This is a genomic window from Thalassospira sp. B30-1 (assembly GCF_015767575.1).
Lineage (GTDB): Bacteria > Pseudomonadota > Alphaproteobacteria > Rhodospirillales > Thalassospiraceae > Thalassospira > Thalassospira xiamenensis.
Genome location: NZ_CP065232.1, coordinates 2,850,001 through 2,965,343 on the forward strand (window position 1 = coordinate 2,850,001; position 115,343 = coordinate 2,965,343).

The 115,343-nt window shown below is 54.2% G+C and carries 98 protein-coding genes and 1 pseudogene (1 of these 99 running past the window's edge); 36 read left to right on the plus strand and 63 right to left on the minus strand.

Going from position 1 to position 115,343, the window contains the following annotated elements; all coding sequences use genetic code 11:
• The first annotated feature begins 115 nt into the window (after positions 1 to 115).
• On the plus strand, positions 116 to 1,159 hold the full coding sequence (locus IT971_RS13685; RefSeq protein WP_223305163.1) for a proline racemase family protein: 1,044 nt from the start codon (positions 116 to 118) through the stop codon (positions 1,157 to 1,159).
• A gap of 9 nt (positions 1,160 to 1,168) precedes the next feature.
• Here the strand turns inward: IT971_RS13685 and IT971_RS13690 are convergent, their stop codons facing one another.
• The 5 genes from IT971_RS13690 to IT971_RS22545 form a co-directional block, all read right to left on the minus strand.
• Positions 1,169 to 1,855: a GntR family transcriptional regulator gene (locus IT971_RS13690; protein WP_007091511.1), complete on the minus strand. Its 687-nt coding sequence runs from the start codon at positions 1,853 to 1,855 to the stop codon at positions 1,169 to 1,171.
• Positions 1,856 to 2,026: 171 nt separating this feature from the next.
• A complete protein-coding gene (locus IT971_RS13695; protein ID WP_063094690.1) occupies positions 2,027 to 3,028 on the minus strand; it encodes a 4-hydroxyproline epimerase in 1,002 nt (333 codons plus the stop codon).
• Positions 3,029 to 3,039: 11 nt separating this feature from the next.
• Positions 3,040 to 4,329 carry an FAD-binding oxidoreductase gene (locus IT971_RS13700; RefSeq protein WP_063094688.1) on the minus strand — a complete coding sequence of 430 codons (1,290 nt, stop codon included), beginning with the start codon at positions 4,327 to 4,329 and terminating at the stop codon, positions 3,040 to 3,042.
• 178 nt (positions 4,330 to 4,507) lie between these two features.
• Positions 4,508 to 5,404, minus strand: coding sequence for a dihydrodipicolinate synthase family protein (locus IT971_RS13705; RefSeq protein WP_037988692.1), 897 nt, complete (start codon positions 5,402 to 5,404; stop codon positions 4,508 to 4,510).
• Positions 5,405 to 5,610: 206 nt separating this feature from the next.
• Positions 5,611 to 6,774: a glycosyltransferase family 4 protein gene (locus tag IT971_RS22545; RefSeq protein WP_063094687.1), complete on the minus strand. Its 1,164-nt coding sequence runs from the start codon at positions 6,772 to 6,774 to the stop codon at positions 5,611 to 5,613.
• 138 nt (positions 6,775 to 6,912) lie between these two features.
• Here IT971_RS22545 and IT971_RS13715 point away from each other — a divergent pair, with 138 nt between their 5' ends.
• Positions 6,913 to 9,024, plus strand: a complete 2,112-nt coding sequence (locus IT971_RS13715) for a bi-domain-containing oxidoreductase (protein ID WP_063094685.1) — start codon at positions 6,913 to 6,915, stop codon at positions 9,022 to 9,024.
• Here IT971_RS13715 and IT971_RS13720 read toward each other — a convergent pair.
• Together IT971_RS13720 and glpK are read right to left on the minus strand one after the other, a co-directional pair.
• Positions 9,006 to 9,947, minus strand: a complete 942-nt coding sequence (locus IT971_RS13720) for an AEC family transporter (protein WP_063094682.1) — start codon at positions 9,945 to 9,947, stop codon at positions 9,006 to 9,008. The two genes, IT971_RS13715 and IT971_RS13720, sit on opposite strands and share 19 nt — an antisense overlap.
• A gap of 188 nt (positions 9,948 to 10,135) precedes the next feature.
• A complete protein-coding gene (glpK, locus tag IT971_RS13725; protein ID WP_063094680.1) occupies positions 10,136 to 11,629 on the minus strand; it encodes a glycerol kinase GlpK in 1,494 nt (497 codons plus the stop codon).
• A gap of 272 nt (positions 11,630 to 11,901) precedes the next feature.
• On the opposite strand from glpK, the gene IT971_RS13730 reads away from it, so the two are divergent.
• Positions 11,902 to 12,996 (plus strand): UDP-N-acetyl glucosamine 2-epimerase, encoded by a 1,095-nt coding sequence (locus tag IT971_RS13730; RefSeq protein ID WP_063094678.1) that lies wholly within the window; start codon positions 11,902 to 11,904, stop codon positions 12,994 to 12,996.
• 88 nt (positions 12,997 to 13,084) lie between these two features.
• A complete protein-coding gene (locus IT971_RS13735; protein WP_007091520.1) occupies positions 13,085 to 13,597 on the plus strand; it encodes a hypothetical protein in 513 nt (170 codons plus the stop codon).
• A 77-nt stretch (positions 13,598 to 13,674) separates the two neighbouring features.
• Here IT971_RS13735 and IT971_RS13740 read toward each other — a convergent pair whose 3' ends face one another.
• Positions 13,675 to 15,135: an NAD-dependent succinate-semialdehyde dehydrogenase gene (locus tag IT971_RS13740; protein WP_063094676.1), complete on the minus strand. Its 1,461-nt coding sequence runs from the start codon at positions 15,133 to 15,135 to the stop codon at positions 13,675 to 13,677.
• Positions 15,136 to 15,688: 553 nt separating this feature from the next.
• Between IT971_RS13740 and glpD the strand changes: the two genes are divergently transcribed.
• The 9 genes from glpD (at position 15,689) to IT971_RS13785 (ending at position 26,786) form a co-directional block, all read left to right on the plus strand.
• Positions 15,689 to 17,230 (plus strand): glycerol-3-phosphate dehydrogenase, encoded by a 1,542-nt coding sequence (gene glpD / locus IT971_RS13745; protein ID WP_063094674.1) that lies wholly within the window; start codon positions 15,689 to 15,691, stop codon positions 17,228 to 17,230.
• Positions 17,227 to 18,327 carry an ABC transporter ATP-binding protein gene (locus tag IT971_RS13750; RefSeq protein WP_063094672.1) on the plus strand — a complete coding sequence of 367 codons (1,101 nt, stop codon included), beginning with the start codon at positions 17,227 to 17,229 and terminating at the stop codon, positions 18,325 to 18,327. Before glpD ends, IT971_RS13750 begins: the two co-directional genes overlap by 4 nt.
• A 15-nt stretch (positions 18,328 to 18,342) precedes the next feature.
• Positions 18,343 to 19,437 (plus strand): ABC transporter ATP-binding protein, encoded by a 1,095-nt coding sequence (locus tag IT971_RS13755; protein WP_063094670.1) that lies wholly within the window; start codon positions 18,343 to 18,345, stop codon positions 19,435 to 19,437.
• A gap of 13 nt (positions 19,438 to 19,450) precedes the next feature.
• Positions 19,451 to 20,323 (plus strand): carbohydrate ABC transporter permease, encoded by an 873-nt coding sequence (locus IT971_RS13760; RefSeq protein WP_007091526.1) that lies wholly within the window; start codon positions 19,451 to 19,453, stop codon positions 20,321 to 20,323.
• 1 nt (position 20,324) lies between these two features.
• Positions 20,325 to 21,128: a carbohydrate ABC transporter permease gene (locus tag IT971_RS13765; protein WP_007091527.1), complete on the plus strand. Its 804-nt coding sequence runs from the start codon at positions 20,325 to 20,327 to the stop codon at positions 21,126 to 21,128.
• 25 nt (positions 21,129 to 21,153) lie between these two features.
• A complete protein-coding gene (locus IT971_RS13770; RefSeq protein WP_007091528.1) occupies positions 21,154 to 21,426 on the plus strand; it encodes a DUF2160 domain-containing protein in 273 nt (90 codons plus the stop codon).
• Positions 21,427 to 21,562: 136 nt separating this feature from the next.
• The gene (locus IT971_RS13775) at positions 21,563 to 23,314 is read left to right on the plus strand and encodes an ABC transporter substrate-binding protein (protein WP_110252839.1); all 1,752 of its coding nucleotides are present in this window, start codon (positions 21,563 to 21,565) and stop codon (positions 23,312 to 23,314) included.
• Positions 23,315 to 23,521: 207 nt separating this feature from the next.
• Positions 23,522 to 25,825: a methyl-accepting chemotaxis protein gene (locus IT971_RS13780; protein WP_063094668.1), complete on the plus strand. Its 2,304-nt coding sequence runs from the start codon at positions 23,522 to 23,524 to the stop codon at positions 25,823 to 25,825.
• A 112-nt stretch (positions 25,826 to 25,937) separates the two neighbouring features.
• Entirely contained in the window at positions 25,938 to 26,786 is an 849-nt protein-coding gene (locus IT971_RS13785) for a sel1 repeat family protein (protein WP_063094666.1), read from the plus strand.
• A 59-nt stretch (positions 26,787 to 26,845) separates the two neighbouring features.
• On the opposite strand, the gene IT971_RS13790 is transcribed toward IT971_RS13785, so the two are convergent.
• From IT971_RS13790 to IT971_RS13800, 4 genes are all read right to left on the minus strand, one after another.
• Complete coding sequence (locus tag IT971_RS13790; protein WP_037988658.1) at positions 26,846 to 27,316, minus strand: NfeD family protein; 471 nt, start codon at positions 27,314 to 27,316, stop codon at positions 26,846 to 26,848.
• Between the two features lie 62 nt (positions 27,317 to 27,378).
• Positions 27,379 to 27,735 carry a hypothetical protein gene (locus tag IT971_RS22585; protein ID WP_371734405.1) on the minus strand — a complete coding sequence of 119 codons (357 nt, stop codon included), beginning with the start codon at positions 27,733 to 27,735 and terminating at the stop codon, positions 27,379 to 27,381.
• A gap of 40 nt (positions 27,736 to 27,775) precedes the next feature.
• A complete protein-coding gene (locus tag IT971_RS22435; protein WP_252724155.1) occupies positions 27,776 to 28,261 on the minus strand; it encodes an SPFH domain-containing protein in 486 nt (161 codons plus the stop codon).
• A gap of 195 nt (positions 28,262 to 28,456) precedes the next feature.
• The gene (locus tag IT971_RS13800) at positions 28,457 to 29,107 is read right to left on the minus strand and encodes an NTP transferase domain-containing protein (protein ID WP_063094664.1); all 651 of its coding nucleotides are present in this window, start codon (positions 29,105 to 29,107) and stop codon (positions 28,457 to 28,459) included.
• Between the two features lie 189 nt (positions 29,108 to 29,296).
• On the opposite strand from IT971_RS13800, the gene sugE reads away from it, so the two are divergent.
• Positions 29,297 to 29,617 carry a quaternary ammonium compound efflux SMR transporter SugE gene (gene sugE / locus IT971_RS13805; protein ID WP_063094662.1) on the plus strand — a complete coding sequence of 107 codons (321 nt, stop codon included), beginning with the start codon at positions 29,297 to 29,299 and terminating at the stop codon, positions 29,615 to 29,617.
• 69 nt (positions 29,618 to 29,686) lie between these two features.
• Here sugE and hydA read toward each other — a convergent pair whose 3' ends face one another.
• From hydA to IT971_RS13840, 7 genes and pseudogenes are all read right to left on the minus strand, one after another.
• The gene (hydA, locus tag IT971_RS13810; RefSeq protein WP_063094660.1) at positions 29,687 to 31,138 is read right to left on the minus strand and encodes a dihydropyrimidinase; all 1,452 of its coding nucleotides are present in this window, start codon (positions 31,136 to 31,138) and stop codon (positions 29,687 to 29,689) included.
• Between the two features lie 141 nt (positions 31,139 to 31,279).
• Entirely contained in the window at positions 31,280 to 32,266 is a 987-nt protein-coding gene (locus IT971_RS13815; protein WP_063094658.1) for an ABC transporter substrate-binding protein, read from the minus strand.
• 59 nt (positions 32,267 to 32,325) lie between these two features.
• Positions 32,326 to 33,483, minus strand: coding sequence for an ABC transporter permease (locus tag IT971_RS13820; protein ID WP_063094656.1), 1,158 nt, complete (start codon positions 33,481 to 33,483; stop codon positions 32,326 to 32,328).
• Positions 33,480 to 34,409 carry an ABC transporter permease gene (locus tag IT971_RS13825; protein WP_063094654.1) on the minus strand — a complete coding sequence of 310 codons (930 nt, stop codon included), beginning with the start codon at positions 34,407 to 34,409 and terminating at the stop codon, positions 33,480 to 33,482. The genes IT971_RS13820 and IT971_RS13825 overlap by 4 nt, the downstream gene beginning before the upstream one ends.
• A pseudogene (locus tag IT971_RS13830) lies at positions 34,399 to 35,191 on the minus strand (ABC transporter ATP-binding protein). The gene IT971_RS13825 and the pseudogene IT971_RS13830 overlap by 11 nt, the downstream one beginning before the upstream one ends.
• 195 nt (positions 35,192 to 35,386) lie before the next feature.
• Positions 35,387 to 36,253, minus strand: a complete 867-nt coding sequence (locus tag IT971_RS13835) for a nitrilase-related carbon-nitrogen hydrolase (RefSeq protein ID WP_063094652.1) — start codon at positions 36,251 to 36,253, stop codon at positions 35,387 to 35,389.
• Between the two features lie 176 nt (positions 36,254 to 36,429).
• Complete coding sequence (locus IT971_RS13840; RefSeq protein WP_063094650.1) at positions 36,430 to 37,761, minus strand: aspartate aminotransferase family protein; 1,332 nt, start codon at positions 37,759 to 37,761, stop codon at positions 36,430 to 36,432.
• 437 nt (positions 37,762 to 38,198) lie between these two features.
• On the opposite strand from IT971_RS13840, the gene IT971_RS13845 reads away from it, so the two are divergent.
• Together IT971_RS13845 and IT971_RS13850 are read left to right on the plus strand one after the other, a co-directional pair.
• On the plus strand, positions 38,199 to 38,840 hold the full coding sequence (locus tag IT971_RS13845) for a TetR/AcrR family transcriptional regulator (protein WP_037988647.1): 642 nt from the start codon (positions 38,199 to 38,201) through the stop codon (positions 38,838 to 38,840).
• A 158-nt stretch (positions 38,841 to 38,998) separates the two neighbouring features.
• Positions 38,999 to 39,769 (plus strand): ABC transporter substrate-binding protein, encoded by a 771-nt coding sequence (locus tag IT971_RS13850; RefSeq protein WP_223305165.1) that lies wholly within the window; start codon positions 38,999 to 39,001, stop codon positions 39,767 to 39,769.
• Positions 39,770 to 39,833: 64 nt separating this feature from the next.
• Here the strand turns inward: IT971_RS13850 and IT971_RS13855 are convergent, their stop codons facing one another.
• The 8 genes from IT971_RS13855 to IT971_RS13890 all read right to left on the minus strand — a co-directional run bounded on the left by IT971_RS13855 (position 39,834) and on the right by IT971_RS13890 (position 48,828).
• Entirely contained in the window at positions 39,834 to 41,111 is a 1,278-nt protein-coding gene (locus tag IT971_RS13855) for a Zn-dependent hydrolase (protein WP_037988642.1), read from the minus strand.
• A gap of 34 nt (positions 41,112 to 41,145) precedes the next feature.
• Positions 41,146 to 42,423: an NAD-dependent dihydropyrimidine dehydrogenase subunit PreA gene (gene preA, locus IT971_RS13860; RefSeq protein ID WP_063094646.1), complete on the minus strand. Its 1,278-nt coding sequence runs from the start codon at positions 42,421 to 42,423 to the stop codon at positions 41,146 to 41,148.
• Positions 42,424 to 42,443: 20 nt separating this feature from the next.
• A complete protein-coding gene (locus IT971_RS13865; protein WP_037988639.1) occupies positions 42,444 to 43,808 on the minus strand; it encodes an NAD(P)-dependent oxidoreductase in 1,365 nt (454 codons plus the stop codon).
• A gap of 381 nt (positions 43,809 to 44,189) precedes the next feature.
• The gene (locus IT971_RS13870; protein WP_063094644.1) at positions 44,190 to 45,026 is read right to left on the minus strand and encodes an ABC transporter permease; all 837 of its coding nucleotides are present in this window, start codon (positions 45,024 to 45,026) and stop codon (positions 44,190 to 44,192) included.
• Positions 45,027 to 45,075: 49 nt separating this feature from the next.
• Positions 45,076 to 46,146 carry an extracellular solute-binding protein gene (locus IT971_RS13875; protein ID WP_063094642.1) on the minus strand — a complete coding sequence of 357 codons (1,071 nt, stop codon included), beginning with the start codon at positions 46,144 to 46,146 and terminating at the stop codon, positions 45,076 to 45,078.
• A gap of 37 nt (positions 46,147 to 46,183) precedes the next feature.
• Positions 46,184 to 47,236 (minus strand): ABC transporter ATP-binding protein, encoded by a 1,053-nt coding sequence (locus tag IT971_RS13880; protein WP_063094640.1) that lies wholly within the window; start codon positions 47,234 to 47,236, stop codon positions 46,184 to 46,186.
• Positions 47,233 to 48,081, minus strand: coding sequence for an ABC transporter permease (locus IT971_RS13885; RefSeq protein ID WP_223305167.1), 849 nt, complete (start codon positions 48,079 to 48,081; stop codon positions 47,233 to 47,235). Before IT971_RS13885 ends, IT971_RS13880 begins: the two co-directional genes overlap by 4 nt.
• Before the next feature lie 93 nt (positions 48,082 to 48,174).
• Positions 48,175 to 48,828 (minus strand): TIGR00725 family protein, encoded by a 654-nt coding sequence (locus IT971_RS13890; RefSeq protein ID WP_063094638.1) that lies wholly within the window; start codon positions 48,826 to 48,828, stop codon positions 48,175 to 48,177.
• Positions 48,829 to 48,918: 90 nt separating this feature from the next.
• On the opposite strand from IT971_RS13890, the gene IT971_RS13895 reads away from it, so the two are divergent.
• Positions 48,919 to 49,707: a DeoR/GlpR family DNA-binding transcription regulator gene (locus IT971_RS13895; RefSeq protein WP_063094636.1), complete on the plus strand. Its 789-nt coding sequence runs from the start codon at positions 48,919 to 48,921 to the stop codon at positions 49,705 to 49,707.
• A 170-nt stretch (positions 49,708 to 49,877) separates the two neighbouring features.
• Positions 49,878 to 51,524, plus strand: coding sequence for a U32 family peptidase (locus IT971_RS13900; RefSeq protein ID WP_063094635.1), 1,647 nt, complete (start codon positions 49,878 to 49,880; stop codon positions 51,522 to 51,524).
• 59 nt (positions 51,525 to 51,583) lie between these two features.
• Here the strand turns inward: IT971_RS13900 and IT971_RS13905 are convergent, their stop codons facing one another.
• The 3 genes from IT971_RS13905 to IT971_RS13915 form a co-directional block, all read right to left on the minus strand.
• Positions 51,584 to 52,177, minus strand: coding sequence for a DedA family protein (locus IT971_RS13905; protein WP_063094633.1), 594 nt, complete (start codon positions 52,175 to 52,177; stop codon positions 51,584 to 51,586).
• A 92-nt stretch (positions 52,178 to 52,269) separates the two neighbouring features.
• Positions 52,270 to 52,683 (minus strand): DUF3830 family protein, encoded by a 414-nt coding sequence (locus tag IT971_RS13910; protein ID WP_063094630.1) that lies wholly within the window; start codon positions 52,681 to 52,683, stop codon positions 52,270 to 52,272.
• An 11-nt stretch (positions 52,684 to 52,694) separates the two neighbouring features.
• Complete coding sequence (locus tag IT971_RS13915) at positions 52,695 to 53,921, minus strand: SLC13 family permease (protein WP_063094628.1); 1,227 nt, start codon at positions 53,919 to 53,921, stop codon at positions 52,695 to 52,697.
• A gap of 599 nt (positions 53,922 to 54,520) precedes the next feature.
• On the opposite strand from IT971_RS13915, the gene IT971_RS13920 reads away from it, so the two are divergent.
• Complete coding sequence (locus IT971_RS13920) at positions 54,521 to 55,654, plus strand: type III PLP-dependent enzyme (protein WP_063094626.1); 1,134 nt, start codon at positions 54,521 to 54,523, stop codon at positions 55,652 to 55,654.
• Between the two features lie 11 nt (positions 55,655 to 55,665).
• Positions 55,666 to 56,172, plus strand: a complete 507-nt coding sequence (locus IT971_RS13925) for a GNAT family N-acetyltransferase (protein WP_063094624.1) — start codon at positions 55,666 to 55,668, stop codon at positions 56,170 to 56,172.
• Between the two features lie 89 nt (positions 56,173 to 56,261).
• Here the strand turns inward: IT971_RS13925 and IT971_RS13930 are convergent, their stop codons facing one another.
• Both IT971_RS13930 and IT971_RS13935 read right to left on the minus strand, forming a co-directional pair.
• Entirely contained in the window at positions 56,262 to 57,827 is a 1,566-nt protein-coding gene (locus IT971_RS13930; RefSeq protein ID WP_063094622.1) for a YbaY family lipoprotein, read from the minus strand.
• A 175-nt stretch (positions 57,828 to 58,002) separates the two neighbouring features.
• On the minus strand, positions 58,003 to 58,893 hold the full coding sequence (locus IT971_RS13935; RefSeq protein ID WP_063094620.1) for an SMP-30/gluconolactonase/LRE family protein: 891 nt from the start codon (positions 58,891 to 58,893) through the stop codon (positions 58,003 to 58,005).
• A gap of 297 nt (positions 58,894 to 59,190) precedes the next feature.
• On the opposite strand from IT971_RS13935, the gene IT971_RS13940 reads away from it, so the two are divergent.
• From IT971_RS13940 to fhuB, 4 genes are read left to right on the plus strand one after another with little or no spacing between them, the layout of a single operon-like run.
• Complete coding sequence (locus IT971_RS13940) at positions 59,191 to 59,967, plus strand: ABC transporter ATP-binding protein (protein ID WP_063094618.1); 777 nt, start codon at positions 59,191 to 59,193, stop codon at positions 59,965 to 59,967.
• Between the two features lie 10 nt (positions 59,968 to 59,977).
• Entirely contained in the window at positions 59,978 to 60,925 is a 948-nt protein-coding gene (locus IT971_RS13945) for an iron-siderophore ABC transporter substrate-binding protein (RefSeq protein WP_063094616.1), read from the plus strand.
• A gap of 6 nt (positions 60,926 to 60,931) precedes the next feature.
• Positions 60,932 to 61,864: an ABC transporter substrate-binding protein gene (locus IT971_RS13950; protein WP_063094614.1), complete on the plus strand. Its 933-nt coding sequence runs from the start codon at positions 60,932 to 60,934 to the stop codon at positions 61,862 to 61,864.
• A 32-nt stretch (positions 61,865 to 61,896) separates the two neighbouring features.
• Positions 61,897 to 63,906, plus strand: coding sequence for a Fe(3+)-hydroxamate ABC transporter permease FhuB (fhuB, locus tag IT971_RS13955; RefSeq protein ID WP_223305169.1), 2,010 nt, complete (start codon positions 61,897 to 61,899; stop codon positions 63,904 to 63,906).
• Here the strand turns inward: fhuB and IT971_RS13960 are convergent.
• From IT971_RS13960 to kdgD, 9 genes are all read right to left on the minus strand, one after another.
• Complete coding sequence (locus tag IT971_RS13960) at positions 63,903 to 64,286, minus strand: hypothetical protein (protein ID WP_063094610.1); 384 nt, start codon at positions 64,284 to 64,286, stop codon at positions 63,903 to 63,905. The genes fhuB and IT971_RS13960 overlap by 4 nt on opposite strands.
• A 71-nt stretch (positions 64,287 to 64,357) precedes the next feature.
• Complete coding sequence (locus IT971_RS13965; protein WP_063094609.1) at positions 64,358 to 66,772, minus strand: TonB-dependent receptor; 2,415 nt, start codon at positions 66,770 to 66,772, stop codon at positions 64,358 to 64,360.
• A gap of 82 nt (positions 66,773 to 66,854) precedes the next feature.
• Positions 66,855 to 67,907, minus strand: coding sequence for a FecR family protein (locus IT971_RS13970; RefSeq protein WP_223305171.1), 1,053 nt, complete (start codon positions 67,905 to 67,907; stop codon positions 66,855 to 66,857).
• A 75-nt stretch (positions 67,908 to 67,982) separates the two neighbouring features.
• Complete coding sequence (locus IT971_RS13975) at positions 67,983 to 68,507, minus strand: RNA polymerase sigma factor (protein WP_063094605.1); 525 nt, start codon at positions 68,505 to 68,507, stop codon at positions 67,983 to 67,985.
• Between the two features lie 139 nt (positions 68,508 to 68,646).
• Positions 68,647 to 69,441 (minus strand): NAD(P)-dependent oxidoreductase, encoded by a 795-nt coding sequence (locus IT971_RS13980; RefSeq protein WP_063094603.1) that lies wholly within the window; start codon positions 69,439 to 69,441, stop codon positions 68,647 to 68,649.
• A gap of 33 nt (positions 69,442 to 69,474) precedes the next feature.
• Positions 69,475 to 70,764 carry a TRAP transporter large permease gene (locus IT971_RS13985; protein ID WP_063094601.1) on the minus strand — a complete coding sequence of 430 codons (1,290 nt, stop codon included), beginning with the start codon at positions 70,762 to 70,764 and terminating at the stop codon, positions 69,475 to 69,477.
• Entirely contained in the window at positions 70,765 to 71,310 is a 546-nt protein-coding gene (locus IT971_RS13990; protein WP_007091573.1) for a TRAP transporter small permease, read from the minus strand.
• Positions 71,311 to 71,404: 94 nt separating this feature from the next.
• Positions 71,405 to 72,397: a TRAP transporter substrate-binding protein gene (locus tag IT971_RS13995; protein ID WP_063094599.1), complete on the minus strand. Its 993-nt coding sequence runs from the start codon at positions 72,395 to 72,397 to the stop codon at positions 71,405 to 71,407.
• A gap of 202 nt (positions 72,398 to 72,599) precedes the next feature.
• Positions 72,600 to 73,526, minus strand: coding sequence for a 5-dehydro-4-deoxyglucarate dehydratase (kdgD, locus tag IT971_RS14000; protein WP_063094597.1), 927 nt, complete (start codon positions 73,524 to 73,526; stop codon positions 72,600 to 72,602).
• A gap of 289 nt (positions 73,527 to 73,815) precedes the next feature.
• On the opposite strand from kdgD, the gene IT971_RS14005 reads away from it, so the two are divergent.
• Positions 73,816 to 74,580 (plus strand): 2-keto-4-pentenoate hydratase, encoded by a 765-nt coding sequence (locus IT971_RS14005; RefSeq protein WP_063094595.1) that lies wholly within the window; start codon positions 73,816 to 73,818, stop codon positions 74,578 to 74,580.
• A 65-nt stretch (positions 74,581 to 74,645) separates the two neighbouring features.
• Here IT971_RS14005 and IT971_RS14010 read toward each other — a convergent pair whose 3' ends face one another.
• The 3 genes from IT971_RS14010 to IT971_RS14020 all read right to left on the minus strand — a co-directional run bounded on the left by IT971_RS14010 (position 74,646) and on the right by IT971_RS14020 (position 77,458).
• Entirely contained in the window at positions 74,646 to 75,548 is a 903-nt protein-coding gene (locus tag IT971_RS14010) for an SMP-30/gluconolactonase/LRE family protein (protein ID WP_063094593.1), read from the minus strand.
• 124 nt (positions 75,549 to 75,672) lie between these two features.
• Complete coding sequence (locus IT971_RS14015; RefSeq protein ID WP_007091578.1) at positions 75,673 to 76,389, minus strand: FadR/GntR family transcriptional regulator; 717 nt, start codon at positions 76,387 to 76,389, stop codon at positions 75,673 to 75,675.
• An 85-nt stretch (positions 76,390 to 76,474) separates the two neighbouring features.
• Positions 76,475 to 77,458 carry a hypothetical protein gene (locus IT971_RS14020; RefSeq protein ID WP_063094591.1) on the minus strand — a complete coding sequence of 328 codons (984 nt, stop codon included), beginning with the start codon at positions 77,456 to 77,458 and terminating at the stop codon, positions 76,475 to 76,477.
• 133 nt (positions 77,459 to 77,591) lie between these two features.
• Between IT971_RS14020 and IT971_RS14025 the strand changes: the two genes are divergently transcribed.
• Positions 77,592 to 78,323, plus strand: coding sequence for a FadR/GntR family transcriptional regulator (locus IT971_RS14025; RefSeq protein WP_063094589.1), 732 nt, complete (start codon positions 77,592 to 77,594; stop codon positions 78,321 to 78,323).
• A gap of 7 nt (positions 78,324 to 78,330) precedes the next feature.
• On the opposite strand, the gene IT971_RS14030 is transcribed toward IT971_RS14025, so the two are convergent.
• Entirely contained in the window at positions 78,331 to 79,065 is a 735-nt protein-coding gene (locus IT971_RS14030) for an HAD family phosphatase (RefSeq protein ID WP_063094587.1), read from the minus strand.
• Positions 79,066 to 79,287: 222 nt separating this feature from the next.
• Here IT971_RS14030 and IT971_RS14035 point away from each other — a divergent pair, with 222 nt between their 5' ends.
• Complete coding sequence (locus IT971_RS14035; RefSeq protein ID WP_063094585.1) at positions 79,288 to 80,877, plus strand: FGGY-family carbohydrate kinase; 1,590 nt, start codon at positions 79,288 to 79,290, stop codon at positions 80,875 to 80,877.
• A gap of 60 nt (positions 80,878 to 80,937) precedes the next feature.
• Here the strand turns inward: IT971_RS14035 and IT971_RS14040 are convergent, their stop codons facing one another.
• The 4 genes from IT971_RS14040 to IT971_RS14055 form a co-directional block, all read right to left on the minus strand.
• Positions 80,938 to 81,780 (minus strand): fumarylacetoacetate hydrolase family protein, encoded by an 843-nt coding sequence (locus tag IT971_RS14040; protein WP_063094583.1) that lies wholly within the window; start codon positions 81,778 to 81,780, stop codon positions 80,938 to 80,940.
• A gap of 137 nt (positions 81,781 to 81,917) precedes the next feature.
• Positions 81,918 to 82,613 carry a dienelactone hydrolase family protein gene (locus IT971_RS14045; protein ID WP_063094581.1) on the minus strand — a complete coding sequence of 232 codons (696 nt, stop codon included), beginning with the start codon at positions 82,611 to 82,613 and terminating at the stop codon, positions 81,918 to 81,920.
• Positions 82,614 to 82,725: 112 nt separating this feature from the next.
• Positions 82,726 to 84,885, minus strand: coding sequence for a dihydroxy-acid dehydratase (locus IT971_RS14050; RefSeq protein ID WP_063094579.1), 2,160 nt, complete (start codon positions 84,883 to 84,885; stop codon positions 82,726 to 82,728).
• A 64-nt stretch (positions 84,886 to 84,949) separates the two neighbouring features.
• Positions 84,950 to 85,711 (minus strand): SDR family NAD(P)-dependent oxidoreductase, encoded by a 762-nt coding sequence (locus IT971_RS14055; protein WP_063094577.1) that lies wholly within the window; start codon positions 85,709 to 85,711, stop codon positions 84,950 to 84,952.
• A gap of 244 nt (positions 85,712 to 85,955) precedes the next feature.
• Between IT971_RS14055 and xylF the strand changes: the two genes are divergently transcribed.
• The 5 genes from xylF (at position 85,956) to IT971_RS14080 (ending at position 91,696) form a co-directional block, all read left to right on the plus strand.
• Positions 85,956 to 86,987, plus strand: coding sequence for a D-xylose ABC transporter substrate-binding protein (xylF, locus tag IT971_RS14060; RefSeq protein WP_063094575.1), 1,032 nt, complete (start codon positions 85,956 to 85,958; stop codon positions 86,985 to 86,987).
• A gap of 84 nt (positions 86,988 to 87,071) precedes the next feature.
• The gene (locus IT971_RS14065) at positions 87,072 to 88,337 is read left to right on the plus strand and encodes a sugar ABC transporter permease (RefSeq protein ID WP_074624818.1); all 1,266 of its coding nucleotides are present in this window, start codon (positions 87,072 to 87,074) and stop codon (positions 88,335 to 88,337) included.
• Between the two features lie 12 nt (positions 88,338 to 88,349).
• Entirely contained in the window at positions 88,350 to 89,168 is an 819-nt protein-coding gene (locus tag IT971_RS14070; RefSeq protein ID WP_007090591.1) for an ATP-binding cassette domain-containing protein, read from the plus strand.
• Positions 89,165 to 90,346: a fumarylacetoacetate hydrolase family protein gene (locus IT971_RS14075; protein WP_063094573.1), complete on the plus strand. Its 1,182-nt coding sequence runs from the start codon at positions 89,165 to 89,167 to the stop codon at positions 90,344 to 90,346. Before IT971_RS14070 ends, IT971_RS14075 begins: the two co-directional genes overlap by 4 nt.
• Before the next feature lie 105 nt (positions 90,347 to 90,451).
• Positions 90,452 to 91,696 carry an ROK family transcriptional regulator gene (locus tag IT971_RS14080; protein ID WP_063094572.1) on the plus strand — a complete coding sequence of 415 codons (1,245 nt, stop codon included), beginning with the start codon at positions 90,452 to 90,454 and terminating at the stop codon, positions 91,694 to 91,696.
• Between the two features lie 84 nt (positions 91,697 to 91,780).
• Here IT971_RS14080 and IT971_RS14085 read toward each other — a convergent pair whose 3' ends face one another.
• The 4 genes from IT971_RS14085 to araD form a co-directional block, all read right to left on the minus strand.
• Entirely contained in the window at positions 91,781 to 92,506 is a 726-nt protein-coding gene (locus IT971_RS14085; RefSeq protein WP_063094571.1) for a ribonuclease activity regulator RraA, read from the minus strand.
• A gap of 59 nt (positions 92,507 to 92,565) precedes the next feature.
• A complete protein-coding gene (locus IT971_RS14090; protein WP_196871067.1) occupies positions 92,566 to 94,080 on the minus strand; it encodes an aldehyde dehydrogenase (NADP(+)) in 1,515 nt (504 codons plus the stop codon).
• A gap of 33 nt (positions 94,081 to 94,113) precedes the next feature.
• Entirely contained in the window at positions 94,114 to 95,025 is a 912-nt protein-coding gene (locus tag IT971_RS14095) for a dihydrodipicolinate synthase family protein (RefSeq protein ID WP_063093448.1), read from the minus strand.
• Positions 95,026 to 95,115: 90 nt separating this feature from the next.
• Complete coding sequence (araD, locus tag IT971_RS14100) at positions 95,116 to 96,861, minus strand: L-arabinonate dehydratase (RefSeq protein ID WP_007090597.1); 1,746 nt, start codon at positions 96,859 to 96,861, stop codon at positions 95,116 to 95,118.
• A 346-nt stretch (positions 96,862 to 97,207) separates the two neighbouring features.
• On the opposite strand from araD, the gene IT971_RS14105 reads away from it, so the two are divergent.
• The 4 genes from IT971_RS14105 (at position 97,208) to IT971_RS14120 (ending at position 101,494) form a co-directional block, all read left to right on the plus strand.
• A complete protein-coding gene (locus IT971_RS14105) occupies positions 97,208 to 98,254 on the plus strand; it encodes an ABC transporter substrate-binding protein (protein ID WP_037992808.1) in 1,047 nt (348 codons plus the stop codon).
• A 138-nt stretch (positions 98,255 to 98,392) separates the two neighbouring features.
• Entirely contained in the window at positions 98,393 to 98,818 is a 426-nt protein-coding gene (locus IT971_RS14110) for a tripartite tricarboxylate transporter TctB family protein (RefSeq protein ID WP_063093449.1), read from the plus strand.
• A gap of 26 nt (positions 98,819 to 98,844) precedes the next feature.
• Complete coding sequence (locus IT971_RS14115) at positions 98,845 to 100,350, plus strand: tripartite tricarboxylate transporter permease (RefSeq protein WP_063093450.1); 1,506 nt, start codon at positions 98,845 to 98,847, stop codon at positions 100,348 to 100,350.
• Positions 100,351 to 100,480: 130 nt separating this feature from the next.
• Positions 100,481 to 101,494 (plus strand): LacI family DNA-binding transcriptional regulator, encoded by a 1,014-nt coding sequence (locus tag IT971_RS14120; protein ID WP_065702063.1) that lies wholly within the window; start codon positions 100,481 to 100,483, stop codon positions 101,492 to 101,494.
• Positions 101,495 to 101,500: 6 nt separating this feature from the next.
• Here IT971_RS14120 and fdhD read toward each other — a convergent pair whose 3' ends face one another.
• The 10 genes from fdhD to IT971_RS14170 form a co-directional block, all read right to left on the minus strand.
• Positions 101,501 to 102,313 carry a formate dehydrogenase accessory sulfurtransferase FdhD gene (gene fdhD / locus IT971_RS14125; RefSeq protein ID WP_231858561.1) on the minus strand — a complete coding sequence of 271 codons (813 nt, stop codon included), beginning with the start codon at positions 102,311 to 102,313 and terminating at the stop codon, positions 101,501 to 101,503.
• The gene (locus tag IT971_RS14130) at positions 102,310 to 102,534 is read right to left on the minus strand and encodes a formate dehydrogenase subunit delta (RefSeq protein ID WP_063093452.1); all 225 of its coding nucleotides are present in this window, start codon (positions 102,532 to 102,534) and stop codon (positions 102,310 to 102,312) included. Before IT971_RS14130 ends, fdhD begins: the two co-directional genes overlap by 4 nt.
• 96 nt (positions 102,535 to 102,630) lie before the next feature.
• Positions 102,631 to 105,510, minus strand: coding sequence for a formate dehydrogenase subunit alpha (fdhF, locus tag IT971_RS14135; protein ID WP_063093453.1), 2,880 nt, complete (start codon positions 105,508 to 105,510; stop codon positions 102,631 to 102,633).
• 5 nt (positions 105,511 to 105,515) lie between these two features.
• Positions 105,516 to 107,072 (minus strand): NADH-quinone oxidoreductase subunit NuoF, encoded by a 1,557-nt coding sequence (locus IT971_RS14140; protein ID WP_063093454.1) that lies wholly within the window; start codon positions 107,070 to 107,072, stop codon positions 105,516 to 105,518.
• Positions 107,069 to 107,548 carry a formate dehydrogenase subunit gamma gene (locus IT971_RS14145; protein ID WP_063093455.1) on the minus strand — a complete coding sequence of 160 codons (480 nt, stop codon included), beginning with the start codon at positions 107,546 to 107,548 and terminating at the stop codon, positions 107,069 to 107,071. Before IT971_RS14145 ends, IT971_RS14140 begins: the two co-directional genes overlap by 4 nt.
• Positions 107,549 to 107,670: 122 nt before the next feature.
• Positions 107,671 to 108,564, minus strand: a complete 894-nt coding sequence (locus tag IT971_RS14150) for a LysR family transcriptional regulator (protein ID WP_007090606.1) — start codon at positions 108,562 to 108,564, stop codon at positions 107,671 to 107,673.
• Positions 108,565 to 108,818: 254 nt separating this feature from the next.
• Positions 108,819 to 110,561 (minus strand): OFA family MFS transporter, encoded by a 1,743-nt coding sequence (locus IT971_RS14155; RefSeq protein WP_007090607.1) that lies wholly within the window; start codon positions 110,559 to 110,561, stop codon positions 108,819 to 108,821.
• A gap of 259 nt (positions 110,562 to 110,820) precedes the next feature.
• Positions 110,821 to 112,848 (minus strand): cache domain-containing protein, encoded by a 2,028-nt coding sequence (locus IT971_RS14160; protein WP_063093456.1) that lies wholly within the window; start codon positions 112,846 to 112,848, stop codon positions 110,821 to 110,823.
• Positions 112,848 to 114,275: a sigma-54 dependent transcriptional regulator gene (locus IT971_RS14165; protein ID WP_063093457.1), complete on the minus strand. Its 1,428-nt coding sequence runs from the start codon at positions 114,273 to 114,275 to the stop codon at positions 112,848 to 112,850. Before IT971_RS14165 ends, IT971_RS14160 begins: the two co-directional genes overlap by 1 nt.
• 203 nt (positions 114,276 to 114,478) lie before the next feature.
• Positions 114,479 to 115,343: the end of a TonB-dependent receptor gene (locus tag IT971_RS14170; protein WP_063093458.1), read on the minus strand. It continues 1,211 nt past the right edge of the window; only the last 865 of its 2,076 coding nucleotides appear in the window; the start codon falls outside the window, past its right edge — the gene reads right to left on this strand; the stop codon is at positions 114,479 to 114,481.

The window sequence follows — 115,343 nt, forward strand, 5'->3', positions numbered from 1 at the left end:
GACTATTGCGCACATGTTCAAGGCCGTTAAGATAGACCTGCCGCGCCAGGTAAAGCACCCGACTTGAGCCGGAATCCAGCCCCGAATTTCCTTTAAAAATTTGCAGAACACCGAAATGAGCCGCCAAATGCCCTCCAAACAGTCCCTGCCCGACCGGGAATCCCCGATCAAAGTCATTGATATGCATACCGGCGGCGAACCGCTTCGGATTATCACATCGGGATATCCAGCGATTCCGGGCGACGATATTCTGGCCAAACGTCGATATGCCCGCGACGAACTTGATCATCTGCGGCGGTTTCTGATGTTCGAACCGCGCGGTCATTACGACATGTATGGTGCCATTCTGGTCGAACCGAGCCTGCCGGATGCTGATCTGGCGGTTCTGTTCATTCACAATGAAGGCTATTCGACCATGTGCGGCCACGCCATCATCGCCCTTGGCCGATATGCGGTTGATTACGGGTTGGTTACACCGATTGAACCGGTAACGCCGGTTAATATTGAATGCCCCTGCGGGCTGGTACGTGCCGAAGTATCGGTGACCAATGGGAAAAGTGGTGCCGTCCGTTTCAAATCAGTCCCATCCTTCATGTTTGCTGCCGATGTTGAATTGGCGCTTGCCGACGGCCGGGCATTCAAAACAGATATCGGATATGGCGGTGCATTCTATGCCGTTCTGGATGCCGGGCAATTCGGCCTTGAGGTCGGGTCTTCACCGGTGCGGCACCTGATCGATATTGCGCAGTCCGTATGCAGCGCGGTGAATGCCAGTGTCACGCTAAACCATCCTGATCATGGTGATCTGGCGTTTTTGTATGGCGCGATCCTGACCGATGGCAGAGACACATCCGCCAAAGAGCCAACACGTAATATATGTGTCTTTGCCGATAATCAGGTTGATCGAAGCCCGACTGGATCAGGTGTTAGCGCAAGGCTTGCCATTCTTCATGCCAAAGGATTGATCATGCCCGGCACGGTTCGAAGGTTTGAAAGTGTTATCGGATCAGAATTCTATGGCAGCGTTGTTAACACAACCCGATGCGGGCCCTTCCCGGCCATAATTGCCGAAGTATCCGGACAGGCTCATTACAGCGGCGAAGCCAGCTTTTGGCAGGATGGGAGTGATGAAATCGGACGTGGCTTTGTTGTCCGGTAACAATTGACGTCAGTTCGAAAGGCCCTCGCTGGCGCGGGCACCACGCAGGCATTCGATAAGGCTGTTTTTCGAATTCTCGATATGGGCTTCGAGAAGTTCGACCGCATAGTCGACATCGCGAGCCTTGCAGGCATCAAGTATATGGTGATGTTCGCGTTCGGCCCGATCAGTTGCCCCGGAAAGAGCGAGCTGTGCCTGTGTGAAACGGACCGTGTTGTTTCCGATCATGCGGATGATTTCCAGCGTTTTGGGCCGGTTCGACGCACGATAAAGCCGATCATGGAATTCACGGTTAAGTTCGCCCCATTTCGAAATATCCCCAGACCGAAAGGATTCGTCATAAACGGCGAGTATGTCTTCGACCGATTTGATGTCTTCGGGTGTCAGACGCGGCACGGCATGACGCAGTAATTCGCATTCCAGCATTTTGCGAACTTCAAAAAGTTCTTCGATTTCGTCAAGCGAGAGATGGGCAACAATCGCCCCCTTGTGCGGCTGGAACGATACCAGACCTTCGGCATCCAGACGTTGAAGCGCCTCACGGACCGGGATTCGAGACACATTATATTCGGTAGCAATCGCATCCTGACGCAACTGGAACCCGGCCGGGAAATCACCCGACAGGATACGGGCACGCAAATCTTCAGTGACCTGATCAGTAATGGTGCGGCGGGTAAAACGCGGTGATGCGGTCATTTTGGCTCTTTTTATCTGTCCTGTGCGGTATCGGGTCCGGCTTCATATCCCCAAACGTCACCGCCCCCTTTTTCTAGTCATACCGATGCGTTGGTTTACGCGCAATATAATTGCAATCACGCCGCGACGGTATCAGGAGCTTGAGAACAGAAACCGGCCCCGATCAAACGCCTATTTCACGATAAATCCATGCGCGTAAGGATCACGGTCATCAATGAAAATCGTGTTGTAACCATGCTTGCGTGCCCAGCCCTCGATCCCGGGCACGACCGCGTCATAGTCGCCGACCTTTGTCTGTTCGACGACGGAGACACGGAACTGCGATCCGATAATGCTTTCATGAACCAGCTCATGCGCTGGGTCCCACTGCCCCTTGCCAACCAATTGTGCCAGACGCGCAGAAGAGCCCGTCCCGCAGGGAGATCGATCAATCCCCTTATCACCGTAAAACACTGCATTGCGATGGGTGCTGTCAGGCTGGGTCGGTTTTCCAGTCCACTGGATATGTGACAGGCCCTTGATATCCGGGTGAAGCGGGTGAATGAACTCGCCAACCTCGTTCAGGCGACGACGAAGTTCCGGACTGATGCGCTGAAAATCGCCAACTGTGTATTCGGCCATGTCACGGAAGTTTTCCTGTGGCTCGACAATCGCATAGAAATTGCCGCCATAAGCAACATCAACCTTGATCGGGCCAAGATCGGGACAATCGACCTCGATATCCGTTTTATACAGGAAGGACGGAACATTGGTCAGCTTGACCGATTCCACGTAATCGCCAACCTGTTTGTATTCGGCAATCACCAGCCCGGCAGGCGTTTCAAGACGCAGTACTCCCGGGGTTTTCGGCTTTACCAGACCTTCCTCGATTGCCATCGTGACCGTTCCGATCGTGCCGTGACCGCACATCGGTAGGCAGCCAGACGTCTCGATAAACAGGATGGCTACATCGCAATCATCGCGGGTCGGTTCATAAAGGATTGAGCCCGACATGATGTCATGGCCACGCGGTTCGAACATCAGTCCGGTTCGTATCCAGTCATATTCCGCCAGAAAATGCGCACGCTTTTCAAGCATATTTGCACCTTCAAGCTTTGGTCCGCCACCGGCAACCACACGCACCGGATTGCCGCAGGTATGTCCATCAATACAAAAGAAGCTGTGTTTTGCCATTTGGGGCGGCCTTATCCTTGGAAACGATCAATACGATACGGGGTCATGTTAATGGGGGCAGTCGCGTCACTCACCAAATCGGCAATCAGCCGTCCGGTGGTGGCCGCCATGGTCAGGCCAAGATGGCCGTGACCGAATGCGAAGAAGACATTTTCATGTTTGGGGCTTGCCGAAATCACAGGCTTGGAATCCGGCATTGAGGGGCGGAATCCCATCCATTCGGTGCCACCTTCAGCACTGAGTTTCGGAAGAACTTCCTTGCCTTTGGCAAACAGAGCCTTGGCGCGATCATAATTGGGGGCAGCAACCAGACCGCCAAGCTCAACCGCCCCGCCCACACGAATACCCATTTCCATCGGCGTCAGAACAAAGCTGTCATCGGCAGAAATAATCATGCGCGATAGCTTCACGCCATTATAAGGGACCGTTGTGTTATAACCCCGTTCGGTATCAAGAGGCACCGATGAACCAAGTCGCGTGGCCAGCGTTTTTGACCATGCACCGCATGCAATAACAACCTTGTCGAAGGTAATCTGTTCACCTTGTGCCGTCATCGCGGCACGCGGTTTGCCATCGCGGTAAACGAAATCGATAACCTCGGCATTCTGAAACTTTCCACCGCGTTCGATGAAATGGTTGTAAAGGCCGGTAACAATCCTGAACGGATCCAGAACCCTGCCCCAATCCTCCTCCATCACACCACACGCGAAGATCGGGGCCAGATCGGGCTCAATATCCCTTACCTCATCCTTGGTCAGATCACGAATTTTGATCCCGTTACGACGGCGAAGATCAATTCCGTATTGGGCATCCCGGCGTGTTTTCTCGCTGCGATAAACACCCATAGCGCCTTCTTTTTTAAACACCGCACCGGAAAGGCCTGCTTCTGCGATCACCGGATCGTAATCTTCCCAGGCGCGATTAAGGATGGCTGCTAATTCGGTTGCAATCTGCTCTACCCGGCTTTTCGAACTGGCGGCCAGGAAACGGATCAGCCACGGCATCATTTTAGGCAAATAGGACCAGCGCACAGAAAGCGGCCCCAATGGGTCCATAAGCCAGCCGGGCACATTTGCCCAAACACCCGGCATGGCAATAGGCGCGCATTCAGTGACGGCAATTCCCCCAGCATTACCAAAGGATGCCCCCATCCCCGGTTCTCCGCGATCCAGAAGGGTGACGTCATAGCCCTTCTTCAAAAGAGCCAAACCGACATTGACCCCGACTATCCCGGAGCCGACAACGACGGCATGCTGTTTTGACTGTGAGGGGGACTTTGAAGCGGAAGAAGGTTTTGGCATGTTCCGGGCCCTGACTGCTTTGGTGTGCGCGTTTTATCTTGATCTCTCGTCTAGTGCCAGATGGCAGCAAACTCCCCTGCGAAAATCACAGGAGAGCTCACACTTGCCATCAAATCATACGCAAATGCAATCACGCCTTACGGAGCTGATGCGATGAATGCGTTGATTGCAAAGCGAATTAAAGTTTCGGGCGTGTGTCGATGGCTTTCTGGATGGTTGCGCGGATGCGTTCCATCTCCTCGCCAACCAGCGGAAGACGCGGAGCACGGACATGGGCCTTACCCACGCCGGTCATCTCCTGTGCCAGTTTGATATACTGAACGAGCTTGGCATGAACATCCATGTGCAGGACCGGGGTAAACCAGCGATAGATTTCAAGCGCTTCCTTGTATTTCCCCTCAGACAGCAGCTTCCAAAGTGCGACCGATTCCTGCGGGAAAGCATCGGTAAAGCCCGAAATCCAGCCAACCGCACCAAGAACCTGGGTTTCCATGACAAGGTCATCCATGCCACAGAACAGAACGAAACGATCACCACAGGCATTATAGATGTCGGTAATACGGCGCGGGTCGCCGGAGCTTTCCTTGATCGCAACCAGGTTCTTCACATCGGCAAGCTGGTTGAATTCTTCAGGCTTGATATCGATGCGATAGGCACCGGGGTTGTTATAGATCATGATCGGTAGCTTGGTCTTGGCAGCAACCGACCGGAAATGCTCGATATTTTCGCGCGGATCGGCGGTATAGATCATGCCCGGCAGAAGCATCAGGCCATCAGCGCCAAGTTCTTCGCATTTCTGCACGTAGCGAATGGCAGCCTGGGTCGAGTTTTCGGCAACGCCCGACAGAACCGGTATGCGACCGTTGGTAACTTCGACAGCAAGCTTGAGAACCGCGATTTTTTCTTCCGGCTCAAGGGTTGCGTTCTCGCCGACCGAGCCCAGCATGACAAGGCCGTCAACACCGGCCTTGATCAGGGCTTCGATCTGATGGGCGGTCATATCGAAATCGATTGAACCATCTTCATTCATCTGGGTGGCAACGGCGGGGAATACGCCAGTCCAGTTCACTTGCATGGAAAGTAACCTCCTGATTTGGTCGCGCGCCCATTAATGGGTTAGACCGATTAATCGTTAAAACCCGGATATTTTCGAGCCTAAATTACTCATATGTATATTGTATACAAATTTTAGAATTCGATAGCAATGGGAAATTTTAGAAAATAAAAGGCCCCGCCATGCGGAGCCCATCTTGGTTTCATTGTCTCAGTTTTCCAATTTTATTACGGTATTAATCCCGGCTTGCCGGAGATAACATCAAGGGTCTCGCGGATGATCACTGCATCACACAGCTCCTGCTCGACCATGACACGCGCATTCTGGCCAAACTTCTGACGCTTTGCATCGTCCTCCATAAGGTTCTCAATCGCATCTGCCAAAGCTTCCGCATCACCCAACCCTACCAGCAAACCGGTCTGTTCCTGTTTTACGATTTCACGACAGCCTGGAACATCTGTTGCAACCATCGCCAGACCGCTCGCAGCGGCCTCAAGCAAAGACTTCGGCAACCCTTCCCGCCAAGATGGCAGAACAGCCAGATCAGATTGCCTGAGCAATTCAGCAACATCGCTTCTTTTTCCAAGCCACTCTATCAAACCGTCATTCTGCCATTTCACAAGGCTTTCGGTGTCGGCAGAGTCAGGATTTACCGGATCAGAATCACCGACCAAAAGTATTCGGTAATCTCGGGCTCTGGATTTGAGGATACGCGCGGCATCAACCAGTTCTGCCAATCCCTTGGACCACAACATTCGGGCCACGAAGATCACAGTTTTGCGTAAACCATCAATTCCATCCTGCTCCCGCGGATGGAATTGCCTGATATCCACCCCGGAACCACGCACGAGAGAAAGGCGCGTCTTGCGGAAGCCAAATCCACGCATCAGATCGAAATCATCCGAATTCTGAACAATGATGTGGATTGATGGGCATCTGGCATAAAATCGCAACAACATCGAAACCACAGCACGCACCAAACGCGCTTTGGTCCCGTTTGAAACGAACATGAAACCGAGCCCGGTTACCATGTTTACGGAACGACGCGCGCCAACCATCAACCCAGCAAGGCAAGACAAAACAACACATTGTATTGCGACATTGATAACCACATCCGGTTGCTCTCGACGGATAAGGCATGCAAGCGCCCTGATCGTCTTCAGCGATTTCAAAGGGCTAAGTCCACCGCGCGCAATCGGCACATCGATAACACGGAAACCCTCGGCTCGCAGTTGGACAGCGGCGTCATTCGCATTGCACGCGACAATCACCTCATCGCCACGTACAAGTGCGGCCCGACCCAAACCAATCCGATGGGAAACGAAAGACCAATCCTCTCCGCAGACGAATAACAGTTTGCGACTACGCTTTGCCGAGACATTTTTTTTCATATGACGGATTCCGTGATTATGACATCGGCTTTGCTAAACGCCTGCCAAAGTCCCGTCAATGACGGATCGACCTGCACATACTGATATGATTTAATTCCTGTTCCATATTTCATCCCTAACGTGCATCAGGACGATATCATGACGGATATGCGGGCATTATTACGGTTTCCCGGTGAAAGACGGCTTGCCGTGGCCAATTGCCCCGTTCCCGCCCTATTGCCCGGTACCATTCTGGTCCGCACAGAGATATCTGTCATCAGCAATGGCACGGAAAGACAGCAATCTAGCGAAACCAAAGCGTCCCTTATTAGAAAGGCATGGCAGCGGCCGGATCTGGTAGCGTTGACAATTGAAAAGTTTCGTCGCGACGGCGCGCAGGCAACCCTCACTGCCGTTAAAGGACGCCTTGGCAGACCAATGGCGACCGGATACGCCAATTGCGGAACTGTCGAGGCAATGGCCCCGGATGTCACCGACTTTGATATTGGTCAGCGCGTTGCCTGTGCGGGTATGGAGCATGCCAATCATGCAGAATATAACATTGTCCCACGCAATCTGGCTTGCCCCGTCCCCAACACTGTATCAGACGAGATGGCAGCCTTTGCCACCCTTTACGCCATCGGACTTCATGCCGCCCACCAGGGAGAACTTGAGATCGGGCAGAAGGTCGCCGTGATTGGATGCGGCCTAATCGGTCAAATAGTCGCTCAAATCACAATCGCAGCCGGTGGGATTGTGACCGTAATTGAACCGTTTTCGGAGCGCAGAAAAAAAGCAGAAAAAAGCGGGGCCAAATATGCCTATGCAGATATCAGCACCGCCCCTGTTGACCAGTTCGATGCTGTGCTTATTTGCAGTAACAATAACAAAGAAGCACGCACAGTAATTGAATCAGCCGCAAAGCTTTGCCGTGATCGTGGCATCATTGTCTGCGTTGGAGACGTTGCTGTGAACGCACCGCGCAATATCCTGTATCGCAAGGAAATTACCATCCGGCAGGTGCGGTCCTATGGCCCGGGCCGTTATGACGCGAACTACGAGCAACTGGGACAGGACTACCCGATCGGCCATGCCAGATGGACGGTAAAACGGAACATGGCGGCAGCACTATCCCTGATGGAAAGTGGAAAGCTCGACCCGGCCTCGCTTATCTCCCATCGGATTAACCTGCATGAAGCTTCTGATTTTCTATCAGGAGGTGATGACCCGACCATAATGGCGACGGTCATTAAATATCATCGAACCGATAGCAAACCGCAACCACCAGCCCCAGTCAAAAAGATCAGCAAGCCTAATGTCATGCCGGTCCGGATCGGATTGATAGGCGCGGGAAATTACATGAACAGCGTTTTGCTCCCTCGATTAAAGCTGCGCAAAAAGGTCGCATTGAATGCGGTCGTCTCGGGCAAAGGTCTTTCGGCACTGGCCATCTGCCGGCATATGCCGGATATAACTACCGCGTCCGATCCGGATGAAATTCTGTCAAATCACGATATCAATACGGTGTTTATTGCCACCCGGCACGATAGCCATGCGGACCTCGCCAGTAAGGCCTTAGGCGCAGGGAAACATGTCTGGCTGGAGAAGCCGCTTTGCATCCATCCGAAACAGATCGGCACACTCCAACAGGCTGCAGGATTGAGCCAAACACAGATATTCATGGTTGGACATAATCGTCGCTTTGCGCCGATGACAGCCAGACTGAAACAGCATCTAGTCAAAGGCAAAAAGCAATTCCGCTATCAGGTACGTCCCAATCCACTCCCTTCCGATCACTGGCTGTACCGTCCTGATCAAGGTGGCAGAACAATCGGAGAAATCAGTCATTTCATTGATCTGATTGGCTATCTGACAGGAGCTGAAATGATCAGCCTTTCATGTGACTGGATTGATCGCAAGGCCGGTGACAGCGTTTGGTACATGCACTTTGCCGACGGATCACGAGGCGAAGTTTCTTACATGCATGCCGCCCGACGCAATATGCCAAAGGAAACTCTTGAGGTCCTTGCACCGGGATTTTCCGCCACGATCCAAGATTGGCGGAAGCTTGTGATCAATGGCAACACTGTCATGCGAAAAGGCATTTTTAAAAGCCCTGACAAAGGGCATGACAACGCCATTGACTGCTTCATTGATGCCGTAAGCTCAGGCATCCACGACCATCGAATGCAAGGGATCGCAGCAGAAATAAGCTTGATGGACCAAATCCTGTCCGCGGCCGAAGGCAGCCGTCATGATGCCCCGGCATAAAGCACAATAAGCGGCAAAGTGATCACACTGATCAGCGTCGTGATCAGAATGGTCGTGGAAGACCGATCAATACAAACATTATAGCTACCAGCAATGATTGCCACATTCGCCCCCGCAGGAAGAGCCGCAATCAGAACCACGATGGTCAACCACAGCGGTTGCAAGTCAAAAATAAAATGAGCGATCAGGAACACAAGAACCGGCTGCACAAACATTTTCGCAACAGTGCACAGCGTGCTTGCGGACATATTGCCACGAACGGACTGCCCATAAAGCCCAGCCCCGACCAGAAGCAACGCGATTGTGGGCCCTGCCGTCCGAAACCGTTCGAGTGTTCCATCAATCATTTCGGGCAATCGAAGATCAATCAGGGACGCCAGTACACCAAGGATAATCGCAATGATAATCGGATTGCGCAAAACCCGAATGACACTGCGAACGACATTGGGCAACCAATGCCCGTCGCCGGAACGCGAACCTTCCACGATCATCACCGTAAGCCCCAACAAGGTCAGCGGATGGATCGACAGGATAATCAGAAGCGGTACCAGACCTTCTTCACCGTATACAGCCTGAACCAGGGGGATACCGAGCAGCACAATATTGGAGAAAACCCCGCCCATGGCGGTTACAGCCGCCTCGTCCGTTCTCGCCTTAAGCCACGCCCGTGCAACCATAAACACCAGTAAAAAGTTCAGAAGTGCGCCTGCATAGTAGCTACCCCACAAACGCAAATCGAAATGCGCACTGATGTCGGATTGCGAGAGGGTTTGAAACAGCATAGCCGGAATAAAGGCATTCATCGCAAGGCGGGCAAGGAACGGAATGCCTTCGCGGCTGATGACGCGGAAACGGGTTAAAAGATAACCACACAGGATCGTCAAAAAAACAGGTCCAACTTTTCCAACGATCAGATCAAGCATCTTCCCCCCTGGCCGCCCGGTGACGGCCCCCAAACGGTCGCACCCTGTATCCAATAGCAGCAGTTCTATGAAAATACGGACGAATATCCGCAAAAAGAAAGGACGGTACCACGTGGTACCGTCCCGATCTTACAAAGCAATTTATGCGATGACCAGTCTGTAAAGCCATCGGACAACAGCGAAACTATTCAGCCCTGCTCTGTCATGGTTCGCTTGACCGCACTCTTCCAGCCGCCCAAAAGATGTTTCCGGCGACCAGCTTCAAGTTCTGGTTTGAATTCAGCATCCATATGCCAGTTTTCGGCGATATGATGGAGGTCGCGGTAAACCCCCGCCTGCAACCCCGCAAGATAGGCGGCACCAAGTGCAGTTGTTTCCGTCACAACCGGGCGCTGAACCGGAATATCGAGAATATCTGAAAGGTTCTGACACAACCAGTCATTGGCAACCATACCACCGTCAACCCGAACGGCCTTGGGCGAAACACCGTCTGCCGCCATCGCTTCGAATAGATCAAAGGTCTGATAACAAACGCTTTCAAGTGCGGCACGAACGAATTCACGTGGCCCCGTGTCACGGGTCAATCCGAAAATGGCACCGCGCGCATCCGGGTCCCAATAAGGCGCACCAAGTCCGGTAAAGGCCGGAACAAGATAAACGCCGTGATTATCGTCAAGCGATTTGGCCAAACCTTCGCTTTCGGCGGCCGATTTGATGATGCCAAGACCATCCCGCAGCCACTGCACCGCCGCTCCGGCAACAAAAATCGCCCCTTCGATGGCATAGCTGGTTTTGCCATTCAAACGATAACCGATCGTGGTCAGCAAACGATGCTGCGATGTCACAGCATCGTCCCCGGTATTGAGAATCACAAAACAACCGGTGCCATAGGTGCTTTTGATGTCGCCTGGCTCAAAGCAGCACTGACCGAATGCGGCTGCTTGCTGGTCGCCTGCCATACCTAGGACAGGAATTTCACGCCCAAAGATATCGGCATCCACCATTCCGAAATCGGCAGCACAATCCTTGACTTCCGGCAACATGCGCTTGGGAACACGGAAGATTTCGCACAACCTGTCATCCCAGACATTGTCGCGAATATTGAAAAGATTGGTGCGTGCGGCATTGGTGGCATCCGTCGCGTGCGATTTTCCGCCGGTCAAACGCCACAGCAGGAATGAGTCGACCGTACCAAACGCTAGGTCACCCTGTTCGGCCAGCGCCCGTGCACCGGTGACATGATCGAGTATCCACGCAGCCTTGGTTGCCGAGAAATACGGATCGATCAAAAGCCCGCTTCGATTATTGACATCAATTTCAAGGTCCGGATCACGCTTTTTCAAATCATGGCACAAAGCCGCAGTCCGACGATCCTGCCAAACGATGGCATTATAAACGGCTTTGCCCGTCTTGCGGTCCCAAACCACGGTGGTTTCACGCTGGTTGGTGATGCCTATTGCCACAACGTTGGCAATATCGATCCGCGACAATGCTTCGCGACAAACCGCAACAACCGTTTCCCAAAGGTCTTCAGGATCATGTTCCACCCAGCCACTATTGGGAAAATGTTGGGGAAATTCCTGTTGCGCGACCGCCACGGATCGGCCGGTGGCATCGAAAACGATGGCGCGTGAGCTGGTGGTACCCTGATCAATTGCCAGAATGTAACGTGTATCGGTCATTTCTGTTTCCTCCCGAGCCGACAGTTGGTCTGCCGTACCGTTCCGGTCCTTTGCGGCGGCTGATTTTTACCGTGCATCCGACTGGTTCGACTGATTTTCTGTTTCTATTTAGAAAAGAATCATACTAAAAAACAATTCGTTTTCGAAAATTTTATCACATTTTTTGACAAACCACCTATCCCGTTTGGCAGCTGATCAGCCAAAATGATATAAAAGACAACACGTTATCATACGCTCATCCAGCTTGAGCATTCATCAGGAAAAACGCCGCAATGATCATCGATCTGGTCTATGGCACCCGCCCCAACCTGATCAAGGCTGCCGCCCTTTATCTGACGTGGTGGGAAAGGCGCGATGATTTACCTTTTACCCTTCGTCTGATCGATACCGGCCAACACTGGGACCCGGCCCTTTCCGAAGGTTTGCGTTTTTCGCTTGGCATACCTGCTCCTGAAATCCGACTTGGAATCGGGCAACCGGGAAATAACCGGAGCACACTCGTTCAGAATGCAGACGATGCCTATTGCCGGGTGCTAGACCAATCACTGCCGCAGGCAACGATCGTCATCGGTGATGTTAACGGCTCTTTGGGTGTCGCGCGCGCGGCAAGAAGACATTCGATTTTTCTGATCCACCTCGAAGCCGGCTTGCGAGGCGGGTTTGATGCCATTGCCGAAGAAGCCAACCGGACTGAAATTGACATCCTTTGCGACATGCATTGGGCCCCGGATGAAACTGCGGCCAACAACCTGCGTAAAGAAGGCATTGACGCAAAGGGAATCCAAAATGTCGGTAATATCATAATTGATGCGATGCTCCGCTTTGGTGGAACGAACATACCAATTGATCCTTCTTCGCCCGGTACCGGGCCTGTATTACTGACGCTACATCGGGCTGAAAATATTGATAACCTTGTTCGACTATCATCAATCGTGAATGCGATTGTTGACCTTGCCCGGGAAACTCAAATCGTCTGGCCGCTTCACCACCGCGCACAAGAATCCCTTGTAAAAAGCGGTCTTTGGCGCCGTATTCGGGATGCCGAAAACATCAAGGTCACATCCCCGATGCTCTATCCCGATTTCCTGTCAGTTCTTTTTCACGCCCGCTATGTGATAACGGATTCTGGCGGTATGATTGATGAATGCGCCTGGCTTGGAAAAGCTGGGTGTATTTTGCGACCGACAACAGAACGTCCGACTGCATTGAGTGCTTCCGCACTGGAAATTTGTGAACCGGAAGACCTGGTCAAAAAAGCCGCCAGCCTGTTCGAGGTAAAAATGCCCCCGTTCCCTTTCCGGCCTGCCGGCTGGGATGGCAAGGCAGCCGGGCGAATGCTTGATACGCTAATTCCGTTTGTTCGGTGAAGCTCACCGATAAATCGCGGCACGGGATTTGCAACCTTAAGTCCCATGACAGGATTTTACCGGCATTATTTTCCCATGGAGGATCGGGATGACAATATATGACACCCTGATGAGCATCACCAACACGGCGTCCAGCGTCAAAAGCACCTATGCGGCGGCAAAAACCATTGCGTCGAACAGTCGCCCCCTGCCCGAAGAGAACAAGGAAAAAAATGCCGATATCGCCTATATCAAGGAACACGGCTTCACGACTTATGTGAAGGAGCTTGAAGAACGCAAGATCGAAGAGATGCGCCGCAAGATCCTTCAATCGATGGGCCTTGATGAGGAAAGTCTGGCCAAGATGGGCGCAACCGAACGTCAAGCCATCGAAAAAGCGATTGCTGATGCGATCGAGGAAAAGCTGAACGGCGCGTCACTCGCCAACAAGCAAAACAACGACGATGAAACACCGTCAGAACGACGTGATCGCATGCAGGCTGAAATTGCATTCAACCCGAATATGTTCGACGTTTTCACAGCCCTTCAATCTGAACTTTCGGATGGCTCGGTCCAGTCGATCACATCCGATAACAAGAAAAAGAACGAGAACGCAGCATAACATTGTGATTGCGTGTAAAAACCAAAGGCGCTGTCATTTCGACAGCGCCTTTTTCGTTTCGGAAGTCCGAAAATGCCTTAATCGTCAATGCCTGCCATGCAGACATATTTGACTTCAAGGTAATCCTCTACCCCGTATTTTGAACCTTCGCGGCCGATACCGGATTGCTTGTAGCCGCCAAACGGGGCAACTTCGGTTGCGATCACACCAGCATTGACACCGACCAGACCGGTTTCAAGGCCCTCGGCCAGCTTCCAAATGCGGCTAATGTCGCGTGAATAGAAGTAAGAGGCCAGACCGAACTCTGAATCATTGGCCATTTCCAGCACTTCATCATCACTGTGGAAGCGGATCAGCGGTGCCATCGGACCGAAAGTTTCCTCGCGGAAGACCAGCATATCCCGGTTGGCATCGGCAATCACGGTTGGCTCAAAGAAGCTGCCGCCTTTTGCGTGGCGCTTGCCACCGGTCAGAACCCGGCCACCTTTGGAAACGGCGTCGGCAATCTGGTTTTCAACCTTCCCGACAGCCTTTTCCGTGATCAGCGGGCCAAGGACAACACCTTCTTCGGTGCCATCGCCAACTTTCATCGCCGATGCCTTGGCGGCATATTTTTCGGCAAATTCGTCATAGACAGCATCATGAACAAAGATACGGTTTGCGCAAACACAGGTCTGGCCACTGTTGCGGTATTTCGAGGCAATCGCCCCTTCGACTGCGGCATCAATATCAGCATCTTCACAGACTATGAACGGAGCATTGCCACCGAGCTCGAGGCTGATTTTTTTGACCGTGTCGGCACATTGACGCATCAGCAAACGTCCAACTGCGGTTGAACCGGTAAAAGTCAATTTGCGAACCGTCGGGTTTTCGGTCATTTCGGCACCGATGGTTTTGGCATCACCGGTCACTATAGATAGAAGCCCCTTTGGCAAACCGGCGCGTTCGGCCAGAACTGCCATGGCCAGAGCCGAATATGGAGTTTCTATTGCCGGCTTGACGACCATCGCACAGCCCACTGCCAAAGCCGGTGCCGCCTTGCGCGTGATCATCGCGGTGGGGAAGTTCCACGGCGTGATTGCCGCACAAACGCCAACCGGCTCTTTCAGAACAACAACCCGGCGCCCCTGTGCAAAAGTCGGAATAACATCGCCATAGATGCGTTTGCCTTCCTCGGCAAACCATTGGAGGAAAGACGACGCATAGGCTATTTCACCGCGCGCCTCTGCAAGCGGCTTGCCCTGTTCGGCCGTCATCAGGCGTGCCAGGTCTTCCTGATTTTCCATCATTAGGTCGTACCATTTCATCAAAATGGTCGAGCGTTCCTTGGCAGTACGTTTCTTCCACTGCTTTTGCGCCTTTTCGGCGACTTCAATCGCGTGGGCAACGGCATCGCGGCCCAAAACAGGCACAGTGCCAAGCACTTCGCCATTCGCGGGATTGGTGACCTGTTCGGTTTTGCCGTCTGGGGCGTCGACCCATTCACCGCCAATATAGGCTTGCTGGGTGAACAAGGACGGGTCTTTTAAAGAAACCATAGGAATGCCTCCGGAGTTTTGCTTTGGGATCGAAGCATGAAAGTCATGAACATCATCTAGTTCGATCCGTGGTGGTTGCCACATCTTCGCAAGTTAAAAGACCATTTGGCAATCGCAAACACCTCGACCGCCGCGCTTTGCAACAAGATTGCGTTGCCCATCAGCCATGGCTGGCATTTTCGCATAGTCGGCTGGCAAAACCGTAAGCTTCCGCGCCCGGGGGCAAATTGCACCGGGCTGACGTTGCAATCTTATGCAATTAGGGAACAGGTGATCTGCTTTATTTTTTTCGGATTCAAACGATTCTGATCAACTTTCCAGATCAAACCGGATCATCCCGACATCGAACGGAGAGCCGAAACAAATCGTGCAGAATCGAAGACCTCAATTATAACAATACACTACAACCCCACATTCTTATTTCGTTATCGAAAATTAAAATTCTTCATAATTTTCGCTTGCAATTATTTTGGGTGGTTCGTAACGTTTTTGACATAACAGAATGACAGTTGAGAACATCTGTCACAAATCAGGGCAATCAGGGAGGAAGCGGTTGCTCACTTCAGAAACATACGACATTGCCATTATCGGCGGTGGCATCAACGGTGCAGGCATTGCGCGCGATGCGTCCGGCCGCGGCCTTAAAGTCTTTCTTTGCGAGAAGAACGACCTTGCAAGTGCGACTTCATCGGCCAGCACAAAGCTGATCCATGGCGGGTTGCGTTATCTGGAACATTACGAATTCCGTCTGGTGCGAGAGGCCCTGATCGAGCGCGAAGTGCTTTTGAACGCTGCCCCGCACATCATCTGGCCGCTTCGCTTTGTTCTCCCTCACGTTAAAGGATTACGTCCGGCCTGGATGATTCGATTGGGCCTGTTCCTGTATGATCATCTGGGGGGGCGCGAAAAACTTCCTGGCTCCGAAGGCATCCACCTTAATCATCATGTCGCCGGTGCCCCACTGGTAACTGGCATGAAAAAGGCGTTCATCTATTCCGATTGCTGGGTGCAGGATGCGCGCCTTGTTGTGCTTAATGCCATGGATGCCCGAAATCGCGGCGCAGTTATCCGTGTCGGCACCGAATGTGTATCGGCACGTCGCGAGGGCGATCTTTGGTCTGTTGCGGTTCGCGACAGTGCGGGTGAACAAACGATCAAGGCCCGCTCGCTGGTCAATGCTGCCGGTCCATGGTGTGCCGAAATCCTTGAAAAACGCGTCGAAGCGAAAAAGAAGCAAGGTATCCGCATGGTACAGGGCAGTCACATCGTGGTGCCAAAACTGTTTGACCATGATTACTGCTATATCTTCCAGAATCCCGATGGTCGCATCGTATTTGCCATCCCCTATGAACAGGATTTTACTCTGATCGGCACTACGGACCGCGATTACGAAGGCGACCCGTCTAAAGTCGCGATCAGCAGCGATGAAATCAGCTATCTGTGCGAATTGTCCAACACCTATTTCGCTCACAAGATCGCACCGGCCGATGTCGTCTGGTCCTATTCCGGTGTTCGCCCGCTTTATGGGGATGGCTCCGAAGACGCATCCCAGGTCACGCGCGACTACGTTCTTGAAATCGATAATGGTGACAAAGGTGCGCCACTTCTGAACATTTACGGCGGCAAAATCACCACCTATCGCAAACTGGCCGAATCAGCGATGAGCAAACTTTCGCCCTATCTCGGGTTTGCGGATGATCGCTGGACCGATAGCGTGCCCCTTCCAGGGGGCGACATGCCTAATGGCGATTTCGAAAGCTATCTTGCTGCAACGCAAAAGAAATTTCCGTGGATTCCGGCGGCTCAACTCTACCGCTATGTGCGAAACTACGGCACACTGACCCACACCATCATTGGCGATGCATCCGACCTTTCGGGGCTGGGCACGCATCTTGGCGATGATATTTACGAATGCGAACTGCGCTATCTGGCGGCTCAGGAATGGGCGCGTACTGCCGATGACGTTCTGTGGCGCCGATCCAAACTCGGCCTGCATCTGTCAAAGGACACCCAGACCGCCATTGCGCAATGGTTTGCGACTGAAACCAAATCGAATAACGCCGTGAAAACGGGCGAAGGAACAAATGCGAAATGACCCTTACGCTTGAAAACATAACCAAGACCGTGGAAGGGGAAACCCACGTCGATGATGTGTCGATTTCGCTGGAGCCGGGATCATTTAACGTCCTGCTCGGGCGGACACTGGCTGGCAAAACGACGCTTATGCGCATTATGGCCGGTCTTGAACCACCAACCGGCGGACGCATTCTGGTCAATGGCAAGGATGTCACCGGCATGCCGGTTCAGAAACGCAACGTCGCCATGGTTTATCAGCAGTTCATCAACTACCCGTCGATGAGCGTCTATGACAACATCGCATCACCGCTTAAATTGCAAGGCGTTGATGCTGCTGAAATTGAACGCCGTGTGAAATCCACCGCCGAACTGATGCATATCGAACATCTGCTAGATCGACTGCCACAGGAACTGTCGGGTGGTCAGCAGCAGCGCACCGCCATGGCGCGCGCCATGGTCAAGGATTGCACTCTGCTTCTGCTTGATGAACCACTGGTCAACCTTGACTATAAACTGCGCGAAGAACTGCGCGAAGAAATCCCGAACCTTCTGGCGAAACGCGACACAATTGTCGTTTACGCCACCACCGAGCCGATGGAGGCCCTTTTGCTGGGCGGCAAATGCGCGGTGATGCATGAAGGTCGCGTAACCCAGTTCGGCCCGACGACGCAGGTCTATCACAACCCGGCATTTGTCGAGACGGGTCTGATCTTTTCCGATCCGCCGATCAATCTGGTCAAGGCCGAAGTCCGTGATGGTGCACTTTATCTGGCAAGCGGCCATCAGGTCCCGCTGACCGGCCATCTTTCGGTACTCGCGAATGGCCAATACACCATCGGGGTTCGTGCCAATCATTTGTCGGTCGATCAGACCAGTGCGGAATCCGTTGCGATGCAGGGCCAGGTTGAACTTGCTGAAATCACTGGCTCCGAGACTTTTGTCCATGTCCATTTCAATGATGTTTCCTGGGTGATCCAGGAAGAAGGTGTGCACAACCCGCGGCTTGGCGAGGCAGCCACCTTCTATGTCGATCCCAAACGTCTGTTTGCCTATGACGCCAATGATCGCCTTGTGGCGGCACCGCCCGTTGAAATTCAAAACGGCAAGGCCGCCTGAGGTTGGAGAATTAAAATGGCACGTATCGATCTTAAAAGCCTTGCGCACTCTTATTTCCCAGACCCGAAAGGGGACGAGGACTACGCCCTTCGCCGCATGGAACATGTTTGGGAAGATGGCGGGGCCTATGCCCTTCTTGGCCCGTCGGGCTGTGGCAAGACCACTTTGCTTAACATCATTTCCGGTCTTCTGACCCCGTCCGAGGGACAGGTCCTTTTTGATGGCAAGGACGTCACCAGACTGGCCCCGGAGGAACGCAATATTGCGCAGGTTTTCCAGTTCCCGGTCATTTACGACACCATGACCGTTTACGAAAACCTTGCCTTCCCGCTGCGCAATCGTGGCGTGGATTCAAAACGGGTTGACGAACGTGTTCGCGAAATTGCCGGAATGCTCGACCTGACCGGCAAGCTAAAGCAAAAAGCACGCGGTCTGGGTGCGGACGAAAAACAGACGATTTCGCTTGGCCGCGGACTGGTTCGCGACGATGTTTCGGCGATCCTGTTTGACGAACCGCTAACCGTGATTGACCCGCATCTGAAATGGGTCCTGCGTCGCAAGCTTAAGGAAATTCACAACAAACTGCGCCCCACCATGGTCTATGTGACCCATGACCAGGTCGAAGCCCTGACTTTCGCCGACAAAGTCGTTGTCATGTATGGCGGCAAGGTCGTGCAGCTTGGAACCCCGCAGGAACTGTTTGAAAATCCGGCCCACACCTTTGTCGGTTACTTCATTGGAAGTCCCGGCATGAACATCATGCCCTGCAATATCGATGCAGGTGCGGCATGGATTGATGGCAAACGCATCGCGCTTTCGGATCGCCACATCGAAGCCGTTGCCAAGGCATCAGGACCGATTGAACTTGGCATCCGTCCCGAATTCCTGCGCATCGAAACCGGAAACGGTTCCGAAGGCGACAACGGGATCGAGGTCAATATCGTCAAGGTCGAAGACCTTGGCCAATACAAGATCGCAACCACCCGTTTCGGATCATCCGAAATGAAGGTCAAGGTTAGCGAAGATCAGCAGATTACCGGCCAAAGTGGCATCCTCCGGTTTGCACCGGAATGGACCAAGCTTTACGCCGACAGTCAGTTGGTCGCGTGAGGGGGATGGGGAAATGAACAAGATTACCAACAATAAGGCATGGTTCCTCGTCCTGCCGGTCTTCTTTATCGTCGCCATCAGCGCGATCATTCCTTTGATGACGGTCGTGAACTATTCGGTTCAGGATATTTTTGATCCGCAAACCCGTTTCTTTGTCGGTGCCGACTGGTTCCGTCAGGTCCTTGAAGACAGCCGTCTGCATGATGCCCTGATCCGCCAGATCATTTATACCGGCAGCGTGCTGTTCATCGAAATTCCGCTGGGTATTGGCATTGCGTTAACCCTGCCACGCAAAGGCTGGGGTGTTTCGGCCTGCATGGTTCTTCTGGCTTTGCCATTGCTTATTCCATGGAACGTGGTTGGCACCATCTGGCAGATTTTTGGCCGTGCCGATATCGGTCTTGGTGGTTATGCGCTTAACATGATTGGCATGGACTACAACTACAGCCAGAACCCGATGGATGCGTGGGTGACCGTCCTTGTGATGGATATCTGGCACTGGACCAGCCTGATTGTTCTGCTGTGCTATGCCGGTCTTCGGTCGATCCCGGATGCCTATTATCAGGCCGCCAAGATTGACGGTGCATCGAACTGGGCCGTATTCCGGTTTATCCAGCTTCCGAAAATGCAGTCGGTCCTCGTGATCGGTGTCCTGCTGCGCTTCATGGACAGCTTCATGATCTATACCGAACCCTTCGTGCTTACGGGCGGCGGGCCCGGTACGGCCACCACATTCCTCAGCCAGTTTCTGGTCACGATTGCTGTGGGTCAGTTCGACCTTGGTCCGGCTGCGGCATTCTCGCTGATCTACTTCCTGATCATTCTGCTGGTTTGCTGGGTTTTCTATACCGTCGTAATGAACGCCGGAAAGCGGGAGGAACAATAAAATGCGGTTCCAGAAACGTCATATCGCTCTTCTTCTTTATATCGTGTTCCTGTTGCTGCCGATTTATTGGCTGTTCAACATGTCGATCAAGACCAATTCGGAAATCCTGGGCGCAATGACCCTGTTCCCGGATAATCCGACGCTGGCGAACTATGCGACCATCCTGACCGATCCGGCATGGTATTCTGGCTATATAAACTCGATGATCTATGTCGGGATCAACGTCGTGATCTCGCTTCTGGTTGCTCTGCCTGCGGCATATGCTTTTTCCCGCTATAACTTTACCGGCGACAAGCATCTGTTCTTCTGGCTCCTGACCAACCGCATGGCACCGCCTGCCGTGTTCCTGCTGCCGTTTTTCCAGCTTTATTCAAGTGTTGGCCTGTTTGACACCCATATCGCTGTGGCGCTTGCGCACTGCCTGTTCAACGTGCCGCTGGCCGTCTGGATCCTTGAAGGTTTCATGTCGGGCATTCCAAAGGAAATCGACGAAACCGCCTATATCGACGGTTATTCCTTCCCGCGCTTCTTTACCACGATCTTCATTCCGCTGATCCGCTCGGGTATCGGTGTGACGGCCTTCTTCTGCTTCATGTTCAGCTGGGTTGAACTGTTGCTGGCCCGCACCCTGACGTCGGTCGATGCCAAACCGATCGTGGCCACCATGACCCGTACCGTTTCGGCATCGGGGCTTGATTGGGGGGTTCTGGCGGCTGCGGGTGTATTGACAATCGTGCCGGGTGCATTGGTGATCTGGTTCGTTCGCAACTACATCGCCAAGGGCTTCGCGATGGGCCGCGTGTAATCGGAAAACAGGAAGGAATAAAACAATGACTTGGATGGCCTGGACCCCGATTACCGCCGTGTTCTTTTCCTGCATCATTTTGATGCTGATCGGAATGGGAATATGGCAGGCGGTTTCACCAACCGTTCCGCGCCGTGGCTTCCTGCCACTGGAAACAACCCGCGGGGATCGCCTTTTCATCAGTTTGCTTGGTGCAGCCTATATCCATCTCGGCTTTATGGCATTTAGTGATGCCGCCATCTGGATCGCATCAATCGTTGCCCTTTTCTGGCTCATCATCGTGATGCGATGGGGCTGAACAATCCGGAACGGTACTGTTTCCTGCAACGGTGCCGTTCCTGTCGTCATTCATCGCGGCGGGTACTGTCTTCCCCCGTCACGGGTGAACCGGATTTTTCCGGAAGTGCAATGGAAGACAACCAGGGAGGAACGACATGATCGTCAAAGCCAAAGGCTCCTCTGCCATTCTTAAAGGCAGTGCAGTTGCGGTCGCACTCGGTCTTGCGGTATTTGCCAATCCGGCAGCAGCAGACCAGTACACCGACGCGGCAAAAAAATGGATCGATAGCGAATTCCAGCCGTCGAGCCTTGATAAAGATGCCCAGATGGCCGAACTTGAATGGTTCATCAAAGCAGCCGAGCCGTTCCGCGGCATGGAAATCAACGTGGTATCCGAAACCATCACCACGCACGAATATGAATCAAAGGTTCTGGCCAAAGCCTTCTCGGAAATCACCGGGATCAAGCTGACCCATGACCTGATCGGTGAAGGCGACGTGATCGAAAAACTGCAGACCCAAATGCAGTCCGGTCGTAACATTTATGACGCCTACATCAATGACTCCGACCTGATCGGTACGCATTCGCGTTACGATGCGGTCGTTCCGCTGACCGACTTCATGGCAGGCGAAGGCAAGGACGTTACCTCGCCGACGCTCGACCTTGAAGACTTCATCGGCCTGTCCTTCACCACCGGTCCGGATGGCAAACTTTACCAGCTTCCCGACCAGCAGTTCGCGAACCTTTACTGGTTCCGCTATGACTGGTTCCAGCGTGAAGACCTGCAAAAGCAGTTCAAGGACAAATACGGCTATGACCTGGGTGTTCCGGTCAACTGGTCGGCATACGAAGACATCGCCGAATTCTTCACCAACGACGTGAAGGAAATCGACGGTAAAAAAGTCTATGGTCACATGGACTACGGCAAAAAAGACCCGTCTCTGGGTTGGCGCTTCACCGACGCATGGCTTTCGATGGCTGGCGCTGGTGACAAGGGCATCCCGAACGGTCTTCCGGTTGATGAATGGGGTATCCGCGTTGAAGGCTGCGCACCTGCAGGCTCCAGCGTCACCCGTGGTGGTGCGGCCAACGGCCCGGCGGCTGTTTACGCTCTGACCAAATACATCGACTGGCTTAAAGCCTATGCTCCGGCAGAAGCCGCTGGCATGACCTTTGGCGAAGCCGGTCCGGTTCCGGCACAGGGCCAGATCGCCCAGCAGATATTCTGGTACACCGCCTTCACCGCCGATATGGCGAAAAAAGGCACCCCGGTAGTGAACGAAGATGGCACGCCGAAATGGCGTATGGCACCTTCGCCGCACGGCCCGTACTGGGAAGAAGGCATGAAGCTTGGTTATCAGGATGTGGGTTCCTGGACCTTGATGAAGTCCACCCCGCCTGAGCGTCGTAAAGCTGCATGGCTTTATGCGCAGTTCGTCACGGCGAAAACCACCTCGCTCAAAAAGACCCTTACCGGTCTGACTCCGATCCGTCAGTCTGACCTTGATACCCAAGCGATGACCGACATCGCACCGAACTGGGGTGGTCTGGTTGAATTCTATCGTTCCCCTGCTCGCGTCCAGTGGTCGCCGACCGGCACCAACGTTCCGGATTACCCGAAACTGGCTCAGCTCTGGTGGCAGAACGTTGCCGAAGCTGTAACCGGCGAACGCACCCCGCAGGAAGCAATGGATAACCTTGCAACCGCGATGGACCGTGTTTTGGAACGTCTGGAACGTGCAGGTATCGGTGGCGAATGCGCACCGAAACTGAACGAGGAACAGGATGCCCAGTACTGGTTCGACCAGCCCGGTGCTCCGAAACCGAAACTTGATAACGAAAAACCGCAGGGTGAGACCGTCAAATACGACGATCTGATCGCGGAATGGAGTGCGGCCCAGAAATAATCCAGGCCTCACAACTGGGGGTGCCGGGGGTGATTTATCATCCCCGGCCGTCCCAACAATTTCTCTAACAACTTATTTGTTCATACCGATTTCAAAACACGATCCGGCTTTTATGGATCGATAAAAACCGAAGACATCCGGCAAACCGGATGCAAGGTCCCATACAGGGAATGTCTGGCTCATGGCGGGCACGACAGGGAGGAAACAGTGAATACCGCGATTAAAAAACGTCGCGCTGGCCTTGGCATTCAAGGTCGGCTCATGGCTTCTTTTGCCCTGATTCTGGTGCTGGCCGGTATTTCATCGGTGGTTTCCTGGATCTCGTTTGGCAACAGTCGGGCGCTTGTCGCCGACATAACTAATGATAGCCTACCCTCGATCATCCGGCAGATGGAACTTGCCATGGATGGTGTCGGACTGGCGGCTCAGGCACCGGCACTGGCAACATCGCGCAATGCCGATGAACTGGCTGAAACCGAGGCACGCCTTGATGCCCTGATAGGCGATGCCCGCACCCGGCTTGGCGAAATTGCAGCGACCAATCCGGAACCTTTGATGTTGCCGGTTGCCCCGACCAATTCCGAAACGAACGCAAATGCGGGTGACGCCGAAACACCGGATCAGGTACCGGACCAGACCGTGGAACCGGAACAAACCGTTGCTGTCGACGCAATTGAAACCCTGACCGCACAGCTTGACGATATTGTTGCACGCCGCAACACACTGCATGAATTGACCATGCAGCGGCTTGAACTTGAAAAGCAGCGCGGTGATCTGACCCTTGATATGGTCTTTGCCTATAGCGATCTTTCAGAATTCATCAATCCGCTGGTCGAGGTTGTTGATATCGATGTCTCGCGCGGTATATCGCGTGTTGTAGATGGCAATAGCGATACGGTGGCTGAGCTGGAAGAAGCCATCAGATTTTCCCAACTGATTTCCGAAATCCGCGCCAACATGAATCTTGCATTTGGCATGTTGACCGCCGCCATCGCCGTGCCAGAAGGCGATGCCATGGACGAGGTCCGCAATCAATGGAGTTGGGCGGAACTTCGCATTTCAGACGCGCTGGAAAAATTGCCCGATAACAATGATGGCACCCAGATAAAAAAACTGGCCGAGGCATTGCTGGTTTATGGCGCAGGTAAAGACAGCGTTTTTGATCTTCGCGAAACCGAATGGGACAATCAGTACAAGACAGAACAAACTCTTGATGCGACCCTGACCAGCGCCGAAGCATTGAGTACATCCATCACGCAACTCGTTGACGCCAAACGTCTTGAGGTCGATAACAGTGCTGCCAATGCCCTCTCGCAGGTGGTTCGCGATCAACAAGTGATTGCCCTGATCGGTATTGCGGTTGTGATGATCTCGCTTCTGATCCTGATTTTCTATGTCCGTGGTAACCTTATCAAACGCCTGCTGCATGTGATTGACGGTATGCGTCGTGTTGCAAACGGCGATCTTTCGACAGAAGTTCGCGATACTGGCCGCGATGAAATCGGTCGCATGGCCGAAATTCTAGGACAGTTCCGCGAAACCAGCCTTGCCGCCCAGCGGGCCGAGGAAAATGTCGCCCGCGAACGCGAGACTGCCGAAACCGAACGCCGCCGCGCCATGCTGGAACTGGCCGACGCGTTCGAAGCATCGGTAATGCAGGTTGCAAAGGATGTCTCACGCGAGGCCGAAAACATCCAGATAACCTCCAATCAGGTGCGCGAACAGGCCGAAGTCGCATCCAGTAACGCCACGGGCGTTGCCGGTGCGTCCGAGGAAATATCGATCAATATGGCATCTGTTTCCGATGCGGCAAAGTCGCTGTCTGAGCGAGTCCGTGATACAGGCCTTCGCGCCCAGCAATCCGTGAATGCCGCCACCAACGCGGTCGATGCCGCCCGCCAGACCAGCGAAACCATGCACGAACTAGAAACCGGTGCACAGGAAATCGGCGAAATCCTTAACCTTATTCAGGATATCGCCGCCCAGACCAACCTTCTGGCTCTGAATGCAACGATTGAAGCCGCCCGTGCAGGCGACGCAGGCAAAGGCTTTGCAGTTGTCGCGCAAGAAGTCAAAAACCTTGCCAATCAGACCGGCACGGCAACCGACCGGATTGCCCAGCGCATCACCGGGATCCAGACAACAACCGGTATCGCGGTACAAGCCATTGCCACCATCCGCGACAGCATCACCGGCATTCACGAAACGGTTGGCGAAATGTCGGCAGCAGTTGACGAACAACAGGAATTCGTCTCCGAAATCGCAAGCAACGTCGAACAATCCGCCACCGCCGCCAACGAAATGAACACAACAATTGCACAGGTCAGCACAGCAGCAGATGACAATCTAAAGGCCGTCGATGGCCTGCGACAGGCAACAGATCGTCTGCGCCATCAATCCGACGATCTCGGAAAGCGCGTGCGCGATTTCCTTGACTCCATCCGGTCCGAGCAAGCAACGACAACTCGCCAGCAAAACAACAAAACCATAGATGAAGCCTCCCTCCCGTGAGAGCACTTGTCTGGGGCCCGATAAGGATGCCCTTCCCCCGAACGTCACAGTCGGGTCCCGGATTTTTCACCCGGTTTCGTTGGCTGGCAAAAAGCGATACACAGGAAACAGCATGAAAAATTCGATCGCGCATATCCTGAAATCCTCGACCGTGACGGCAGGCATCACGCTTTGCCTGATGGCGACGGCAACCGCCGCATCCCCGCTTGATGAAGGGGTAAATTCGTATCGTCACGGCAATTTCGAAGCTTCGGCCAAAACATTTGCGCCGCTTGCCGAACAGGGCAACGCCACCGCGCAGTACCTTCTGGCCTGTCAGATGATTAACGGGGTTGGCGTCAATGCCGATGAAAAACGTGGCTGGGAGTTGATGAAAGCATCAGCCGACAATCACAATCCGGATGCCAGCATGGTCATCGCCCGAAGACTGGAAGCAACCGGTGCGAAAACCGACAATATCAGACCGCTTTATCAACAGGCTGCAGATCAGAACCAGGCACAGGCAATGCTGTGGCTTGCCCTTGACGCCATGGATCAGGGCAAGCCCGATCAAGCAAAACAGCATTTGAGTACTGCATGGGAAGCTGGCGATCCGCGGGCGGCAACCTTGCTTGCCAATCGGTTTGCAGACAGTGACACCGCCCGTTATCAATATCTGCGTCAAGCCGCCGAACGTGGTGAAATGCGTGCAGCTGCCTATCTTGCTGAAGAAGCCCGCACCCTTGGTGACCCCGTAGAAGCTATTGGTTGGTGCGCCATCGCGACAGGCCTTCCAGGCCATGATCAGCATGCGGACTGGAAATCGATTGGCGATGCCGTAGAAAAAAACTGCAGTCAGTATGACAAGGATCTCTCCTCAGCTGACCGCGCCACAAACCGCGAAAAGGTCGATCAGTTCCTTGCAAGATTCTTTGACGGCTACAAACCCTGGAAGCCATGGCGACCCTGCGCCGTGAACTAGCCAAATGAAAAATTCCCCGATCTTGCTGATAGGGGATTTTAACTTGCAGGCCACATTAATTAATCTGGATCGTCGGCTTTGACCGCCTCGACAAGAAGCGTACTTCCTTCAATCCCGCAGACACGGACTTTCTGACCTTCAACAAGTTCCTCATCCGACTTCAGGACCCAGCTTGATCCATAGACGTTTTGACGAACGCGGCCATTGGTCGTCTTTTCAGTCAGAACAGTCGTTTTTCCGACCAGCGATGACCGCGTGCTGCTGACATCTTCCTCTTGCGCCCCCGAACGCGCGGGGCGAAAGAACCGCCGCCCGATTACAAATGACAGCACACTGAACACGCCAAATGCGATCAGTTGTAGTTCCACCGAGACATCGGGAACCAACAGAACAACAAAACCCGCTGCTGCTGCCGCAACTGACAACCACAGGAAAATGATCCCCGGCAGTAACATTTCAAGCACCAGCATAAGGCAGGCCAGAATCCACCAATGCCAGAACTCGATGCCCAGTTCAGAAAATAAATTCATTTTGGCAATCCCGAGATCGTTTTAGCTTTTGTCTGTCTGAGAAATCGTTTTGATCAATTCGGTCACACCGCCAATCGATCCAACAACACCAGACGCATCCAGCGGCATGAAGACAAGTTTGCTGTTAGGGCTTGATGCGATCTGGCCAAGCGATTCAACATATTTCTGGGCAACAAAATAGTTGATTGCCTGAACATCGCCTTCGCGGATGGCTTTGGAAACCGTTTCGGTTGCTTTGGCTTCTGCCTCGGCGGTTCGCGTGCCCGCGCATCAAGCTCGGCAGCGGCCATGCGTCCTTCGGCAGCCAGGATCGCCGCAGATTTTTCACCTTCGGCGCGCTTGATGTTGGCTTCTCTCTCACCATCGGCCTCAAGGATCAGCGCGCGCTTCTCGCGCTCGGCCTTCATTTGACGGTTCATTGCTTCCGTAAGATCCTCGGGCGGCTGTACATCCTTGATTTCAACCCCGGGTGATCTTAACCCCCCAATCACTGGTCGCTTCATCAAGAACAGCCAGAAGCAGCAGGCTGATTTTCTCCCGATTTGACAGCATTTCATCAAGTTCCATGGAACCAAGAACACTGCGCAAATTGGTCATGGCCAAATTCTGTACGGCATAATCAAGGCGCTCGACCTTATAGGCGGCATCTTTGGTATTGGTTACCCGGATAAAGACCACACCGTCGACCACAACGGATGCGTTATCGCGCGAAATCACTTCCTGGCTGGGGATATCAAGCACACGTTCCATAAGGCTCATGCGCTGTCCGACACGATCAAAAACCGGGATCAGGATATGCATTCCAGGATCAAGTGTCCGCAAATACCGACCAAGCCGTTCGACGGTAATTTCGTAACCCTGCGGCACGATCTTGACGCTCAAAAACGTCAGCACAACAGCCAGAAAGACAAAAGCGACAGAAAATATTGCAAAGGTCGAATGCATGATAAGCCCTAATTATTTAAGCTGGACGCCGAATAAACGGCATCAACAAGGTCCGTTTTATTCAAAACCTCAGCGAAACAATACGTTTAAAACAAAACAGATTTAATCATAGGGATAATATGCATTTGCTATGCAAGAAAATTGTGTGAATGCCTTATCGTAAAACCACCAGATACTTGAAGTACACGTCGAAACTCAAAGACGCTTTTCGTCGATATATCCCGACAGCATTTCATCAAGCGCACTGAGATCTTCGGGTGCGTTGACATTGACAAACGGAGCCATGTCGCCAGACCGCACCGGAAACGCCACATTAGCGGCCCCCATGGCACGCAGGGCCCCGCCAACGCGGCGGTCTTCATCGCGAAGTTGGTTGCCAATGATACCAGCCCCGGCGCGATGCCAGATAGCAGACAGGTAGTGATCCCGTCCGGCATGGCTGGCAAAGGCTGCTTTTTTACCGCCCTCTGTCGCCGCCTTAAGCAATTGGACGACCATATCATCGGGTACAATCGGGCAATCGACGGGAAAGGAAACCAGCCAGTCGACACCATCGGGCAAGCTCAATAGTCCGCCCAGAATCCCGCCCAACGGCCCCAGCCCCGGTTGGGGACTGTCTGGAACGACCGGCAGATTGAATTCAGCAAAAAATGCCCCGCCTTCGTTGCTGGAAATCATCAGGTGATTGCATTGCGCGGATGCCGCGCTGATCACATGCGCAATCAAGGGTTTGCCTGCCAGTTCACGAAACGGCTTGTTTCCACCCATACGTCGCCCCTCGCCCCCGGCAAGAATCACTCCGGCGACTTTGGGATGATCGGACAGGCTGTTTGCATTGGCTGACATCGGCAGGATAACGTCCGTTTATTTTGATCAGGATGGCATGGCAGCATTGCTGGGCAGGCATTTGCCAGTGGGGCATTTTGCCCCTATATCAGGGTCGAAGACAATGACAGCGTGCTGTCACGTGATCGGACGACCGAATACGCTTGATGATTACGACCGGGGACGGCCCCTTTGAACAAGGAGGCCGTTATGGCTTGGGTTGCATTACTTTTGGCCGGAATTCTGGAAGTTTGCTGGGCTGCGGGCCTTAAATATTCCAACGGTTTTACCAATCCTCTTCCGACAATTTTCACCCTGACGACCATGGCCGGAAGTTTCTGGCTGTTAACCTTTGCCATGCGCAGCATCCCGCTTGGAACCGCCTATGCGATCTGGACCGGTATCGGTGCGGTTGGTGCGGTGATATTTGGCGTGGCAGTACTTGATGAAATGCTGAGTGTCGCAAGGATATTGTCCATTTCCTTAATCCTTGCCGGAATTGTCGGACTAAAGCTTTTCAGTCCGACATGATCATTATCAACTGGAAACGGGCGGTTTTGGGGCCGCCCGTTTCCCTGATTTTATTTGAATGAGGATAAATCACACGCCGGCAGGAATGCCGCTACGCTCTACTTTACGCGGAGACGTCAGCTCTTTCCATTTCGAAAGCGCCTTGTTCACTGCTGGATAAGCATCCCGCCGCACGAATTCACCATCACCGCATTTGCCAATCACGATGCCTTCTTCAGCGGCAATCCGGCCGCGGCTGATGGTGTAGCGCGGCAGACCGGTGACTTCATGGCCTTCGAACACGTTGTAATCAATTGCCGATTGCTGATGTTCGGCGGTGATGGTTTTCGATGCCTTCGGGTCCCAGACCACAAGGTCCGCATCCGCCCCAACAAGAATCGCGCCCTTGCGCGGATAGACGTTCAGGATTTTGGCGATATTGGTCGAGGTCACGGCAACGAATTCGTTCATCGTCAAACGACCGGTATTGACCCCATAGGTCCACAGCAACGGCATGCGATCTTCAAGACCGCCGGTGCCGTTCGGGATTTTGGTAAAATCACCAACGCCCATGCGTTTCTGCTTTGTCGTGAAAGCACAATGGTCGGTCGCAACAACCTGCAAGCTGCCCGATGCCAGACCGTTCCAAAGACCGTCCTGATGCAGTTTGCTGCGGAAAGGTGGCGACATGACGCGACGGGCCGCGTGATCCCAGTCCGCGTTGGCATATTCACTTTCATCCAGAATCAGATGCTGAATCAGCGGCTCACCAAACACGCGCTTGCCATTGGCACGCGCACGGCGGATGGCTTCGTGCGCCGGTTCGCAGGACACATGCACGATATAAAGCGGCACATTGGCCATATCTGCAATCATGATCGCGCGGTTACACGCCTCGCCCTCGACATCGACAGGCCGGGAATAGGCGTGCGCTTCGGGCCCGTTATTACCAGCATCAAGCAAACGTTGCTGAAGTGTCGCGACCACATCGCCGTTTTCGGCATGAACCAGCGGCATCGCGCCGAGTTCCGAACAGCGAGAGAAGGATGCAAACATTTCATCATCATCGACCATCAAGGCCCCCTTATAGGCCATGAAATGCTTGAAGGTGTTGATGCCCTTTTCCTCGACAACGATTTTCATCTCGTCAAAGACCTGCTCGCCCCACCATGTGATCGCCATGTGGAAAGAATAATCGCAAACCGCCTTGGTCGATTTGTTATCCCACGCCTGAAGTGCTTCAAGCAGCGACTGATTGGGTGCCGGCAGACAGAAATCGACAACCATCGTTGTGCCACCGGCAACTGCGGCCTTGGTGCCGCTTTCAAAATCGTCTTCGGAATAGGTGCCCATAAAGGGCATTTCAAGATGGGTATGCGGGTCAATCCCGCCGGGCATGACATAGCAGCCGTCGGCATCAACAACCTTGTCCCCGGTCAGGTTCTGACCGATCGCGGCAATCTTGCCACCTTCAATCAGTATATCGGATTTATATGTCAGATCGGCGGTAACGATTGTTCCGCCACGAATAACCATGGACATGGGTGGCTCCTTGTCTGTCAGTCTATCGTAAGGCCCGGAAAGTTGCGGGAAAGCCCCGGCATCCCTGCCCGTTTTCAGTTTCATAAGATGGCTTGTCACCCGGCAGGTCAGTTACACCTGCCGGGTGACAGGATCGGATCGTTACATCGACGCCTTGTCGGTAACGGCGTGGGTCCAGGCACCCTCCGGCTTTTTGGTGATAACCGGGTCGGAACCGCCCGACAGAAGGCTATCAACGGTGCGCTGATAGGCCGCTTCGTCAAGCTTTCCGTCGTCATCCAGCAGCTTGGCAATTTCCTGCATCATGCGGATCTGATGCTTTTCTGTCTGGGCACCGGTTGCGTCGTTATCCAGAACGATCATTGCGGCGTCTTCCGGGTTTTCCTTTGCCCACTGCCAGCCTTTCATGCTCGCAGCAACGAAGCGGCCCATCTTCTCGACAAATGCCTCGTCCTTCAGATTGTCTTCAAGAACATAAAGGCCGTCTTCAAGCGTCGCGACACCCTGATCTTCGTATTTGAAGACGTTCAACTGATCTTCGGTGATACCGGCATCAATGACCTGCCAGTATTCGTTATAGGTCATTGTTGAAATGCAATCGGCCTGCTTTTGCAACAGCGGATCAACGTTGAAGCCCTGCTTAAGAACCGTAACGCCTTTTTCACCGCCATCGGTCGGAATGCCAAGCTTCGACATCCAGCTCAGGAAAGGATATTCGTTGCCAAAGAACCAGACGCCAAGCGTACGACCCGGGAAATCATCCGGGCTTTCAACACCGGTCTCCTTAAGGCAGGTCAGCATCATGCCTGACTTGGCAAAGGGCTGCGCAATGTTGACCAATGCAACACCCTTTTCTCGCGACGCCAGTGCGGATGGCATCCAGTCGACGATCACATCGGCACCACCACCGGCAATAACCTGTGGCGGGGCAATGTCCGGGCCGCCCGGATTGATCGTGACGTCAAGACCGGCTTCTTCATAGAACCCCTTGTCCTGCGCCACATAGTAACCGGCGAACTGTGCCTGGGTTACCCATTTAAGCTGCAGGGTGACTTCGTCCGCTGCCATCGCCGAAAACGATGCCATACCGACACTTAACCCTAACGCAGTCGCAAATATTTTCTTCATTCGTCGATGTCTCCTCAGGTTATTGTCAAGTCCTCCCGACGGGCCGTCTTTTGATGCCTTTAATGGCGACGTACCCGAAATGACGGATGCCATGACGTCGCCTTTCTTTCGACGTAGGCCACAGCTCCGTAAAAGGCGGTCCCCGCCAGGGCCGCCAATGCAATTTCCGCCCAGACCATATCGACATTCATCCGCCCGACTTCTGTCGATATCCGGAATCCCATGCCTACAATCGGGGTGCCGAAAAATTCGGCAACGATGGCGCCAATCAGCGCCAGCGTGGAATTGATTTTAAGTGCATTAAAGACAAACGGCATTGCGGCCGGTAGCCGCAACCGAAACAGGGTCGACCAGTAACCCGACGCATACGTTGCCATCAGGTCCTTCTCAAGCGCACCTGCCGCATTCAATCCAGTCACGGTATTCACCAGCATAGGGAAGAAGGTCATGATCACAATCACCGCCGCCTTCGACTGCCAGTCAAACCCGAACCACATCACCATGATCGGCGCCACACCGATGATCGGTAACGCCGACACCATATTGCCCAGAGGCAAAAGACCCCGTTTAAGAAACGGCACCCGGTCGACCGCAATCGCAACGATAAAGGCACTGCCGCAGCCAATCACATAGCCGCTGATCACGGCCTTGATGAAGGTCTGATGGAAATCGGCAGCCAGAATGTCGGTCGAATTGACAAAGCGAACGCCAATGGCACTTGGCGCAGGCAGCAAAACCTGCGGCACGCCAAAACCGGCCACGATCACTTCCCAAAGGAACAGCAACCAGACACCAAACGCGATTGGTACCAGAATATTGGCCGATTGCTGTTTGGCAGTTTCAAGGCTGCGATAGCGCGCAACAACATCAATCCCTCGCCAGACAAACGCCCAAAGCGACAGGATAAACAACCAGAACCCGGTTCCAGCATGACCGGCAATACCATAATCATAAAGTGCTTCAATCGCCTGCCAGCAGCCAAACACCGCCACCGCAAGGATGATCGCCGCATACTGAATGTGCCCCACACCAAGCCACGTAAATGCAGCACCGGCAATCACGCATAGTGCCATCGCCACCGCAATACCGGGAATGTCGCTGACAAAGGCGATCTGTTTGCCGCTTTCCGGATCAACCCCGCTCAGCGGAAAGATCAAAGCCAGCAAAGCCGCGATTGCCGCAACCAGACAGAATTTATCAAGTTTCACGTCGGTCATCCGCGTACTCCCATCCGGGCAAGAACGCGACGTTCACACCAGCCGACCAACACCACCATAATCGCGGCAACAAAGGCCGCCGTCAGTAATGCCGACCAGATCTGGATCGTCTGCCCGTAGTAGGACCCGGCCAAAAGGCGTGCGCCCAGCCCTGCCTGTGCCCCCGTCGGCAATTCACCGACAATTGCCCCCACCAGACTGATCGCAATCGCGACCTTCAGACTGGCAAACAGATAGGGCATCGCCGATGGCAATCGCAACGCCCAGAAGGTCTGCCATTTCGAGGCATTATAGGTCCACATCAGATCAAGCTGGATCACCTGCGGCGACCGCAGCCCTTTGACCATGCTGATCGTCACCGGGAAGAAACACAGATAGGTCGAAATAATCGCCTTTGGCACCAGTCCCTTAAGGCCAATCGCACCCAGCACAACGACAATCATCGGTGCGATGGCAAGGATCGGAATGGTCTGGGATGAAATCACCCACGGCATCAGACTTTTTTCAAGTGTGATCACATGAACAATTCCGACCGCCAGCAGAATACCAAGTGCGGTTCCGATCACAAACCCCAGCAGAGTCGATGAAAGCGTCACCCAGGTATGGTAAACCAGCGACCGTTTCGACGTGATCGCAGTCGCAAAAATGGTTTTATACATTTCCTGCGCGACCTGATGCGGGGCCGGAAGGATCGGCCGTTCCTGTGCTAGTGTATCTTCGATCAAACGCGTCGTTGTCCAAGTTTCCCCGGCACGGTTATAGCGGTCAATCTGGGTCGGCGCGTTCATGAACACCGCCCCGATATACCAGATGACAAACAGCGCAATCAGCACCACCGTCACCGGACCAGCCTGCCCGGACATCAAACGCGACCACAGCGATTCTCCGCCAATCGCGCCATTCATCGTTGCGGCATTACTCGTCATAGCTATGCCCCGCCCGCAGCCCTTTGCGCACACGATGGGCGACTTCCAAGAATTCTGGCGTTTCGCGGATGTCAAGGCCTCGATCCTTCGGGAAATCGGTTTTGATCACATCAATGATCCGGCCCGGCCTTGGCGACATCACAACGATCTTGGTCGACAGGTAAACCGCCTCGGGGATCGAATGGGTGACAAAGGCCACCGTCTTGTTGGTCCGCGCCCACAATTTCAGAAGCTGTTCGTTCAGATGATCGCGCACAATCTCATCCAGCGCCCCGAACGGCTCATCCATCAGAAGCAGATCGGCATCGAAGCTCAGCGCACGCGCAATTGATGCACGTTGCTGCATCCCGCCCCGAAAGTTGCCACGGGAATTTCTTTTCAAACCCGTTCAGTTCGACAAGTTTAAGTGCCTCGTGCCCCCGCTTGATGCGTTCTTCGCGGGGAATTTCCATAATTTCCAGCGGCAGGGTCACATTGCGTTCAATCGAGCGCCACGGCAGCAATGCCGGTGCCTGAAACACATAGCCATAGGCACGATTTTCACGCGCTTCCTGCGGGGAAACGCCATTGATCGAAATATCGCCACCCGTGGCCTTTTCCAGATCGGCAATCACACGTAACAGCGTGGTCTTGCCGCAGCCCGACGGGCCGATAAAGGAAACGAACTCGCCGCGTTCGATTTTCAGATCAACATCAGACAGGGCATAGACCGGCCCGTCAGCGGTTTGAAAAGTCAACGACAGTTTTTGAATATCAACAACTGCGTCGGCGGATGCGGGCATTTGCGCCACATTATTGACGACTGCTTTTAACGTCATGGGGTATCCCCTGATCGAATGTCTCTCTAAAGCCTCCCTCAGGGTCGTTGCCCTGAACCTTGCCGACTTGTCTTTTGCCCGGTCATTTGGCGCCGGAATATAAAATGTCGGTCAAAGCAAAACGGCGAGCGGATTAAGTGCTCCGTTAGCCGTTAAATCTCAGTTGCCGTCGGTCAGGCGGGTATAGGTCGAAGGCCGACGGTCGCGGAAAAACTGCCATGTGTTCCGCACTTCACGTACCATAGACATATCCATGTCATGCACGATCAGTTCGTCCTGATCGCGCGATGCTTCCTTTTCAATCACGCCACGCGGATTGACAAAATAGCTCTGGCCGTAAAACTCGCCAATGTTCCACGGCATTTCCCGGCCAACCCGGTTGATCGCACCGATATAACATCCGTTTGCAACTGCCGATGCGGGTTGTTCCAGCTTCCACAGGTGTTCCGAAAGCCCGGCCACCGTTGCCGACGGATTGACGATATATTCAGCGCCATTAAGCGCCAGTGCACGCCAGCCTTCGGGGAAATGCCGGTCATAGCAGATATAAACGCCAAGCTTGCAATACTGGGTATCAAACACCGGCCAGTCCGAAACGCCGGGCTTGAAGAAAAACTTTTCCCAGAAACCGGCAACCTGCGGGATATGGGTTTTGCGATACTTGCCAAGATAGGTCCCGTCGGCATCAATCACGGCGGCGGCGTTATAATACACACCGGTAATTTCCTGCTCGTAGATCGGAACGACGATGACCATTTTATGCTTTTTGGCCAGTTCGCACATCAACTGCGTGGTCGGGCCATTCGGGATTTCTTCGGCCGCAGCGTACCATTTCGCATCCTGGCTCGGACAGAAATAGGGTTGTGTGAAAACTTCCTGAAAACACAAAACCTGCACGCCCTGCCGCCCTGCCTCTTCGATATAGGGCAGATGCGCGTCGATCATGGCCTGACGAATTTCGTCTGGCGACTGTTCGGTTGAACCCTTAAGGCTCATCTGAATCAGTCCGCCTCTCAGCATAGACATCCGAGATACCTCCTTGATCTGATATGTGCCATATGCCGGCTTTTGCCGATCTTGTGGCTTGGTCCGGTTTGCGTCCCCAATTCCCATGATGGGACACAAACCGGAAAATCGTGAAACGTAACGTCTCCTTCGGGCTTTCGCCCACCCTGTCCGCAGCGGAACAGGGGAAAAAATCCCTAGTCGATTTCTTTCAGCACATCGCGCAGCGTGCCAAACAGCTGATCGATATGTGATTTTTCAATGATCAGCGGCGGCGAAAGCGCAATGATATCGCCCGTCGTGCGGATCAGAATGCCCTTCTCGAACGCCTGCAGGAACGCGCTGAAGGCGCGCTTGGTCGGGAAACCTTCGATCCCTTCAAGCTCGATCGCGCCGATCAGGCCAAGGTTACGAATATCCTTGACCTTCGGCAGATCAATCAGGCTGTGAACCGCATCTTCCCAATATTGACCAAGTTCCTGCCCTCTGGTGTAAAGGCCGTCCTCTTCATAGGTCTCAAGCGTCGCAAGGCCCGCCGCACAGGCAACCGGATTGCCCGAATAGGTGTAACCATGGAACAGCTCGATCATGTTTTCCGGGCCGGACATAAAGGTATCATGGATGTCGTCGGTCGCGAAAACAGCCCCCATCGGGATTGTCCCGTTGGTAAGCCCCTTTGCCGTTGTCACCAGATCCGGCTGAACACTGAAATAATCAACGGCAAACGGGGCACCAAGGCGACCAAAACCGGTAATGACTTCATCAAAGATCAGAAGAATACCATGCTTGGTGCAAATCTCGCGCAGGCGTTCCAGATAGCCTTTTGGAGGAATCAGAACACCGGTCGACCCAGCAACCGGTTCGACAATCACAGCAGCGATGGTCGACGGATCATGAAGCGCGCAAATACGTTCCAGATCATCGGCCAGAAACGCACCATGTTCCGGCTGGCCGCGGGTAACGCCGTTTTCGTCAGGCAGATAGGTATGACGGATATGGTCAACCCCGCCCAGCATCTGGCCAAAGGTCTTGCGGTTGCCCGAAATACCACCAACCGAAATACCGCCAAAGTTAACACCGTGATAGCCGCGTTCACGACCGATCAAACGGGTCCGCTGCCCATCCCCGCGTGCCCGGTGATAGGCAATCGCGATCTTAAGCGCGGTTTCAACCGATTCAGAACCGGAATTGGTATAAAAAACATGGTTCAAATCGCCCGGCATAAGCTGCGCCAGACGGCTGGCAAGCTCGAACGCCTTGGGATGGCCCATCTGGAATGCCGGGGCATAATCCAGTTCGTCCATCTGTGCCTTGACCGCCTCGACGATCTTGGGACGCTTGTGACCTGCGTTGCAGCACCAAAGCCCGGCAGTACCATCCAGAATCTGGCGGTTGTCATCGGTCTGGTAATACATGCCTTCCGCACTGACAAGCATGCGTGGGGCCTGCTTGAACTGGCGGTTTGCCGTAAACGGCATCCAGAATGCCGAAAGATCGTTCGGCCGGCTGATTTTCGTGGTGGCTGTCATAAAAAGGTCTCCCGTACCTTTCTTGTGCTTCCCTGACATCGTTCTGACGGACAAAATCCGTGACCAAACCAATGTCCGACTTTCATTTAATATCCATCACACCCCGGATGCGTGATATGTCACACACAGGGCGGTCAGAACTGCACCGCATGGCGGCACAGGAAAAAATCGTTAGCACGGGAATCTCCCATGCACTAGCGCTTTAAAGTCACCGGGAACTGGTTTCGAATTTTCGACTGCCAAATGCCATTTCAGCGACCCTGATTTTTGTTTACGGCACCGAATTTCTGTTTATCTTTCACCGGAGTTGTTCAAAATTCTGGACATCTCTGGTTGGTTCGGCGCGTATTTTAGACTTGCTTTTTAGTATCTAAAGTAGAGATTATTTTAACCTGACCAAACGGTCAAGATAAATGACGCAATTTCGGGGAACGTCGATGAGTGCAGTCAAATCCGGGCAAAACGGCGCACATAAAGCCGCCATTCGCCAGGAAAACGAAGAGCAAATTCTTGCCGCTGCCGAGCTGGTTTTTGCCGATTACGGCTTCAAGGGCGCAACCACCGCGCGGATTGCCGAAATTGCCAAGGTGCCCAAGGCCAATGTGCATTACTATTTCAGCACCAAGGAAGCCCTTTACCGACGGATCATGGAAGACATTTGCGATCATTGGCTTGAAGCGGCAATGACATTTGAAAACAGTTCCGACCCGGCCGAAATTCTGCGCGGCTATATCGAAGCCAAGATGGATTTGTCGCGTGCCCGCCCGCACGGTTCGCGCGTCTGGGCGCACGAAATCATCCGTGGTGCAAAGTTCTCGTCCGACTACATTTCAACCACAGTCAAAAACTGGCTTGATAGCCGCGTGGTGGTAATCAATCGCTGGATCACAGAAGGCAAGATGGACAAGGTCGAACCCTACTCGCTAATGTATATGATCTTTGCCACAACCCAGCATTACGCCGACTTTGCCCGTCAGATCGAAATCTTCAACAACGATCACCCGCTATCGGATACCCAATTCGCCGAGGCCAAGGAAAATGTCGTGCGCATCATCCTGAAAGGCGTCGGGCTGTCTTAAAGACAACCACAGCAACAAAGCTGCCTGCCCCACACTAACGAATAGTTGAAAAATATACCCATCCCCCAAATCTGAAATCGACAAACACTGATCTATTTTCAACGGGGGCCAGCATGCATTTTCAACGCGTATTCATGTACGCGATCGGATTTGGCATCATGCCTATGCTTATTCTGACGTGCATGGTCCTGTCCGCAATCACTAATCATGCCCATGCCGCATCTGATACCTGCAAACAGATTGTCGTTGGTGGTGCGGCAGGATGGGAACCGATTTCTTACTTCGACAACAATGGCCATGCACAAGGCATTTCGATTGATATCCTGCGTCTATACACGCAGGAAAACAATATCAGTCTGAAAGTACATTTTGAAATCCCGTGGAACCGGTCGATCCAGATGCTAGAAGCCGGTGAAATAGATGTGATGGCAGGCGCCTATTCCACGGCCGAACGGGCGATGACTTTCATCTATTCCCTTCCGTATGCATCCGATGATGTCATGGTCTTTCAGCATGTTGACCGACAATTTTCCGTGCAAAACATAGAAAGCCTGATCGGTCACAGCGGTGCCCGCCCCCAAGGCGGAAGCTACGGCGATTTCATTGACCGGTATGCCAATGATCGGCTCGACATGATTTATTCACCAACCGGCAACCGCATATTCGATATCCTGATGAACGGGCGGGTCGACTATGTGTTGCTCGGGCGGTATGACGGCATGGCCAATGTCGCGATTGATGGTATCGAGCAACAGGTGATTGCCATTGAACCACCACTGGCAGTGAATGAAGTTCAATTCATGTTTTCGCGCAGCAGCCCGTGCGTTCCGCACATCGCCCGGATCAACGACTTGATCACGGAACTCGACAGCAACGGACAACTTTCCGAATGGGTCGCCCTTCACCTGCCCAAATCCAACAGCAACTGACAAAAAAAGACCGGCACAAGGGCCGGTCCAGTCTGGAGTATTCAGGGGAGGTTCTCGATATCGCTTAAACCGACTGTGTCATGACCGTTTCATCGGCTTTGGCCAGAACGGCATGCAGCAAAACCTGCCCGCCTGCATCCGACCAATGCTTATGAACTTCTTCAATCTCGTTATGTGAAATGCCATCAACACACGGGATAAAGATCATCGCCGTCGGGGTCACTTGCGCCAGGTAGCACGCATCATGACCGGCACCCGACACGATCTCGCGAGCCGAATATCCGCCGATTTCGACAGCATTGCGGACCGCATCGACACAGGTTTTGTCAAACGGGACCGGGGCGTAATAGAAAATCTGTTCCAACTCGGTTTTCAGGCCGATGTCGGATGCGATTTTCTCCACCCCTTCGCGAAGCGCCTTATCCATATCGGCCAGGACCGCGTCGTCAGGATGGCGGAAATCGACAGTAAAGAACACCTCGCCCGGGATCACGTTGCGTGAATTGGGGTGAATCTGCATCATCCCAACCGTCGCACAGGCCAACGGGGAACGATCCAGACCGATCCTGTTGACCAGATCAACCACACGCGACGCCCCCAACAATGCATCCTTGCGGGTTTTCATCGGCGTCGGGCCGGCATGGGCCTCAACACCGGTGAACTTGATTTCGTACCAGCGCTGCCCCTGTGCATCGGTGACAATGCCGATATCCTTGCCTTCATCTTCAAGGATCGGGCCCTGTTCGATATGGGCCTCGAAATACGCGCCCATCGGATGGGCGTCAATCGTGGCTTCGTCATCGCCAAGATAGCCGATGCGTTTCAATTCCTCGCCCATCGTCTTGCCATCGACATCAGCGCGCGAATGGCCGTAATCAAGATCGAACACCTTGGCAAAAACGCCTGATGCCACCATTGCCGGGGCAAAGCGCGACCCTTCTTCGTTGGTCCAGCAAACGACTTCAAGCGGTGCTTCGGTTTCATATTTGGCTTCATTGAGCGTTCGGATCACTTCAAGTCCCGAAAGCACACCATAAACGCCATCATATTTTCCACCAGTCGGCTGACTATCAAGGTGGCTTCCCATAACGACAGGGGGCAGTTCAGGATTACGACCTTCACGGCGGGCAAAGATATTGCCCATCTTGTCGATACGGATCGTGCATCCCTCCGCCTTGCACCATTTGATGAACAAATCGCGGCTTTCACGATCCAGATCGGTCAGCGCCAATCGGCAAACGCCATCCTTGGCGGTTTTGCCAATCTTTGCCATCTCCATCAGGCTGTCCCAAAGCCGGTCACCATTGATCGACAGATTACGCACACTTGGTTGAACGGTCATGTAGATATCCTTTTGTCTGTCTTCCGGCTTGGGATTACTCGGCAGCCTGCCGCATCGGGTTAAGCGGATGTTCCGGCCAGGTCATATAAGGTTTGTCGGTTTTGACCGGCTCCATGGTGATGCAATCAGGGACCGGGCAGATGTGATAGCAAAGGTTGCAACCAACACATTCCTCGTCGATGACAACAAACTCACGGTGCCCGTCTTCCTTGACATTCATCGCAATCGCCTGATGCGATGTATCCTCGCATGCAATATGGCAACGACCACATTCGATACAATTGTCGGGGTTGATCACCGCCTTGGTATCGAAATTCATGTTAAGCTCGTTCCAATTCGCGACCTGCGGCACGGCCGCACGCGTGAACTGTTCGACACTGGTGTAACCCTTGTCATCCATCCACTGGCTCATGCCGTCGATCAGATCATCAACAACCCGGAAACCATAGATCATCGCGGCCGTGCAGACCTGCACCGCATTTGATCCCAGCGCCATGAATTCAACGGCGTCTTTCCATGTGGTAATGCCACCGATGCCGGAAATATGCAGATCGCGGGTTTCCGGCGTACGGGCAATTTCGGCGACCATGTTAAGGGCAATCGGCTTGACGGCCGACCCGCAGTAACCGCCATGCGTCCCCTTGCCATCAACCATCGGCTCGGGAACCATGCTGTCCAGATCGACCGAAATGATCGAGTTAACAGTGTTAATCAGCGACACGGCATCCGCCCCGCCTTTTAACGCGGCCTCCGCCGACCACAGGATGTTGGTGATGTTTGGCGTCAGTTTGGTAAAGACCGGAATATCAACCGCATCCTTGACCCAGCGCGTGACCTGTTCGACCATTTCAGGAACCTGCCCGATGGCCGATCCCATGCCGCGTTCGCACATGCCGTGCGGGCAGCCAAGGTTAAGCTCGATCCCGTGCACACCGCTTTCGGCGATCTGCTGAGCCAAATCCTTCCATGCCCGTTCTTCAATCGGGGCCATCATTGATCCGATAATCACATGATCGGGATATTCTTTACGGCATTCACGGATTTCCTGAAGGTTGACCGAAAGCGGCCTGTCGGAAATCAGTTCGATATTGTTGATACCAAGCAAACGGCGGTTCTGGTCATGATGCGCGCCATAGCGCGACGATACGTTAACCACCGGCGGGTCAATCCCCAGTGTCTTCCAGACAACGCCGCCCCATCCGGCTTCGAATGCACGAACAACGTTGTATTTCTTGTCGGTCGGCGGTGCGGAGGCCAGCCAGAACGGGTTCAGTGAATCGATCCCGGCAATTTTGCAGCTTAGATCAGCCATTTTCTCTCTCCCTTTCTGGCTTATGCGGTTTTAAGGAACGCGTCGATGGCAATCGCGGCCTGCTTGCCGTCTTCGACCGACTGAACTGTCAGGTCCTCGCCACTTTTGATGCAATCCCCACCAGCAAAAATGCCAGATGCGGTTGTCTGGTAATTTTCATCGACCACGATCTTGCCACCGGCGATCTCCATTCCGGCAAGATCATCTGTTTTAATTTTCTGCCCGATGGCCTTCAGGATCTGGTCGGCGCGAATTTCAAATTTCTCACCGGTGCCGACAAGCTTGCCGTCATGAAGTTCCGTTTTCTCGAACTCCATGCCGATCAACTTGCCATTGGCCTTGATCGCGACCGGCTTGGCCCAGTGGCGCACGACAACGCCATTGATCTTGGCCAGTTCCTGTTCATATTCTGTGGCCGACATATGTTCAGCCCCGCGACGATAGACCAATGTGACTTCGTCCGCGCCAAGGCGTTTGGCCTGGATCGCGGCATCAACTGCAGTGTTGCCACCGCCGATCACGATCACATTATTGCCAACCGGCATGTCGGATTTCGGTTCGGTCTGGCGAAGTTGCTCGATAAAGGCAATCGCGTCATCGACACCATCAAATGCCTCTCCCGGCAGGCCAAGTTCGTTGGTCGCGCCAAGCCCGACCCCAACAAACACCGCATCATATCCGTCACGCAAAGCCCCAAGACTGATGTCACGGCCAAGCGCCTTGCCATACTCGATCCGGATGCCGCCAATGCCCAAAAGGAATTCAACCTCGCGCTGGGCGAAATCATTGGTCATTTTGTACGCCGCAAGACCATATTCATTAAGCCCGCCCGGCTTCGCCTTGGCCTCAAACACCGTCACATCATGGCCCAGCATCGCCGCGCGATGCGCGCATGAAAGCCCCGCCGGACCGGCACCAACCACCGCAATCTGTTTACCGGTCAGGGGGGCCCGTTTGAACGGATGGGGCAATTCATCGCGCGCCATCAGGTGATCAACCGCAAAACGCTGCAGACTGCCGATTTCAACCGCGACATCTTCGGACACATTGCGCACACAGGCTTGTTCGCACAGCACTTCTGTCGGACAGGCGCGCGCACAGGTGCCCCCCATGATATTGGCCGACAGGATGGTTTTGGCTGCCCCATCAGGGTTGCCGGTGCTGATTTTGCGGATGAAGCCCGGAATATCGATTGATGTCGGGCATGCCGTAACGCATGGCGCGTCATAGCAATAAAGGCAGCGATTGCTTTCGGCCATGGCCTGCAAGGTGGAATAGGCCGGATGCAGATCGGAAAATCCGTCATCGGGATCATTATGGCCGATATGTCCCGAGCCGTGGATAGCACCTGATTTCGAAACTTGCTTGCCCTGCAAGATGGTCATGTTTTGTCTCCCTGCCAAAAAGGCGTCCTCTCCTGGCGTCAGCGAGAGACAAAACAAGAATGGCATTCTCAAAAAACCAGCCGCCCTTGGAAGCCTAAAAAAAAGCTCCGGATGGATTTATGGCGTATGCGGACGGGCGGGCCCGGCCAACTCTGGGTCTTCTATCAATGACATTCTTGGCGTATCCGTCCGGCTTATTGCCGGACTGTTTCCCAGTATTCGATCTGTCGCGCCTTTTTTGAATTTCGGGTTATTCCCGGTTGATAGCGCGTACAGATGCCTCTCTCTGACCCATACAGCATGTCCAATCCTGATCATTTGGTCAAGATTAAAATTCAACACAGGATTGCAAGATGTGTAAGACATTAAAATCGCGCCTTGCTATGCATCCATGCGCGCAGGCTTCTTTTCCGTAGTGACCGTTTCCGCGACCGAAATCACCAGTACACAAATCGACATCAAAACAACTGAAATCGCCGATGCAGCAGGCAAATCACTGCCCGTTTCCGCAATTTTGGAGTAGAGCACCAGAGGCAGGATATTTACTTGAGTCCCAACCAGAGCTAACGCCGTACCGTACGCACCAAACGCCACCGCCGATGTAAGACAGAATGCCGAGACAAAACCCGGTACAAGTTGGGGCACCAAAACATCAACATGCGCCCGAAAACCTGATGCCCCCATAGTCTTTGCCGCCTGAATCTGGCTTCGGTCGAAATTTATAAGTGGTGGCAACAAGATCATCACTACCCGCGGTATCAGATAGTATGAGTAGGCAAATCCTAAGCCGATTGGCGAGAAAATAAATCCGCCAACAACAGAAGGCTCAGCCCCGACTTCCGCCAAAAGCATTGTAACAAATCCCGCCCTGCCAAAGGTCAGAATAAATCCATAAGCAATAATCAGCCCGGAAAACGTCAGCGGCAGCGAGATCAGAAACATCAAAGCTGAGCGAAACCGTTCTGATTTTTGCGACAGATGCAAAGAGACGAAATAGCCCACGATCAAAGAAAAGAGCGGTGCCGCCAATCCGATCACCAGACTGCCACGCAACCCGGCCCAGAAAACGGGATCGGAGGCGACCCTGCCATAGGCAGAGCCACCATCCGAGAGCGAGTCAGCAACCACGAAAACCAGCGGCAAAATGAAGAACGCACCGAGAAACACCGTTGCCGGTAATGCAAGCCAGAGCAACGTGCTCTTGTGACGTCCAACCATTATCTTCATTCTCCGCTTTTCAGGTCTTTTTATTGCGTTAGAAACTCAGTCAATCACCAAGAACGGCCTTGGACCAACCGGTATCAATATCCGCCTTCAGCGCAGTCGCCTTGACGATATCAATCGGGCGAATCTGAGGGGCGTCGGGCATTTTATCAGCCACTTCCGGAGACAGCTTGACACCTGGAACCGACGGACGGACATATCCTTCGGCAAAGGTAGCCTGGCCCTCATCTGTCATGATGTAGTTGAGCCAAAGCTTTGCAGACGAAGGGTTCGGACCGTTTTTAACCATGCTGATCGCATAAGGCGCAGCCGCCGATGCTTCTTTCGGGATGACGACATCTATGTCATCCCCCATGCCGTCCTTGTATTTCGCTTTCAAGCCATCATTTTCATATCCAATCCAGATCGGAATTTCGCCTTTGAGAAACTGCGCATAGGGCGTCGTCCCGACGGTGCGCAGGACATTGCCGCTGTTATGCAGACGCGCAAGATAATCGATACCCGGCTGAATGTTATCCATATCGCCGCCGTTGCCAAATGCTGCACCAAAAACAACAACCTGCCCCTGACCAGTCGAGCGCGGATCAAGATAGACAATCGAATTCTTGTATTCGGATTTCAGAAGATCAGCCCAGCTTTCCGGCGTTTCTTTGACCAGCTTTTTGTTTACCAGAAATGCAATATTGAGCTTGTGAACGGTAAACCATTTTCCGTCTTTCTCACGAAGCTCATCCGGCAGCTTGTCAAAATTGACAGGCTCAAACGGCGCAACGACATCCTTGGCAACCGCATCAAGTGCAGAACCGGCAAAGTAATAGGCAGTATCGGCTTGCGGACGATTGCGCGACTTGTCCAGCGCAACAACAGTCGCAGCCGAGCCTAGATCGTTATAGACCATTTCAACCCCCGGATAGCGGGCCTTGAAATTCTTGAATTGTGATGACCAGTTTGCCCAGGTCGGCCCGGTATCAAATGATACAATAAGACCTTCTTCCTGCGCTTTTTCATAAAGGGCCTGTTCACCATCATAAAGCTCAGGCCCGTCAAAGGCGCTGGCGGTAAACGGCGCAAGAGATAGAGCAGCAACCAGCGCCGCCTTGAACTTGAAATTCATCGAATGTCTCCTTGAGGGGGGGGGATATCGGAATGGACTATGAGCGAAGAATCCGAACCTGGTCCGGAGCAATCGAGACACCCGCAACAGTGCCACGATATCCTGTTTCACCAGTTATGATCTGGTCTCCAAGGGCAATGTCGTATCGACGTACTGCGCCAAGGAACCTGTCCTGAACAAGATCACCTTGGAAATAATTTACGCTATGATGCGTCCCACCCTCTGCGGCGGAGTGCGCACTGATCACCGGCATAACGGCTTCGGGGCGAACAAGCAGCGTCACGGATGCGCCGACTTGCCAATCCTCTGCGTTACAGACGACTTCGCCAAGCTCGGTCAACACCCGGTTGGGGCACAGCACTTTGCCCGGCCACAGATTGGCCTTGCCGACAAAGGCGGCGACTGTTTTATCAACCGGATTGTCGTAAAGATCACGCGGCGCGGCAAGCTGAAGCAAACTGCCTTCATGAATGACGGCGACCCTGTCTGCCATGGACAAGGCTTCTTCCTGATCGTGAGTAACAAGGATCGCAGCGATGTTGGCCGTGCGCTGGATATGGGTAATCAGATCACGCATCTCGCCACGCAAAGAAGCATCAAGCGCTGACAACGGTTCATCAAGCAAAAGCGCCTTTGGCTGATAGACAAGCGCACGTGCAAGCGCAACACGCTGCTGCTGCCCTCCAGAAAGGGTCGCGGGCAGGCGATCACCGGCATGAGCCAGACCGACCTCCTGCAAGGCTTTGCATGCGCGCTCAATTCGTTCATCGCGTGCAACACGGCGAAGCTGAAGCGGGTAGGCTATGTTTTCAAGCACCGTCATGTGCGGGAACAGGGCGTAGGACTGAAACACAATACCAAGATCACGATGCCGTGCAGCAACACCTTTCATATCGCGACCGCTGATCTCAATGCGTCCCTGCTGCGGGTCCATAAATCCGGCGAGAAGCTTCAAAAGCGTACTCTTCCCGGAACCGGAGGGACCGATCACCGCCAGCAGTTCTCCGGTTTTGACATCAAAATTGATATCAGTAAGACCGCCTTTGCCATCCGCATAACGATAGGTGACATTTTCAAAACGGATGGTCATGGGCGTGCCTTTTGACGAAAATGTGAGAAATGCGCCCCGGCAGCACTGGCACATGCCGCCATCAAGGCAAGAAAGATCAAAACCACCGTGGCCGCACAAGCCAACCCGGTCGCACCATAAAATGCCTGCAACAGGACAACCGGATAGGTTCGCGAAAGAAAGCCCGCCACAAGGTTGGAAATCTGGAATTCACCAATGGAAATCGCTGTAACCATCATCAGACCGGACAAGAGGCTGTAGCGGAGCGAGGGGATAACGATATCGCGAAAACGCTGCCAGAAACCTGCACCAAGCGTTTCGGCGACCCTTTCCATTCCAGCAATACCAAGCCGATCCATATCCCCAAGGAGGGTTCCCACCAGATATGGCAGCGTCAACACCACATGCGCACAGACCAGAAGCCAGGTCGTACCGAGCCAAGGGGTATAATTGCTTGAAAATACGATAATAAATCCAAAACCCAAGACAAGCTCAGGTACAGCAACGGGCAATAAGGTGAAAATACGCGCGGCCAGTCGAATGCCACGGTTAGCTGCCGAAAACACAGCGTAAGCAAACGGCACCCCAAGCAGAACGTTGATAACACATGTAGCAACAACGACCTGCAAACTGGTCAGAAAGGCTCGCTGAAAACTGGAATCCCCGGCGACCTCAAGGTACCAATCGAATGTCATACCGCTGGGCAGCAGGCTGTTGGTCCAGCTCGTGCCAAATGACCCTACCACCAACAGAAGAATCGGTGTCACCAGATACAAACAATATAAAAAAGTCACCAGACCCATAAAAAAATTCCAGAGTGGCAAGACTAGAAGGGAAACGATATCGCGGCCAAAAAAATGGCCCACCGAACATCGTCCGAGGGCCAAGCTATGCGAGTCTGAAAATTTACACAAATGTAAGTTTAATGACATTTGCGAACACAAAAATCGCCGCACCTATCAATTCACACCCAGCCCCAAAAATGCACTGGCGATCTTTGACAAAACAGCATCGACATCCTCGCAACGCACGACGCCGGGCACAACAGGCGCACTGGGCAGAGCGAAAACAGGACGATCATAATGCAGTCCATAAGCCATTTCCGTGATCGTGCCATATCCACCGCCCACAGCAATCAAAAGCCGTGCGGACCTTGCAATAACGGAATTACGCGTCGGACCAATACCGGTTGCCAACGGGATTGTGACATATGGATTTGCCGTCTCGAACTCATCACCGGGCAACAGACCAAGGACCAGCCCCCCCGCCTCATAAGCCCCGCGTGACGCGGCTTCCATAACACCAGTGCGCCCGCCAGTCAGCAGGGTATAGCCAATTTCAGCCAACCCCTTCCCCAGCGCTTCGGCATCCGCGCACTCAGCGTCACTAGCAATCTTTGCGCCAATGACCGCAACCGGAACCTGACGCACTTTTTGATTCTGAAACAACCAGCGCACAGCCTCTTGTGGGGTAACCGCCTGTAAGTTCACCTCGGATATCGCAACCAAACCGGCGACCTCATAGTCCCGAGCTTTCCAGCAAAGTGTCCAAGGATCAAATACTTTGCCCGCACAGCGCAGGACAGAGTTTCCCGTATCAATATGCAATTGCATGTTGCAATATCCTTTTTCCATCGCAATAAACTGGCCCGTTATGTAAACTAATTTACAATTCGAAACCAGAAAAGATTACAAGGCAGAAGAATGACATCGCCGACGACGCACGATATTCCAGTCGATCTGAGCCCCAGACAAAATGAAATCCTTCACATCATCCGTGATCAGGGATTTGCAACTCTTGAAGCTTTGGCCGACATTTTTGACGTGTCGACACAAACCATTCGTCGCGATGTCATCGATCTCAGCAAACAGGGATTTTTGCAACGTTTTCATGGCGGCGCAGGCCTGCCCAACAGCATGGTCCGTCTGGGGCATGAACAGAAAAACCGCCTTTCGCCAGAAGCCAAACAACGTATCGGAGAGCGTGCAGCACGCATGATCCCGAACGGGGCATCTGTATTTCTTGATGTCGGCACCACGGTCGAAGCCCTTGCTCGTGCCCTTGGTAAACATCGTAACCTGCGACTGGTGACCAACAGCTTGCTGTGCGCTTCAATCGCCTCGGCGCAATCGCATCAGGAGATTCACGTTATCGGTGGCCTTATATATGGCAGCGACGGATCCTTGGTCAGCAACGACGCCCCCGCAGCCATTCGACGCTTTGCCTTTGATTACTGCGTGATCGGGTGTTCGGGTTTTGATAAAAATGGCACCCCGCTCGATCATGACAGGCAAAAAGTCGCGATCAAGAATGCAGCGATCCGCTCGTCACGGCACAGCATCCTGATTGCGGATCAATCGAAATTCCAAGCCCATCCCTTCATGCGAATTGCCGAAACCACGGATTTCAGTGATTTCGTTACCGACATGATCCCACCGCCCCACATCAATGATGCCTTTGAACAGGCAGGGGTCTGCATCACCGTCGCCTGATAGAGAGTGACAGCAACACTGCGTAATGCAAGGACATGGCTGTTGCGCAGCAATGCTCCTATGCAACATAGCGCAAATATGCGATTTTAATCGGCACAGGCAGCAGGCTGTGATAGAAGCCGCAGCACAAGATTTCCCGCAGACGACAAAATAGAAAAGACCCGCAAGTGATGAGTAATCAATCGCGCCGTTCCGAATTGCTGATGCCCGCTGGCTCGCTCGAAAAACTGAAAGTCGCCGTCCTTTATGGGGCTGACGCGGTTTACATGGGCACGCCGGACCTCTCACTTCGGGTCAAAAGCCAGATGTCGCTTGATGATGTGGTCGAAGGGATCGACTTCGCCCATGAACATGGCGTTCGCGTTTACCTGACGCTGAACCTGTTCTCGCACAACAAGGATATCGACAAGCTGCCGGAATATGTCGACACCGTGCGCAAGGTCCGCCCCGACGGGCTGATCGTTGCCGATCCCGGTGTTTTCATGTTTGTCCGTGAACATGCACCGGAACTTGATCTGCATGTTTCGACCCAGGCCAATGTCTGTTCTTGGCAATCGGTCAAATTCTGGCAAAGCATCGGTGCCAAACTGGTCGTTCTAGGCCGCGAGGTTTCCTACGAGGAACTGACCGAAATCCGCGCTAAATGCCAGGACATCAAGATCGAGGCCTTCGTGCATGGCTCGATGTGCATGACCTATTCCGGGCGTTGCCTGTTGTCGAACTTCATGGCCGAACGCGGCGCAAATCAGGGTGCATGTGCCAATTCGTGCCGCTGGAAATACAAAGTCCACATGAAGCTCAAGGACGGAACGGTCAAGGAACTCAAACTGACCGAAGAAAACCTCGAAATGTTTGACTTCTTCCTTGAAGAAGACATGCGTCCGGGCGAACTGATGGAAATTCAGGAAGACGAACGTGGTTCTTATATCCTGAATTCGCGCGATCTTTGCATCATGCCGAAACTTGAAGATTACCTGAAAATCGGTGTCGATAGCCTCAAGGTAGAAGGCCGCGGCAAAAGCCCCTATTACGCTGGCCTCGTTGCACGTGCCTATCGCATGGCGATTGATGACTGGTACAAAGATCCTGAAAACTGGTCTGCCGAAGAATATATGAAGGAACTGGCGACCATCCCGAACCGTGGCTATACGTTGGCATTCCACGATGGCCGCCTGACCAATTATGCACATGGCTATGACAGTAATACCAATGTGTCCGATTGGGAATTTGCCGGGATGATTGAAGAAGTCGAAGACGACGCCTTCATCATGTCGGTCAAAAACCGCATGCTGCCCGGCGACGTCATCGAAATCGTCCCGCCGCGCTCGCGCCAAACCATTTTCATCCGCATGTATGAATTCATTGATGCTGTCACCGGCAAGGTCGGCGAAGCGGTGCATGCCAACACCCATCCGCGCATCCGCCTGCCGTTCTCCCTGTTTGAACAGGAAGACCCAGAATTCCTGAAGCGCGAAATCCTGCCGATGACCATCGTGCGCAAGGAAAAGGCCCTGTCCGAAGACGAATGGCAACGCCTGAAACTTGATCAGGAAGGCCACAAGATCGAAATGGGCAAAGGCAATGAAGAACGCTATGACGCCAAACGCGAAGCGCTTCAGACCGCCCTTGATGACCGCCAGAAAGAACGCTCTTTCAGAACGCCCCGCGTCGGCACAAAGGGCTGCTGCGGCCGTGGCTGCAACGGTTGCCTGATCTTCTGGCACGATGAAAGCTACGCCAAGGCGCGCGAAATCCTCGCCAAACGCAAACAGGGCGAGATGCTTGAAAAAGACGGCAAGACGATTGCGGCTGAATAAGCTCGCGCCAAGCCCGAAGACAGAAACGGCAGTCTGATCAGGCTGCCGTTTTCTTTTGGCTACTTGATGGCCTTTTCGGCCTGTTGCTCAAGCTTGTCGATCCGGCGCAAGCCCAGCCAGCCCAAGGCAAGAAACATAACAAGCAGGATCGGACTGAGCAGCGTCAGATTGCGTTCCAGAAGTTCCGACATCCCCTCGCCCAAGACGTATCCAAGCGCAAAGAACGCTCCGATCCAGATCAGGATCGAGATGATGCTAAGAGGCAGGAACCGCATAAATGCCATGGAACTCATGCCGACCGGAAACACACTGATCGAGCGGACGGTGTTGGGATAGCGACACAGCATGATATAGGCGACACCATAATGCTCGAACAGGCGCATGGTTTTGCCCAGCCACTTTGAAAACGAGTCAGGAAGTTTTCTGACAATCGCATCGCCATATTTCCGGCCCAGCCAAAAGCGCACCATGTCTCCGACAAATGCGCCGGAAATCATCGCAGCCATGGATGGCCCGATCAGAAGGCTTTCGGATACGACAAAGATGCCGACAAAAACCGGCAGGATGCTGGCCTTGCTGACGCAATAGGTAAAGATCAGCGTATAGACCAGTTGCTGATGATCCTGAATCCAAAGATTTATTGTCTCGAACACGTACGCACTCGCCCGCCTGCCCCAAAGATTAGAAGGCTTCTAGGCCAATCCGGTCATATAAGCGAGTGTGCTGCTTCACACTGCGGACGCGATCACGCCATCTCAAACCGGATAGGCTGGGCACCTTCCCAAAGCGTCATCTTGCCGAGCTTATCAAGGTCCTCAAGATTGCTGATGACCGTGATGAAATGGTTTCCGGCAAGCTGGCCGACCTTGGATGCGAAATGCACACCGCCATAGGCCAGCAGGATTTCGGTTTCGCTGATCCCGCCGGGATAGAGGATGATCTGGCCCGGAGCCGGAAAACTGGTATGGTTTTCGTAACCGACACCAAACTGATAATCGCCAAGCGGCATCCACACACCCTCGCCGCTCCATCGGACATGGACGGCTTTGCTCTCAAACGGCATGCGATCCATGAACGCCTTGCAGGTTTGCGGCGCCTTGTCGATTTCAAGCACCCCGTCAAAGGTAAAAGGGCCAGCGGTGATTTTAATCTCGGTCATGATAAATCCATTCAAACAAATAGCATGATCCAGCCCCACGCAAACGCAAGGCTGATCAGGGTAACCGGGATGCCGATGCGGGCATAATCGCCAAAGCCGATGGTAATACCGGCGGCACGGGCCTGTTCGACCGCAATGATATTGGCAACCGAACCGACAATTAAAAAGTTGCCCGACAATGTGCTAAAAACCGCAAGCCCATGCAACAGCTCCGGCGTCCAGTCCGGGCCAAGCGACAGCAACATCATGACCAACGGCACATTGCCAATCGTGTTACTGCCCACAAGCGAAAGGGGTGCCAGCACCGCCGGATTATCAATCCGAAGCCCGGATAAAGCATCACGGAAAAACGCGGCAATAGCATCATCCCCGGCCATTGCCCCGGTAACGATGAACAGCCCGCAAAACAGGGCCAGCAAATGCCAGTCGACTCTGCCCAGCACCTGATCAGTGCCAAGCCTTCGGCTGAGCAACAGCACGGCCACAATCAGCAGTGACCAAAGGGCGCGGTCCTCGACAAAGATAAAAATCGCAATTACCGCAAGGGTCGCCGCCACCGCCTTGATCAGCATCAGCCGGTCAAGGATGATCGCAGTGCCTTCGTCCAGCGCCGAGCCGTTTGGCACCGGATCAAACGCGGCCCGTGTCATCGGCCCGAAGCCAATCACGCCATAGACAATTAAAAGCCCGATCAGGGCGGGCACTCCGCACGCCAAAAGGAAGGCGGTAAAATCAAGCTGCCCGAATTCGGCAATCATCAGGTTCTGCGGATTGCCGATCAATGTCGCGGCCGATCCGGCATTGGCCGCACACGCCACCGCAATCACATAAGGACGCGGATCAAGCCTGCGTGCCATCACCCCCTGTATCAGGATCGGCGTCACCGCCCAGACGACAACATCGTTGGTCATCACCGCTGACAACCCGCCGCAGATCGCAATCACCCCGGCCAGAAGCCCGCGCGGGGTCAGGTCAAGATGGGTAATCCGGTTGCCGATCCAGTCAAAGAAACCGCTGGCGGCATATTGAGATGACAACACCATCAATGTCAGCAAAACCGAAAGTGTCGCGAAATCGATCGATGCGAGTGCCGCATCCCCATCAACCGCGCCGCTTAACAAAAGCACCAGCGCCCCGATCAGCGCAATCCCCGTGCGATTGATCGCAAGCCCCGGCCAACGCCCCAGCGCCATGCCGATGTAGACTCCGCCAAATACGGCAACAACCAGCCAGTCCAATCCGTGTCATCCTGTTTAAATTCGGCGCGCAATAGCCGCCTGTTATTTACCGCTACTCTGGTAATCGGACGCGGTCAATCTCATCTCGGGCACGCTGCGGGATATGCACAAATTGCAATGCCCTATGTTGAAATCCGATAAATCACCTTCTTGCCAATCCAAAAACCGGCCTTTCGCGCCATTTTGTGCGAAGCAACATGCTTTGTTCGACGTTTCTGCGGTTGTTCCATGACAAAACGCCATAAAATTTCACTTGCACGTGGAGTTTAACAGGCGTACATCGCGACTTGCCCAAAGTCGCACGTGCCTGTGGTGGTCCTGCTTATGGAACCCTGTAGGACTTACTTAAAGCAACGACGGTGTAGGGCTTTTTTGGTCTCAGGTGGTTGTCCAAATACCACCGACACTGAAGAGGCACACCATCATTGCCCTACGTGCGGACGGGAAACTCCCATCCATAGCGAGGCAAAAAGTTTCGCAAGTTCCGGTAGGCACCGGAGCTTATCAGCCTGTCGGTAGTCCGCGTTACTGCGCCTCCACCGCGCCTAAACGCATCAGGTACCGCAAGCTGCCATATCGTGGAATGGGAGAACGCCCCAATGGCAACGCAGCGTATTATCGATTTTCTCGCCCAGAACCGACCGGAAGGTCCGTGCCTGGTCGTCGACCTTGACGTGGTTCAGCGTAACTACGAAACCTTCACCCGTGCCCTGCCGGATTCCCGCATTTTCTATGCGGTCAAGGCAAACCCGGCACCGGAAGTTCTCAGCCTGCTTGCTGATCTAGGTAGCAACTTCGACACTGCATCCGTGCCCGAAATCGAAATGGCGATGGCCGCAGGTGCGAGCCCAGAGCGTATTTCGTTTGGCAACACCATCAAGAAAGAACGCGACATTGCACGTGCCTACGAAATGGGTGTTCGTCTGTTCGCCGTTGATTGCGTGGAAGAAGTCGAAAAGATTGCCCGTGTTGCGCCGGCTTCGCGTGTGTTCTGCCGTATCCTGACCGACGGCGAAGGTGCCGAATGGCCGCTGTCGCGCAAATTCGGTTGCGCGCCGAGCATGGCGCTTGAAGTACTCCAACATGCCCATCACATGGGTCTGGACGCCTATGGCGTTTCCTTCCATGTCGGATCGCAGCAGTGCAATCTTGATGCTTGGAACATCGCCCTTGCAGAAGCCTCTTCGATTTTCCGCACCCTGGCCGAAAAGGGCATCGTCCTTCGCATGGTCAATATGGGCGGCGGTTTCCCGACCCGTTATCTGCGCGACGTTCCAGCAACCGAAGCATACGGTGCTGCAATCATCGACGCGCTTCACAACCATTTCGGCAATCACATGCCTGAAACCATCATCGAACCGGGCCGTGGCATGGTTGGCGATGCAGGCGTGATCAAAGCTGAAGTCGTTCTGATTTCGCGCAAACATGCCGATGACGATGTGCGTTGGGTTTACCTTGATATCGGTAAATTCGGCGGCCTTGCCGAAACCATGGACGAGGCAATCCGTTATCCGATCACCACGATCCATGACGGCGGCGATGTTGCACCGTGCGTTCTTGCCGGTCCGACCTGTGATTCGGCCGACGTACTCTACGAAAAGAAACCCTACGACCTGCCGGTTGCACTGACAATCGGTGACGAGGTTCTGATCGAAGCAACCGGTGCCTATACCACCACTTATGCCTCGGTGGCGTTCAACGGTTTCGCACCGCTGACCGCCTATGTGATCTAGGGATCGCATCGATGATCGTGATTGATCGCGAAAACAGCCTTTCGCACGTTGAACGTGAAAAGCTGCTTGATCGCGTCATGGGTCCGGCGCGCTTTCAGAAATCGTCTGAATTGCTGCGTCGTGGCCGCCTTCCGGCTGATGGCCTGGCGTTTGTCGCCTTTGATGGCAAACACATGATCGGAACCGTCCGGTTGTGGAATGTCAAAGCCGGTGACAGCGGATCTTCGCTGTTGCTGGGGCCGCTTGCGGTTGAAAAGGCCTATAACGGCTCGGGCGTTGGTGCGGGTTTGATGTATGCGGCGCTCAATGCTGCACAGTCAGCCGGGCACCAGTCAGTTCTGCTGGTCGGCGACCCGGATTATTACGCGCGCTTCGGCTTCAATGCGGCCCCTGCCAACGGGCTTCTGATGCCCGGACATTTTGATCGCCACCGGTTCCTTGGCATCAATCTTGGCAATGGCGATGCCCTTTCCGGTTCCACGGGCATCCTTCGGGCCACTGGCCAGATGACACATTAAGATGGCACATTGATAAAACCGACCTTAATCTGATAAAAAAGCCCCGCAGCAGATGCTGCGGGGCTTTTCTGTTACGGGCTTTTCGATCATCAACTAGTGCAGTTGTTGCGCGACAGCCAGCCGATAAAGATACCGTTATGTTCAAGCCGCTGATGGCTGAAACATTCGCCGCCGGGATAGGCCCCGCTTGCCGGAGTAAAGCGCACGGTTCCCTCGCCTGGCAGACGGTTGGTATTGGCCTCGACCAGTTCGGTATGAACCTCGCCAAGTCCATCTGTTGGCGCAAGACAGTCATAGCGCCCGCCATTATTATTGATCGTGCGAACGCCGACCATGCCATGGTTCAACGGCCAGGCTTTCAGAACCGATGTCAGATCACCGCTTGATACGGCAAGGCAGGAATTGATTGCTGGCATCAGTTCGTTGATCAAGCGTGTCCATTCCAGATTGTCGGGCTTTTCAAGTTCCTCGATATCGACGACCGGGAAATCGCCGGGGGCAAGTGCAAGCCCGGTAATTTCGGCCGAAACCGCACATTTGGTAGAACCACTCGGCCCGGTCCAGATCGCTTCCTGCCCTTTGCCACGAATTGAATATATCTCGTTGGCATATTCGTATCCCGACCCGGTCCGCTTGATGTTCAGAATCAGGGGTTCCCGGCCAAGGAATTCCACGACCGCCTCGTCCTTGCGGCCTTCAAATGTTGCATAGAACCGGCTTTTATCCTCGCAGACAAAGGTCTGGCGTCCGGTAACCGGGGCCATTGCCGCCTCGCCCAGGGCGGCTTCGATCCGGCTTAATGCAACCTTGCTTTGTGCCATCGCACCGCTGACTTCATGTTCATCCGGGGTACCCGGTGTGCCATCGACGGTTTTTGATCCACCGGCAAACCGTCCCATCGCAAAATCAAGATTCAGGGTAAAGTTCAATGTCTCGCCATCGCTGCTGCCACCAAAATTGATACGCTTGGCATCTTCGGTGAAGCGCAGCAATGTGCCATTACGGTAATAGAATTTGATGTCCGAACTGCCATAATCGCCAAGGTCACGATGTTCCTCGACATAGACCGGCTCACCGTCTGTCGTAACATAGGCCTTGAATGTCGCCTTGCTGTCCCCGGCGCTATAACTGCCCGGGATCACGCGCAGATCGGGCAATTGCGCCTTGATGGCCGCTACATCGCGATCAACATCGGAGCTACCACCATTCCGTGCGGCGGCGGCGGATTCCGGTCCGACCCGCTTGACCAGAACCGAGACATCATCGGGCGCATCATTGGTCAGCACGGGATATGCCTGATCATTGCGAAACAGAAGATCGCCATTCTTGGTCTCGATCTTTGCCTCGATCACATATCGATGGCGTGGATCAATCTGTTTGGCGTCATAGGGCAGGATAAATACCATCGGCGGATTGGTCACCGGATGGGTGATGGATGCAATTTCCATCGACGGCGCATCGGCTTTTGATACATCAAGAAGTCGCACGACAAGGTTCGCACTGTTTGGTGCCAGCGCAATCCTTTCGCGGAAAACGACGGTGCCGGTAACCCGGTCCTGATTGGATTGTAGTCCGGTACAGCCCGTGACCAGGGCCAAAAGCCCGATCATCAATACCGCCTGCAACCTTCCCCAAATCCATGAAGAGAGTTTCATTATGGCCTCAGTTTGCTCGTGTTTTTATCGGGTGTAGTCCCCCACCCCTAATCGTGAACGCAAACAACAAGAAAACCAAGGCCAAAAAGCGGCAAAATTACTGATTAAAGTTATGTTATTTCATCACGGCACTCAGGCGGCAAAACCGCCTGACACCATGGAACCCAGTACCTGCCTAACCGGCAAAGCGGGTGCAAACCTGCCCCGCCACATCGGTTTCAATCGACAACAAAGCACCTTCAAGATCGTTGCCATTGCCGTCCAGCCCGACGGATGCTGACGTGATATAAAGCGTCTTGAGATCCGGGCCACCAAAAACACAACTGGTCGGCTGGGTCACCGGCAATTCGACTATACGATCCACCGATCCATCGGGTGCAAACCGGATCAGGCAACTTCCCCCCCAACGCGCGTTCCAGATATAGCCATCCGCATCCATTGCCGATCCATCCATATTCCCGCGCGCGTGCGGACCAAAGAACAGTTTCGGGTTTGAAGGCACACCGGTCGCCATATCGAAATCATAGACATCAAGCGTGTTCCTGATCGTGTCGCCAAAGAACATCTTTGTGCCATCGGCCGACCACAGCAACGTATTGGAAATCCCGATATCGGCAACAAAGCGTTTGATATCGCCATTCGGCTCGACCCGGTTCAAAGTTCCCGTCGATACCGTCACGGGCAGGTCTTCGCCATTCGGGCCAATATTGTTTTGCATGCTCCCGTGCCAGAACCGCCCTGCCGGATCGACACGCGCCTCGTTCGACCGATTGCCGGGGTGATCTGCATCTGGGGCAACAAACGGCGTGGTCTGTCCACTTTCGGCATCCAGAAACGCCAAACCGTCGGCCAAGGCCACCAACAGCCCGCCAATCGTGCGTGGTACGATGGCCGATACTGGCTGATTGAAAGTCCAGCTGCGCGATCCGCCATCGCTCGGGCGCAAGGCGAATGCGGTTTTACCGACAATGTCGACCCAATAAAGGACACCATCCTCGACATCCCAATGCGGTCCTTCGCCCAGCGTACAGCGCAGATTTGGCAGAACCGTTTTAACTTTGGACATAATATCTCCCTGATATTCTGGCGGGTTTTCCCCGTTTTAACCTGTCCCCTTAATGCAAACCAGTCGGCCATCAAGCCACGATCCGGCGCAGGGAAATCATTATGTCTATTGCTATCGCGAAAGGGAGAAACTGAAAAGTCATTTTGTATGATGATTGACTTAAACCATGGATCTCAATCGCAACTCGGTTGCATTTTCATTTGGTTATTGATAGGCATTCTCATATTCAGTTGCCTGCGTTGCCGGATATAATCCGTCATTTCGCATCGGCACCGACTTCTTGCGAGTTTCCGCCCAATGTTCGATCTGAAAAATGTCTCCTTCCAAAGCGAAGGCAAGAACCCGAAAACGCTGCTTGGCGATATATCGGTGTGCTTCCCGACAGGCGAATTCAGCGCGATTGTCGGACATAACGGATCGGGCAAAAGCACGCTTTTGAAATTGCTCGCCCGCAAAAACAAACCGGCATCCGGCCAGATTACGCTAGATACGCAAATCCTTGATAGCCACAGCACACGCGATTTCGCCCGCAAGGTCGCCTATCTGCCGCAAAGCCCGATTGTCCCAGCCCATCTCAGTGTCCGTGAACTGGTTGCCTTTGGCCGATATCCGTGGCGCGGCGCCTTTGGCCGATATCGCGCGGAAGATCACGAAAAAATCGACCGTGCCATGGAAATGACCCACGTCACCGAATTTGCCGACCGCTTTGTCGCAAGTCTTTCGGGTGGGGAACGCCAACGTGTCTGGCTCGCCATGCTGCTTGCCCAGGATGCCCCGGTTCTGTTGCTTGATGAACCGACATCCGCCCTTGATGTCGGTCATCAACGCGACATCCTGCAACTTGTCGCCAATCTTAAATCCGAAATCGGCCTTACCGTGATTGCCGTTCTGCACGATATCGACATGGTCGGGCGGTTTGCCGATCATATCCTCGCCCTTCGCGGCGGCCGAACGTGCTGGCAGGGCACAGCAGCCGACTTCATGCAGGCCGATACGCTTCGCGATATTTTCCAAACCGAAATAGGTGTGATCCGCTTGCCGGAATCCACTCATTATGTCAGTTACATAGCCTAGGACCCTGACCATGCGAAACCGTCTGATCGCTTCAATTGCCTGTTCCTGCATGATTGCAACCGGCATCCTTGCACCGACCATCGCCCCGACAATCGCATTGGCTGAAACCTATCGCCATGAAATGGGAACGGTAAATTTCGCAACACCCCCGACCCGGATTGCCGTATCGAACTGGTCACTGACGGAAACGGTTCTGGCCCTTGGTCTTGATCCGGTCGCCATCCCGGAGGCCGACGGATATCGCGCATGGGTCGTCGAACCTGCCCTACCCGCTGAATTTGCCGATCTTGGCGAACGCAGATCCCCTAACCTCGAAGTTCTGCGCGATAGTCGCCCCGACGTCATCCTGATCAGTAACGAAGTCGCCATGGCCTATGACAAGCTATCGGCTCTTGCCCCAACCATGGTCTATTCGATCTATAACAGCGATCAGTCCGCCCTTGAAAAGGCCGAGGAGCTCACGCGCAATATCGGTAAACTGACCGGGCGCAGCGACAAGGCCGAGGAAATCATCGCGTCGGCCAATCAACGGATCGCCGCCGCCGCCGACCGCATCCGCAAGGCCGTTGGTGATGATGCCAAATTCTCGGTCGTACGCATCCTTGATGGTGCCCATTTCCGCATTCACGGCACTACATCGCTTTTCGGATCGACACTGGCGCGGATGGGATTTTCCAATGCATGGACCGGCCCGCTTAATGGCTGGGGCTTCAGCAATGGCGAAATTGGCGATCTTGCCAAACTCGGCCCGGCTCATGTCGCCTATATCGAACCCACCCCCGATCCGGTAAAGGCCAAACTTTTTGCTTCTCCGGTCTGGAAGGCACTACCGTTCAACCGGCAAAACACCGTCTATGAAGTCCCTGCAAGCTGGACATTTGGCGGGCTTTTGTCGGCAGCACGTTTTGCCGAACAGCTCGCTGATGCCGTGACCAAGACCACCGCACAGGGATCGTAGACCGATATGATCAGACACCTGTTTCTTCGCCTCTTCGTGATCGCCGGTTTAACCGCACCACTTACGCCACAAATGGCCCATGCCGATCCGATCACCATTGAACATGAGCACGGCACCCTGAAGCTTGATGCCCCTGCTAAACGCATTGCCGTGACCAATTGGGCGACAACCGAAACCGTCATTGCACTTGGGTTGGCCCCGGTCGCAATTGCCGATCCCGACGATTACCTTGACTGGGTTGCCAAGCCGGACCTTCCCGAGAACTTCACCGATATTGGCCAGCGCGCCGCCCCCAATATGGAAGCTCTGCGCGCGGCCAAGCCCGACCTGATCGTGATCAGCAAGAACCTTGAAATGGCATATGACAGTTTCAATGCCATCGCCCCAACCATCGTATTGTCGGTCTATAACAACAATCGCGATGCCCTGCCCGAGGCGCAAAAACTTCTCGAAACCCTCGCCAAGGCCACCGATCGTCAAGCCGAAGCCAAAGCATGGCTTGACGATGCCGATGTCAAATTCGCTGAATATGGCGATCGTGTCCGGGCCGCCATGCCGCCGGGTCGCGCCCTTGCCATTACCCAGTTCGTCTCCGAAAGTCATATTGGACTTTATGGCAAATCATCTCTGCCCGGCACGGTACTTGCAAAAATGGACCTGCCGCTGGCCTATCAGGGGCCTGTCAATAATTGGGGCTTTGCCAAGGGTGGCGTCGAGATTCTTGGGCCCCGCGCGCAGGATACACTGGTGTATCTGAACCCGGTGCCCGACGTGATCCGTGAAAAAGTCTGGGCATCCCCGGTCTGGAAAATCCTTGATTTCGTTAAGAATGACCGGGTCTATGAATTGCCCGTCGTATGGGCCTATGGCGGCATGCCATCGGCCTTGCGCTTTGCCCGGCTTCTTGCCGAAAGTATGGAAAGCGGCCCGGTTAAATGAGCGGCCAAAAGTCCCGTGAAGCGAACCCTGCAATGACACGCGCCATCAATAGTGACATGAACCGCTTTTTCCATCGCGGCCCGGCGATCCTGTGCCTTGTCCTTGCGATCTGTTCCGTTGCCATCCTGATCAACGACCTTTGGCCGTTCCTGCAAAACGGCGCCGGGATGAATGCGCTGTTTCATCCCGGCGAAACCGATTTCGACCAAATCCTGTTTCATTTCAGCACCCTGCCCCGTATCGCGATGGCCTTTATCTGCGGAGCCGGTCTGGCCTTGGCTGGGGCGGCGATCCAGACGGTATTGCGCAACCCCTTGGCATCGCCGACCACCCTTGGGGTTGGTGCCGGTGTTGAATTTGCCTTGACGGTATTTCTGCTTCTGGCCCCTGCGGCCTTGGCCCCGTTCAAAGAAGCCGCTGCCCTTGCCGGTGGCATGATCGCCCTTGGCGCGGTTTATCTGATTGCATCGCGGCGCGCCAATGCGACACTGTGGCTGATCCTGGCCGGGATGATCATCAATCTGATGCTGCAATCGGGCACGCAGATTTTCCTGCTGTTTAACGAACAATATCTGCAATCGGTCTTCATGTGGGGGGCAGGAGATCTCGCGCAAAATGGCTGGGACTCAACGCAGTTTGTTTTGCCCCGCCTGCTGGTTGGTGTTGCGGTTGTGCTGTTGCTGTCACGCCCGCTTGATCTTCTTGCCCTTGGTGACGACACCGCAAGCTCGCTTGGTGCGCGTGTAACCATCCTGCGACTGCTGATTCTGGGCTTTGCCGTCTTCATTACCGCATCGGTCATTTCGGCCGCCGGATTGATCGGTTTTATCGGTCTGGCGGTTCCTGCCGCCCTACGCATTGCCGGCCTGACGCGTTCGCGCGATCTGATGATCTATTCGCTGTTGACCGGGGGCTGTGCATTGCTGTGCATCGACTTCCTTGTCCGGCAGATGAATGGGCTTGGTGGTGACATCGTTCCGACAGGTGCGGCCACCGCATTGATCGGTGCCCCCTTCATCATTCTGATCCTGCGCAAGGCACGGATCATGCCCGGCCAGCAAAGCGAGGACCACCACCCCGATCAGCAGATTGTCTCGAAAAATGTGCTGAGCCTGGTACTGGTATTAGGGTTGGTTACAGGCCTCGGCTTATCTTTGTTTGTATCGTTTAACGGCCATGATTTTGTGCTTCTGACCGGCGGTGAAAGCTTCCATGACATCCTCCTCCAGCGTTCCGAACGCACCTTTGCCGCGATCATTTGTGGTGCGGCACTGGCGGTTTCAGGCACGTTAATTCAACGCGTTGGTCGTAATCCTTTGGCCAGCCCTGAAATTACGGGCGTCAGTTCTGCTACCGCACTTGCCATGATCATCGCCCTTGTCTTCTTTGGCTTCGGGCAACGCGCCGATCTGATGTTTGTCGGAGCGGTCGGCGGGATCATTTCGCTGATCATTTTATTACTTCTATGCCGAAAATTCACCCACGCCCCGCATTACCTATTACTCAACGGCCTTGCTTTAACCGCCATTTTGGGTGCCATTGTACGGATTGCTCTGACCCGCAGCGGCACACAGACCTCAATGCTGATTTCATGGCTGGCTGGCACCACATATTTTACCCGCATGGACGAAGTCCTCATCGTCGCGGGGGTTACTGTGGCCTTGCTGATTGTGGTGATTGCGGTCCGTCGTCCGCTTGAACTGGCATCATTTGGCAATGATCAGGCCACCTCGCTAGGCCTTGGCATTTCAGGCTTTCAGTTCTTCATCATGCTGCTTGCTGCCATCCTTGCCGCCAGTGCCACCCTGCTTGTCGGGCCGCTCAGTTTTGTCGGACTGATGGCACCGCATTTGGCGCGTATTGCCGGGTATCGGCTTGCAGGCGGCCATTTGCTTGGTGCGGTTCTGATCGGGGCGAATGTAATGATGGTGGCCGAATGGATGGCCAGAAACCTGCTTTATCCGCAACAACTGCCAACCGGCCTGATCGCGGCACTGATCGGAACGGCCTATTTCCTGTTTCTGGCAATCCGAAAACGCTAGGGTTTTGGCCAGTTCTCAGCCATCGCATAAGCCTTTTCAAGGCTATCAGCATGTTTAATCGGAAATGGCAGCATTTTTGCAAAGTTGCTGCTCTCCAATTCTTCTGCATGACCTTCGTGGTCGTGGTCATCGACCCGGATCACGCCATACAGAAACGCCGATAACCTGTCACGATTTTGCTTGAACCAAAGGGCGGCCTGTTTGCGGGTTTCGTGATCCTGATCAGTATGGCCCTGAACCGTCATGATCAGAAGCACCGGTTGTGTTCGGCCCGAAAGCGCATGAAGGGCGGTGATATAGGCAGCCCCGTCCACTTCGCTTTGGGCATCTTTCATTTCAAACAGGACAATCCCGTGACGCGGTTCCGAACTTGTAAACATTCCGTCTCCTGAACACCGAAACACCCGGCGGGACGCCCCGCCGGGTTGCCATGCTGCTATATACCGCCAGATCAGAATTCCCGACGGAATCCGATCAGGATCGTCCGGCCAAGTCCGGCAATGGAATATCCGCGAAGGGCGGTTGCTGCCGGGTTTTCATAGCTGGTATCAAGAATATTCTCGATGCCAAGCCGCGCCGTTCCGCCCATCACCGGGTAATTGGCCGACAGGTTGAAAACCAGACTTGGTTTGATTGTCTCGTCTTTGATACGGTTACGTTGGGCGGTATATGTGCCATCAAACCGAACATTCAGATCATCCCAGACATAACTGTCGACATAGCCCGTGAACCGGAAGGGCGATGGAATGCGGTTGTTGGGCAGCCAGCTTTCCAGATCGCCGTCTTTATCTTTGTCATATTTTCCTTCAACATAAGACGCCAAAGCCCCGACATAGGTATTTTCGGTCAGATCATATTCTGCACTCAGCTCCGCACCGATGATGCGTTCTTTTTCCTGACTGAGCGCATTGGTCGCAGGGTCAAAATTGTTACCGTGTTCGTTGGTACTCATATATACTGCCCCAGACGTCCGGAAATTACGCGTGTCATAACTTGCGGCAAGTTCATATGTCTTGACCTTGGATGCTTCGACATCGATCTGCGAGAAATTCAGTGGTACCCCTTGGGTCCCGGCACGACGGGTGTAGGCACCAACATCGGGAACGGCAAAACCTTCGCTATAGCTCAGTGATGTATCAAACTGATCGGTCCAGTGAACCACCGCAGATGCGTTATAGGTAACGGCATCATAGGTCGTGCTGCCGCCGGTAAATTGCGCTGCAGGGAAATAGGCACTCGCGACGCCACCGACATAGCGCATATAGTTAGGCCGCAGGAAATCATCGACCGTCAGATCATATGTCTCATAACGAACGCCGCCAGAAACATCGACAAAACGCGTGATCGGCGCACTTAATTGGGCAAAAACCGCCTTGCCGTCCTGATCCATTGGTGCGCCGATGTCGCGTCCACTAACGGTGCGATACTTGATCTCATCAAATGTCAGATCCCCGCCCCAGCTAAGTGTCAGTCCGTCATACAAATCGTCAATTCCGGTATCGGTTGAAAGTTTGACCCCATATTTCTGCGCATCAATAACCGACTGTCCCAGCGGATCCTCAACCGCGGGGCTGCCCGGTAATGCGACCAGTGCAAAATTATAGGTCGCATCATACTGTGCCCGCGACGCCTGCTTGTAGGTGTCATTGTAAAACAGTTTAAGATCGCCACGGCCCAAAGCCCCCAGATCAAACTCGTATCCAGCAGTCAAATATTCGCTTTCTTCCTCAAGCGGCTGCCCGTCATATGGGGCCAAAAAATTCACTGCCGCAGGATTGGCCCGCACGTCGGGATAGTAATCCGGCTTCTGACTGAACCGGACGATTTCGGTCGAAAGCGAAACCCGGTGTCCTTCAAGAAAACCATAGCCGAGCTTGCCAAACAGGTTCAGATTCTCGGCATTGTCAAAACTACCCTGCCCCATCATCGGGTCGGACGGCATTTGTTTCCCATAGCCGCTATACTGGTTTTCGGATGTTGATCCGGTAACACTTGCAGCATAGTCGAATTTCCCCACGCCACCGCTGCCGGAAAGAGTAAGCGACGGCGCAAGGCTGTCACCGATATCCTGAGTGAATGCTTTTACATGGGTATCGACAACAAAGATGTTCTCCCCCGGTGTCCCGGTCTTGGTTACGATATTGACCGTCGCCCCAGTTGCACCCTCTCCGTTCAGGGCGCTTGAACCCGGAATAACTTCGATGCTTTCGATCAGTTCCGGATCAATCATTGACAGAATGCGGCTGGAATTACGTAGCGGCGTATTGCGACCAATCCCGTCAACAAGCACCTGTATGTCGCGCCCTCGGAAAGTTTCCGTGCTGCTGGTCAGGGTTTGCGCATCGAACATAAAGCCGGGAACAGCATCCCGCAAAAGGGTCGAAAGACTGTTGGACTTTGCGAGCTGCGCCTCAATCTGGTCGCGGCCAATTAGCACCACTGAGGGAGACATGCTTTTTATTGAGCGTTTCGAACGACTTGCCGAAACCACAATATCCTGCAGGATGATCTCGCCACTATCCGACTTTGCCGCCGGAATGATTTTTACGCTGTCAGCCCCGATAAACTCAAAATCATACCCGCTACCTGCCAGCAGGGTTCGCAATGCTTCCGTCGCGGTTACATCCCCTGCAAACGGCGTTGCAACCACCCCTGCAAGATCGCCCTGTACAATCAGCTGCAAACCAAACTCGGTCGCCAGTTGATCAAGTGCCGCGCGGAGATCTTGCGTTTCAATGCGGATTGTATGGACCGTATTAGCGTCCTGTGCCTGCACCATTCCGGTACTGCAGATCATCAGGACAGACACAAGTGCGCTTGTTCCAAGCAGGCGCATCATCGCGCTTCGTTCGTGTTTCAAGATCATTCCCCCATATCTGAAAGATAATAATGCAAATCACTATTACCCTCATGACGAATGGCTCGCGGGAATGAGGAGGTCATTTTGTTTATTTTTTTGAAATCAGATGAAAACCACCCGGATAGGCTTTATTTTCAAGATCATAGGCTGCCATCAGAGCATTCATCGCACTGTCGGGTTTTGCCAGATCGAAATTTCCGGTAACGAAAATATCGCCCATACGCGGATCAAGGATAAAGTTCTGCCCCGGCAAAAGCGGCGAAATCCGTGCGATCAATTCCTCAAGCGACATCTCGTTAACCATCCAGCGACCATTCCGCCATCCGGCAATGCGATCCACATCGCGCGTACCATAACGCATGTCACCCGTTGGCAACTGCCACGCGGCACGCCCGGCGGAAAGCTTTGCCAAACGTATGTTGCCGTCACTCTGGCGCAGATCGACCAAACCTTCGCTGACTTCCACCCGGGCGAGCCCCCCCCATTTCGAAGCCACAAAGGCGGTGCCGACGGCCTGGGCGGTAATATCATTCAGACGAACCCGTAAAGGCCGGGATTTGTCAGGAGCAACTTCAATATAAATGCCACCTTCAAGAACCGTAATATCGCGCCCGGTATCATCATATTTGACCGCAAGCCGTGTTCCCGGTTCCATCCAGACCCGTGAACCATCTGTCAGTTCGTGAATTTCGCGGACCGCACTGGCATCGTTGGCCGCGATCAGATCCGGATCGCGACGAAGCCCACCCAGCACAAACAGACCAACGAGGACCAATCCGATAGCTGCCGCCAGCTTCGGCCGAAACCGGCGTTTGCCGGATTGCATTCCCGGCAATCGCCCCTGCCTGCCTTCAAGTGCGCCAAGACGTTCAAGATCGGCGCGGATGCCGTCAAGATCGACGGGTTGTCTTTCAGTATTTTCCTGCGCTACTCGCGGACTATCCGTTACGGCCATTTCCATGCTGCGCCATGTCTGGCGTGCCCGCATCAAAAGCCGTACATTTCCTGAATTTTCAGCCTGCCAGTTCTCAAAAGCCGTCTGCTCACATCGATCCAGATCCCCCTGGTCAAGGCGGATTGCCCAAAAATCGGCAATGTCTTCATTGCTTTGGCAGTCGTCGGGATAGCGAAACTCTGTCATGGCAATGGCGGGATCCGGCAATTGATCGAATAGCTTGATATGTAAAAGACGAATGGCAATGCACAAAGAGGATATTCAGTTTTCATATCGCGCCAGCACCGTTCGACAATGTTTAAGAGCATGACGCAAGTGTTTTTCGACCATATTGCGACTGATGCCAAGGGTTTCTGCGGCCTCCGCCGGGCTGAGATGGTCGCGCTTGCACAGCAGGAAAGCATCCCGGCAGCGCGGCGGCAATCCATCAATCGCCCGACCGACAATAGCGATACGTTGCCGGTCTGCACTTATTTGTTCTGGTGTCACACTATCCCCGATTGCATCGGGTATATCGGCAAGGTCGGCGGGATCGGTAAAATCAAGCGGATTTCGATTGCGACGGCGCAGCGTATCAATCGCCAGATTGGTTGCCATTCGCATCAGATAGGCAGGCGGATTGTCAACTTCGCGCGGGTCGACGGCACGTTTGCGAAGTTGGATATAAAGGTCTTGCAACACATCATGGCTTTCCTCGCCAGCGGGCAGATATTTCTGCACCTGACGCAACAGGCGCCCGTGGTATTGTTGATATATCCCATCCCAGAAACGGTCCCTGACCGTCATGTCTCTCACCGGCCTAGTCAGTAATGATAACGGTTATCATTTTCATCAATGCTTATACAGCGCACGATTTCAGGGTCAATCCCAAAAGCAAAAGGCCCGCTTGCGCAGACCTTTGACTGTAAAGTGAGCGGTGATTTGATCAGTCTTCAAAGTGGCCTTTGGCAGCAAAACCACCGCCCTGATAGATCACAGCCGGGTCGTGACGGTCTTCGACCGGGAAGGCTGCCTCGATTTCTGCGCGGAAGATCTCGGAACTATCCAGCGGCTGCCAGCCGATCAGTTCGGCATGGTCGTTGCTCCACCATTTGGTGCGGTTGTTCGAAACCCCATACATCACCAGATGGCCGGTCATCGGTGCATCAAACACTGCCTTCATCAGGGAAATGAAGTCACGCGGGCTCATCCAGGTCGACAACATCCGGCGATCGCGCGGCTTTTCAAAACATGACCCGATACGAAGCGAGACGGTTTCAACATCGAACTTGTCGAAATAGTAACTCGCCAAGGCCTCGCCGTAGCATTTGGTGACGCCATACAGACTGTCAGGGCGCAGTTCGGATTTGTCATCAAGCTTGGTCGTGCGCTTGTGGAACCCGATGGCGTGGTTCGAACTGGCAAACAGGATGCGTGGCTTGCCGTTTTTGCGGGCACCTTCATACAGGTTATAGGTGCCAAGGAAATTGGCCTGCAGCAGGTCATCAAATGCGGCTTCGACCGAAATCCCGCCCAGATGAATGATCCCGTCGCAATCCTTGGTCAATTCATGGACAGCCGAACGATCCGAGAGATCGCACGGCACGACTTCCTCGCCCTGACCAGCCGGATCCATCGGCGCGATATCCGAAAGGCGCAGCACATCGGCATAGCCTTTCAGCCCCTCACGCAGGATTTTCCCAAGGTTGCCAGCAGCACCGGTAATCAGCAAACGTTTCATTGTCTTCCTCTTTGAAGTCATCTTGACCCGCGATCAGCCGCCACCAAACACAAGGTTCGGCAACGTCAGCGAAATCGCAGGCACATAGGTTGTCAGCATAAGCGCCGTCAGGATCGCCAGATAAAACGGCCAGATCGTCATGACGGCCTTTTCAATCTTCACCCCGCCAATCGCACAACCGACAAACAGGCAGGAACCCACCGGCGGCGTACAAAGGCCAAGGCCCAAATTCATCATCAGAACCATGCCGAACTGGATCGGATCCATGCCAAACTGGGTCGCCAGCGGCAGGAAGATCGGCGTACAGATCAGGATCAATGCCGCCATATCCATGATCATGCCCGCCACCAGCAACATAAGATTGATCAGCAACAGAACCATGATCGGATTATCGGTGATCGATGTAATCGCATGGGCCAGTGCATCGGGCACCTGATAGAAGGCCAGCATATAGCCATAGGCCGATGCACACCCGACCAGCAACATGACAAGAGCCGTCGTTTTAGCCGATTGCTTGACCGCAGCAACAAAGCCCGCCCAATTGAGTTCACGATAAACAATCCCGGTAATGATCAACGCATAAGCCACGCCAATCGCACCGGATTCTGTCACGGTAAAGATACCGCTCAGAACGCCGCCGACGATAATGACCGCCGTGAAAAATCCGGGGATGGCACGAATGGCCGTAACCCAGACAACGCGCCATCCCGGAAACGGAACCGACGGGTAACCGTGTTTTATCGCTACCAGCCACGTGGCAAGCCCAAGCAACAGACACATGATGATGCCCGGCACCAGACCGGCCATGAACAGCTTGGAAATCGAAATCCCGCCGCCGGCCGCGACAGCATACAGGATCATGTTATGGCTGGGCGGGATCATGATACCCGCAATCGACGAGGTCACCGTGACGTTGACCGCATAATCCGCACGGTAGCCTTCCTTTTTCATCACCGGAATAAGGATCGAGCCAAGCGCGGAGGTATCGGCAACAGCAGACCCGGAAATGCCGCCAAACAGCATCGATGAAAATACGTTTACAATGCCAAGTCCGCCACGGCGGCTGCCGACAAGGGCGGTTGCGAACTGCACCAGCCGGTTGGCGATCCCGCCATGCAGCATCAGTTCACCGGCAAAGATAAAGAACGGAATGGCCAGAAGCGAAAAGGCACTGATCCCCGAACCGATGCGCTGAAATGCGATCAGGGTTGGCAGACCTTCGAAGAAGAAAGTCGCAAGGGCAGCAACGCCAAGTGCAAGGGCAACGGGCATACCAATGACAATGCCAATGGCAAACAGGCCCAAAAGAATGGTCATGCCCATTTATTCGGTGTCCTTATCAAGCAATTCGTCACTGTAAAAACGGCTTTGTGCGATGGTGTTCCAGCCACTGAGGATTTTAAGGATATGGACAACGCTGTAAAAAGCGATGCCTGCCCCGCAAACCATCATCGGGATCGACCGCATGCCATCGGGGATGTGAATGATCGGCATTTTCTTGGCCCAGTTAAAGACAACAAGATCATACCCGCCGATAAACATGTAATAACCAAACACTACCATTGCGGCATAGCTGATCAGTGCCATGACCGCCGCCGCCTTGGGCGGCAATGCATCGCGGAAAAACGATACCGAAAGATGGCTGTTGTCGCGAATACAGGCGGCCGCAACCGGAAAGGTTATCAGAACGATCAAGATAAGAGAAAGCTGCTCGACCCAGGTCGGGGTTTCATTGAGCACATAGCGCCCGAAAACCAGCCAGGCAAAAGCGGGAATAAGCGCCACCAGCGCAATTCCGCCGATCAGATTAAGGATTTTGGCAAGTCTGCCACCCAAACGGTCAAGCATCCCGGTGAGTTGAGAAAACATTCGCACGCCGCCAGAAATGGATTAACAAAAAAGACTGGATACAAGCGTAAAGAAGGGCGGCGAGAATGTCGCCGCCCTTCCATGGCTTGATCATTTATTTCTGGGCGTCCTGGATCGCCTTGACCAGACCGGCCAGATCCGGGTTGGCTTTGATGAAGTTGTCATAGACAGGCTTCATCGCATCCTGGAACGCGGCCTTGTCAGCGATTTCGTTCACTTCGATACCGGCAGCAACAACTTTCTCTTTGGACTGTTCTGCACGTTCTGCCCAGGCAGCGCGCTGAACCTTGACCGACTCATCGGCTGCTTCCTGAAGGATTTTCTTTTCGTCATCCGACAGACCGTCATACAGCGCCTTGTTGACGCACAGGCATTCCGGAAGGATCAGGTGCTGGGTCACGGAATAGTATTTCGCCGCTTCGAAATGGCCCGAGCTGTCATAAGACGGATAGTTATTTTCCGCACCGTCGATCACACCGGTTTTAAGCGACTGGTAAACTTCGCCATACGGCATCGGGGTTGCGTTACCGCCAAGGGCACCAACCATCTGTACATACAGATCGTTGCTCATCACGCGGAATTTAAGCCCCTTGAGGTCTTCTGGCGTGTTGATCGGGTGCTTGGTGTTATAGAAGGAACGCGCACCTGAATCGTACCAGCCAAGTGCCTGAAGGCCGGCATTTGCAAGGCCGTTTGCGATCTGCTGACCTGCCGGACCATCCATGACGTCATGCATGGCATCGACGTTTTTAAAGATGAAAGGCAGCGAAACAACGTTGGCTTCCGGTGCGACTTCACCCAACGGACCAAGGTTGAAAACAGCCCAGTCCAGACCGCCAAGGCGAACCTGCTGGATGGCATCGGGCTGATCGCCCAGAACGCCGCCGTGATAAACCTTGGCTTCAAGGTTTCCACCGGATTTTTCATTGATCAGACGGGCGAATTCCTCCATCCCGGTCGAAACAGGATAGTCTGCCGGATGGATATTCCAGCCGCGCCATTCACGTGCTTGCGCACCGGCAACAAAAGCGACCGATATCGCCGCCGCCGCAAGTGTCAGCGTCGTGGTTTTCATAAACTTGTTCATTGATATTCCTCCCGTGACTTTATGTCGTTTAACGTTAAAGTCTTGCTTTCCCTGATGGGACCAGTTGTTGTCAGAAAACCTTACATCTTGTTACTTGTAACAACAAGTAATGGTTTTTCTGACAACCGAATTTTGCGCGCCATTTGCTTTTGCAGCGTCGCAGAGGTAGTCCCGGCAGAAGCCACCTGCCGGTTCGTGCAGCTTAGGCGACCTTCAATACGTCCTCGCCGAACGCCTTGCAGATAACTTCAGCCAGCATGTCATGTTCTTCTGCACTCAGATCAGTAAGCGGGCTGCGCACCGGGCCGGTATCGCGCCCGATAACCCGCATGCCGGCCTTGACGATTGATACGGCATAACCTGTGCCGCGATCACGGACCGCCAGATACGGATAGAAGAATTCGGTCAGGATGCGGTTCATCGTTGCATCGTCGTCATTCGTCAACGCGTCATAGAATTCCAACGCCTGCTTGGGCAGAAAGTTAAATATTGCCGACGAATAGGTGGTCACACCCGCCGCCTTATAAGCCTTGGCAAAAACTTCGGCCGTCGGCATGCCACCGATATAGGAAAGACGATCGCCCATCGTAACACAAACGCGCGTGACCAGTTCGATATCGCCGTGACCATCCTTGAAACCGATCAGGTTCGGGCATTCATCACACAATTTAGAAAGCGTTTCGGCAGACAGGATCGCATTGTCGCGGTTGTAAACGATCACACCGATTTTGACCGCATTGCAGACCGCCTTGACGCGTTCATACAGACCTTCCTGCTTGGCACCGATCAGATATTGCGGCAGCAAAAGCAGGCCATCGGCACCGGCTTTTTCGCATTCACGGGCCAGTTCGACGGCCATGGCGGTGCCATAACCGCAACCGGCAATGATCGGAGTGTTGCCTGCGACTTCCTTGGCGACACGCACGGTCTGAACGACTTCCGCCGGAGTCAGCGAGAAAAACTCCCCAGTGCCACCAGCCGCAAACAGGGCTGCTGCCGGAAATTGCGCCAGCCAGCCGACATGCGTGCGGTAGGTATCCATATCCAGCGAACCATCCACCTTGAACGGCGTAACCGGGAAAGAAAGCAGACCGGCACCAATTGCCGTTTTCAGTTCCTGATATTGCATAAAACGTCCTTCAATTCATAAAGCATCGACATAACCTATGATGATTCTATAAATTCATCATATCATTTTGTCAATCATATTACTTAGCAACTTTAGTATGGGTGCATAACCACCACTTTCCGGGATTATTCACCGTTATCGCCTTTATCGAAAATCATCATACAAACGCAGCCTACATCAAAAAGAGACGACTCCCGGAAATTGATATGATGACTTCATCCAAATGCTCCGCTAGGCTGCTGAGAACGCCACGAAAAACACTCCAAAAACAGAAGGATAGGCACAGGGAATGACCGACATCACCAAGGCAAGCCGAATTCTGGCCGATGCTTTCACCCAAAACACCCTGATTGATCCCCTGCCCGACGGTGCCAACCCGACCGACTTCGAAACGGCGTACGAGGTTCAGCAGGCAACCCTTGCCCTGACAGGTGCAAAACAAACCGGCTGGAAGCTCTCGGTGGCAACACGTGCCGCACAGGCGGGGCTTGGGCTTGACGGGCCGTTGATCGGGCCACTGCTTGATGGCCGGATCATTGCCGACGGAGCCACCATCACCACAAATGATGTCCATTTCCCGAATATCGAGGCCGAGATTGCCGTGGTCATGGCTAGCACTCCTAGTGCCAATGCTACCGCCAAAGCGATCCTTGATCACATCAAAAGCGTGCATCTGGCGATAGAGATCGCAGATCGCCGGTTTACCAAAAAACAGGGGCCGGTCTCGACATTGGCCGATTTGAATTCCACCGGCTATCTGGTGCTTGGCCCGGAAATTGCCGATTGGCGCGATATGGCGTTTCTGAATGGCCCGGTAGAAACACGGTCCGATGACAAGGTTCTGGCGCAAAACAGCGATCCCGCCGCATGGCCTGATCCGTTTGGCGGATTGGCCTATCTGGTGCGGTTCCTCGCCAAACGCGGTCAGCACTTAAAAGCAGGCGATGTCATCACCACCGGGGCCTGCGCCCCGCCAACCTTGACCAAACATGGCCGTATCGAAGCGATTTTTGAAGGTGTCGGCACCGTGCGCGCCGAAATCAAAACCGCCTGAAAACGTACAGAAAATGGCAAAGGGGCCTTGCGCTGCAAAACGCACGGCCCTTTTGTTTTCAGTATCTATACATCTTCGCGGAACCGGTTGACCGGCACCCCCGCGACGTCGACACGCAGCATGACAAGTTTGCCCGCATCGGGGAATTCGGCGCGTTTATCAGCCGGGTAATTTTCCATGTGACTGGTGACATAAAGCGTTTTCATATCCACCCCGCCAAAGCACGGCATGGTCGGATTTGGCATCGGCATATCAATGGATAGCAACAAGGTACCATCAGGGGCAAAACGGTTCAGTTTGCCCGCCGAAACGCCTGCACTCCAATAACAGCCTTCCATGTCAACTGCCGCACCATCCGGGCGTCCGACCGTGTCGTTAAGGTCAAGGAAAAGCTGACAATGACTGATCGCGCCGGTCTTGGCATCAAAATCCCAGCGATTGACCCAAGGCCCACGAGAATCCGAATGATACATAATGCGACCATCGGGCGACCATGCCAGACCGTTGGAAATCTTGATCCCGCCGACCTTGTGTTCGACTTCCCCCGATCCGGTCACGCGATAAAGCGATGCCACAGGCTGCTTGTCGGCATTCTGATCCATGGTGCCGACCCAGAATGCCCCGTCCGGGCCGATTTTGCCGTCGTTAGTGCGGCTCATGTCATTATCGCCTTCGACCGCAGCAAGCTTTTCGCGCACCCCGGTTTTCGGATCAAACAGGATAATGTCACTTTTCAGCGCCACGACCAGACGCCCCTGATCGGTCAAACCGAAACAGCCGACTTCGCTTTCAAATGACCAGCTATGGCGCTGCCCGGTTTCGATATCAAGCGCATGGATTTTCTGACCGATGATATCGGCCCAGTAAAGGCGGTTATTGTCGCCGTCCCAGTTCGGGCATTCGCCCAGTTCAAACCGTTCCTCCAGCAGAATGCGGGGCTGCTGTACGGCTGAAATATCACCTGACATGATCCGTTCCTGTATTCTTTCCGACGCAATTCGTCATATGACTTGTGTGCAGGCGCACAGGGGCACTTGTCAACAAATTTGCGTGGAAACTTTACAGGATGTTCTGTGCGTGGAAGTCGCGACGTTACATATCACGCGCATGGTCGGTTACCCGCTGGCGGGCTTGATGCAGGTGATAGCGCATCAGCAATTCCGCGCTTTCGCCGTCCTGTCCACGGATCGCGTCATAAATCTGACGATGTTCCAAAAGAACCTTTTTTACCCTTTCGGCCGATCCGGTGCGCGTGATGTTCAAGGCGACATTCATGGTTTTGGCAATCACGCCATGTAGGGACGTCAGCATGGTGACAAAGATATCATTGCCGCTGGCGCGTGCGATTGACATGTGGAATTCAAAATCCGCCTGATCGGCTATATCACCGGCTGCAATGCCTTCTTCAAGCATCTTAAGCGCACGTTCGATGTCGCGATGATGACGCAGTGTGGCGCGTTCGGCGGCCATGCGCGCGGTTGCCCCCTCGATCGCAATGCGGGCTTCAAAACAGCGCAGTAACCCGGCCACATCATTGATCCCGCCAAACTCGATCAACCCTTGTGGTGGTCGTTTCTTGACGAATGATCCAACGCCCTGACGGGCATAGACCAACCCGTCAGACTGCAATTTGCGCAGGGCTTCGCGCACCACGGGTCGCGACACACCAAAGGATGCACATATTTCATTTTCAGAGGGCAGCTTGGCCCCTTCGGACAGATTGCCCGATACAATCTGCTCAAGTATCTGCCCGTAAAGCTGATCCGCAAGCTTTTCACGCTTCTGGATTTTAAGTTGCAAGCCGGTCATTTCCCCAATCCCCGTCAACTTGTCATCTTGTCATTCTTACTTGTAAGTTTTATCGGCAAATACTTGCAGGGTAAAGGGGAAGCAATCAGTCGACGAGTGAATAATCGCGCCTGCCAATCTGCTCTTCATCCTGATCGACAAGACCATGACCCGATCCGGTCAAAAGGCTTGGCGTAAGCGTCATGACACCCGAAAGCGTATCATTATAGCCCAGCACCCTGACATCGCCGAATTCCTTGAAATCGGGACGATTATGGACGTTTGGTACATGCGACACCGGCTCGATACAGAATGTCTGACCGTTGTCCGGGATATAGAATTGCAGATTCGACAAAGTATCACTGGCTTCCAGAAGCAGGCTTAACTGCCGGTCTGCCCAGACCATCGTCGCCTGTTTGTTCCAGCCGATATAATGAATATCAAGCCCCTTGTGATGGCGGATCATTTTTCCATCGGCAAAATCGCGACCAAGATCGATCACCGTGCGCGTAGTGGGTAACTTGCCTTCGTCCGTTCCGAAACAGTCGGTCGCAACAAACTGTACCCACGCACTTTCGCTGCCAGGGAACCATGGATGCAACCCGATCCCATATGGCATCGGGTCCTTGCCAAGATGGCGCACACCGATTTCGATTGAAATGGTATCGTTTGCGACCTTGATCTGCTGCCAAGCGACATAACAAAAACCGGTCTGCCGATCATCATGTTTGTGATTGAACCGGATGGTATCAACCGTTGGACGTTCGATCTCCCAGATACTTGAAATACCAAATCCGTGAATGGCATGCGGGTCCGGTGCCCGATTTACCGGAACATTGATGGTTTTGCCATCGAATTCGAACTGGGCATAACCCAGCCGGTTGGCAAAGGGTACCATCGGAAAACATCCAAGATGCGAAGGATTGCCCGATGTCAGGGAATAATCGTCAACCGGGCGCAACAGATTGATCACCCCATTACCATCGGGACGCACCCAGTCGATGCGCGAAATGGCCCCGCCCCGTGGGACAATTCCGACCCTGAACGGGCCACTGTTCCAGCGATATTCCGGTTCGGCCGATTTGGCCATTGTCGTCGCCTCATCACTATATCAAAATCATATGATGACTTTCCGTCACCAACATCGTAGGACTATTTCAGGATGTTAAATTCATCATTATTAACATCCGGTTCCGATCATAGCGGATTTGCAGAGCAAGAAAATGAGCAACAACTCCGCGCAGAACGCGCCACGAAAAGTTTCGCTGACCGAAAAGGTCATTGCAAGCCTGCGTCATGAAATTGAAAGCGGCATGCGCACGCCCGGCAGCAAACTTCCGACCGAGCCGGTTTTGACCGAACAGTTCGGCGTCAGCCGCACGGTGGTCCGCGAAGCCATTGCAGCCCTTAAGGCCGATGGCCTGCTCGAACCACGCCAAGGAGCAGGTGTATTTGTGCTGGCTCCCAGTCCGCGCAAACTAGGCAGTACGATCTTTGCCGTCGATTCCGCGCAGATTTCCGATGTCCTGGAAATTCTTGAACTGCGCATGGCCGTCGAGATCGAGGCCGCCGGTCTTGCCTGTGCACGAAGCTCTGCCGCCCAACAGGCCAAAATATACGAAGCCCAGCAGGAAATGACCGACTGCTTTGAACGCGGCAATCCGACCGAAAAGGCCGATTTCGAATTCCATCGCGCGATTGCCGATGCGACCAATAACCGGCGTTATGTCGAGTTTCTAGAACATCTGGGCGATAAAACCATCCCGCGCGCGCAATTGCGCCGCCGCCCTCCCGAGGTCGAAGACCAGAAAAACTATATGCAGAAAATTCTGACCGAACATCATCGCATCTTTGATGCGATTGCATCGCGTGATGCGGAAACGGCCCGCACCGCAATGCGCGAACATCTCAGCCAAAGTCAGGCCCGCTATCAAAGCCTGCTGCGACAGCGCTAGGCAGACTCTAGCTCTGCTCGATCAGGGTGACGATATCACGCATGTCATCGAAAACAATATCGGCCCCGGCGTCATAAAGACGGGTCGATGCATCTTCACGATGGCCGGCATAATGCCCGCCCCCGATATAACCGATGCAGGTCATGCCTGCTGCCACGGCGGCCTTCACCCCGGCAATCGAATCCTCGATCACGATTGCCTGATCCGGACGAAACCCCATTTTATCAGCGGCATATAAAAACAGATCCGGTGCCGGTTTACCCTTCAGGACGAAATCGGCGCTGTAAATATCGGTTCCGAACCAATGGCCCAGTCCCGTCACCTTCATTGTCCGTTCAAGCCGCTGCACCGAACTGCTTGATGAAATGCAAAACGCGATCTTGCGTTTTTTAAGCGCGGCAAGGACCGTATCGATTGCATCTGTTTTACGAAGTTCAACGTCATAGCGGGCAAACAGGCGCTCATAAAAGAACGGCTTGAATTCGAGGGCGATGTCACGTCCGGTTTCAAGGCGGATATGTTCGATCGGGGCGGCACTTGATCGCCCGGTAAAGCGTGCTGCAACTTCTGCCAGACTTAGCGGTGCACCGTAATGATCAAGCACATCGACAAGTGTCGCCAAGGAGATCGGTTCACTGTCGACCAGGACGCCGTCACAATCAAAAAGAACGACACCCTTACCGGTCATGATCGGTGCCAGTGTCTGGGTGCGGACGTTATCTTGGACATTTCCGGGGGCCATGTTGAACCTGGCTTCATTGGGTTTGATGACAAAAGCCTATACAAATGCGAATATCACCGTCAACCAAAATGAGCATTTGACCAAATTATGCACTTTTGCTCAATTACGCATCATGTAAATTTATTGCGGACAAAAAGATACGCGGAAATCGCTTGAAATCAGGGTCGGATTTGCGCTCAAAACGCATCACACTACCAATCGGCCCCGCGGGAGGAAGATCAAATGAGCCCTACAGATAAGTTCATCATCGGTGTGGATGTTGGCACCGGAAGCGCACGCGCTGGCGTGTTTAGCGTCGATGGAAAGTTACTTGGCAGCGCCGCCCATGCCATCGCCATGAACAAGCCAAAACCTGATTTTGTCGAACAGGACTCGGAAAATATCTGGCAAGCGGTTTGCCAGTCGGTTCGCGATGCGCTGGCAAAATCAAATATTGCCGCAGATCAGGTCGCAGCCATCGGATTTGATGCCACCTGTTCGCTCGTGATCCGCGATACCGATAACCGCCCGCTTGGCGTAACACCGGGTGGTGCGGATAACTGGGATGTTATTGTCTGGATGGATCACCGTGCCATCCGCGAAGCCGAAGAATGCACCAAAACCGGCGCCAAGGTGCTAGAATATATCGGCGGCACCATGTCCCCCGAAATGGAATTGCCCAAACTGATGTGGCTGAAACGCCATCATCGTCAGAACTGGGATAAAATGGGCGCGGCATATGACCTTGCCGATTTCCTGTCTTTCCGCGCAACCGGCAGCAACGACCGGTCCTGCTGCACGATCACCTGTAAATGGACTTACCTGGCGCATCAGGATGATCCGTGGGATCGCGCGTTTCTTGATCAGATCGGCCTGGAAGATTTCCCTGCCAAGGCCGGAATTGACCGCAAGGCATTGGGTGTTGGTGATCTGATCGGCAATCTGTCAGATCAGGGGGCCGCCGAACTTGGCTTGACGACCGATTGCGTCGTGGGGGCAGGCTTGATTGATGCTCATGCAGGTGCCCTTGGCACGCTTGGCGAATATCTGGATGGCAATCTTGATGAACGCTTTGCCATGATTGCCGGAACATCCACTTGTCATATGGCTCTATCCTCCAAACCGCGTTTCATTAAAGGTGTCTGGGGCCCCTATTTCGGGGCGATTGCGCCGGGTCTTTGGCTCAACGAAGGAGGTCAGTCTGCAACCGGTGCGCTGCTTGATCATATCGTGGCCATGCATCCGTTTTCGCACGACATGGGCCGTGATGCGCACAAACTTGCCGGGGAAAAACTTTTGCCGCGAATGACGGAAACACCCGATCTTGCACCGCGCCTGCATGTCCTGCCCGATTTTCATGGCAATCGGTCGCCACTTGCCGACTCAGAAGCACTCGGCGTGATTTCAGGCCTCAGCCTTGATCAAAGTGAGGAAAGCTTCCTTGATCTTTACTGGGCAACTGCCTGCGCGATTGCCTATGGCACACGCCATATCATCGATGCGCTGAACGCGACGGGTTATGACATCAAACACATCCATCTCAGCGGCGGACACACCGCAAGCCTGGTTCTGGTCAAGCTTTATGCCGATGTTACCGGATGCAATGTCGTGATGTCCGATTGCGCCGAACCGGTCCTACTGGGTTCCGCCATGCTTGGTGCTGCGGCCCTTGATCCCGAAGGCGGTCTTGCCCTTGCATCGCGCCGGATGGCTGGCAAGGAAACCATCCACGCGCCGGACCAAACCGCAAAGGACGCCCACGACAGACGCTATGCCATTTTCCACAAGCTTCATGCCCACCGGCAGGAACTTGATGCCATGGCCGTAGGCTGATTCATCAAAAAAGCCCCGCAACATACACTGCGGGGCTTTTAATTTTGTTCACAAGCCTCATCAGGCCTGAACGGTTTTCTGACGCTGGCTTCCCAGCCCTTCGACGCCAAGTTCCATGACATCTCCGGGTTTCAGGAAGCGTTGCGGCGTCATGCCCATGCCAACACCGGGCGGGGTGCCGGTCGTGATGATGTCGCCCGGTTGCAGGGTCATGAATTTCGACAGATAGCTGATCAGATGGGCAACGCCGTAAACCATGGTTGCCGTGCTGCCATTCTGAACGCGTTCACCGTTCAGCTCCAGCCAAAGGCGAAGGTTCTGCGGATCAGCAACCTCGTCACGTGTCACCAGCCACGGGCCAATCGGACCAAAGGTATCGTGGCTTTTGCCCTTTACCCATTGGCCTGCATGTTCAAGCTGAAACGCACGTTCGGACACATCATTGACCACGCAATAACCGGCAACATGGCCAAGCGCCTCCGCCTCGGTCACGTATTTGGCTTGCTTGCCGATCACGATGCCCAGCTCAACCTCCCAGTCAGATTTTTCCGACCCACGCGGGATTTCGACATCATCATTCGGGCCGCAAACCGCCGATGTTGCCTTGAAAAAGATGATCGGCTCGGTCGGCACCTGCATGCCCGCCTCGGCGGCATGATCGGAATAGTTCAATCCGATGCAAATGAACTTGCCCGGTTTGGCAACACAGGCACCAATTCGCGGATTGCCCGAAACTGCCGGAAGGTTTTTGGGATCAAGGGCTGCGATTTTGGTAAAGATAGCATCGGAAATGGTATCGGGATTGAAATCCTCGATCACCGCTGAAAGATCGCGGATTACACCATCCGGATCAAGAAGCCCGGGCTTTTCCGCACCGGCAGCTCCAAAACGCAGAAGTTTCATTTACTTATTCCTCCCATGATCGGTTTATTTGCATTCCTCATACAAATAAACCATCCCTTGGTCCAGCAACGATCATTGATCTTGTAAATTAAAAGGGCCGCAGATTTGCGGCCCTCGTTGGGATCACGTTGTGACGATCACACAAGATTGGCTTGGAAAAACTCGGCCGTCCGCGCATTGGCGGTTTCTGCATCCTTCTCGTCGTAATGCGCCCCGCCCTTGCGCGCAAACGCATGATCGCGACCGGGATAGAAATGAAGCTCGGTCAACGGATGGTCATCAAGCGCATCCTTGATAACGGCCTGTGCATCGGCGGGGATATATTCATCATTCCCGGCCAAGTGAATGATCACCGGCTGTTTGATCTTCCCGGCTTCACCGACATAATTGTTCATGCCACCGCCGTAATAGACTGCAAAGGCATCGCCATCAGTGCGCGTCGCCGACAGGAAGGTCAAAAGCCCGCCAAGGCAGAAACCGACAACACCGGCCTTGCCATTTGCACCATCAATCTTGCGTGCTGCCGTCAGGGTTGCCGCAATATCCTCGACACCCTTATCGACATTGAATGCCTGATAATAGCCAAATGCCTGTTTCCATTCTTTTTCGGTCTTGTCGGTGATTTCGATCCCCGGCTCGATCCGCCAGAACAGATCAGGACAAACCGCGATATAGCCCTGTTTGGCATAATCATCGGCAATGCCACGCATCACGGCATTAACACCAAAGATTTCCTGAATAACCACCACCACCGGTGCCGGTAATTTGGCTGGCATGGCAACATAGGCATCGAAATTACCGTTCGGCGTCTGCACCGTCAGCTTGCTGGTCATGATGGTCCTCCTTGTCGATATCAGATTTTCCGGCGACGCCGGTTCTTTCCCTGATGAGGTATTGGATCATACTGATTTCGCAAGGGCGTAGTAGAAATCCCTGCCCCTCAGATCAGTTTCGCCACGGATTGACCGCACGACGATCCACCACACCGGGGACAATCCCGCGTGCAGCGTTCGATACATGATCCATCACGTTGCTGGCTGCGATATCGTATTGACGTGCGATCATGCGTTTTTGCCGTTCAGCAAATAACGACGCACGATCCGCCAGATCAATCGGGCTTCCGGCCGTTTCCATCCCTGCAAGGAACGCATCGCGATCCAGCCAGTCCAGTGTATTTTTTGTCAGATCAAGACGCAGCACATCCCCGTCGCGCAGATGACCGATGCCGCCACCCACGAATGCCTCGGGCACCATATGGCCGATACACGCCCCCTTGGTCACGCCGGAATAACGGCCATCAGTGATCAGCATGCTTGACGCTTCAAGGATGCGATGGTGGCGCAGGTTCTGGGACGGTGAAAACATTTCCGGCATGCCATAGGCTTCCGGCCCCTGCCCGCCAATCACAAAGGCAAAGGACAAATGCCCCTGTGCCAGCATATCCTTGGGGGCGTCCATATCAACCCGGTTACCACCATTGCGCCGGACCACGGCAGCAATCAGTTCTTCGTCCACGCCATCGGTTTCAATCAGGCGCGTCACCAGATCGGGCGAGGCAAAATCAGCGTTACAGACATGCTCATTTTCATAATAGCGTACGATGAAAACGTGATTGTCGAAATGTTCGATCAGATGGTCGCTCATGCCCGATGTCTTGACCGCACAATTTTCAAAGAAGCTGCCGGTCAGAACATCCACGCCGGACCGCTTGCGTACAGGGGTCGCCCGGATAACCGATTTATCGCCAAGTGACAGATCGACCGGGTTTTCAAGATTGGCAATCCGTTCGCCCCATGTTTTGCCAAGAACCGTCGGCGCATCCAGATCCATCGCCACACCAAGATCGGCAAGAACGCGATAGATACTTTCCATACCACGATTTTTGCCTTCGGCCATTTGCTGGGCCAGAACAAAGGTATCGCGATTTTCCGTCAGGCTATGGGCGAAGATTTCCGGCACCGGTGCTTTAAGACGCACATCCTGATAATCATCAATCGTCACGTCAAACCCGGCATAGCGCATCATGAAGGGCAAATGCAGCAGCATGTTGCTGCTTGACCCCGTGGCATTATGAATACGCACGAAATTGGCAAAGTTGCGTTTCAACAGATTGCTGATCGCATATTCGGGTTTGTTGAAGACCCCAAACATCGCATCAATCCCGGCCGCCACTGCTGCATAGGGCGGCACATCGGTAAGCAATTCCAGTTCGGGCGGTGTCAGGCCAAAGGCTGCCAGCATGGTCCGCGATGAATTGCCCGTGCCGTTAAAGGCGCAAATTCCCCCCTTGGAATCACAGGTCGCCCCGGCAAGCTCATCAAGAACCCGGCGCTCCATCTTGCCATCGATAATGCCCAATAACCGCGCCCGGTCCAGCAACCCGGCAAAGGCTTCGTCAGACGTGCATTGCAGAATATAGCGCATATTTTCGCGAATATCCGAACCAAGGTCATCATGCCCGGCCCGATCTGCATCATCTGCAATTTTATCCAGCAACCGGCGGGTTCCATCGGGAATTTCCCCGCCCTTCAGGACGTGGGACGGGGCAAACACCGCCCAGACCGGGGCCTGATCACCACGATATTTGCGTGCCTGATCGGCGGCCGCCAAACCGGCCACTACCGCGGCGGGGGATTTGTCGCACCCGGCAATGACATAAGCCGCATGATAGCTGTGGCCTTCAAAGGTAATATTGACCGCCGCCGCCGTATGGTTCCGCGATGCCAGGGAATAGCTTTGGCCGATATTATTCTGCGCGGTGCCATCGCAAATCACCGGCACATGAAACAGGAACGGCACCCCACCCATTTCCCATATGCGAATTGCCGCCATCAAAGCCTGTGGCCGATCCAGCAAATGCGCCGGATGATCCGGGGCCCCGCCGATAATCGCAATGCGTGGCCGGTTTTCCACCAGTCGCCCGACCACATCTCGGATTTCCGGTACATTGAATTTCCGGTCGCTGGCGACAACCGGGTTTTCATTCACCGCGTCGCGCAATAGCCGCACAACCGTAATCGGCTGATTGGCCAGCCCCTGAATGCAGTCGCGATAGGGATTGGCTTTTTCGTCAATGGTGATGGCATTGGGAAGGGATTGGGGCATGATGGTCTCTGACTGCGGGAATCGGGACGAAATGGTGCGAATTTATTTGATTGGTGGCAGACTATCAGACAAGCCCGCCATCGACGATAAAGCTTTGTGACGAGCACGCCGATGATACGTCGGATGCCAGGAAAAGCACCATCTGTGCAACATCATCCCCGACAAGGCGGCGTTTGACGCATTGCTGTGATTGAATGCGTTCCTCGTCCTCCGGGCTGATCCAAAGATCAAGCTGGCGCTGGGTAATAATACAGCCCGGAATCACGGTATTGACCCGAATGCCATCCGCACCCCAGTCACGTGCCAAGGCGCGTGTCATGCCGACAATGCCTGCCTTAGCGGTTTCATAACCGACCAGATCGGGCAACCCCATCAAGTAACTTACCGAACTGAAATTAATGATGCTGCCACGGCCCTTTTCGGCCATGCCCTTTGCCACGGCACGCGAACAGAAAAACTGATGTGACAGATTGACATCAAGCTTCTCACGCCATTCATCCGGCCCGGTTTCTTCTGGACTGTGGCGATCATCGCGAGCCGCATTATTGACCAGCACATCAATCACACCGATTTTCGATGCCATTTCGGTAACAGCCTTGGGAATCCCGGCCTGATCGCGCAGATCAAGTGACATGTAGTGCGGACGAACATCCAGATCACGTTCGATTTCGGCATACAGTTTTTCCGCGGCAGCATCATCGATATCAAAAAAGCCGACCCGCGCGCCCTGCGCACAAAAGGCCCGGACGATAGACGCCCCGATGCCCGACGCGCCACCGGTCACCAGAACCGATTTGCCCTTTATGTCGTGATAACTCGCTGTCATGACGTTCCCTGACTTGTTTTCATCTTTTATTTTTCACTATCAAATTAAATGCTGCGCTGCACCAACTCAAATCCGCCTGAAATCAACCAATGATGCGGATTAACGGTGGATTTGAGCGTAAGAAGCGAGATTTTTAATTTGTTCATTAAAAAAAATTTGACAGGACGGATCGAAGGCGTCAACATTTTTTCGACAACAAAAATAAATGTCACTGCAAGACACATATCATTCAGGGAAGAAACAGATGAAAAAACTCCTCTCCTCGGTCGCACTGGCCGGTGCCGTGCTGTTTTCCGCTAACGCCTTTGCCGACGATCTGATCGTTGGTGTCAGCTGGTCGAACTTCCAGGAAGAACGCTGGAAAACCGACGAAGCCGCCATTGTGAAGGCGCTTGAAGCAGCTGGCGCACAATATATCAGCGCAGACGCCCAAAGCTCGCCCTCCAAACAGCTTTCCGATATCGAAAGCCTGATTTCGCGTGGTGCAGATGCCTTGATCGTTCTGGCACAGGATTCCTCATCCATTGGTGCTGCAGTAACGCAGGCGATCAATGAAGGCATTCCGGTGGTTGGTTATGACCGCCTGATCGAAGACCCGAACGCCTATTACATTACCTTCAACAACAAGGAAGTCGGCCGTCTTCAGGCCGAAGCCGTGTTTGCCCAGCAGCCGAAAGGCAATTACGTATTCATCAAAGGCGCACCAACCGACCCGAACGCCAATATCCTGCATGAAGGCCAACTTGAAATCCTTCAGGCAGCAATTGATAACGGCGACATCAAGGTCGTCGGCGAAGCCTATACCGATAGCTGGCAGCCAGCCATCGCCCAGCGCAACATGGAACAGTTCCTGACTGCTGCCGATAACAAGGTTGACGCCGTTGTCGCCTCGAATGACGGCACGGCGGGTGGCGTTGTGGCCGCCCTTTCGGCACAGGGCATGCAGGGCATCCCGGTTTCCGGTCAGGATGGTGATCACGCCGCACTTAACCGTGTTGCGCTTGGCACCCAGACGGTTTCGGTCTGGAAAGATGCCCGCCTTCTGGGACAGCGCGCAGCCGAAATCGCGGTTGAGCTGGCAAAAGGTGCAAAACTTGGCGATGTCGAAGGCACCCAGGACTGGAACAGCCCGAACGGCGTCACCATGAAATCCTACTTCCTTGATCCGGTGGCGATCACCCAGAACAAGCTTGATCTTGTGATTGATGCAGGCTGGGTATCGAAAGACGTCGTCTGCAAAGGGGTTGAAAGCGGCAAGGTCGCTGCCTGTAACTAGGCAGGTTTCCTCCCTCCGACCTTGTTAAACCCCGGGGCCGGCCGCATCTGATCGACCGGCCCCGCCGCCTGACGAGCATTTTACATGACAAGACTACTTGCCAAGATGGAAGTCGACCGCCGCCTTATGGGGCTCGCAGTTGTGCTTCTGGTTATCTGGATCGGCTTTGACATCGCATCCGGCGGACGCTTCATCACCCCGCGCAATATCTTCAACCTGTCGGTTCAGACGGCATCCGTTGCCGTGATGGCGTGCGGGATGGTGCTGATTATCGTCACCCGCCATATCGACCTTTCGGTCGGTGCGATACTGGGTGTTCTTGCGATGATCATGGGTGTCGTGCAATCCGACATCCTGCCACAATTCCTTGAATACAATCACCCGATGACATGGATCATCACCCTTATTGTCGGGTTGGTGATCGGGGCGGCAATTGGTGGCATACAGGGGCTTGCCGTTGGCTATCTTAGCGTTCCGGCCTTTATTGTGACCCTGGGCGGGCTTCTGGTCTGGCGCGGGGCGGCATGGTGGGTCACGCAAGGGCGTACTGTTGCCCCGCTTGATCACAATTTCATGCTGCTGGGCGGCGGGATCGAAGGCACGATTGGCGCAACCTGGAGCTGGATTGTCGCAGCCATCGCCATTGTCGCCATCATCTATGCCGCCATCATGGAACGTCGCCGCAGGCTTTCCTTCCAGTTCCCGGTCAAACCGATCTGGGCGGAATATACCAATACACTGATCAAGGCCGGGCTGGTTCTGGTGGCGATCATCACATTGAACGCCTATCATCTACCCGAACGTGCAGCCGAACGCATTCTTGAAGATCGCGGTATTCCGGTGACGCCGGAAAACCTTATGATTTCGCACGGCATTCCGATTCCGCTTCTGATTGTTGCCCTTGTGGCGATTGTTCTGACCATCGTTGCCAAACGCACCCGGTTCGGGCGCTACGTTTTCGCCATGGGCGGCAACCCACAGGCCGCCGAACTGGCAGGCATTAACGTCAAACGCATGACGGTTGCGGTTTTTGCCCTGATGGGAATTCTGTGCGCGATCAGTGCGGCGATTTCATCGGCACGCCTGCAATCGGCGGGCAATGACCTTGGCACGCTTGACGAATTGCGCGTGATTGCCGCGGTTGTGATCGGCGGAACGTCGCTGGCCGGCGGTGTCGGCACCATCTATGGCGCGCTGATCGGTGCCCTTGTGATGCAAAGCCTGCAAAGCGGCATGGCGCTTCTGGGTGTTGATACATCACTGCAAAGCATCGTCATCGGCCTTGTGCTTGTCCTTGCCGTGTTCAGCGACAAATATTTCCACCGTCGCTATAGCGACCCGACCAGTTAGGAGTATGGGGAAATGAACGATATCAAAACCGGTCAAAACCCGCTGGTCGAAATGCGCGACATCCATATCAGCTTTGGCGGGGTCAAGGCGGTCGACGGGGTTTCCATTGATCTTTATCCCGGCGAGGTGGTTGGCGTGCTTGGCCATAACGGTGCAGGCAAATCAACTCTGATCAAGGTGCTTTCGGGTGCATACAAGGCCGACACCGGCCAGATCATTGTTGATGGCCGCGAAGCCAAAATCGAAAATGCCCGCGATGCGCGCGACAACAATATCGAAACCATCTATCAGAACCTTGCCCTTGCCGATAATCTTGATGCCGCGCAGAACCTGTTTCTCGGCCGTGAAATCGTTGATAAATTTGGCTTTCTTGACGATGCCGCGATGGAACACAAGGCGCGTGAAGTGCTTCATCGCCTGAACCCGAATTTCCATAAATTCACATCCCCCGTTTCTGCACTTTCGGGCGGGCAACGGCAATCGGTGGCAATTGCGCGTGCCCTTTTGTTCGAAGCCCGCGTTCTGATCATGGATGAGCCCTGTGCCGCCCTTGGCGTGCATGAAACCCGCATGGTCGGCGAACTGATTGATCAGCTTAAACGCGACGGGCTCGGTATTTTGTTGATCAGTCACGATCTTCATGATGTGTTTGATTTGTCTGATCGTTTGCATGTTATGAAGAACGGCAAGCTGGTCGGCACCGTCCCGACCAAAGATGTTACCCATGATGACGTTCTTGGAATGATCATTCTGGGCAAAATGCCCGATCATCTTTTGCATCTTGCCGGACCGGGTGCCACCAACGCCCCGAACAAAGAGGCCCTTCAATGACTATCGACTTCCCAAATACCGCAAGCGACATCCTGCCCGACGATCATGGCAATGCCATTCTGGTTGGTCGCGTCTGGGACCCGCGCGTTTCCGGCCCGACCCCGGTTGTTGTCGATCAGGGCAACCTTCGCGATATCAGCAAACTGGCCCCGACCATCAGTCAGCTTCTTGAACGCGATGACCTGGTATCGCAGCTTCGCAATCCGTCCGGTTTCCCGCTGGTGGGTACGCTTGATGACGTTGCAGCAGCATCCAAACCCGGCGCCGGATCGCAAACGCTTCATTTGCTCAGCCCAAATGACCTTCAGGCGATCAAGGCCAGTGGCGTGACATTTGTCGCAAGCCTTCTGGAACGTGTGATCGAAGAACAGGCGCGTGGGGACGCCAGCAAGGCCGATCTGATTCGCACCGAAATCACCGGCATCATCGGCGATGACCTGTCGCAAATCGAACCGGGATCGAAAAAGGCCGCCGACATCAAGGAAGTCCTGATCGCCAAAGGCGCATGGTCGCAATATCTGGAAGTCGGGATTGGCCCGGATGCGGAAATCTTTACCAAATCCCCGCCAATGTCCGCCGTTGGTCATGGCGCGCATGTCGGCCTGCATCCGATTTCAAACTGGAACAACCCGGAACCCGAAGTGGTTCTGGCTGTCAGCTCAAAGGGCAAAATCGTCGGCGCAACCCTTGGCAATGATGTCAATCTGCGCGACGTCGAAGGCCGCTCCGCCCTGCTTCTGGGCAAGGCAAAGGACAATAACGGCTCCTGCGCCATCGGGCCGTTCATCCGCATTTTTGATGGTAATTTCACGCTTGAAACCGTCAAGCAGGCCGATCTTAAAATGGCGGTCGACGGACAGGATGGCTATCACCTTGATGCCGGAAGCTCCATGAGCCAGATCAGTCGTTCACCCGAAAGCCTCGCCGCACAGGCATACGGCAAACATCATCAATATCCGGATGGCTTCATGCTGTTTCTGGGCACGATGTTTGCGCCCACCGATGATCGTGGCGGCAAGGGCAAGGGCTTCACCCACGAAATGGGCGATCTCGTTACCATTTCGACCCCCTGCCTCGGCAAGCTTTGCAATCAGGTCGAGCGGTCCGATACCATTGCGCCATGGACCTTTGGCATTACGGCACTGATGACCAATCTGGCCGCACGTGGATTGCTTTAACCCGCTGCATCAGCAGCTTGCCAAAACGATAAAAAACATGCCCTTATCCGGAACCGGGTTTGCCCCCGGTTCCGATCCCGCCTTGCAGAATAACAGGCCCCGCCGATGAGCCGTCGAACCGATCACGATACCCCACGCCAGCCATCCCAGATTGCCATTCTGCGTTTTCTGCGTATTCATGGCCCTGCCGCCCGTATCGATATCGGCAACGCCACCGGATTAAGCCCGGCGACAGTAACATCGCTGACCGCCGATCTGATTGCCCAGGGGCTGGTAAAGGAAACCCAAGGCACACCAAACGGCACAAATGGCAATAGCGGCCAAAGTGCCACGCGCGGCCGCCCCAAGGTTCTGCTTGATCTTGTGCCGAGCGCGGCCTGCGTGATCGGTGTCAAGCTGACGATCAATCTGGTTGAAATCGCACTGGGCAATTTCAAGGGTGAGATTGAACGCAGCATCCAGCACAGCATCAACACCCGTGATCTTGATGAAACGTCGCTGGTCACAACACTTTGCGATCTGATTGATCAGTTCATTTCCGATAACCGCGACATTGCACCAAACCCGCCTATCGGGATTGGTATCGCCATTCAGGGAGTCGCCGACAGCAACAGCGGCGAAATCATCTGGTCACCGGCCCTTCGCAATCGACATATCGCAATTACCAAACCGTTGCGCGAACGCTTTGGCGGCATTGTCCAGATGTCAAACGATGCCAACTGCATTGCAACTGCCATCACCCAGAATAACGATCTTGGCGGCAATGGTGATTTTGCCGTCATCATGCTGGGCTACGGCGTCGGCATGGGGCTTGTCCTGAACGGGGCGGTGTATAATGGCCATTTTGGCGCTGCCGCCGAATTCGGTCACATGAAATATCAACCCGACGGGCCGCTTTGCAATTGCGGGCGACGCGGTTGTATCGAAGCCTATATCGGGGATTACGCCATTCTGCGCGATGCCAGTGGCCTCATTGATATGCCCGATGCCAACAACCTGCATCCCAGCGAAAAACAGATGATGGATCTGGTCAAACGGGCACGTGACGGCCACGAAGACCTTGCCGATCTGTTCCGCCACGCCGGAAAGGTACTCGGATATGGCATTGCCAATCTGATCGCCCTTCTGGGACCGGAACGCATCCTGATCACCGGGTCCGGCGCGCGGGCCTATGATTTGATGGAGCCGGAAATCGAACGCGGCCTTCGCGAGGCACAGGTGCCGGAACTGCGTAACGGGCCCAAGATCACCCACCTGCCGTGGGACAAGGATCTGGCATTGCAGGGCGCAATCGGCCAAAGCCTTTTGCGCCATGACGAAAGCATGTTTGCCAATCCACCGGCAAACTGACCGGATCATTTGGCTAGACCTGAAATGCAAAAAGCCACCCGAAACGGGGCGGCTTTACGCGATATTCAGCAAAGCATAACGGGATCAGCGACCCGTTTTTTTGCGCCATGCCTCATAATTGGCTTTGGTTTCGTCCTTGGTCGCCGGATAAAGGCCGATGATCGGCTTGCCGGCCAGAACTTCTTCCAGAACGAAGTCCTCGAAGCTCTCCATGCCTGCGCATTCTTCGGCCAGTTCGTCGGCAAGATGGGCCGGAATGACAACAACGCCATCCTTATCCCCGACCAGAACATCCCCCGGGAAAACCGGCGCATCGCCACACCCGATCGGCACGTTAAGGTCATAGGCCTCGTGCAGGGTCAGGTTGGTCGGGGCCGACGGACGGTTGTGATAGGCGTGAATATCAAGTTTGCCAATACCCTCCGCATCGCGGAAACCACCATCGGTAACGATACCGACAACGCCGCGCTTCATCAGACGGGTTACAAGGATCGAGCCCGCCGATGCCGCCCGGGCATCCTTGCGGCTATCCATCACTAGAACATGACCAGCCGGGCATTGTTCAACCGCAACACGCTGCGGATGGTTAGGATCGCGGAAAACCTCGATCGGGTTGCGGTCTTCACGTGCCGGGATATAGCGCAGGGTATAGGCCTGCCCGACCATGTTCTCGCCTTTTGGCGCAACCGGGCCAACCTCCTGAATAAACTGGTTCCGAAGGCCGCGTTTAAAAAGGGCGGTGCAAAGCGATGCCGTGCTGACCCGTTTAAGCTTCTCGCGCGTTGCGTCACCAAGGACATAATCGCTCATTATCTGAACTCCGTAGGTACGCCGGGGTGCAATCACCCCGGCAAATCAATGAAAGGCGATCAGGCCAAATCAGTCGGCAGGACATCCGCCGGGATGTTCTGATAGCAGACCGGACGCAGGAAGCGACGGATCGACATGGTACCAACCGACGTCGCACCGAAATTGGTCGATGCCGGGTATGGCCCGCCATGCACCATGGTGTCGCAAACCTCAACCCCGGTCGGGAAACCATTGGCCAGAATACGCCCCGCCTTGCGCTCCAGGATCGGCAGCAACGAACGGGCATCCGCCGCATCACCAGCATCCATATGGATCGTGCAGGTCAGCTGACCTTCAAGCGCCCTGGCAATCGCCTGCATTTCGGCAATGCCCTTCACTCGGACAACAAGCCCAAGCGGCCCAAACACTTCCTCACCCAGCACATGATTGGCCAGCCAGTTTTCACCGCTGGTCTCAAACAGATACGGCGTCGCATTGCGAAGATCACATGACGTGGTCAGGACTTCCTTGACGCCCGATGTCGCAGCAATACGTTTCGCCCCACTGCGATACGCATCGGCCATGCCATCGGTCAGCATGGTTTGCGCCGCCACATCGCCAAGGCCCGCTTTGGCGGTTGTGACAAACGCATCGGCATCCGGCCCATCCAGAACAACCGCAATCCCCGGATTGGTGCAGAACTGCCCTGCCCCCATGGTCAGCGACCCGACCCAGCCCCTGGCGAGTTCTTCGGTGCGCGCACTCATGGCGTTCGGCAGCAGGAACATCGGATTGACCGAACCCAGCTCGCCAAAGAACGGGATTGGCTCCGGACGCTGCGCGCACAGATCGAACAACGCACGACCACCGCCCAACGACCCGGTAAAGCCGACCGCCTTGATCAGCGGATGCTGCACCAGGCTCTGGCCGACATCGCGCTTGCCACCCTGGATCAGGCTGAACACACCGGGATGAATGCCACATGCCTTGACCACAACATCAATCGCCTGCGCAACAATCTCGCCGGTACCCGGATGGGCCGAATGGCCCTTGACCACGACCGGGCAACCAGCTGCAAGGGCGGCGGCGGTATCGCCACCAGCGACCGAGAATGCCAGCGGGAAGTTCGACGCACCAAACACCGCCACCGGGCCAATCGGGCGCTGCATCAGACGCAGATCCGGGCGCGGCAGGGGGGCGCGATCCGGAAGCGCTTCGTCATGACGGCGATCAAGATAATCACCGGCAAGGATATGGCTGGCAAACAGGCGAAGCTGGCCAACCGTACGGCCACGTTCCCCATTCAGGCGCGCTTCCGGCAGGCCGGTTTCCTGGGTACCGATTTCGGTAATTTCCGCACCACGGGCGTCGATTTCATCGGCGATCCTATTCAGGAACTTCGCCCGTTCTTCGCGGGTCGAATAGCCATAGGACCAGAATGCTTCCTCGGCGGCCCTGGCAGCCTGATCGACCATGGCCGGGGTGCCAACCGGGAAAGTATTGGCCGGGCCATGGGCCGGTTCGGACTGGAAGGTCTGCTCGCCCGCCACCCACTGGCCGGCAATCAGATGTTTTCCTTTCAGGTTATAGGACATTGGTGCCTCCTTTACGCGGGGATATCCCGGCGCTTATTTCACTAGTTTGTTTTCGCGCATGAATACGACAAGCTTGTCATGCTGCGCAGGCGTCAGGGGCCAAGCTGATGGCGGGCGCGTCGGTCCGCAATCGTTGCCCAGAATCTGCAACGCGGATTTAACTCCGGTCACGTTGGTACCGTTCATTTCTTCGGCTCGGACATCTTCAAATGCCCGCATTTCCGAAATCAGTTTGCGTGCGGTTTCGTAATCGCCGCCCTCAAGAGCCGCATGGATCGCCATCGAGCGTTCCGGCCACACATTGATCAGACCCGACGTAAAGCCGCGCGCGCCCACCGCATAGAAGGTCGGCGCCCAGACTTCGGCAAGCCCGCCAACCCAAACGATATCAGGATCGCAGGCTGAAATCGCCTCGGCCAGCTTCATCGGATTTGGCGTCGCCCATTTGACACCGGCAACACCTTGAACTGCACATAGGTCGGCAATCGCCTTGGTGCCAATCGTATCGTTGCGAAGATACAGCATCATCGGCAAACCATCCGACGCATCGGCAATGCGTTTAAGATAGTCGACAACACCACGCGGCGCGACAAAGGGATCTGGTGGCTGATGGATCATAAGCGCCTCGGCACCGGCGTCCGCCGATGCCTTTGCCAATGCAACCGCATCGCGAATGCCACGCCCGACACCTGCCAGCATCGGCGCGCGACCATCAAGCATTTCGGCAACCGATCTGGCCATGGTGATGGCCTCGTCCGTGGTCAGCGCATAAAATTCGCCGGTATTGCCGTTTACCACCGGAAAATGGACACCCGCGGCCAGCGCACGATCAATGATCGGGGAGAGTTTTTTCGGCGCGACATCGCCGTTTTCATCATAAGGCGTAACAAGAATGCCGGAAATCCCGGACAGCACGCCACGCAAATCGGCTTTGGAAAGTGCCATTGGTCAAAGTCCCTGAATTCTGTTGGTGGTGGCGCGATGGGTGCGCCACCAGTTTGTCATCGATCATTGCCGGATCAACCAACCGGCGGATCAGAAGATATCCGGCTCACCGGCGGTTTTGCCGAAGTCGGGCGACAGGAAGTCGAAATCACAGCCTTCATTGGCCTGGGTGACATGCTTGCCAAACATCCAGCCATAACCGCGCTGATAGCGATCCTCGGGCTTTTTCCAAGCCGCGCGACGCCGTTCGAGTTCATCTTCATCCACCAGCATGTCCAGACGACGGTTATCAAGATCAAGCTTCACGATATCGCCGGTTTTCAAAAGGGCGAGCGGCCCGCCGATATAGCTTTCCGGCGCAACATGAAGCACACACGCCCCATAAGACGTGCCCGACATACGCGCATCCGAAATGCGCAACATGTCACGATGCCCCTGCTTGATCAGCGCTTTCGGGATCGGCAGCATCCCCCATTCCGGGAATCCCGGCCCGCCAAGCGGCCCGGCATTGCGTAGAACCATCACATGATCGGGCGTGATATCAAGATTTTCGTCATCAACCGCCTTTTTCATTTCCGGATAGCTGTCAAATACAAGTGCAGGACCCTGATGATTGCGGAACCGTTCATCACAGGCGGCCGGTTTGATCACCGCCCCGTCCGGGCACAGATTGCCGCGCAGCACGGCAAGCGATCCTTCGTGATAGACCGGGTTGGACAGCGGACGAATGACATCGTCGTTATAAACCGTCGCGCCCTCAAGGGTTTCGCCAAGCGTCTTGCCGGTAACGGTCGTAACGCTTGTATCAAGCTTGTCGCCAAGTTCCGCCATCAGGGCGCGCAGACCACCGGCATAGAAGAAATCTTCCATCAGGTAATCACCCTTGCCCGACGGGCGAATATTGGCAATCAGCGGCGTGGTACGGCCAAGTGCGTCAAGATCATCAAGATCAAGCTTGATGCTGGCACGGCGCGCCATCGCCAGAAGATGCACCACCGCATTGGTCGAACAGCCGGTCGCCATCGCAACAACGGCAGAGTTTCTTACCGACGCCGGGGTGACAATTTTTTCAGGCGTCAGATCTTCCCAGACCATATCGACGATGCGACGACCACATTGGGTCGACATGCGGATATGACCGGCATCCGGTGCCGGGATCGACGACGCGCCAGGAAGGCAAAGCCCCATGGCTTCGGCAATCGCGGTCATGGTCGATGCCGTGCCCATGGTCATGCAATGACCATAAGAACGTGCGATGCCGCCTTCGACCCCCACCCATTCCTCGTCACTGATGTTACCCGCACGGCGTTCATCCCAGTATTTCCACGCATCCGACCCAGAACCAAGGATTTTACCGGCATAATTCCCGCGCAACATCGGGCCAGCCGGAAGATAGATCATCGGCACACCCGCCGAAATCGCACCCATGACAAGACCCGGCGTGGTTTTGTCGCAACCGCCCATCAAAACCACACCATCAAGCGGGTGCGAACGGATCAGCTCTTCTGTCTCCATCGCCAGCAGGTTGCGATACAGCATCGAGGTCGGCTTGGTGAAAGATTCATCAACCGAAATCGCCGGAAGTTCGACCGGGAAACCACCCGCCTGATGCACGCCTTTTTTGACGTCACCGGAACGTTCGCGGAAATGAGCGTGGCACGGGTTCAATTCCGACCAGGTATTCAGAATTCCGATGACCGGGCGACCTGTCCAGTCTTCCGGATCAAGCCCCATCTGCATCAGACGCGAACGGTGACCAAAAGAACGCAGATCGTCGGGCGCAAACCAGCGCGCACTTCTAAGGTCTTCGGCAGATTTTTTTTGTTTTTCGGACATGGCGTTCCTCCCGTGTATCTGCCCTGCCGGGTGACTATGCACATGCAAACCCGACAGAACAATGCAATTTCATTTATGATGACATGTATGCGCATACACATCAATGTTGTCAAGTTATCTTACAGGTATTTTCCCGTGTGAAGCTTATAGAAAAACACCAAATATTCCGGGATTGACAGAAGTTAAATCGACTTGTATGAATTTATGTATGCGCTTTCATTACGCTTGGAATTTTACAGGCAACAATAACAAGAACAAGCAAAGCGCAGGCCTATCGGGAACCACCCCGGCCGGGCATATCGGGCAAGGAGCCCTTATTCAGGATCGCGTCATTCGGGAGGAAACAATGACCGGACTTTTCAAAACCCTCGCCACTGCCGTCGGGCTTGCAGCCATGCTCGCAGCACCGTCTCTTGCCAACGCAGCCGACCTGCCAAGCAACGTTCGACTGGTCATCGGTTCGAAGTCAACCGGTGGCGACACCTATCAGAACAGCGCAATCATCGCCGAAGCACTTTCGAAAAAACTCGATATCAACGTCAAGGTTGATGCCGTTGGTGTAAGCGAAGCCTTCAAGGCACTTGATCGCGATTCACGTGGCACGACGCTTATGATGTTCCATGACGGTGCCTATATGGGCAACCTTTATGGCGTTCGCGGTTACGACAATATTTTTGAAAAATACAATGTCGGTGCCACCGTCTCGATCAATCCGGGCAACGCATACCTTGTCGCGAAAGACTCTCCATTCAAATCAATGGAAGACGTCTTTGCCGCTGCGGCTGCCGGACAGCGCATTCGCGTCGCCATTCAGGCTGGTGGCGTTTCGGAAATCGGTCTTTCTGCGATGAAAAACGCAGCAAAAATCATGTATCCGGGCGCTGAAGAAAACATCGTCGCCGTCAATACCGGTTCGCAGGCAGATAAAAACCAGCTTCTGTTTGATCGTCAGGCCGATGTGATCAACGGCTCCGTACAGGCAAACGAACAGTTCACCCAGCTTCCGCAGGACGACCAGAAAGCGATGCGTTTCATCTGGGTAACAGCCCGTGAAAAAACCATCAAACAGGCAAATCCGGAAGGCATGGGCAACACGACCAGCGAAGAATTGCTCGGCTACACCACACCGAATGTAAGCGTCACGATGGACGGCACGAACGACTTCACCTTTGATAAAGAGTTCTTCTTCCTCTTCAACAAAGACATGGATCCGGCAATCGTCGAAACCATCGACAATGCCCTTGCCGAAATCTATGCCGAAGGCAAAATTCAGGAAACCCAGAAGAATTCCTTCTTCATTCCGAACTTCCTGCCATCGAAAGAAGCCTCTGCCTATCTTGAAGGTAAAAGCGAAACCATCCGGAAAATCATCTCTTCGATTTCAACGAACTAGCCATTCCCTGTTGGCCCGGCCATCTGCCGGGCCAACAGGAATATCGACAGATGAAGACTATCCCGACAACCGTGCCCGCCGCTAAAACCGACACGTTTTCAGCACATTGGGCAGCGCGGGATAAGAAGGAGATACTTCATGTCACTGGAAACGCTTTTATCAGTGTCCATTGATTTCGATACATCGCACACGGTATTTCCAACCATCGTTGCCATTGTGCTTGGCATTTTACTGGTTGCGATACTGGCAACGCGCAGTCGCGCGATTTTGGCAACGGTTGGCTCCGTCCCCTGGTGGCCGGCAAAAATTGACCATATGCGTTTTTTCGGAACCCTCGCAGGTACCGTTCTGTATTTCATCGCCATGCCATGGGTGGGCGACTTTTATCCGAATACCGGCCTCGGGTTTTATATCTGTTCGATCCCCTACCTGTTTGCCATGAGCGTGCTTTACCTGCAGCAGCGCGATAAGCGGCATCTGCTGATCGCGGGCCTGAATGCCCTGATAGCACCAAGCGTTGTCTGGTACCTGCTGTCGGAACTTTTCAACATATCGCTTCCTTAAGCCAAGAACGACACGAGAGATTTGATATGGATTTTCTTTCCATTTTAACGCCGTTCTTCTTTACCCTGGTTGCATCCGGCACGGTGATCGGCATCATTTTTGGTGCGATCCCCGGAATGACGGCAACCATGGCGGTCGCGGTGTGTTTACCCCTGACCTATTCCCTTGGTCTGGAAAACGGTCTGGCCCTTTTGCTGGGTCTTTATGTTGGCGGCATTTCGGGCGGACTTGTTCCGGCTATTCTTTTGAATATCCCGGGAACGCCATCCTCAATCGCCACCACATTTGACGGCTACCCCATGACCCAAAAGGGCGACGGTGAAAGCGCCCTTCGGATCGCAGTCATTTCATCTTTTGTCGGCGGCATCATCAGTCTGGCGGCACTCTTCTTCTTTGCCCCCGCACTTGCCGACTTTGCGATCAAATTTTCATATGTTGAAAAATTCCTGATCATCTTCTTTGCGCTGACCGTTATGGCAGCACTTAGCAGCAACATGCTCGTTGGCGTTTTCAGTGGCGTGCTTGGTATCTTCCTTAGCCTGATCGGTGCCTACGATATTTCGCGCGGCGGCAACGGCGAATTGCGTCTGGTACCTGAATTTCTGGAATATTACCTTGAAGGTGGCTTCTCGCTGCTGCCGGTACTGATCGGGATCTTTGGCCTGTCGACCATCCTGATCGAAGCCGAAAGTGGCATGAAGGACGAAAAAGGTCTTTCATCGGTCAAGATTGGCAAAGGCAAACGTTTCGATTTTTCCGTCTTCAAAGGTCAGTTCGTCAACCTGATACGATCTTCAGGGATTGGTACTTTTGTGGGCATTTTGCCCGGTGTCGGCGGCAGTGCCGCATCGATCCTGGCCTATAGCCAGCAAAAAAACTTTTCAAAAAATCCGGAACGCTTTGGCAAAGGCGAACCTTCCGGCGTCATGGCATCGGAAAGTGCGAATAACGGCCTGACCGGCGGCGCGCTGGTACCGTTGCTTTCGCTTGGCATTCCCGGTGATTCCACAACCGCCATCCTGATCGGTGCCTTCACCTTGCAGGGCATTCAGGTCGGCCCCCTGTTTATCGGCAACAATCCGGTAACCTGGGATGCGATGATTGTTGCCATGCTTGCAGCAAACATCGTGATGCTGATTGTCATGATCTTTGCCATCCGGCATATCGCCAAGGTGGTGATGATCCCGAAAAACATCCTGTTTCCGATCATCTTGATGATGTGCGTTGTTGGCGCATACACCATCAATTACGGCGTGATGTTTGATGTCTGGACGTTGTTGATATTCGGTTTGTTTGGCTACTTTGCCCATAAAATCGGCTTGGAAATCGCCCCCTTCATCATCGGTTTTATCCTTGGTCCGTCGGCGGAAATCTATTTCGTCAAAAGCATTGAATCGTTTGGCACGCTCTCGATCTTCTTCACCAAAAGCTGGATCGCGGTTCTGTTGTGGATACTGATTGCACTTTCCGTCTGGTTCTCGGTTGCAATTTCTCGCAAAAAGAAACGGGACCTGACGGCATCTGGCAATTAAGATAAAACGCGATTGCCATCCAGTGATGCCAATGTGAAGGTGCCCTCGGATCAAGCCGATGCCAAGGGCACCTTCACAAAATGACTTCAACAGAGAAACCGTTTTGCCGAAAAACGAAACACCGCACACAATGTCTCAGAGCAAAGAACACCATTCGGGCACCGTAACGATGGAATCCGTCGGGCGACTTGCCGGTGTGTCGCAGGTGACGGTTTCGCGTGCCCTTAATGATCCGTCCAAAGTGTCAGCAAAGACACTTCAACGCATCAAAGATGCAATCGAACTGACCGGTTATGTGCCAAACATGGTCGCCGGGGCCTTGGCATCCAAGCGAAGTCACCTGATTGTTGCCCTGATCCCGTCCATCACCAACTTCGCCTATTCCGAATTCATCAAGCATTTCATTCAGGTGATGCGCGGGCATGGCTATCATGTTCTGACTGCTGAAACCGGCCTTTCTATGGAAGAAGAAGAATCGGTCCTCGCAACCATGCTAAGCCGCCGTCCCGATGGCATCATGATGACCGGGATCAATCATTCGGCAAAATGCAAACGGATGCTTCTGGGCTCCGGAATTCCGGTTGTTGAAATCTGGGACATGACGGAATCCCCGATTGATACCTGTGTTGGCTTTTCACATGCAAAATCGGGCGAGGAAACCGCGAAGTTCGCGCATAAAAAGGGCTATCGCAATGCGCTGGCCATTTCGGCCGCCGACGAACGTGCGCTGCGACGTAAGGATGCTTTCTGCGAAACCTTTCGCAAGCTAGGCAACAATCCCGTCAAAGAGATATGCCTGGATAGTCCCGCCAGTCTGGAACTGGGACGAAAATCGCTTGCACAGGCTATTGATGAGGGCTTCAAGAACGGCGTTGTCATGTGCAGTTCCGACCTGCTGGCACATGGGGTCATCATCGAAGCGCAGACACGCAATCTGCGCATCCCCGAAGACATTGCAGTGATCGGCTTTGGGAACCAGAATTTTGCCGCTTTCACAGTACCAAGTTTGACATCGCTTCACGTTGACCGGGCTTATCTGGGCTCTCAGGCGGCGACAGCCTTAATGGCACGCATCGACAAAAAGCCGCTGCAAAAAAACTGCATCGATATCGGATTTGAAATTGTCGAACGGGATTCCGCCTGATTTGGCTTAGGCAAAACGCCGGAACAACCCGCGCCGTTCGCGGCAGATCATCGTCAATCCCGCCTGTCGCGCCAGATTGACCGCGGTTAATGTCGGCCCCGAAAGGGTTACAAGTCCGCCCACCCCACATTGCACGGTTTTGGTGACGATTTCATATGAACAGCGGCTGGTCATAAGGATGAAACCACCGGCCTTATCAACACCCTGACGCACCACCGCACCCAGAACCTTGTCGAGCGCATTATGACGCCCGATATCCTCGCGCACAATGCGGATGGAGCCAGTCGCATCGACAAAGGCACTGGCATGTAAAAGACCGCCGCCTTCACGGTTGCGCGTCTGCTGATCGGGAAGGGCGTCAATCGCACCAAGCACGATGTCTTGTGGCATATTTGAAGGCGTCACCTTACCGATCCGGTCCATCGCCACCGCCTCAAGCGACTGCACCCCGCAAAGCCCGCAACCCGAACGCCCTTCAAGAGTGCGCTTGCGGATTTCAAGCCGATCCAGAATATCCTCATCCAGATCGGCCTCGATCACATAACCCTGCAAGGTTTTGCGCACATCACGCAAATTGATCTGCCCGGCATGGTCCGCAATGCCTTCGGACAGGGCAAACCCGATCATGAAATCCTCAAGATCGTGCGGCGATACCATCATCACCGCGTGGGATGTGCCGTTAAATGTCAGGGCCGCCGGAATTTCCGGTTGCAGGATCATCGGCGCATCATCACTGCCATCGCCGCGCGTCACGGCACGCGCCGGGTCATGGTCACGGCCATCAATGATGAGGTTTGCCGATGTCATTTTTGCTGTCACGCCGTTTGTTTGACCTTGCGGATCGATGGGGCGGCTTCGATCACCAGCGGATGGAAACCGCCATGGCCGCTTTCGATCATGTCAAAAAGCTGCTTGCGCATGCGCGGTTCCCAGAAATCGCTGATATGCCCGGCCACCCCCTCGACCCCTTCGGCGTGGGGTTTTGATGTGAAAAAGGTCGCAATCTGATTGGCCATATAGACGAGTTTGTCAGGTGCCATTGACGTTTAATCTCCCGCCGGAATTCTTGATTTTACGGACGAAAACACCCGGTTTCATGACACGATCCTATCATGAAACCGGGCAACATTTCGCGCCTATTCGGCCGCATCAACACGTGGAAGGATCCGGCGTGACTGTTCAGCCTGCTTGTCATATTCCACCTGCCATTCGGTCGGCCCGTTACTCGGCGTGACCTGAACCGCGGTAACCTTGTATTCCGGGCAGTTGGTCGCCCAGTCGGTATAATCGGTGGTGATCACGTTGGCCTGCGTGCCCGGATGGTGGAAGGTCGTGTAAACCACCCCCGGTGCAACCCGGTCGGTAATCGTTGCTCGCAACGACGTTTCACCCGACCGCGACGCCAGACGGATCCAGTCCCCTTCGCGAATGCCACGCTGTTCGGCATCATGGGGATGGATTTCAAGCAGGTCTTCCTTGTGCCATGCAGTGTTTTCCGTCCGTCGCGTCTGTGCCCCCACGTTATATTGGCTAAGGATGCGCCCCGTCGTCAGCAACAGCGGGAAGCGCGGTCCGGTACGCTCGTCGGTTGCAACATATTCGGTCACAACAAACTTGCCCTTGCCGCGCACAAAGCCGTCGATATGCATCACCGGCGTCCCCAGCGGCGCCTTTTCATTGCATGGCCACTGGATCGATCCTTCGCGTTCCAGAAGGTCATAATTGACCCCGGCAAAGCTTGGCGTGGTGCGGGCAATTTCATCCATGATCTGCGACGGATGGGTATAGTTCCAATCAAGCCCCATCGCACGCGCCAGATTCTGGGTCACTTCCCAATCGGCAAAGCCGTTTTTCGGACTCATCACCTTGCGAACACGGTTGATACGACGTTCCGCATTGGTAAATGTCCCATCCTTCTCAAGGAAGGTCGAACCGGGCAGGAACACATGCGCATGATTTGCCGTTTCGTTCAAAAACAGGTCATGAACCACAACGCATTCCATTGCCGCAAGACCGGCGGCAACATGCTTGGTATCCGGGTCCGATTGCAGAATGTCTTCACCCTGAATATAGATGCCCTTGAAAGTGCCTTCGACAGCGGCATCAAGCATGTTGGGAATGCGAAGACCCGGTTCGTCATCGAGTTTGACACCCCAGATTTTTTCAAACACATCGCGCGTCGCATCATCGCTAATATGGCGATAACCCGGTAATTCATGCGGGAACGATCCCATATCACACGAACCCTGCACGTTGTTCTGCCCACGCAGCGGGTTCACACCCACGCCCGGACGCCCGATATTACCCGTCGCCATCGCAAGGTTGGCAATCGCCATTACCGTGGTTGATCCTTGGCTGTGTTCGGTCACGCCAAGCCCGTAATAGATCGCGCCATTGCCACCGCGCGCAAAAATACGCGCTGCCTTGCGCACGGTTTCCGCCGGAACCCCCGACAGGCGTTCGACCTCTTCCGGGCTATTTTGCGGGTCGGATACAAACGCCGCCCAATCCTGGAATTCATCCCAGTCGCACCGTTCGCGAATGAATGCCTCGTCAAACAGGCCTTCGGTCACAATCACATGCGCAAGCGACGTCAGAACCGCAACATTGGTACCCGGACGCAATGCCAGATGGGCGGCGGCCTTGATGTGCGGTGACTGCACCAGATCAATGCGACGCGGATCAATCACGATCAGCTCCGCCCCCTGACGCAACCGCTTTTTAAGGCGCGATGCAAAAACAGGATGCCCGTCCGTCGGGTTGGCCCCGATCAGGATCACAACATCGGTATGTTCGACACTGTCAAAATCCTGCGTCCCGGCCGATGTCCCGAATGTGGTTTTAAGGCCATAACCGGTCGGCGAATGACAGACACGCGCGCACGTATCAACGTTGTTATTACCAAACCCGGCCCGGATCAGCTTCTGCACAAGGAAGGTTTCCTCGTTCGTGCAACGCGATGACGTAATCCCGCCAATCGCGGCCTTGCCGTATTTTGCCTGAATCGAACGGAACTTGTCCGCCGTGTATCTAAGGGCTTCTTCCCAACTGACTTCGCGCCACGGATCAGACGTGTTTTCGCGGATCATCGGGTTCAGGATACGGTCCTTATGGCTGGCATAGCCATAGGCAAACCGCCCCTTAACGCACGAATGCCCGCGGTTGGCCTTGCCATCCTTGTACGGCACCATGCGCACCAACTCATCGCCGCGCATTTCCGCCTTGAACGAACAGCCGACGCCGCAATAGGCGCAGGTGGTGACGACCGAATGTTCCGGCTGACCGATTTCGATCACCGATTTTTCCTGAAGCGTTGCCGTCGGGCAGGCCTGAACACAGGCACCACACGACACGCATTCTGAATCCAGGAAGTTTTCATGCATGCCCGGCGACACCCGGCTTTCAAACCCGCGCCCCTCAATGGTCAGGGCAAAAGTCCCCTGCACTTCCTCGCACGCCCGCACACACCGCGAACAGACGATACATTTCGACGGGTCATAGGTGAAATACGGGTTGCTCTCGTCCTTGGCCATATAGCGCGGGTTTTCCTCGCCATTCTGGCGGGTTTTGACGTGGTTGCCCCCATCATAGCCATAACGCACATCGCGCAGGCCAACCGCACCGGCCATATCCTGTAATTCGCAGTCACCATTCGCCGCGCAGGTCAGGCAATCCAGCGGGTGATCGGAAATATAAAGTTCCATCACGCCCTTGCGGATTTTCTTCAATCTTTCGGTCTGGGTATGAACAACCATGCCATCCGCGACCGGGGTCGTGCAGGATGACGGGGTGCCATTGCGGCCTTCGATTTCCACCAGACACAGGCGGCATGAACCGAACGCATCGACCATGTCGGTCGCGCATAGTTTCGGCACTTGAATGCCCGCCTCCATTGAGGCCCGCATGATCGACGTGCCTTCGGGCACGGTCACATCAAATCCGTCGACATTAATTGTCACGGTCTTGTCGGATTTCGCGGCGGGGGTTCCGTAGTCGACTTCTTGTATCAAGGACATCGTTCTCACTCCGCGGCTATATCAAGCGAATGAGGCTTGAAATCATCAGGGAAATGGGTCAGCGCGCTCATCACCGGATAGGGCGTAAACCCGCCCAGCGCACATAGCGACCCGAACTTCATCGTTTCGCACAGATCGGCCAGAAGTTCCTTTTGCATTTCGGGATCTTCGCCGCGCGCGATTTTATCCACAACTTCGGTGCCGCGTGTTGATCCAATGCGGCATGGCGTGCATTTGCCACAGGATTCAATCGCACAGAATTCCATGGCAAAACGGGCCTGTTTCATCATGTCGACACTGTCGTCAAACACGACAACACCGGCATGACCGATCAAACCATCTGCCTTGGCGAATGCCTCGTAATCAAACGGCGTGTCAAACAGTTCGCGCGGGAAATATGCGCCCAGCGGGCCTCCAACCTGAACCGCCTTGACCGGGCGACCACTTGCCGTACCCCCACCGATCTGATCAACGATTTCACCCAGTGTCAGGCCAAAGGCCGTTTCATAAAGGCCGCCATGTTTGACATTGCCCGCGATCTGGATCGGGATGGTCCCGCGCGAACGGCCCATGCCGAAATCGCGGTAATATTCCGCACCCTTTTCAAGGATTACCGGCACCGAACACAACGAGATAACGTTGTTAACAACCGTCGGCCGTGCCATGAAGCCCTCAAGTGCTGGAAGCGGCGGCTTGGCGCGAACAACCCCCCGTTTGCCTTCCATGCTGTTCAACAGCGAGGTTTCCTCGCCACAGACATAGGCACCCGCCCCCATGCGGACTTCCATGTCGAACGCGTAATCCGATCCCAGAACCTTAGGCCCCAGCAGCTTGTTTGCCCGAGCGACTTCTATTGCTTCGTTCATGATGCGGATCGCATCAGGATATTCCGACCTTGTATAGACATATCCCTTGGTCGCCCCGGTCGCCAGACCGGCAATGATCATGCCTTCGATCAGAACGAATGGCTCGCCCTCCATGATCATGCGGTCGGCAAATGTACCACTGTCGCCTTCGTCGGCGTTACAGACGATGTATTTCTGATCCCCCGGCGCCTGCCGGACCGTATTCCATTTGATACCCGTCGGGAAACCGGCACCACCGCGCCCGCGCAGACCTGAATCCGTCACTGCCTTGACGATATCCTCGGACGTCATCTTAAGGGCATTTTCAAGCCCCTTGAGCCCGTCATTGGCACGGTAATCGTCAAGCGACACCGGATCAATAATCCCGCACCGCTGAAAGGTCAGGCGCGTCTGCGCCTTCAGGAACGGGATATCCTGCGTATGGCCAAGGTAACGTTTATGATCACTACCGTTCAGGAAACCGGCATCAAACAGGCTATCGACATCTTCGACCGCGACCGGGCCATAGGCCAGACGACCGCGCGATGTTTCGACCTCGACCATCGGCTCCAGCCAGTACATGCCAAACGAACCGTTACGCACGATCTGAACATCTTCGCCGCGTTTCGCCGCCGTTGCGGCAATGGCAGTTGCGACTTCGTCCGCACCAAGGGCAACGGAACCTGAGTCAAGCGGGACGTAAATCTTGACTGTCATGATCCCACCTCGCTCAGGATGCGATCAAGGCGATCCTTGCTGACCCGTCCGATGACCTTGCCATCCACCATGGCGGCCGGCGCACAGGCACAAAGCCCAAGACAGAAAACCGGTTCAAGCGTCACATTCTGGTCGCTGGTCGTTTCCGACCAGTCGACTTTCAGTTTGCGCTTCGCATGATCGCTCAGATCATCCGCGCCCATCGACTGGCACGCCTCGGCGCGGCAGATCTTGATCACGTGTCTGCCCGGCTTTTCTTCACGGAAATCATGATAAAAACTGGCAACCCCGTGGACTTCCGCCCGGCTGAGATTGAGCTTCTTGGCAATGGCCTGAAGGGCACCTTCGGGAATAAAGCCAAATTCTTCCTGCACTTCATGCAGAATCGGCAAAAGCGGCCCTTCAAGTCCGGCCAGACCATCACAAATGGTACCAACCCGGACGGATATTTCCTCGGTCGTCTCTGTTGCAGACATGCAAGCCTCTCTCACTTAGCAGTCTATTGAATTCTTTGTTATTCTTCACAGTGTCGGTGATTGCCAACGCCTGTTCAATAAAGCCATCCCGTTACGCGATAGCGAAAACCTATCAAGCCCTCTCAGGCGGGCTCCAGTTCAGAAATATTCTTTGCTTCTTTCAGCAACGCCGACACAACCGGTGTTGCCGGTTCGCGCTTTGCCGCGATCATACCCACCAGATGCGACGCATCCGGATCAACAATCGGGATCGATTTGACCCGGTCGCGCATACTGAATTCCTTGACCATCTTGACCGGCATGATGCTGGCCCAGTTACCGGTATGCACATGGGTAAAAAGCGCAATCATCGAATCACTTTCCAGCGTCGGGCTGATACGCGCCCCCGCCTCGTTCAGATGCTGATTGATAATCCGCCGGTTCTGCATATCGGGTGTCAGCAAACATAACGGAAATTCTGCCGCCTCACGCCACGTGATGCTTTCGCGGTCACCGATATCATCGAAATTCGATGTCACAAGATGATAGCGCTCATAATAAAGCGGGATCGATGTCACACGGCCAAGCGGCTCATTATCCAGATAGGTAATCCCGACATCGATTTGAAGATTATCAAGCAGCGCCTGAATTTCGGTCGAAGTCCGCGACAGTACCGCAAAGGTCACATCGGGATGCTTTTCGCGAAACGGCGTGGTCAATTCATGGACCATCGAAAGTGCTGTCGGAATAACCGCAATCTGCACCTGCCCGGTCAGACCGAACCGCATCGCCCGCATTTCATCACGCATCGAACGCGAACTTCCGACAATATGGCGCGCCCATTCCAGAACCCGCTCGCCTTCTGGCGTCAGCCCCTGATAGCGCGAACCACGACGCACCAGCACCACACCAAGATGGTCTTCAAGCTGGCGCAGGGCACTGGAAAGGGTCGGCTGTGTCACACCGCATTCCTCGGCGGCGTGACCAAAATGCTGCTCTCTGGCAAGCACGATAAACATTTCGAGTTTGTCGATCATGGCGTATCCGGCGCCTTTCGGGGAACCCCCGTCTGGTGGCGCACTTTATGTGATTGATGGACACCATTTGCGGGGCGGGTGTCCTGATTGCAGGATAACCCGAATGGCCATAAAAGCCGAAGGGTTAATCCTGCAACAGGACCGGACATGACATTGATGCACTATCATGTCCAGGCGGGTCCGGGGACAGACAAACATACCCGGGCCCAGTGGTACCGGTCAGGGCCAAAGCCGACCGGCACCGGGGTTCGGTGTTACGCCTCAGACGTTGCCTCGCGACCGGTCGGGGTCGGTTTGGCCGGGTCCGCTGCGGTTTCCATGTAATGCTTGTCATGGATCGGCTTGACCAGCGCGTTGGCAATCAGGCCAATCACCAGCAGGGCCGCCATGGCATACATGGTGGTGTTATAAAGGCTTGGCGTCGGATCAACCGTCCCGGCCGGGGCGATTTCCATCAGACGGCCAATCGTCACGGTTTTGGCCGCAATCAGCTGATCAAGCTGTTCCATACCCGCACCGAACTTTGCCTGAAACGCTGCCGGATCGATCTTGGCAGCCAGCTCCTTGATCGAATTGCCGACCGATGTCTGACGCAGCTGGGTGATGGCAAGCGGGCCAAGCACGCCCGCGACACTCCATGCGGTCAGAAGACGACCATGGATGCCACCGACATATTTGGTTCCGAAAACATCTGCCAGGTAGGCCGGAATGGTCGCAAAACCGCCACCATACATCGTGAAGATGATCATGGTTGCGCCATAGAACATCACAAGCCATGTCACCACCGGGTTCACACTGACCTGCCCCGCAGCATACGGGATCGACAGATACAGGATGATGCCAAGGATGAAGAAGCAGTAGTAGGTGTTCTTGCGTCCGATATAGTCCGAAATCGACGCCCAGAAGAACCGGCCACACATGTTAAAGACCGAAATCATGAACACATAAGTCGCGGCAAAGCCGGAATTGACCACCAGCGGCAGGGTGCTGCCGAAAATCTCGCTCATCATGGTTTTGGCAACGCCAATCACCCCGATGCCTGCCGTCACGTTAAAGCACAGCACGATCCAAAGCATATAGAATTGCGGGGTTTTCAGGGCCTGATCGATATGAACGTTGTTCTGGGTGATCATGCGCTTGGATGCAGTATCTGCGGTCGGCGGTGTCCAGCCAGCCGGGAGCCATCCTTCGCGCGGTACACGATACGAAAACGCCGCAATGACCATGACGATGAAATAGGCAATGCCAAGCGTAAAGAAGGTCGCCGCCGCACCGGTATTGCCCGTGCCCGCAACATATACGCCCTGCTCGATCGTCACCGGCGCCGACGCCACCTGTGCCGCACCGGCCACAACAACCTCGACCATCTGGCCTCCGACTTCGGCCATACGCTTGCCGCCTTCGGTGACAAGGTTCACGGCACTTTCCGGGCCAAGATATTCCGGCACCTTATAGAAGAATGAAAGCAGGCTTTCCTTGATCGGCGTTGCGATCATCGCACCACCGCCAAAGCCCATGATCGCCATACCGGTTGCCATGCCGCGACGGTCCGGGAACCAGCGGATCAGGGTTGATACCGGCGATACATAGCCAAGCCCAAGGCCACAACCGCCAAGCGCGCCATAACCCAGATAAACCAGCCAAAGCTGATGGGTCGCAATGCCCATGCCACCGATGATGAAACCACCGCCCCAGCAAAATGCGGCAACAACACCCACCATACGAGGGCCGACTTCTTCAAGCCATTTTCCGCCGAATGCCGCGGCCAGCCCCAGAAATACAATCGCGACCGAGAAAATCCAGACAACAGATTGCAGGCCCCAGTCACCAGAGCTTGACGCAACCACGCCGAATTCCTTGATCAGTGGCGGGTTGAAAATCGACCAAGCATAGACAGAGCCGATGCAAAGATGAATGGCGATGGATGCTGGCGGAACTTTCCAGCGATTGAAATCGTCCCCTGCGACGATATGTTCTTTTTTAAGGCGATCAAACATTTGTGTTTTTCCTCCCGGTATTATGTTCATCCGGCGGCCCCATCCCCCCAAATCGGCTGAATGCTGCAAGGCCATATCGGTAAGACCCGGAAAACACACTTTCGCAATCGCTATGCCATTCAGCCTGTTGCCTGATTTTCTGGAAGTTTTTGAAAGACAATCATCATATTGCAGCGCACGCGGGTGGACAAAATGTCCAACAAATTTTTACTGTGCAATGCACCATCCGGACAAAATGTCCAACCTAATGGCAGAACAATCAATCCGCTTCAGGCAACCAGATGGTGAATAACGTGCCCTTGCCCGGCTCGCTCTCAACCGCCATGGCCCCGCCCTGCCGGTCAATCAGGGTTTTGCTGATCGATAAGCCCAACCCCGTGCCTTCGCGGCGCTTGGTCGTATAGAAAGGATCGAAAATACGCCCCAGTATGTCGGACGACATCCCCGTTCCCGTATCGCGGATCGAAATGCGAATGCCAGGTTTTCCGTTTCGATCAAAATCCTCGTCAATCAGGGTCAGGGTGCCACTTCCGGGCATGGCATGCAGGGCATTGACCATCAGATTGACCACCACCTGCTGCAATTCCGTCCGGTTCATCAGAATAAGCCGTCTGGCCCGGCTCTCGCGCGCAACCTCGATATCGGCCTTGTTCAACAGATGCTGCACCAGCGGCAGGCAGTCACCAATCACCTCGCCTGGCGAATGGCGTTCGACAAATCCGGCATATTCTTCGGGTTTGGCAAATTGCAGAAGCTTGGTGACAATCAGGTTGATACGGCTGACCTGTTCGTCAATCAGGCGGAATTCGGTTTCGGCAATTCGCACATTTTCGCCCAGTAAATCACGCACCACATCAAGGTTCCCCTGAAGCACCGCCACCGGATTGTTGATTTCATGGGCCACACCGGCGGTAATTTCACCGATGGCTGCCAGTTTCTCGGACATGATCAATTGCTTGGTCGTCGCTTCAAGCTGGCGGTTGGCTTCGCGCAGTTCGCTGGTGCGCGCATCCACCCGCGCGTTCAGTTCCTCGTTCCAGGCGCGCAAACGTTTGTCACGTTCCTGCACCTGATCAAGCAGATCATCAAGATGTTCCGCCACCAGCGATATTTCATCCTGCACCTGATCAATATGGGTTCGCGCGCCAAAGTCTCCGCTCTCGACCCGTGCAATCGTCTGGGTCATACGTTCAAGCGGCTTGAAAATACCGCGCGCCCATCGCAGGAAGATCGGAACGCTCAGCGTCGCGACAAACAGAAACGCCACAATGATGATCAGAAGGCTTTCATATTTCGTCTGGGCAAACGGCGCTTCAAGGAACCCGACATACAGCATCCCGACACGGTCGCCAAAGCTGTCCACAATCGGCTCATAGGCTGAAATGTACCAGTCATTGACGACAAACGCGCTATCAAGCCACACCTTGCCGTCTTCCAGAACATTCTGGCGCACCGCACTCGAAACACGGGTGCCCAGCGCACGTCGCCCTTCAAACAGCCGCACATTGGTGCTGATTCGCACATCATCAAGAAAAAGCGTCGCCGTCCCCTGACTGCCTTCCGGAAGGCTGCTTTCGCGGTAAACCAGATCATTGATCGTATCAATGAACACAAGGTTCTGGTTTAACAATATGCCCCCGACCAGCGCGCCATCAATGTCCTCCGGCCCCACCATGGGCAGGGAAACATGACTTGCCGAATGCACAACCATGCCGCGCGTTTCGGCATCGCGCGTGGTTGGCACTGCATTGGGTGTCGGCACCAGATCAAGCTGCGCGCGTGCCGCCAGATCGGGCGAAATCGCCGCCAGATCGGCATTGTCAAAGATGTCCACCCCGGTCAAGGACGCCCCCGAAAGGGCTGTTGCAATCACCGGCCAGTCGGCATCAAGGCGCGGGGTGGCCTGCCGGGGGGACGCCCCTGAAACAATCCCCTGCCGATTGGCGATATACAGGAAATCAAGACCAAGCTCGGCCCGCTTTGCCGCCAGCAGATCATCGATCCGCGCCCGGTCCCCCGATGTCAGAACATCACGAAACGTCACTGATTGGCCAAGGGCTTCGATCTGTTCGCCGGTGGTTTCAAGGATATGGGTGAAATATTGATGGGCAATCGTCAGGTCGCCATTGACCTTTGATGTCAAAAGCGCGTCAAACTTGCTGTTCCAACGCACCATCATCACGCCCAGCAAAAGCGGCAGGATGACCAGTGTTGGCAATAACGCAATTGCCAGCAATTTGAACCGCACAGACCGGGTGCGTTTGGTGCGGCGGCCCGGCCACTGCATCAGTCGGCCCAATCGGCAAATTTGCGGTCAATTGTCTTGCGCGAAATGCCCAGACGCCGTGCGGCTTCATTACGATTGCCGTCGGTCTTGTGCACCATCGCCATAATGTGACGGCGCTCCATTTCCTCCAACGTTTCGTCATGGTCGGCATGTCCTTCGGCACCGGCCTGTTCATCACGAAACTCGGCCGGGAACCGCCCAAGGATCAGGGTGCGCTCGACAAGGTTGCGCAATTCGCGCACATTCCCAGGCCAGTCATATCGCGTCAATCCGGCCCGTACCGCCCCATCCATCGCCACTTGCGGCACGCCAAGCTGCTTGGAAAGTTTGCTCATGAACAGGCTGGCCAGTTCCAGCACATCATCCCCGCGCTCACGCAACGGCGGCATGGCGATATGCATGACATTGATCCGGTAAAACAGATCGGCACGGAACCGGCCCGCCTCGACCTCTGCCTCCAGATCGGCATTGGTGGCAAAGACAAACCGCAGATCGACCGGCGCCTCGCGCTCCGACCCTACCGGGCGGATACGGCGACTTTCAATCGCGCGCAAAAGCTTACTTTGCGTCGCCAGCGACAATTCCCCGACCTCATCCAGAAACAATGTGCCACCCTGCGCATGCATGAAAAGCCCGTCGCGCGTTGTTTGCGCCCCGGTAAAGGCCCCTTTCAGATGCCCGAACAATTCCGCTTCGATCATCTCGGATGGAATGGCCGCACAATTGATCGGCACAAACGGCTTTTCGGCCCGGTCGGACAACGCGTGTAACGAGCGCGCGGTCACTTCCTTGCCCGTGCCGCTTTCCCCGGAAATCAGTATTGATGTCGGAAGGGGTGCGACCCTTGCAATGGTTTCACGGATTTCCTGGATTTGCGCCGAATAACCAATCAGCTTGTCGCGCAACAACACATGATCGGATGTCGCGCGCAATTCATGGCGCAAAACATGGTTTTCGCGCCGTAACCGCATCCGGTCAAGGCAGCGCGCCACCGCATTCAAAATCTGGTTGGACCGAAACGGTTTCAGGACAAAATCAACCGCCCCGGCCCGCAATGCCTTGATCGCGGTATCCAGATCGGCATAAGCCGTCATCAGGATCGCATCTGAAAAAAAGCCGATTTCGCGCTGCTCGGTCAGCCACTCGACCCCGGACTTGCCCGGCATGATGTTATCAAGGATCACAACATCGAAATGATGCTGATCGAGAAGCTTGGTCGCTTCTTCGCAATCGGCGGCTTCCTCGACCCGTTTGGCGCGCGGTCCCAATGTACGCAAAAGGAAATTGCGCATCCCCGGTTCGTCATCGACGATCAGGATCGATGCTTTCTCCAGCCACGGCCCGAATTCCGGCCCCGGCTTGCCATCCGGTTGCGCTGCGGGTGATGGTGCCGCCAACTCCGGCGCACCCATTGCACTCGATCTCATTGATATTCCTCCGCCGATCTTCCCGGTCATTTTGTTTTTATTTTTTCGAAGATTAGATCAGCAGCACATGAAAAGCAAAACCGTTGGTCGCATTCCTCAAAGTTCTTCGCGCAAGCACAATAAAAACCGGGCGGGAAACCAATGTTCCCCGCCCTATGAATTCTGAAATATTTTGGGCACTACGCCCCAGATAAAACGACGTTCTAGAACTCGTAACGCGCTGCCACCCCGAAAGTCAAAGGTGCGCCAACATCGACGACTGTATCGCTCTGATTGGCTGTAACGTAACGCTCGTTAAACAGGTTTTTGACATAGCCGGTAAATGTCATGCTGCCAACGGCATATTCCGCATTCAGATTCACCAGCGTCACCGGATCGCTACGCCGTTCACCGACGACAGTCGAACCGCTAGTGATAAAGTTGGAAATGCTGTCATCCTGATAGACAACATTGGTTCCGATCATAAGACCGTTATCAAAGGTGTAATTGGCCCCGACGGATGCCTGATATTTCGGCGCAAACATGAATTCGTGGCCGCTATAATCAACACCGTCCGATACAAAAGAATTGTACTTGGTATCACTGTAAGACGCACCGGCATGCACAGAAAGTTGCGATGTGACCAGATATTGCGCCGAAAGTTCCGCTCCGGCCATCCGGCTATCAGCCGCATTGGCCACCTGGCGGTTGCCACTACTATCACGGAACGTAACCTGCTGATCGGTCCAGTCGGTGTAATAAATGTTGGCATTGGACCGCAAACGACGGTTCAGCCAATTGCCACGCCAAGCCAGTTCATAAGTATCGGTAAATTCAGGATCATAAGGTGTATGAAGGGCAAGTGATCGAAGATTCACCCCCCCACTGCGATAGCCGCGCTGCCACGTAACCCCGACAAGATGGTTCTCCGTCACGTCATAACTCAGGCCCAGTTTCGGCAGCAAAACACTGGAAGTGATATTTTCGTTTGCAGAAGGGTCCGTCGCCAAATTAAGCGTATCAACCGTGTAGTCAATCCGGGTGTGGTTTTCCTCATGGTCCCAGCGAAGACCAGTAATCAGGGTCCAG

What these genes read in the sequence shown, in the direction of transcription:
- IT971_RS13685 (WP_223305163.1), top strand. Translation starts at nt 116, where the DNA reads ATGAGCCGCCAAATGCCCTCCAAACAGTCCCTGCCCGACCGGGAATCC.
- IT971_RS13690 (WP_007091511.1), bottom strand. Translation starts at nt 1,855, where the DNA reads ATGACCGCATCACCGCGTTTTACCCGCCGCACCATTACTGATCAGGTC.
- IT971_RS13695 (WP_063094690.1), bottom strand. Translation starts at nt 3,028, where the DNA reads ATGGCAAAACACAGCTTCTTTTGTATTGATGGACATACCTGCGGCAAT.
- IT971_RS13700 (WP_063094688.1), bottom strand. Translation starts at nt 4,329, where the DNA reads ATGCCAAAACCTTCTTCCGCTTCAAAGTCCCCCTCACAGTCAAAACAG.
- IT971_RS13705 (WP_037988692.1), bottom strand. Translation starts at nt 5,404, where the DNA reads ATGCAAGTGAACTGGACTGGCGTATTCCCCGCCGTTGCCACCCAGATG.
- IT971_RS22545 (WP_063094687.1), bottom strand. Translation starts at nt 6,774, where the DNA reads ATGAAAAAAAATGTCTCGGCAAAGCGTAGTCGCAAACTGTTATTCGTC.
- IT971_RS13715 (WP_063094685.1), top strand. Translation starts at nt 6,913, where the DNA reads ATGACGGATATGCGGGCATTATTACGGTTTCCCGGTGAAAGACGGCTT.
- IT971_RS13720 (WP_063094682.1), bottom strand. Translation starts at nt 9,947, where the DNA reads ATGCTTGATCTGATCGTTGGAAAAGTTGGACCTGTTTTTTTGACGATC.
- glpK (WP_063094680.1), bottom strand. Translation starts at nt 11,629, where the DNA reads ATGACCGATACACGTTACATTCTGGCAATTGATCAGGGTACCACCAGC.
- IT971_RS13730 (WP_063094678.1), top strand. Translation starts at nt 11,902, where the DNA reads ATGATCATCGATCTGGTCTATGGCACCCGCCCCAACCTGATCAAGGCT.
- IT971_RS13735 (WP_007091520.1), top strand. Translation starts at nt 13,085, where the DNA reads ATGACAATATATGACACCCTGATGAGCATCACCAACACGGCGTCCAGC.
- IT971_RS13740 (WP_063094676.1), bottom strand. Translation starts at nt 15,135, where the DNA reads ATGGTTTCTTTAAAAGACCCGTCCTTGTTCACCCAGCAAGCCTATATT.
- IT971_RS13750 (WP_063094672.1), top strand. Translation starts at nt 17,227, where the DNA reads ATGACCCTTACGCTTGAAAACATAACCAAGACCGTGGAAGGGGAAACC.
- IT971_RS13755 (WP_063094670.1), top strand. Translation starts at nt 18,343, where the DNA reads ATGGCACGTATCGATCTTAAAAGCCTTGCGCACTCTTATTTCCCAGAC.
- IT971_RS13760 (WP_007091526.1), top strand. Translation starts at nt 19,451, where the DNA reads ATGAACAAGATTACCAACAATAAGGCATGGTTCCTCGTCCTGCCGGTC.
- IT971_RS13765 (WP_007091527.1), top strand. Translation starts at nt 20,325, where the DNA reads ATGCGGTTCCAGAAACGTCATATCGCTCTTCTTCTTTATATCGTGTTC.
- IT971_RS13770 (WP_007091528.1), top strand. Translation starts at nt 21,154, where the DNA reads ATGACTTGGATGGCCTGGACCCCGATTACCGCCGTGTTCTTTTCCTGC.
- IT971_RS13775 (WP_110252839.1), top strand. Translation starts at nt 21,563, where the DNA reads ATGATCGTCAAAGCCAAAGGCTCCTCTGCCATTCTTAAAGGCAGTGCA.
- IT971_RS13785 (WP_063094666.1), top strand. Translation starts at nt 25,938, where the DNA reads ATGAAAAATTCGATCGCGCATATCCTGAAATCCTCGACCGTGACGGCA.
- IT971_RS13790 (WP_037988658.1), bottom strand. Translation starts at nt 27,316, where the DNA reads ATGAATTTATTTTCTGAACTGGGCATCGAGTTCTGGCATTGGTGGATT.
- IT971_RS22585 (WP_371734405.1), bottom strand. Translation starts at nt 27,735, where the DNA reads ATGAACCGTCAAATGAAGGCCGAGCGCGAGAAGCGCGCGCTGATCCTT.
- IT971_RS22435 (WP_252724155.1), bottom strand. Translation starts at nt 28,261, where the DNA reads ATGCATTCGACCTTTGCAATATTTTCTGTCGCTTTTGTCTTTCTGGCT.
- IT971_RS13800 (WP_063094664.1), bottom strand. Translation starts at nt 29,107, where the DNA reads ATGTCAGCCAATGCAAACAGCCTGTCCGATCATCCCAAAGTCGCCGGA.
- sugE (WP_063094662.1), top strand. Translation starts at nt 29,297, where the DNA reads ATGGCTTGGGTTGCATTACTTTTGGCCGGAATTCTGGAAGTTTGCTGG.
- hydA (WP_063094660.1), bottom strand. Translation starts at nt 31,138, where the DNA reads ATGTCCATGGTTATTCGTGGCGGAACAATCGTTACCGCCGATCTGACA.
- IT971_RS13815 (WP_063094658.1), bottom strand. Translation starts at nt 32,266, where the DNA reads ATGAAGAAAATATTTGCGACTGCGTTAGGGTTAAGTGTCGGTATGGCA.
- IT971_RS13820 (WP_063094656.1), bottom strand. Translation starts at nt 33,483, where the DNA reads ATGACCGACGTGAAACTTGATAAATTCTGTCTGGTTGCGGCAATCGCG.
- IT971_RS13825 (WP_063094654.1), bottom strand. Translation starts at nt 34,409, where the DNA reads ATGACGAGTAATGCCGCAACGATGAATGGCGCGATTGGCGGAGAATCG.
- IT971_RS13835 (WP_063094652.1), bottom strand. Translation starts at nt 36,253, where the DNA reads ATGTCTATGCTGAGAGGCGGACTGATTCAGATGAGCCTTAAGGGTTCA.
- IT971_RS13840 (WP_063094650.1), bottom strand. Translation starts at nt 37,761, where the DNA reads ATGACAGCCACCACGAAAATCAGCCGGCCGAACGATCTTTCGGCATTC.
- IT971_RS13845 (WP_037988647.1), top strand. Translation starts at nt 38,199, where the DNA reads ATGAGTGCAGTCAAATCCGGGCAAAACGGCGCACATAAAGCCGCCATT.
- IT971_RS13850 (WP_223305165.1), top strand. Translation starts at nt 38,999, where the DNA reads ATGCCTATGCTTATTCTGACGTGCATGGTCCTGTCCGCAATCACTAAT.
- IT971_RS13855 (WP_037988642.1), bottom strand. Translation starts at nt 41,111, where the DNA reads ATGACCGTTCAACCAAGTGTGCGTAATCTGTCGATCAATGGTGACCGG.
- preA (WP_063094646.1), bottom strand. Translation starts at nt 42,423, where the DNA reads ATGGCTGATCTAAGCTGCAAAATTGCCGGGATCGATTCACTGAACCCG.
- IT971_RS13865 (WP_037988639.1), bottom strand. Translation starts at nt 43,808, where the DNA reads ATGACCATCTTGCAGGGCAAGCAAGTTTCGAAATCAGGTGCTATCCAC.
- IT971_RS13870 (WP_063094644.1), bottom strand. Translation starts at nt 45,026, where the DNA reads ATGGTTGGACGTCACAAGAGCACGTTGCTCTGGCTTGCATTACCGGCA.
- IT971_RS13875 (WP_063094642.1), bottom strand. Translation starts at nt 46,146, where the DNA reads ATGAATTTCAAGTTCAAGGCGGCGCTGGTTGCTGCTCTATCTCTTGCG.
- IT971_RS13880 (WP_063094640.1), bottom strand. Translation starts at nt 47,236, where the DNA reads ATGACCATCCGTTTTGAAAATGTCACCTATCGTTATGCGGATGGCAAA.
- IT971_RS13890 (WP_063094638.1), bottom strand. Translation starts at nt 48,828, where the DNA reads ATGCAATTGCATATTGATACGGGAAACTCTGTCCTGCGCTGTGCGGGC.
- IT971_RS13895 (WP_063094636.1), top strand. Translation starts at nt 48,919, where the DNA reads ATGACATCGCCGACGACGCACGATATTCCAGTCGATCTGAGCCCCAGA.
- IT971_RS13900 (WP_063094635.1), top strand. Translation starts at nt 49,878, where the DNA reads ATGAGTAATCAATCGCGCCGTTCCGAATTGCTGATGCCCGCTGGCTCG.
- IT971_RS13910 (WP_063094630.1), bottom strand. Translation starts at nt 52,683, where the DNA reads ATGACCGAGATTAAAATCACCGCTGGCCCTTTTACCTTTGACGGGGTG.
- IT971_RS13920 (WP_063094626.1), top strand. Translation starts at nt 54,521, where the DNA reads ATGGCAACGCAGCGTATTATCGATTTTCTCGCCCAGAACCGACCGGAA.
- IT971_RS13925 (WP_063094624.1), top strand. Translation starts at nt 55,666, where the DNA reads ATGATCGTGATTGATCGCGAAAACAGCCTTTCGCACGTTGAACGTGAA.
- IT971_RS13930 (WP_063094622.1), bottom strand. Translation starts at nt 57,827, where the DNA reads ATGAAACTCTCTTCATGGATTTGGGGAAGGTTGCAGGCGGTATTGATG.
- IT971_RS13935 (WP_063094620.1), bottom strand. Translation starts at nt 58,893, where the DNA reads ATGTCCAAAGTTAAAACGGTTCTGCCAAATCTGCGCTGTACGCTGGGC.
- IT971_RS13940 (WP_063094618.1), top strand. Translation starts at nt 59,191, where the DNA reads ATGTTCGATCTGAAAAATGTCTCCTTCCAAAGCGAAGGCAAGAACCCG.
- IT971_RS13945 (WP_063094616.1), top strand. Translation starts at nt 59,978, where the DNA reads ATGCGAAACCGTCTGATCGCTTCAATTGCCTGTTCCTGCATGATTGCA.
- IT971_RS13950 (WP_063094614.1), top strand. Translation starts at nt 60,932, where the DNA reads ATGATCAGACACCTGTTTCTTCGCCTCTTCGTGATCGCCGGTTTAACC.
- fhuB (WP_223305169.1), top strand. Translation starts at nt 61,897, where the DNA reads ATGACACGCGCCATCAATAGTGACATGAACCGCTTTTTCCATCGCGGC.
- IT971_RS13960 (WP_063094610.1), bottom strand. Translation starts at nt 64,286, where the DNA reads ATGTTTACAAGTTCGGAACCGCGTCACGGGATTGTCCTGTTTGAAATG.
- IT971_RS13965 (WP_063094609.1), bottom strand. Translation starts at nt 66,772, where the DNA reads ATGATCTTGAAACACGAACGAAGCGCGATGATGCGCCTGCTTGGAACA.
- IT971_RS13970 (WP_223305171.1), bottom strand. Translation starts at nt 67,907, where the DNA reads ATGACAGAGTTTCGCTATCCCGACGACTGCCAAAGCAATGAAGACATT.
- IT971_RS13975 (WP_063094605.1), bottom strand. Translation starts at nt 68,507, where the DNA reads ATGACGGTCAGGGACCGTTTCTGGGATGGGATATATCAACAATACCAC.
- IT971_RS13980 (WP_063094603.1), bottom strand. Translation starts at nt 69,441, where the DNA reads ATGAAACGTTTGCTGATTACCGGTGCTGCTGGCAACCTTGGGAAAATC.
- IT971_RS13985 (WP_063094601.1), bottom strand. Translation starts at nt 70,764, where the DNA reads ATGGGCATGACCATTCTTTTGGGCCTGTTTGCCATTGGCATTGTCATT.
- IT971_RS13990 (WP_007091573.1), bottom strand. Translation starts at nt 71,310, where the DNA reads ATGTTTTCTCAACTCACCGGGATGCTTGACCGTTTGGGTGGCAGACTT.
- IT971_RS13995 (WP_063094599.1), bottom strand. Translation starts at nt 72,397, where the DNA reads ATGAACAAGTTTATGAAAACCACGACGCTGACACTTGCGGCGGCGGCG.
- kdgD (WP_063094597.1), bottom strand. Translation starts at nt 73,526, where the DNA reads ATGCAATATCAGGAACTGAAAACGGCAATTGGTGCCGGTCTGCTTTCT.
- IT971_RS14005 (WP_063094595.1), top strand. Translation starts at nt 73,816, where the DNA reads ATGACCGACATCACCAAGGCAAGCCGAATTCTGGCCGATGCTTTCACC.
- IT971_RS14010 (WP_063094593.1), bottom strand. Translation starts at nt 75,548, where the DNA reads ATGTCAGGTGATATTTCAGCCGTACAGCAGCCCCGCATTCTGCTGGAG.
- IT971_RS14015 (WP_007091578.1), bottom strand. Translation starts at nt 76,389, where the DNA reads ATGACCGGCTTGCAACTTAAAATCCAGAAGCGTGAAAAGCTTGCGGAT.
- IT971_RS14020 (WP_063094591.1), bottom strand. Translation starts at nt 77,458, where the DNA reads ATGGCCAAATCGGCCGAACCGGAATATCGCTGGAACAGTGGCCCGTTC.
- IT971_RS14025 (WP_063094589.1), top strand. Translation starts at nt 77,592, where the DNA reads ATGAGCAACAACTCCGCGCAGAACGCGCCACGAAAAGTTTCGCTGACC.
- IT971_RS14030 (WP_063094587.1), bottom strand. Translation starts at nt 79,065, where the DNA reads ATGGCCCCCGGAAATGTCCAAGATAACGTCCGCACCCAGACACTGGCA.
- IT971_RS14035 (WP_063094585.1), top strand. Translation starts at nt 79,288, where the DNA reads ATGAGCCCTACAGATAAGTTCATCATCGGTGTGGATGTTGGCACCGGA.
- IT971_RS14040 (WP_063094583.1), bottom strand. Translation starts at nt 81,780, where the DNA reads ATGAAACTTCTGCGTTTTGGAGCTGCCGGTGCGGAAAAGCCCGGGCTT.
- IT971_RS14045 (WP_063094581.1), bottom strand. Translation starts at nt 82,613, where the DNA reads ATGACCAGCAAGCTGACGGTGCAGACGCCGAACGGTAATTTCGATGCC.
- IT971_RS14050 (WP_063094579.1), bottom strand. Translation starts at nt 84,885, where the DNA reads ATGCCCCAATCCCTTCCCAATGCCATCACCATTGACGAAAAAGCCAAT.
- IT971_RS14055 (WP_063094577.1), bottom strand. Translation starts at nt 85,711, where the DNA reads ATGACAGCGAGTTATCACGACATAAAGGGCAAATCGGTTCTGGTGACC.
- xylF (WP_063094575.1), top strand. Translation starts at nt 85,956, where the DNA reads ATGAAAAAACTCCTCTCCTCGGTCGCACTGGCCGGTGCCGTGCTGTTT.
- IT971_RS14065 (WP_074624818.1), top strand. Translation starts at nt 87,072, where the DNA reads ATGACAAGACTACTTGCCAAGATGGAAGTCGACCGCCGCCTTATGGGG.
- IT971_RS14070 (WP_007090591.1), top strand. Translation starts at nt 88,350, where the DNA reads ATGAACGATATCAAAACCGGTCAAAACCCGCTGGTCGAAATGCGCGAC.
- IT971_RS14075 (WP_063094573.1), top strand. Translation starts at nt 89,165, where the DNA reads ATGACTATCGACTTCCCAAATACCGCAAGCGACATCCTGCCCGACGAT.
- IT971_RS14080 (WP_063094572.1), top strand. Translation starts at nt 90,452, where the DNA reads ATGAGCCGTCGAACCGATCACGATACCCCACGCCAGCCATCCCAGATT.
- IT971_RS14085 (WP_063094571.1), bottom strand. Translation starts at nt 92,506, where the DNA reads ATGAGCGATTATGTCCTTGGTGACGCAACGCGCGAGAAGCTTAAACGG.
- IT971_RS14090 (WP_196871067.1), bottom strand. Translation starts at nt 94,080, where the DNA reads ATGTCCTATAACCTGAAAGGAAAACATCTGATTGCCGGCCAGTGGGTG.
- IT971_RS14095 (WP_063093448.1), bottom strand. Translation starts at nt 95,025, where the DNA reads ATGGCACTTTCCAAAGCCGATTTGCGTGGCGTGCTGTCCGGGATTTCC.
- araD (WP_007090597.1), bottom strand. Translation starts at nt 96,861, where the DNA reads ATGTCCGAAAAACAAAAAAAATCTGCCGAAGACCTTAGAAGTGCGCGC.
- IT971_RS14105 (WP_037992808.1), top strand. Translation starts at nt 97,208, where the DNA reads ATGACCGGACTTTTCAAAACCCTCGCCACTGCCGTCGGGCTTGCAGCC.
- IT971_RS14110 (WP_063093449.1), top strand. Translation starts at nt 98,393, where the DNA reads ATGTCACTGGAAACGCTTTTATCAGTGTCCATTGATTTCGATACATCG.
- IT971_RS14115 (WP_063093450.1), top strand. Translation starts at nt 98,845, where the DNA reads ATGGATTTTCTTTCCATTTTAACGCCGTTCTTCTTTACCCTGGTTGCA.
- IT971_RS14120 (WP_065702063.1), top strand. Translation starts at nt 100,481, where the DNA reads ATGTCTCAGAGCAAAGAACACCATTCGGGCACCGTAACGATGGAATCC.
- IT971_RS14130 (WP_063093452.1), bottom strand. Translation starts at nt 102,534, where the DNA reads ATGGCACCTGACAAACTCGTCTATATGGCCAATCAGATTGCGACCTTT.
- fdhF (WP_063093453.1), bottom strand. Translation starts at nt 105,510, where the DNA reads ATGTCCTTGATACAAGAAGTCGACTACGGAACCCCCGCCGCGAAATCC.
- IT971_RS14140 (WP_063093454.1), bottom strand. Translation starts at nt 107,072, where the DNA reads ATGACAGTCAAGATTTACGTCCCGCTTGACTCAGGTTCCGTTGCCCTT.
- IT971_RS14145 (WP_063093455.1), bottom strand. Translation starts at nt 107,548, where the DNA reads ATGTCTGCAACAGAGACGACCGAGGAAATATCCGTCCGGGTTGGTACC.
- IT971_RS14150 (WP_007090606.1), bottom strand. Translation starts at nt 108,564, where the DNA reads ATGATCGACAAACTCGAAATGTTTATCGTGCTTGCCAGAGAGCAGCAT.
- IT971_RS14155 (WP_007090607.1), bottom strand. Translation starts at nt 110,561, where the DNA reads ATGTTTGATCGCCTTAAAAAAGAACATATCGTCGCAGGGGACGATTTC.
- IT971_RS14160 (WP_063093456.1), bottom strand. Translation starts at nt 112,848, where the DNA reads ATGCAGTGGCCGGGCCGCCGCACCAAACGCACCCGGTCTGTGCGGTTC.
- IT971_RS14165 (WP_063093457.1), bottom strand. Translation starts at nt 114,275, where the DNA reads ATGAGATCGAGTGCAATGGGTGCGCCGGAGTTGGCGGCACCATCACCC.